This is a genomic window from Pseudomonas iridis, assembly GCF_017980685.1.
GTDB classification, from domain to species: domain Bacteria; phylum Pseudomonadota; class Gammaproteobacteria; order Pseudomonadales; family Pseudomonadaceae; genus Aquipseudomonas; species Aquipseudomonas iridis.
In genome coordinates this window covers 1-115,343 of record NZ_JACXXO010000005.1, presented here as the reverse complement: position 1 = coordinate 115,343, position 115,343 = coordinate 1, and the positions used below count along the sequence as shown (strand labels likewise).

The window sequence follows — 115,343 nt, the reverse complement described above, 5'->3', positions numbered from 1 at the left end:
TGGGTGGACTGGTCGGCGGCCAAGGCATGAATGATTCGCGCGCGCGCCGCCCAGAGGGTCGGCCGTCCGGTGGCGGTATTCAGAACCTGAAACTGAAGCTGGTCGTCCTGTTGATCGTCTGTGCGTTGCCGTTGGCAGGCTCGCTGTCGATGTGGCTGAGCGGCATTTCTCTGGTGCCGCTGGCGGCGTATGGCATCGTCAGCGTGTTGGCGTTTTTCATGTACTGGGCGGACAAGCGCAAGGCTCGCAACGATGCGTGGCGCACGCCGGAAAACATTCTCCATGCGGTGGAGCTGGCTGGCGGCTGGCCGGGTGCGTTGATTGCCCAACAGGTGTTCCGGCACAAGACGCGCAAGGTGTCGTTTCAGGTGCTGTTCTGGGTGATTGTCGTGTTGCATCAGGTGTTCTGGATCGACCAGTTGTTCCTTGGCTCGAACCTGTTTTCCCTGTTTTGACAAAGATCCCCGTGTAGGAGCTGCCGAAGGCTGCGATCTTTTAAACAGCAAGATCAAAAGATCGCAGCCTTCGGCAGCTCCTACAGGGGTGAAGTGTCAAGCAACAATGCAGCCATAGTGAGGTGTTATAGCAGCAATCCGATCCGGGTTTTCTTCGGCAACTTGCTCACCACCAACTGATGCGACCGTTGCAGCAACCCCTGCAATTCCTCGGTGCCCAGCGGGTAGGGCGGATGCATGATGATCCACTGTGCCCTTGCCAGATAAGGAGCCGGATGAATCCCGGGGCGGTCGCAATGGCCTAAAAACAGATCCTTGTCGACCTTGAACGCCAGCGAATCCCCACGCAGCCCCTGCAAGGCAAACATCTTGTTGCCGGCAATCGAAAATACGCGCACGCCACCCCACTTGTAGTCCTCGCGCGCGCCGGGCAATGCCAGACAAAACGCGGCGACGTCCGCTTCGCTCATTTTTCCCTTGCTCATAACAACCGCTCCCCACAGGCATTGAACGACTCGACCAGGTGATCAATCCACGCACGCACCGCCGGCATGACCCCGCGCCGATGCGGGTACACCGCTTGCAGCCAGCCGCCGGGCAGCGACCATTCTGGCAGCAACTGCACCAGCGCGCCGCTTTCCAGCTCGGCTTCGCAATACATCATGGGCAGTAACGTGAAGCCCTGGCCGGCCAGCACACAAGCCTTGCGCACGACAAAATCGTCGATGCCCAGCCGTGCTTCCATGCTCAGCTCGAAACTGGTGCCCTGTTGATCGAGCAAACGCACATGCACCAGCCGATCGGCCTCAAGCGCCCCTAGCACCGGCAGGTTCTTCAGGTCTTGCGGGTGGCTGATCGACTGGCCTTGCATGAATGTCGGGCTGGCCACGACCACCATTTGCGCCTGACGCAGACGGCGCGTGACCAGTAGCGGGTCTTCATCGCCCAGCTCGCGCACGCGCAGGGCAACATCAAACCCTTCGGCGACCAGATCGACCCGACGATTGAGGAGCACCACTTCAAGTTGCACCTGAGGGAATTTGCCGAGGAAGTCGCTGATCACCCACGGCAGCATTTCATGCGCCAGGCCGGTGGGGCAGGACACCCGCAAACGTCCCCGCGGTTCGCTGGACATGCTGGCGACGGCTTCGTCGGCCATTTCCGCTTCAAGCAGCATCGCCTGACAGTGACGCAAATAACGCTCGCCGACCGCAGTGAGGTTGAGTTGGCGCGTGGTGCGCTGCAGTAAACGCGCACCGAGGCGCTCTTCCAGTTCGGCGATACGCCGCGACAGTCGTGACTTGGGAATCCCCAGCAAACGGCCGGCCGCCGCAAAACCGCCAGCCTCGACGACTTTGGCGAAATAGTAGAGATCGTTGAGATCTTGCATGGTTGATATCCAGCTGTTCTATCAGTGGGACGAACTATCGCATTGCTGGCGGCTAATCAGCTATTGGTTTGTTGCGTAGGATTGTCTCCATTCCGTCGCCACCGGCGATTCATTCCAGGGGATTCCACATGAAACTGCTGCATATCGATTCGAGCATTCTGGGTGAAAACTCGGCTTCCCGTCTGTTGAGCGGCGAGGTCGTCAAAGCCTGGCAAGCCGCCGAGCCAAGCGCTGTGGTGACTTACCGCGACCTGGCCGCTGACGCCATCAGCCATTTCTCGTCGACCACGCTGGTTGCCGCCGGCACCACCGCTGAACTGCGCAACGCTGCACAGCAACATGAAGCCGACCTGAGTGCTTCGACGCTGGCCGAGTTCATCGCTGCTGACGCTGTAGTGATCGCTGCACCGATGTACAACTTCACCGTACCGACCCAGCTCAAGGCGTGGATCGACCGTGTTGCCGTTGCCGGTCAAACCTTCCGCTACACCGAAGCCGGCCCTGAAGGCCTGTGCGGCGGCAAGAAAGTAGTGATCGTTTCCACCTCTGGCGGCATTCACGCCGGTCAGGCCAGCGGTATCGCCCACGAAGAATATCTGAAGCTGGTATTGGGTTTCCTTGGCGTCACCGACATCGAAATCGTCCGTGCCGAAGGTTTGGCGTACGGTGACGAAGTGCGCAACAACGCCATGACCGCCGCGCAAGCGAAGATAAGCGAGCAACTGTTCGCCGCCGCGTAAGGCTTGCGTAAAAAACAGTTGATGTTCAAGTAGCACCCGAAAAACTCTGTATTCTGGTTCCGCAAGGGCCAAATACGGAGTTTTTTGTTTCTGACTGTTACATAATCTGGCCCGGGGTATGCAGTCAAGCGATGAGCGTCTGAGTGCAATGTCGTGACCTGCGCAACGAATCCACGGTTTTCTGGGCTCACACTGCAACGGATCTTTCGATTGAGTCACAACAGGGTGGGGCGTCCGGTGATACGTCTTTGTGCAACGTTACTGATTTGTCTGCTCGGCAGCCTGATTACGGTGCAGGCGGCGCCGGGGCGCCATCCTGTCTGGAGCGTTGGTTACCACGAGATGACGCTCCTCGATCCGCTCGACTTGCAACCGATGCGCGCCATCGCGTTCTATCCCTCCAGCGACCGCGAACACCTGAGCCGGCTCGAGGGGTATTCGGTCGAAGCTGGCGAAGACACCAAAGTCGCCATGGGCCGATTCCCGATGCTGATGCTGTCTCATGGCAACACCGGCACGCCGCTGGCCCTGCACGATCTTGCCACGGCACTGGCGCGCAAGGGGTTCGTCGTGGTGGCGGTGATTCACCCCGGCGACAACTCCAGGGATCACAGCCGACTCGGCACCCTGAGCAATCTTTACGGGCGGCCGATCCAGATTTCCGAAGCGATTACTGCGACCCTTGGCGACCCCATGCTGGCGCCGTTCGTCAATGCTGAACAGGTTGGCGTGATCGGCTATTCGGCCGGGGGCGAGACAGCGTTGATTCTCTCGGGGGCGCAACCGGATCTGGATCGCCTGCGCCGCTATTGCCAGGAACGCCCGGACGACCGCGACGCCTGCAACACCCAAGGCGAGCTCATTGTTGACCGTGATGATTTGCAGCCGGTGGCCGACCCGCGCGTGCACGCCTTGTTGCTGATGGCGCCGCTCAGCCTGAAATTCGGCCGACATACGCTGGCTGACGTGCATGTGCCCGTACTGCTGTACAGCGGCGATGGCGACAAACTGGTCGCTTTCGATAAAAACGCTGCCGCACTGGCGCGCAAACTGCCGAGTGCACCGGACTTCAAATTGCTGGCCGGGGCAGGGCATTTTGTATTCATGGCGCCGTGCAACGAAGAGCAGATCACTGCCATGCCAGCGTTGTGTACGGATGCCGACGGGGTTGATCGCAAGGACATCCATCGCACCCTGATTTCCGAAGCCGGCCGATTCTTCGCCCATGCCCTGGGCCGGCCTACACGGGCGGGGATGCAGACTGCAGATCAATAGCGTCAGGTGTTTATCCTGAAGTCACCAGAAAACCCTGTGGGAGCGAGCCTGCTCGCGAAAGCGGTCTATCAGTCAATGCGAAATGTCGAATGTAAATCCGTCTTCGCGAGCAGGCTCGCTCCCACAAGGACTGTGTGAGTTTTCAGGAAATTGCCCGGCGCTTGAGCATCAGGGTCAACCCCAGCCCCGTCACCGACAACAGCGCCGCACTGAAGAAAATCCACGAATACCCCAGATTCAACGCCACCGCCCCCATCAACGGCCCGGCAACGGCCAATGCCAGATCAAAGAACACCGCGTAGGCACTCAACCCGGCACCGCGACTGGAACCCGGTACCTGCTTGATCGCCTCGACACCCAGTGCCGGATACACAAGCGACAGGCCAAACCCCGCCAGTCCGGCGTCGATCAATGCAAACGCGGTGGACGGCGCGAGCCAGAGCATCACCAGCCCCACGGTTTCAACGGCAATGCAGACGATGGCCGAGGTGAAACCGCCGAATCGACTGATTGCCGAAATAAACATCAGTCGCGACACGATGAAGCACACCCCGAACACCGTCAGGCAATACGCCGCGCCGCTCCATCCGCGGTTGAGGTAATAGAGGGTGATAAATGTGGTGAGTGTGCCGTAGCCGATTGAGGCCAGCGTGAGGCTCGCGCCGAACGGTGCAATCCGCCCGAACACGGCCCAAAACGGCAGACGTTCACCGCGTATCACCGGTACCGAAGGTTTGTTACGAATCAGCAGCAACGCCCCCGCCGCCAATACCGACAGCGAAATACCGAGGCTGGCGAAACCGTATTCGGCCACCATCACCACGCCCAGCGGCGCGCCAATCGCAATGGCGCCATAGGACGCGATACCGTTCCAGCCGATGGACCTGGCGGTGTGCTCGACCCCGACCTGGCCCATGCACCAACTGATGGTGCCGACACCGATCAGCCCCTGCGCAATGCCCAGCAACAATCGCCCCAGAATCAGAATCAACAGGCTCGGCAGCGGATAGCTTTGCAGCAGCGTGGACAACAGCGTCAACGCGCCACTGAGCACAATCCCCAGCAAGCCATACACGATCGCCCGTTTGGTGCCGATGGTGTCAGACATGCGCCCGGCCATCGGTCGGCTCAGCAGGGTGGCCAGGTACTGCGAGCCGATCACCAGTCCGGCAATGATCGCGCTGAAACCCAGTTGTTCATGAACATAGCCCGGTAGCACCGCAATCGGCAGCCCGATGCAGAGGAAGGCAATGAAGGTATAGAAAACGATAGAGACGATCTGCACGGTGATCGCCATGGAGCGTTGCGGTGGCAGTTGCTGCGCAGACATGAGGACTCGTTCGCGGGCGGCGGTGGGAGAGTTCGCATCATGGCGTGGGTGTGGAATAAAAGGAAGCTGGCTAACTATTTTTCCGGAAATGCATTTCCCTGTGGGAGCGAGCCTGCTCGCGAAGGTGTCTGCACCAAAAAATGACTGACCCTGAAATGCAAAAAGCCCTGTCACATGGACAGGGCTCTTAACTTGCAGCTGGCAGCTGAAAACTCGAAGCTGCTTTTTAGAATACGACACCTTGGCTACGCAGATAATCATCGTACGTACCGCTGAAGTCGGTCACGCCGTCCGCGCTCAGCTCGATGATGCGAGTGGCCAGGGACGATACGAACTCACGGTCGTGGCTGACGAAGATCAGCGTGCCCGGGTAGTTTTCCAGCGCCAGGTTCAGCGCTTCGATCGATTCCATGTCCAGGTGGTTGGTCGGTTCGTCCATGATCAGCACGTTCGGCTTTTGCAGGATCAGCTTGCCGAACAGCATGCGGCCTTGCTCACCACCGGAAATCACCTTCACCGACTTGAGGATTTCGTCGTTGGAGAACAGCATCCGACCCAAAGTGCCACGGATCACTTGCTCGCCCTGAGTCCACTGACCCATCCAGTCGAACAGGGTCATGTCGTCTTCGAAGTCGTGCGCGTGATCCTGAGCGTAGTAACCCAGCTCGGCGGCGTCGGTCCACTTGACGCTGCCGGCATCCGGAGTCAGTTCGTTGACCAGGGTACGCAGCAGCGTGGTCTTGCCGATACCGTTCGGGCCGATGATCGCGACGCGCTCGCCGGCTTCAACCTGGAAGCTGAAATCCTTGAACAGCGGCTTGCCGTCAAAACCTTTGGCCATCTTCTCGACCATAACAGCCTGGCGGTGCAGCTTTTTGTTTTGATCGAAGCGGATGAACGGGCTCACACGGCTCGAAGGCTTGACCTCGGCCAGCTGGATCTTGTCGATCGCCTTGGCGCGGGAAGTGGCTTGCTTGGCTTTCGAGGCGTTGGCCGAGAAGCGGCTGACGAACGATTGCAGTTCGGAAATCTGTGCTTTCTTCTTGGCGTTGTCCGACAGCAGTTGCTCGCGGGACTGGGTCGCCACGGTCATGTACTCGTCGTAGTTGCCCGGGAACAGGCGCAGCTCGCCGTAATCCAGGTCAGCCATGTGCGTGCACACGCTGTTCAGGAAGTGACGGTCGTGAGAGATGATGATCATCAGGCTGTTACGCTGGGTCAGAATGTTTTCCAGCCAGCGAATGGTGTTGATGTCCAGGTGGTTCGTCGGTTCGTCGAGCAACAGCACTTCCGGATCGGAGAACAGTGCCTGAGCCAGCAGCACGCGCAGTTTCCAGCCTGGAGACACTTCGCTCATCGGGCCGAAGTGCTGCTCGATGCCGATACCCAGGCCCAGCAGCAGTTCACCGGCACGGGATTCGGCGGTATAGCCGTCCATTTCGGCGAATTCGGTTTCCAGCTCGGCCACGGCCATGCCGTCTTCTTCAGACATTTCCGGCAACGAGTAGATGCGATCGCGCTCGGCCTTGACCTTCCACAGCTCTTCGTGGCCCATGATCACGGTATCGATCACGGTGAATTCTTCGTAGGCGAACTGATCCTGGCGCAGCTTACCCAGGCGCACGTTCGGCTCGAGCATGACCTGGCCACCCGTCGGGTCAAGGTCACCGCCGAGGATTTTCATGAAGGTCGACTTGCCGCAACCGTTGGCGCCGATCAGGCCATAACGGTTACCAGCGGCAAATTTGACGGAAACGTTTTCGAAGAGCGGCTTGGCGCCGAACTGCATCGTGATGTTAGCTGTAGAGATCAAGAGTTTTTCCTGCGAAGCATTCTGAATAGCGAGGGTGCGGCCGTAGCGCTTGGCCCGAGTCAAGGTGCGCTGAGGCGGGGAGTTCCCGACATCAACCATGGGGGCGCGTAAAGTTTGGCGGCGATTGTACTGGTCTGGCTCTTTAAACGATAGGGCGAAGACGTCGCGGGTGCCGATTGGCACAATCGCGGGACAGTTTTTCACAGATGAAGGTTCACTATCGGTTACAAAGTGTGGCTAAAATGCCATCCATTCACCCACCGCCCTACAGCGGCGCAGGCTCAAGGACGTGCCATTTTGTACTCAGACCACTGCATTAGACGCTGGGCCTCAGGCCGACAGGCGCGCAGTTTGTTCACTTCTGACCTGTGACGAATTCCGTGAAACTCATCATTGCTGCTATTTATGTCATTTCCATTGCATACGTTCACTTGCGTGGCCGTGTGCGCCACAAATTGGGTCGGCAGCTGAGCGACCATTCGACGTTTCTGGCACCGATCAATTGCTTTCTCTACCTGTTCTCGAAAAAGCCGAACAAACCTTACCTTGATCCGACTGAGTTTCCCGACTTGAGCCCGTTGCAGGCGCATTGGGAAGAAATCCGCGAAGAGGGCCAGAACCTGCTGCGCGCGGGGGAGATCAAACGTTCGAACCAATACGACGACGTCGGTTTCAACTCCTTCTTCAAAAGCGGCTGGAAGCGTTTCTACCTCAAGTGGTACGGCGAGAGCCATCCGTCGGCCATGAAGCTGTGCCCGCGCACCACGGAACTGGTTCAGAGCATCGGCTCGATCAAGGCCGCAATGTTCGCCGAACTGCCGCCAGGTTCGAAACTGGTACGTCATCGCGACCCGTACGCTGGCTCCTATCGTTACCACTTGGGCCTGGACACGCCTAACGATGCGGGTTGCTACATCAATGTCGACGGTGAGAACTACCACTGGCGTGACGGTGAAGCGGTGATGTTCGATGAAACCTTCATCCATTACGCTGAAAACACCACCGACAAGAACCGCATCATCCTGTTCTGCGACATTGAGCGTCCAATGAAGTATCGCTGGGCTGCAGCGTTCAATGCCTGGTTCAGCCGTACGGTAATGTCTGCCGCCGGCGCGCCCAACGATGCGGGCGACCGTACCGGGGGGATCAACCGTTTGTTTACCAAAATCTACAAGATCAGGTTGCGTGGCAAAGAGCTGAAAAAGCGTAATCGTGCTCGGTACTACATGGAAAAGTGGGCGATCTTTGGTGGTTTGCTGGCGATCTTTATTCTGATCTGAACATTATTGCTGTGACTGTCCTGACGCCATCGCTGGCAAGCCAGCTCCCACAGTGGCCAGCGTGAGGCTGCGATCGCATTCACACCGCTAAACCTGTGGGAGCTGGCTTGCCAGCGATGAGGCCCTGAGATTCACCCGATGACTCAGGAGGCTTTTTTGGCCTTCTTCGCTGGCGCTGCCTTGCTCGCCGTTTTGGCCTTCGGCTTAGCCAGCGCCTTGCCATCCAGGCTACGTTTAAGCAGCTCGGTCAGGTCGATAACATCGGCGGTCTTGCGCTGTTCCTCGCCACCCACCGTCTCGACATCCTCGATCTCGCCCTTATGGGCCTTTTTCTCCACCAGCGCCATGATTTTGTCTTCGAACTCGTCTTTGTAATCCTCGGGGCTCCAGTCCCCGCTCATGTCCGCGACAAGACGTTTGGCCATGTCCAACTCGCCTTTGGCAAGCTGAGGCTTGGTCACTTCGCTGCCCAGTTCCAATTGATCGAGGCCGCGTACTTCCTGGGGCCAGCGCAATTTCACCAGCACCAGCGCTGACTCCAGCGGCATCACCGCCGCCAGATACTGGCGCGTGTGCAAGACGACGCGGGCGAGCGCAACCTTGTTGGTTTTGCTTAACGTTTCACGCAACAGCGCGTAAACCTTGCCACCGCGCTTGTCCGGCGCCAGGTAGTAGGGCGTATCGATGTTCTGCAACGGGATCTGCTCGGCGTCGACGAAGGAAAAGATGTCGATGGTCTGGGTCGAAACCGGGTGCGCCGAGCGGATTTCCTCTTCGCTGAGCACCACATAACGACCCTTTTCGTAGGCCACACCCTTGACGATGTTTTCCTTGGTAACTTCCTTGCCGGTCACCTTGTTGACGCGCTTGTAGCCCACCGGGTCCATGCTGCGACTGTCGAGCCAGTCAAAGTCCACGCCTTGGGATGAGGTCGCTGAAACCAGCGCGACAGGGATATGGACCAGTCCGAAGCTGATCGCGCCTTTCCAGATTGCCCGAGCCATGTTGAGTTCTCCGAGTGATGATCAGGTGACCTGAAGCCCGGCGCGAAAGTTTCCAGGAAATGCGCGTTTTCAATTGGGTTCGGTCAAGCCGTGTTACATGTTGTTTAAGGCCGACGGGTTAACAAATCCGAACCTGAAGCGTAGCGTGGACTCGAAGGCTCTACACCACGCACATCGAGAGGCTGACCCATGAACCGATTTCTGATTGGCATTGCCGTCCTGACACTCAGTGGCGGTCTGGTTCATGCGGACGTTGTGCTGGCGCAGAGTCCGACCGGCAACAGCAACAACCCCTATAACAGTCCGATTCGCCGGGCGAATCCCAACAGCATGCAGGGCACCCAGCCCAGTGCGCCGCCCATCCGTGGACAAAGCACCGTTCCCGTGCCGCGTCCGCCAACCCTCGATAACCGGGGCATTGGCAATGGCCAGCCGATTCGTTCAGCGCCGGCCAAGCCACCCACATTCATTCCCAACCCACCCTCGCGAAGCACCGACACTCAACGTTAAACGGCAGGTAAAACGGTCTGCCAGACTTTGAAACGACAAAAGGAATCGTGCATGTTGCGTAAAACCCTTCTGGCCAGCCTGTGCGCCGGCGCTCTGATCAGTGCTCCGGCATTCGGCGCTGCCCCCAAAGAGCTGCAAAGCGAGCAAGGCACTCTCGAAGTCACAACAATTGCCCAAGGGCTTGAGCATCCATGGTCGCTGGCCTTTCTGCCGGATCGCCAAGGCATGCTGGTGACCGAACGACCGGGCAATCTGCGCGTGGTGGGTGCAGACGGCAAGCTATCGGCTCCCCTGAGCGGTGTGCCGCAAGTGTGGGCCAAGGGGCAGGGCGGTTTGCTGGATGTCGTGTTGTCACCCGACTTTAAACAGGACCGACTGGTTTACCTGTCCTATGCCGAAGGTGGCGGCGCTGGGGACAAGGCAGGCACGGCGGTGGGGCGCGGTTACCTGTCGGATGACTTGAAAACACTGAAAGATTTCAAAGTGATTTTCCGTCAGGAACCAAAGCTCTCCACAGGCAACCACTTCGGTTCTCGGCTGGTGTTTGATCGCGATGGTTATCTGTTCATCACCCTGGGTGAAAACAACGACCGGCCGACCGCGCAGGACCTCGACAAGCTGCAAGGCAAGATTGTGCGGATCTACCCGGACGGCAAGGTTCCGGACGACAATCCGTTCGTGGGTCAGTCAGGCGTGCACCCGGAAATCTGGGCTTACGGCATTCGCAACCCGCAGGGTGCAGCACTTAACCCGTGGAACGGCACAGTCTGGGAAAACGAACACGGCCCGCGCGGCGGAGATGAGGTGAATATCATCGAACGCGGGAAAAACTACGGTTGGCCGCTGGCGACCCACGGTATCAACTATTCGCTACTGCCGATTCCTGAGGCCAAAGGCAAAAGTGTCGAAGGGGGCGTCGATCCGCGCCATGTGTGGGAGAGATCACCGGGCGTCACCGGGATGGCGTTTTACGATGCCGATCGCTTCAAACCATGGCAGAAAAACCTGTTTATCGGCGCGCTGGTGAGTCAGGAGTTGATTCGCCTGCAGTTCGATGGCGACAAGGTCGTGCATGAGGAGCGCTTGTTGGGTGAGCTCAAACAGCGCATTCGTGACGTGCGGCAGGGACCGGATGGGTACTTGTATGTGCTGACGGATGAGGAGAAGGGTTCGCTCTATAAGATCGGCCTGAAACCCGATCTCTAAGACTCATGCCCCTGTAGGAGCTGCCGAAGGCTGCGATCTTTTGATCTTGCGACTAAAAAACAAGATCAAAAGATCGCAGCCTTCGGCAGCTCCTACAGGTTCGGCATCGGCATCGGCATCAGCATCAGCATCAGCATCAGTATCAGCATCAGGGGCAGTGTCAGAATCAGTGTGAGGGGCAGACTACTCACTTCGAGAGTAAAGAATCACAGCAGCCCGTAACTTCCCCCGCCCAAACCGGCACATCTTCTCGAACTCGCCATGACTGACCGGCACATGCTGGCAGTCAATGGGCTGGCGGTGCTGGCTATGGTCGACGTCCGGATCGTGCAGGTAAACGAAATCCTCATCGCAATCGGTCACCACCACCCAGTGCGGTGATTTCGATCGAGTCAGCCGATAGCTGCTGATCAGCACCAGCGGTTGGCCTCCCGCTTCCAGTAAGCGCGGCAAATCAACCGGAGCGCCGATTACGCGCTGCACATCGGTCTGCGCCAACTGCGCGGTGAACTCTTCATGGACCAGGCGCATGACGTCTTCTTTATGCTCATTGCGTACGCCGTCGAGGAACAACGGTCCCGCCAGGCTCAACTCCAGACGCACGCGAAATCCCCGTCGCCATGCGGCGAGCGCCAATCCCTGCGGACTGCAACCACCATGCCCCGACGTCATGAAAACGGTCGTCGCCTCGCGCCAGATCTGCAGTTCCTCACGGCGCTCCAACAAGCGTTCTGACTGCAACGCCCCCATGGCCATCAACAGACACGCCGGGCCGCAGGTGAAATCGGTGGTTTGTCCGTACCAAGGCACTTTGATGCTGCGTGAGTCTCGATGCTGGAGAATGCGTTTCTCCAGGCGCAGCGCGTCAGCGTGGTCTTCGTAGTAATCGTGGATCAGTGCAAAACGCCGGTAGCCGTTGCGTTCATACAGGGCAATGGCGGCGGGGTTGTCGGTGCGCACTTCCAGGCGCAGGTACGCGCATTCGTGTTCCAGCGCGCAAGCCTCGATCCGTTGCAGCAGTTGTTTACCCAACCCGCTCCCGCGCGCCTCGGCGGCAATCGCGATGGAGTACAGGCGCGCCAGCGACGTACCACGGTGAAACAACGCCAGTGCGTAACCCCGTAAATGTCCTTCGACCTCGGCCACCAGCAGCTGTGCGTGGGCGCGGGTAATCATCCAGTGAAAACTGCGACGGCTGAGCCCGTCCGTGGTGAAACATTGCATTTCCAATGCCAGCAACGCCGGCAGATCTTCAACTACCGCCAAACGAAAAACAGCATTCATATGACCACCGTAAAAGTTGCGTAACGAAACGAGACTTTCGAAAAACTTCGTGCTTAATAGAAAAGGTCTTGTTCTCCAACGGATCAATCTCTATGTCAGCGGTACAGGGTCATTGGCGCGAAGTATCCGAGCAAAATTTGCCGGCGGCAACTTATTTAAATTCAGCGACTGGCACTTCCAGTCGAGTGTTGATCATTGTCGAGCGCAAGGAAGATTGGGCTTCGTACTTCCCCAGCGAGGACATCATCACGGCGCAGGAATACCTCGAGCAAACCCGTGACAGCGAGCCGGGCAAGCGTGTGCAAGTGATCAATCTGTGCCGCAGCTACAAGTACCTCGGCCATGGCTATTACTGCTCGCTGCTGGCCGAAGCCCGCGGACACAAAGTGATTCCGTCGGTTCGCACGATCAGCGAACTGACCAAAAAATCACTTTACGGCCTCGCGCTGGACGACCTCGATAAAACCCTGGAAAAAGCCCTCAGTCATCATCTATATAGCGATACCGAAGGTTTTACCCTGACGCTTTATTTCGGCAAGACTCATATCGAGCCATTACAGGATCTGGCTCGACAATTGTTTGAAGTGTTTCCCTGTCCAATTCTGTTAGTTGAGTTTCGTCGAACTAACGGTTGGCACATCGAGGGCATAAAGTCCGGCACGTTACATAAGTTGCGCGACGATCAGGAAGATCAATTCGCCAATGCCCTTGATGGCTTCAGCCGCAAAGTCTGGCGGGTGCCGCGTTCCCGGCAAGTGGCGCGGTATGACGTGGCGATCTTGCACGATCCGCAGGAAGCGTTGCCGCCATCAAACAGCAAGGCGCTTGCGAACTTTGTTCGGGTCGGCAAGACCATGGGCATCGACGTCGAGCTGATCGAGCGCAAGGATTACGCGCGACTCGCCGAGTACGACGGCTTGCTGATTCGCGAAACCACCAGCGTCGACAACCATACCTACCGTTTCGCCAAGAAGGCTGAAAGCGAGGGGCTGGTAGTGATGGACGATCCGGCCTCGATTCTGCGCTGCACCAACAAGGTCTACCTCACCGACCTGCTCAACAGCCATCAACTGGGCATGCCGGCGACGGAGATTCTGTACAAGGAACGCCCCGAAGATTTCGAACGGGTAGGGGAACGGCTGGGTTTTCCGTTGGTGTTGAAGATCCCCGATGGCTGTTTCTCGCGAGGTGTGATCAAGGTCGAAAGCCAGCAGGCGCTGCTCGAAGCCACGGCCGAGCTGTTCGAACATTCGGTGCTGTTGCTGGCACAGGAGTTTTTCTACACCGAGTACGACTGGCGCATTGGCGTGCTCAACCGCAAACCGATCTTCGCCTGTCAGTACTTCATGTCCAAGGGGCACTGGCAAATCTACAACCACAAGGCCAAGGGCCAGGACATCAACGGCGAATGCCGGACAATGGCGATCCACGAGGCACCCCGCGCCGTGGTGGAACTGGCGGTGAAAACAGCCAACCTGATCGGCGATGGCCTCTATGGCGTGGACCTGAAACAGGCTGGCGACAAGGTGGTGGTGATCGAAGTCAACGACAACCCGAACCTGGACGCCGGCATCGAAGACGCTTTTTTGCAGGACGACTTGTATTCGCTGGTGCTGGAAGAGTTCGTGCGGCGGCTGGAGCTCAAGCGTCGCGGCCAGGCCTGGTGAAGCGCCGATGATCAACAGTTTTGCATTGAGCCGCGGCGCCTTGCAGCGCGTCGAACGACTGGACGCCGAGGTGATGCTGTTCAGCGATCCCGACGCCGCCGAGCGCGACCTGCTGCACAGTCATTTCAAAGTCGATGAGCACGCACTCGCCTCGGCACTCGATCCGGACGAAGTGTCGCGAATCGAGTTTCACCCCGACCACTTGTTCCTGATCTGGAAGCGCCCGGAAAACTATTCCGGTGGCGGCAGCCTGGCGTTTGAGGTGTCTTCCTGCGGTTTGCTGTTTTCGCCCGGGCAGTTGCTGGTGATCGCCACCGACGACACGCCGCTGCACGGCCTCGGCACTCGCCAACCTTTAAACACGCCACTGGATGTTCTGCTCGACCTGCTGTTCAACAACATCCATCACTACCTAGGGCATTTGAAGGTGATCAAACTGGTCGCCCGCGAGTTGCAGCAAAAATTCAACGCGTCGATGCAGAACCAGCATCTGGTTCAGATGTTCAACCTCAGCGAAAGCCTGATCTATTACATCAACGCCCTGCACAGCAACGGCGCGGTGCTGACGCGGCTGCGCAACCACGCTGAAAAACTGCATTTCAACAGCGAAGCGATCGGCCTGATCGACGACCTGATCATCGAAAACAACCAGTGCTACAAACAGGCGGAGATTTACTCCACGGTGTTCTCCGGGCTGATCGACGCGCGTGGCAACCTGATGAACAACAGCATGAACAACCTGTTGCGCAAACTGACGTTGATCAACGTGGTGTTTTTGCCGTTGAACCTGATTGCGAGCATTGGCGGGATGTCGGAGTTCAGCATGATGACCGCGGGAACGCCGTGGTGGGTGTCGTATCCGCTGTTTCTGGCGGCGATGTTGCTGGCGGCCGGGGGGATGTTGTTTGGGCTGCGGCGCTTGGCCAGTTGATCGTTGGTAATCCCTTTAGGAGCTGCCGAAGGTTGCGATCTTTTGACGTTGGCTGTTAAAAGATCGCAGCCTTCGGCCGCGCCTACACGGTTTATGTATTTCTGACAGTCCCGCTTTTGGCCGAACCGCCACCGTGATGCCTTGTTATAGTTCGGGCCTCATTTTCAGCCCGGTAAAGGATCACTGCCATGTCTCAATACACCGCCTTCAGCGTCGAACTGGCCGACAATATCGCCCATGTGCAGATCAATCGTCCGGAAAAAATCAACTCGATGAACGCCGCGTTCTGGAGCGAGATCGTCGAGATTTTCCATTGGATCGACGACACCGACGAAGTGCGCGTGGTGGTGCTCAGCGGCAACGGTAAACACTTTTCCTCCGGCATCGACCTGATGATGCTCGCCGGCGTCGCCAATGAACTGGGCAAGGATGTCGGCCGCAACGCGCGCCTGCTGCGCAAAAAGATCCTGACCCTGCAAGCCTCGTTCAACGCCGTCGATAACTGCCGCAAACCGGTCATCGCGGCGATTCAGGGTTATTGCCTGGGTGGCGCGATCGATCTGATCGCCGCCTGTGACATGCGTTACGCAGCTGAAGATACGCAATTCTCGATCAAGGAAATCGATATCGGCATGGCCGCCGATGTTGGCACTTTGCAACGGTTGCCACGGATCATCGGTGACGGCATGCTGCGTGAGCTGGCTTACACCGGTCGCAACTTTGGCGCTGAAGAAGCGCGCAGCATCGGTCTGGTCAATCGCGTTTACAGTGACAAGGACGCGCTGCTCGAAGGTGTGCTGGACATCGCCCGCGACATCGCGTCCAAGTCGCCCATCGCAATTGCCGGCACCAAGGAAATGATCAGCTACATGCGTGACCATCGCATCGACGACGGCCTCGAATACGTTGCCACCTGGAACGCCGCCATGTTGCAATCCACCGACTTGCGCGTGGCCATGGCCGCCCATATGAGCAAACAGAAACCCGAATTTGTGGATTGAGAACCATGACATCTCGCTGGACCACTGCAGTACTGGACACCGATCAACCCGGCGGCTGGGCCGTGGCGCGTAGCCCCGAAGGCTTTCTGTTCGACGACAACGGCGCGCTGTTCCCGCGGGAATGGCTCAAGCGTCAGGACTTGTCGGTGCTGGCCGAGCATGGCATCGGCCACCTCGATGGCGAGCCGGTGTACCTGCTGGAGTTGCGCAGTGCCAGCGAGGTCATGGGTTGCAGCTGGAAGGGCCTGCGGGCGTTCATGCTCGACGGCGATCACACGATCTACAAAGTGCTGGGTTATGCCGCGCAGATCGGCACCTGGGCCCGTGAACACCGCTTCTGTGGCAATTGCGGGCAAGCCATGACGCAAGTGCCGCGCGAGCGGGCGATGTATTGCCGGCCCTGTGATCTGCGCAGTTATCCGCGGATTTCGCCGAGCATGATCGTGCTGATTACCCGTGGCGACGAAATTTTGCTGGCACGCTCACCGCGCTTCGTCACTGGCGTCTACAGCACGCTGGCGGGGTTCGCCGAGCCGGGCGAGTCGGCAGAAGACTGCCTGATTCGCGAGGTGCGCGAAGAAGTGCAGATCGAGGTGAAGAATATCCAGTATCTGGGTAGCCAGTGCTGGCCGTTCCCGCACTCGATGATGCTGGGTTTTCACGCGGAATACGCGGGCGGGGAAATTGTTTGTCAGGAAGACGAGATCGAAGACGCACAGTGGTTCAACGTGCACGACCTGCCGCCATTGCCGGCGTCAAAATCGATTGCACGTTATCTGATCGACGTTTATGTGGCGCGGCGTTTAGGCCACGCTGAACCAGTGCTGCCAGGCTAGGCGCACGGTCAATCCCAGCACCACGGTGATGAACACCGGCCGAATGAACTTGGCGCCACCGCTGATCGCGGTGCGCGCACCAAAGAAAGCGCCGACCATCACCGACAGGCCCATGCTCAGGCCGATGATCCAGTCCACTTGCCCGGAAAACACGAACACCGACAGCGCCGCAATGTTGCTGACGAAGTTCATGCTGCGCGCCACGCCGCTGGCCTTGACCAGGTCGATCGGGTACAGCAGCAAACTGCTCACCGTCCAGAATGCACCTGTACCGGGACCGGCCACGCCGTCGTAGAAACCGAGGCTGAAGCCCTGGGTCGATTGCCATTTCTTCTTGATCGGCGCGTTGCTGTCCAGCGGCGCTTTTGGCGTGCCGCCGAACAGCAGATACAGGCCACAGGCGAAGACGATCACCGGGAGCATTTTGTTCAGCCATTCTGCTGGCAGGTAATGGGCGACGACGGCGCCGGTCAACGCACCGACCAGGGTGCCGACAATCGCGTGCATCCACTGGCGAGGATGAAACAGCTTGCGCCGGTAGAACGTGAAACTGGCCGTCGCCGAACCGAAGGTTGAACTCAGCTTATTGGTGCCCAGTACCAGATGCGGCGGCAGGCCAGCGGTCAGCAGCGCGGGCGTGGTCAACAGACCGCCACCGCCGGCGATGGCATCGATAAAACCGGCAACGAAAGCGACAACGGCCAGAATGGCCAGGGTAGTGAGATCAACACTGAGTTCGAAAGGCATGGAGTCGACTGGCATGGCAGGGCGAGAGCGGGGCGCCATCATAGCCCGTAAACCGTCCACTCGCGACCCGGATCAGCACAAACACAGGCCCGCCAGAGCCTCTACTCGAGCATCACAAACTGCACGTTGCTGAGCAAGCAAGGCCCTTTGTTGCCGAATGGATCACTTGGAAAACCGAAGTGAACGTCTGCCCGGGTGAAACCCTCTGGAAGTTCGCCTTCCACGGTGACCTGTTTCTTTTGCGCGTCAACGTAGACCGTCCCGGTCCAGACTTCAGATTCCTCGCCAGCGCTGTGAGTTGCCCAGACCGTATGCGTCACGAATGAATGAATCAGCGGGTTGTCGGCCTTTTCGCGGTTGTCGATATGGAAGCGACAGTTCGCAGTGTCCTCCAAAGGTGTTGACTCGGGCGCCTGCACTTCAAAGCTGAACCTGAACATTCCGGGGGCGATTTCAAATGTATCGCTGGCCAAATATTGCCCGGTACTTCTGCCACCGGTCATTCGCGCAACGTAATTGAAGTCAAGGAGTTCGACCGACATCGGTGTATTGTAGGCATCGGGTTTCCAGTGTTTGAAATCACCGCTACTGAAATCACCATTCAGAATGCAATTTTTAGTCATGAGGGCGCCTCGATCATGGGATGCAAGTTACGTCGCGGGGAAACCGCAACGTCTCAGGCCCCATGGTTCGATAGTTACACGCCGGTGCCAACTGTCAGAAATACCAGTTCTTTAGCATCATTCGCGATTAAGGCGACGACGTTTCAATGAGAACAGGCAGAAAGTCATCAGACACAGCGATCAGCCAAGGCCCGCTCCATCCGCGCAATCCCTTCCTCCAGCAACGACCGCGGGCAGCCGAAGTTCAGCCGCACGAATTGCTGATTCTGATCGCCAAAGTCCAGCCCGGCGCTCAAACCTACCTTGGCCTGTTCAAGGAAGAACTGCTGAGGGTTTTCCAGATCCAGTGCCGAGCAATCGAGCCAGGCCAGATAAGTCCCCTGCGGCACATTGATGGTCACGCCCGGCAGACGGTTGTTCACCGCTTCAACCAGATAATCACGGTTGGCCTGCAAGTAGGTTTTCAACTCGGCAAGCCATGGTCCACCTTCGCTGTAAGCGACGCGGGTGGCTTCCATGCCCAACGGATTGACGCTGTCGACCATGCCGCAACGGGCGTGATTGACGCGTTCGCGCAGGGCGGCGTCCTGGATGATCATGAACGAGGTCTTGAGACCGGCGATGTTGTACGCCTTGCTCGCCGACATCAGGGTGATCGTGCGCTGGGCGATTTCCGGGCTCAGCGATGCGGTCGGAATGTGCACGCGGCCATCGAAGCACAGCTCGGCATGGATTTCGTCGGAGATGATCCATGCGTCCTGCGCCACGCAGGTGTTCGCCACCGCTTGCAGCTCATCGCGGCCGAACACTTTGCCGATCGGGTTGTGCGGGTTACTCAACAGCAGCGCGCCGCCACCGTTCAGCGAATCACGCAAAGTGTCCAGCGGCGTGGCGTAGGTGCCGTCAGCCTGCGGCACGAATTCCAGCTCAACCTTGTTCAAACCCCAATGAGCCGGCGCATGGCGCAGTGGCGGGTAGTTCGGCACTTGCACCACGACATTCTGCTGCGGCTGCACCAGCGCCTTGAGCGCCATGTTGAAACCGGATTCAACGCCCGGCAGGAAGATTAATTCTTGCGGTTGGACTTTCCAGGCGAACTTGTTCCAGAGGTCGGCAACGATGGCTTCACGCAGGTTGTCCTGTGCGACGCTGTAACCCACCAGCGGGTGCAGCAGGCGCTGTTGCAGCGCCTCGATGACCACCGGCGGCGCGGCGAAATCCATATCAGCGACCCACATCGGCAACACGTCGGCCGAATAGCGGCTCCACTTGGTGCTGCCCGTGTTGTGGCGGTCGAATACCTGATCAAAATCGAAAGTCATGCGCGGTCTCGTGAAGGCGGGTGAGTTCTGCCGGACATGATAAGCCCATGACCTTGTGGGAGCACACAAAACCTGTGGGAGCTGGCTTGCCAGCGATAGCGGTGGATCAGTCACCTTCATTGTTGGATGTGCCGACGTCATCGCTGGCAAGCCAGCTCCCACAGGGAATTGAAGTTGTCAGGGAGAGCCCCGACAAACGGCCGACGGTCGGTTTTCACACAGTCTGTGTGGTCATTGTCTACAGTGAAAAAGCGGGCACCCGTTGCCGCAACCGTGTTTGTCCAGATAAAGCCCGGCATCAGTACCGGGTTCCACCTGATCAGGAGTGCACGATGGATCTCAGCCGTCGTCAGTTCTTCAAGGTCGCCGGTATCGGCCTTGCAGGCTCAAGCCTGGGCGCGTTGGGCATGGCCCCGACGCCTGCCTTCGCCGAGCAGGTGCGTCACTTCAAGCTTGCCCACACCCATGAAACCCGCAACACCTGCCCGTATTGCTCGGTCGGCTGCGGCTTGATCATGTACAGCCAGGGCGATGCCGGGAAGAATGTCGCGCAAAATATCATCCACATCGAGGGCGACTCCGACCACCCGGTCAACCGTGGCACCCTCTGTCCAAAAGGCGCTGGCCTGCTGGACTTCATTCATAGCCCGGGCCGTTTGCTGTATCCGCAGACGCGCAAACCTGGCAGCAGCGAATGGACGCGGATCAGTTGGGATGAAGCGCTGGATCGCATTGTCGACCTGATGAAAATCGACCGCGATGCCAACTTCATCGAGAAGAATGAGCAGGGGCAAACGGTGAATCGCTGGCTGACCACCGGTCTCCTCGCGGCCTCGGCGGCGTCCAACGAAGCCGGCTACATCACCCAGAAAGTGATTCGCAGCCTCGGTCTACTGGGGTTCGATAACCAGGCGCGTGTCTGACACGGTCCGACGGTGGCAAGTCTTGCCCCGACGTACGGCCGTGGTGCCATGACCAATACCTGGACCGATATCGCTAACGCGAATCTGATCCTGGTGATGGGCGGCAACGCAGCAGAAGCGCATCCATGCGGCTTCAAATGGGTGACCGAGGCCAAGGCGCACAACGCCGCGCGGCTGATCGTGGTCGATCCGCGTTTTACCCGGACCGCTTCGGTGGCCGACTACTACGCGCCGATTCGCACCGGTACCGACATCGCCTTCATGGGCGGGTTGATCAATTACCTGCTGACCGAGGACAAGATCCAGCACGAATACGTGCGCAACTACACCGATGTGTCGTTCATCGTCAAAGCCGGTTATGGCTTCGAGGACGGCATCTTCAGTGGCTACGACGTGGCCAAGCGCAGCTATACCGACAAATCCGGTTGGGGTTACGAAATGGGCGAGGACGGCTTCGTCCGAGTCGACCCGACCCTGCAAGACCCGCGCTGCGTCTATCAGCTGATGAAGCAGCATTACAGCCGCTACACCATCGACCTCGCAAGCCAGATCTGCGGGATGCCGGTCGATGCCATGCAGAAAATCTGGGACGAAATCGCCACGTGCTCGATACCGGGCAAGACCATGACGATTCTCTACGCGCTCGGCTGGACTCAACATTCGATCGGCGCGCAAATCATCCGCAGTGCGGCGATGGTGCAACTGTTGCTGGGCAATGTCGGCATGCCGGGCGGCGGGGTGAATGCCTTGCGCGGGCACTCGAACATTCAGGGCCTGACCGACCTCGGATTGCTCTCCAATGCGTTGCCGGGCTATCTGTCATTGGGCACCGACACCGAGCAGGATTACGCCACCTACATCCACAAACGTACGCAAGTACCGTTGCGGCCGGGGCAACTCTCGTATTGGCAGAACTACAGCAAATTTCACGTCAGCCTGATGAAGTCGTGGTACGGCGCCCACGCCACGGCCGAGAACAATTGGCTCTACGACCATCTGCCGAAACTCGACATCCCCAACTACGACGTGTTGAAGATGTTCGACCTGATGAGCCAGGGCAAGGTCAACGGCTACTTCTGCCAGGGCTTTAATCCCATCGCCGCGTTGCCTGACAAGAACCGCGTGATGGGCGCGCTGGCCAAACTCAAATGGCTGGTGGTGATGGACCCGCTGGCCACCGAAACGTCGGAGTTCTGGCACAACGTCGGACCGTACAACGACGTCAAAAGCGCAGAGATCCAGACTGAAGTCATTCGCCTGCCGACCACCTGTTTCGCCGAAGAGGACGGCTCGCTGGTCAACAGCAGCCGCTGGCTGCAATGGCACTGGAAGGGCGCCGATGGCCCGGGCGAAGCGCAGACCGACATCCGCATCATCAGTGAACTGTTCCTGCGCCTGCGCAAGCGTTATCAGGCCGAGGGCGGCACGTTTCCCGACCCACTGCTGAAACTGACGTGGCCGTACAAGATCGCCGACGAGCCGTCTCCGGAAGAACTTGCCAAAGAGATCAACGGCAGCGCCGTTACAGACTTCACCGATGCCAGCGGCGCAACGGTCAAGGCTGGCACGCAACTGGCCGGGTTCGGCTTGCTCAAGGACGACGGCAGCACCGCGTCCGGCTGCTGGATTTTCGCTGGCAGCTGGACCGAGGCCGGTAATCAGATGGCCCGCCGCGACAATGCTGACCCGTATGGCATGCATCAGCATCAGGGATGGGCCTGGGCCTGGCCGGCCAATCGGCGGATTCTCTACAACCGCGCTTCCGCAGACGTTGCGGGCAAACCGTGGGACCCGAAAAAGCGTCTGGTCTGGTGGAACGGCAAAGTCTGGACCGGCACCGATGTGCCGGACTACAAGGCCGACGTGCCGCCGGAAGCCGGGATGAATCCGTTCATCATGAACCCGGAAGGCGTGGCGCGATTCTTCGCCGTCGACAAGATGAACGAAGGGCCATTCCCCGAGCATTACGAGCCGTTCGAAACCCCCATCGGCATCAACCCGCTGCACCCGCAAAACAAACAGGCCACCAGCAACCCGGCAGCGCGGATCTTCGATTCGGTCTGGGAAACCCTCGGCGAAGCCAAGGACTTCCCGTACGCCGGCACCAGCTATCGGTTGACCGAGCATTTCCACTTCTGGAGCAAGCACTGCAAGTTGAACGCGATTGCCCAGCCTGAGCAGTTCGTCGAAATTGGTGAGGTGCTGGCGAAAGAGAAGGGCATCGCTGCAGGTGATCGAGTGCGGGTCAGTTGCAAACGCGGATTCATTGAAGCGGTCGCGGTAGTGACTAAAAGGATCCGGCCGCTGCAGGTCAACGGCCAGGTCGTGCATCAGATCGGTATCCCGTTGCACTGGGGTTTTACCGGCCTGACGCGTCACGGTTACCTGACCAACACCCTGGTGCCGTTCCTCGGCGATGGCAACACACAGACCCCGGAATCCAAGTCATTCCTGGTCAACGTGGAGAAGCTCTGATGGAGAATCTTTAAATGGCCAGCCAAGACATCATTGCCCGCTCGGCCACCACCACGGTGCCGCCCTCGGTGAGGAATCAGGAGGCGGTGGCCAAGCTGATCGACACCACCAAATGCATCGGCTGCAAGGCTTGCCAGGTCGCCTGTTCGGAATGGAACGAACTGCGCGACGAGGTCGGCCACAACCACGGCACCTACGACAACCCGCAGGATCTGAGCGCAGAATCCTGGACGCTGATGCGCTTCACCGAGCACGAAACCGACGCCGGTAACCTCGAATGGCTGATCCGCAAGGACGGCTGCATGCACTGCGCCGAGCCGGGGTGCCTGACGGCGTGTCCGAGCCCCGGTGCGATCATCAAGCACGCCAACGGCATCGTCGACTTCGATCAGGATCACTGCATCGGTTGCGGTTATTGCATCACCGGGTGCCCGTTCAACATTCCGCGTATCTCGCAAAAAGATCACAAGGCGTACAAGTGCACCCTGTGCTCGGATCGAGTCGCGGTCGGCCTGGAGCCTGCCTGTGTGAAAACCTGCCCGACCGGCGCCATCGTCTTCGGCACCAAGGAAGACATGAAGGAACACGCCGCCGAACGCATCGTCGACCTGAAAAGCCGTGGCTTCGAGAACGCCGGTTTGTATGATCCGGCCGGCGTCGGCGGCACTCACGTCATGTACGTGCTGCACCACGCCGACACGCCGAGGATTTACGCCGGTCTGCCCGACGTGCCAACCATCAGTCCGCTGGTGGGCTTGTGGAAAGGCATCAGCAAACCGCTGGGCCTGCTGGCAATGGCTGCGGCAGTGCTGGCCGGGTTCTTCCACTACGTGCGCATCGGCCCGAACCGGGTTGAAGAGGATGAACATCCGACCACGCCCGACACCTCGGTGCATGTCGTTGATCCGGCGGTGCATACCTTCGACCCACGCGGGGAGGACCGGCCATGAGCAACAAGACGATCCTGCGTTACACCGCCAACCAGCGCACCAATCACTGGCTGGTGGCGATTCTGTTTTTCATGGCCGGGCTGTCGGGGCTGGCGCTGTTTCATCCATCGATGTTCTGGCTGACCCATCTGTTCGGCGGTGGACCGTGGACGCGGATTCTGCATCCGTACATGGGCATCGCCATGTTCGTGTTGTTCCTTGGCCTGGTGTTCAGCTTCTGGCGCAGCAATTTCTTCATCGCCAATGACCGGCGGTGGCTGCGGCGGATCAATCGGGTGATGGTCAACGACGAAGAAAGCGTGCCGCCGGTGGGCAAGTACAACGCAGGGCAAAAGCTGCTGTTCTGGACTTTACTGCTGTGCATGCTCGCGTTGCTGTTCACCGGGCTGGTGATCTGGCGCGCCTGGTTCAGTGCGTATTTCGGCATCACCGTGATCCGCTGGTCAATGCTGCTGCATGCACTGGCCGGTTTCATTCTGGTGCTGAGCATCATCATTCACATCTACGCCGGGCTGTGGATCAAGGGCTCGGTGGACGCAATGATGCACGGCTGGGTAAGCCGCGCATGGGCGAAGAAACACCATGAACTCTGGTATCGCGAGGTGACCCGCGACGAGCGTCATCCCGACGTGCCGGAGCGACCGATCACCAAAAAGGGCTGACCTTTGCCAAGCATTCTTGAACCCGGAGAAATCGAAGCGGCGGCCAGTTCGCCGCCGTTTCTGCACCTGCCACCGCACAACCTTTTTACCTTGCGCGCCGAACGCCTGGAGCGATTGGCCGAAGGCCACCCGTTGGCCGAGTATCTGCGCCTGATCGCCGGTTTGTGCCGGGCTCAGCAGCAAGTGCTGGATGATCCGCCGTCGACCGGGCCAGTCGATCAGCAACGGCTTGCCCTGTGCCAGCAACACGGTTTGCCGCCGTTCGGCGCCGATACATTGATCCGCGAAGATGACTGGCAAGCCTGGCTTGCGGCTCTGCTGCAACGCTACGCACCCCCGGCGCAACCGGCCGTGATCGATGCAATCACCCTGCTGCGTAACGCCGACTCCGGGCAATTGCGCAGTTGGGCGGTGGCGCTGGTCAGCGGTCAATATTCCATGGTGCCGGCGCAACTGGTGCCATTTCTTGGCGCGGCGTTGCAAGCGGCGTGGAGCCACTGGCTGCTCAGCGCGGCCAACCTGCAACTCAAACCCGGCGACAGCCTCAGCCAATGCCCGGCCTGCGGTTCACCGGCCATGATCGGCGTGGTTCGCCATCGCGGCAAACACAACGGCTTGCGCTATCTGGTGTGTTCGCTGTGCGCCTGTGAATGGCACGTGGTGAGGGTCAAATGCGTGTATTGCGAGTCGAGCAAAGGCCTGGACTACCTGAGTTTTGAGGACGACCGCCACGCCGCCAATCAGGCGCCACTGCGCGCCGAAGTCTGTCCGGGCTGCAACAGCTATTTGAAATTGCTCTATCTGGAGAACGATGCCGACGCCGAGGCGTTGTCGGCCGATCTGAGCAGTTTGCTTCTGGACATGCGTCTGGCGCAGGACGGCTATCAGCGTCTGGCGCCCAATCTGCTGCTGGCGCCCAATCTGCTGCTGGCGCCGGGAGACGAATGAGCGCAGCGTCTACACTCGCCGGACAGTCTTTTGTTTCGGGAGTGGCAGATGTCTGCAAGTGTTGCCCTGCGATTACCTTCCATTGATGGTTTGTTGCGTCACCCGGCGTGTCTGCCGTTGGCCGAGCGTTATGGGCGTGAGGCGTTGCTGGCGAGTTTGCGACAGCTGCTGGATGAACTGCGCTCCAGTGTGGTGAACGGGCAGTTGTCGGCGGTTGAAATCAGCCCTGATGTGCTGGCCGGGCGGGTGGGCGAGCGGCTTGTCCAGCAACAACGCAGCCAGGTTCGGCGGGTGTTCAACCTGACCGGCACGGTGTTGCACACCAATCTCGGCCGGGCGCTATTGCCTGAAGAAGCCATCGAAGCGATACAAATGGCGGCGCGTTATCCACTCAATCTGGAATTCGATCTGGCCAGCGGTAAACGCGGCGACCGTGATGATTTGATCGAAGGCCTGATCCGCGAACTGACCGGCGCCGAAGCCGTCACCGTGGTCAACAACAATGCCGCGGCGGTGCTGCTGACGCTCAATAGCCTCGGTGCACGTAAGGAAGGCATCATCTCGCGCGGCGAGTTGATCGAGATCGGCGGCGCTTTTCGCGTCCCCGACATCATGGCCCGCGCCGGCGTGCGTTTGCACGAAGTCGGCACCACCAATCGCACTCATGCCCGTGATTACGAAGCGGCGATCAGCCCGCGCAGCGGTTTGATCATGCGTGTGCATGCAAGCAACTACAGCATTGAGGGTTTTACGGCCCGGGTGCCGACCGCCGAGTTGGCCGAGTTGGCGCATCGTCACGGGCTGCCGTTGTTGGAGGATCTGGGCAGCGGCAGTCTGCTGGATCTGACGCGCTGGGGGTTGCCAGCAGAGCCGACGGTGCGGCAGGCGCTGCTCGATGGCGCCGATATCGTCACCTTCAGCGGTGACAAGTTGCTCGGCGGCCCGCAGGCCGGATTGATTGTCGGGAGCAAAGCGCTGATCGCGAAAATCAAGAAGAACCCACTCAAGCGTGCATTGCGGGTCGACAAACTGACCTTGGCGGCGCTGGAAGCCGTGCTGGGTTTGTATCGCGATCCGGATCGACTGGCCGAGCGATTGCCGAGTCTGCGCCTGTTGACCCGTGCGCAAGCCGACATTTTTGCGCAAGCGTCACGATTGCAACCGGCCATGGCTGACGTTTTGGGCGAGGTCTGGCGTGTGGGGGCCGTGCAGTCACTCGGCATGATCGGCAGTGGCAGCCAACCGGTGGCACGCTTGCCCAGTGCGGCGCTGTGTTTGCGCCCGCAAGTGTCCAGGCGATTGCGCGGCCGTCATCTGCTCAACCTTGAAGCAGCGCTGCGTGCTTTGCCGATCCCGGTCCTCGGGCGCATCGATGACGACGCGTTGTGGCTGGATCTGCGTCAACTCGACGACGAGCCCGCATGGCTGGCGCAGTTGCCGCTATTGCAGGTCGCGCAATGATTGTCGGCACGGCAGGGCACATCGACCACGGTAAGACCTCGTTGCTGCAAGCGCTGACCGGGCAAACCGGCGACCGCCGCCCGCAGGAACGCGAGCGCGGCATGACCATCGACCTCGGTTATCTGTATGCCGAGCTGGAGCCGGGTGCCGGACTGACCGGTTTTATCGATGTACCCGGCCATGAAAAGTTCACCCACAACATGCTTGCCGGCGCGCAGGGCATTGATCTGGTGTTGCTGGTAATCGCGGCGGATGACGGCGTGATGCCGCAAACCCGCGAACATCTGGCGATTGTCCAGTTGCTCGGCATTCCCCGCGCGGTGGTGGCGATCACCAAGTGCGACCGGGTCGAGGCGGGCAGGGTGGAGGAAGTGCAGCGCCAGACGCTGGACTTGCTGGAGGCCGGGCCGTTCGCCGAGGCGCCGATCCTGGCCGTGTCGAGCGTAAGCGGGCGGGGCATTGATGAATTGCGACAGATCTTGTTGCAGAGCCAACGTGAAGTGCTTGAACGCAGTCGGGACGGTGGTTTTCGTCTGGCCATCGATCGCGCCTTCAGCGTTGCCGGTGCGGGAATTGTGGTCACCGGCACGGCGCTGTCGGGCGTGGTCGCGGTGGGCGACAAACTGGTTTTGGGGCCTGCCGGTAAAGCCGTAAGGGTTCGTGGTTTGCACGCGCAGAATCAGCCCTCCGAACACGGCTTCGCCGGGCAGCGCGTGGCTTTGAATATCAGCGGCGATCGTCTGGCACTGGAGCAAATCCACCGCGGCCAATGGCTGCTGAGCGAGTGGCTGTACGCGCCGACGCAACGGGTCGATATCGAGTTTCAACTGTTGCCCGGCGAACGCCCCTTCGAGCACTTCCACCCAGTGCACCTGCACCTCGGCACTCAAGACGTCATCGCCCGCGTAGCCTTGCTCGAAGGCCCGCGCCTGAATCCCGGCGAACGCATGTTCGCGCAATTGCTGATCAACGCGCCGGTGCACGCGGTGAAGGGGGATCGGCTGATCCTGCGCGATCAAAGTGCGCAGCGCACCCTCGGCGGCGGCCAGGTGCTCGACCCGTTCGCCCCGGCCCGCCAACGTCGCAGCCCCGAGCGGCTGGCGCAACTTGAGGCCTTGGCGCGCAGTGAACGTTTTGAGCATGTGCTGCCGGTGTTGCTCAATCACAGCGCCGGCGGCCTCGATCCGCAGCGGCTGGAGCGCCAGTTCAATCGTCCGCGCGAAGACTGGTCATTGCCGCAGAACGTCAGGTTGATCAATACGCGCCAAGGGCCGGTGCTGTTCAACGTGCAGCGTTGGGGGCAGTTGAAATTCACCCTGCTGGAACAACTGACGAAGTTTCATGAACTGGAGCCCGATCAGATGGGCCCGGATCGGGATCGACTGCGGCGGTTCAGCGGGTTGGCGCTGGAGCGTTCTATCTTCGTCAGTCTGTTGGACGAATTGCTCGACGCCGGTTCGATCAACGCCAGCGGGCCGTGGCTGCACCTGCCGGATCATCAGGTGCGCTTGAATGCCGAAGACGAAACCTTGTGGCTTCAACTGCAACCGCTGTTCGAACAGTCCGGATTCGATCCGCCGTGGGTGCGCGACATCGCCGGAGTTGTTGAGCAAGACGACGCCGTTGTCCGCTTGCTGCTGCGCAAACTCGCCCGCCTTGGGCTGATGCATCAAGTGGTGCGCGACCTGTTTATCAGCGACGCGATGCTGCGGCAAATGGTGGTCGTGTTGCTGCAACTGGCCAAGGAAAATCCGCAGATCCAGGTGACAACCTTCCGCGATGCGCTAGGCTTGGGACGCAAACGCTCAATTCAATACCTCGAATACTTCGACCGCCTCGGCCTGACCCGGCGCAGCGGCGAATCACGACAAATCCGTTTCGACAACGCGCTGGCCACCGCTGACGCGCACTGAGTTCAAGGAAGGCAATCGCGCCCGGTGGCGCGGCCGGGCTTCAAACCCGGTTGGGGACGGCATCCGTTCCCGGGCAGGTTCGACTCCGGCTGCCTTCCGCCACTTTGCAAACAGAAGATCGCAGCCTTCGCAAGCGGCTACCCTGTACCATCCGCCAATCCTGACAATGGATTGCCGGAGTTCCGCTTGAAAAATCCAACCCAAAGCACCGTGCTGTTCTTCATCTTGTTGGTGTGTGTGAACGCCGCAGGATGGCTGTACTACGTGACCATGCACGGCACCGTGACACGTGGAATGCCAATGATCAGAACCACAGAACCGCTGCTGATTGGTGGGCGTTATGGTGATGAAAACAGCTATGTACTGCCGATGGGCACCACACTTTATGAAGATAAAAGCTATCCGGAAGGGTTCACGCGTTATCTGGTTTACTTCAACCACAAAGGCCCGATTGATCACGAAACGGTGACGATGGAGCCCAATTATGGCGGCCCGGTGGTTGTCCCGCAGTGGCTGGAAAGCATTGATGCCGTTACGTTGAACGACATTTTTAAACGTTTCCCTTTATCCAGACGCGATGTTGCCGCGGCGGTCAAGGCCAATGACATTAGCCGGGATGATCTGATTGAGATTATCGATGAGATGCCGGAGTGACGGATTCAAGGCGATGTTCAGCCATGCGCAGTCAGAACCCCAACGGATACTCCACCACCACGTAAATCCGATCAATATCATCCCCGGCCTGGGCTTCATTGGCCCGGTGCGAAACGTGCGACAGCTGTACTGACAAATCCTTCGCCGCGCCCGACTGGACGATGTATTTCAGATCAATGTCGCGCTCCCAGTGTTTGCCACCATCGCCTTGCTGCGGCTGGTATTCGCCGCTATCGGCATCAAAAGGGTTGTAGGCGCCACCCTTGGGCGCGTGGGTGCCATCGATGTGGCTGCCGGAGACGTAGCGGGTCATGAACTTGAGGCCAGGAACGCCAAAGGCGCCGAGGTCAAGGTCGTAGCGTGCTTGCCACGAACGTTCACCGGCACCGTTGAAGTCGGCGTATTTGATCGAGTTGGCGAGGTAGATCGAGTCGCCGCCGACGAAATCGAACGGTGTGTTGCCATTGATCCGCTGCCAGCCGAGCATCACTGCATGCGGGCCGAGGGTGTATTTGCCCGAGAGGCTGAACGCGGTGTTGTCGATTGCCCCGGCCAGTGCCCGCCCGGTGTCGCGGGTCTGATAGCGGTTGGCGTCGAGCAACAGGCCGGGGCGCATGAAATGCAGATTGCCGTAGAACTGCTGCCAGGTGTCGCTCAGGTCGGACGCATACAGCGCGCCGCCCAGTGGACTGTCAACAAACAAATCGGCACCGACGAAACTGATGGCGCCGGATTCTGTGTTGGCACCGTACCCGTAAAAATCATCTTTTCCGCTAGAACTGTCCTGATTCTTGAATGCCGTGAAATGCCCTGCCTGTAGATTGACGTTGTCCATTTCCCGGCTGCTGAGCAGAAAACCTGTGGCGTATTCCGGTTGCAGGCGTTTGTCAGAGGTGTCGAATACCGGGGTTTCGACGGTCATTTCGCCGAACGCCAGGGTAGTGCGCGAAGCCTTCAGTTTGAGGGCACCACCCGCGCTGGAGTAATCGTTTTCGCTGCGGCCATCGCTGTCGACCGGCAGCAGCCCGGTGCCAGAATGGCCCCTGCCGCCATCGAGTTTCAGTCCGAAAAAGGCGTGTGCATCGACGCCAAGTCCAATCGTACCGGGTGTGAAACCGGATGAGAAAGTGCCGATAAAGCCTTGAGCCCACTCTTGTTTATAGTTTTTTCCAGCAGGTGAGGGCGAGCGGTAATCGTTGTTCAGGTAGAAATTGCGGCTGAGTACTTCAGATTTGGAATTGTCGAAAAAGCCGGTGGCGTTGGCTACCGAGTTCAGACCGCAGAGTAACGCAAGCAGGGTGATGCGCGATGGGGCGCAGTCGATCATTTTCAGTGGCCAGCAGCAAAGTAGATGGCGCTGATGATCACGGCATTCGGCAGTCAGGGATTGGGCAGGTGTGCTGAATTTGCCAGCAACACCCAAAAACCTGTGGGAGCGAGCCTGCTCGCGATTGCGGTGGATCAGCCACCAATGATGTTGACTGACCGGGCGCCATCGCTGGCAAGCCAGCTCCCACAGGGATTTTGGGGGGGCCAGGAATTTGGTAACACCCAAAAACCTGTGGGAGCGAGCCTGCTCGCGATTGCGGTGGATCAGTCACCAATGATGTTGACTGACCGGGCGCCATCGCTGGCAAGCCAGCTCCCACAGGGATTTGGGGGGTGCCCAGGAATTTGGTAACACCCAAAAACCTGTGGGAGCGAGCCTGCTCGCGATTGCGGTGGATCAGTCACCAATGATGTTGACTGACCGGGCGTCATCGCTGGCAAGCCAGCTCCCACAGGGATTTTGGGGGTGCCCAGGAATTTGGTAACACCCAAAAAACTGTGGGAGCTGGCTTGCCAGCGATAGCAGTCTGTCAGACAGCATTTCTGTCAACTGACCCAGCGCAATCGCAAGCAGGCTCACTCCCACAGCTTGACCGCGTTATGACAACGGCGGGGTGCGTGGCGGGATCATGCGTTTACTGCCCGTCGATTCAAACGCCGCGGCCAGACGCAGCAGGCTCGAGTCGTCGTAGGCGCGGCCGGCGAAGGTCAGGCCGACCGGCATGCCGATGTCGGCCATGACGCCCATCGGCACGGTGACGGTGGGCACGCCCAGGTGGCGGATCGCGAGGTTGCCGTTGGCGACCCAGATGCCGTTGCTCCAGGCGATGTCGGCGGACTCCGGGTTCACATCCGCATCCGCCGGGGCGACATCGGCGACGGTCGGGAACAGCACGGCGTCGAGGCCCAGCTTATCCATCCAGTCCTCAAGGTCGATGCGCCGGGTTTGTTCCAGGCCACGCAAGCCATCGGGAACAGTGGAAATTTCATTCCACGGCGTGATGCCACGCTCGGCCATGCGCACGTATTCGTCCATGCCGGCGACAAGGTCACCCTCACGGTTGGGCAGAGTGCCCGGCTCGTGCGGGAAGATTTTCGCACCGTCGACGTCGACCAGACGATTGAGCTTCGGGTCGCCGTTGGCTTGCAGGAAGTCGTCAAAAGCCCAGGCGGTCAGGTCCCACAGTTCATGGTGGAGAAACTCTTTGGACACCAGCCCACGGGTGAACACGGTCGGTGCGCCCGGTCGGTCGCCTTCGCAGTTGGAGACCAGCGGGAAGTCGGTTTCGATCACTTCGGCACCGGAGGCTTCCAGTGCTTGACGTGCCTGTTTCCACAGATCGATCACCGACGCGCGCGTGTTGATGCGTTGGCCGGTCGGGCCGCCGATGCCCGGCGCTTCGCTGGTGCCAGCGTCAGGGTCGGCGTTGATGAACATGCGCGGCACGGCGAAGCGCTTGCCCGCCAGCGCGGTGCGGTCGGCAGCCAGTTCGGCGTAAGCGGCAGGGCGTACTGCGCTGACACTCGGGATCGGCACCCAGGGTTGCAGGCGCCATAGGTCGCCTCGGGTGTCAGGGTCTTCGGCGACGACGATGTCGAGGACTTCGAGCAAGTCAGCCATGGTGCGTGCGTAGGGCACCACGACATCCATGGTCGGGGTCAGCGGCCAGTTGCCGCGCACCGAGATCACACCGCGCGACGGGGTGTAGGCGCACAGGCCATTATTCGAAGCAGGTCCGCGCCCGCTCGACCAGGTTTCTTCGGCCAGGCCGAATGCAGCAAAACTTGCGGCCGTGGCGGTACCAGCGCCATTGGACGAACCGGAGGCGAACGGTGCGGTGAGGAAGCCGGCGTTGTACGGGCTCTCGGCGCGGCCATAAACCCCGCGCTGCATGCCGCCATTGGCCATCGGCGGCATGTTGGTCTTGCCCAGGCAAATCGCCCCGGCACCGCGCAGACGCTCAATGGTAAACGCGTCGCGGTAGGCCACCAGATCAACAAAGGCCGGGCTGCCGGACGCGGCGGTCAGGCCCTTGACCAGATAACTGTCCTTGGCGGTGTAAGGAATGCCGTCGAGCGGGCTCAGGGTTTCGCCTTTGGCGCGGCGGGCGTCGGCGGCCCGGGCTTCGTTCAGCGCTTCGGGGTTGCGCACGACAACCGCGTTGAGCGCTGTCGCCGTGTCGGCGCCGTCGTAGGCATCGATGCGGGCGAGATAGGCCTGCACCAACTCAAGCGACGTGGTCTGGCCGGACTCAAGCGCTGCGCGCAATTGGGCGATGGAAACTTCAGTGACTTCGATCATGCGTTCACCGCCGATTGCAGTTGAGCGTCATGGGTTTTTGAAGAGCTATTCATATCAGTTCTCGTGCACGGCTTTAGCGACAAGGTTAAGACTGGCGCCTATTTAACACCATGCCGGGCGCGGAGTAATCGGCGGGATGGTTTTTGTCCATCGATGACCCCTTGGCGGGCGCATCAATCAAACAGGAAGAATACAAGGAGGTGATCCAGGCTCAGCGCATTCCTAGCGAGGCGCTTGACAGGAAACCACTGTGGGACGCGGCGTGGCCGTGCCGATGCCCGTCGTGTTGATCGGCGCCAGAGGACAATCTGTCCTGACTCACGCAGTGCTGAAGAGGTTGCAGCAGCCCGGGCAGGATTCTGCACCGGGCCACGCAGGGTTCAGTTGATCCGTGGATGCTGTTGCACCAGGTTGTTGCGCTTGGCTTCCAGTTCGGCAATTTCGGCATCGATGTCTTCGATCTTCTGCTCGATATTGTCGTGATGTTCTTGCAGCAGCTCCTTCGCCTCTGCCAGGTCAGAGGCTGCGGGGGCGGCGCCACGCAACGGTTTGTTCGCCGTTTCCTTCATTGTCACGCCGGTGATCAGACCGACCACGGCAACCACCATCAGGTAGTACGCCGGCATGTACAGGTCGTTGGTGCTTTCCACCAGCCAGGCCACGACGGTCGGCGTCAGGCCGGCGATCAACACGGAAATGTTGAAGGACGCCGCCAGTGCACTGTAGCGAATGTGCGTCGGGAACATCGCTGGCAGGGTCGAAGCCATCACGCCGATAAAGAAATTCAGCAACACCGCCAACATCAGCAGGCCGGCGAAGATCAGGCCGATTTTGCCGCTGTTGATCAGGATGAACGCCGGAATGGCAAGAACGAACAGGCCAATGCTGCCGATGACGATAAAGGGCTTGCGGCCGATCTTGTCGCTGACAAAACCAATCAGCGGCTGCACGAACAACATGCCGACCATGATCGCGATGATGATCAACACGCCACGGTTTTCGCTGTAGTGCAGGTTATGCGACAGGTAACTCGGCATGTAAGTGAGCAGCATGTAATAGGTGACGTTGGTCACCGCGACCACGCCGACGCAGGTCATCAGGCTACGCCAGTGTTGGGTGGCGATTTCCTTGAACGATACTTTCGGGCCACGGGCCAGGCCTTCGCGGTCGCCTTGTTCGAGTTTCTCCACGTGCTGCTGGAACGCTGGCGTTTCTTCGAGCGCATGACGCAAATACAGACCGATCATGCCCAATGGCAGGGCGAGGAAGAACGGCAGACGCCAGCCCCATTCGAGAAACTTCTCTTCACCGATAATCGCAGAGATTATCACCACCACACCGGCCCCAAGGACGAAACCGGCAATCGAACCGAAGTCCAGCCAACTGCCGAGAAAGCCGCGTTTGCGGTCCGGCGCGTATTCGGCGACGAAGATCGAGGCACCGGTGTATTCGCCACCGACGGAAAAGCCTTGGGCCATTTTCGCCAGCAACAGCAGGATCGGCGCCCAGATACCTATGGAGTCATAGGAGGGGATCAGGCCGATGGCGAAGGTGCTGAGGGACATGATGACGATGGTCGCGGCGAGGACTTTCTGTCGTCCGTACTTGTCGCCCAACGCGCCGAAAAACAGGCCGCCCAGCGGCCGGATCAGGAACGGCACGGAGAATGTCGCCAATGCCGCGATCATCTGTACGCCAGGATCGGCGCCGGGGAAGAAGATCTTGCCGAGCGCATAGGCGACAAAGCCGTAGACGCCAAAGTCGAACCATTCCATGGCATTGCCGAGTGCAGCGGCCGTAATGGCTTTGCGCATCTTGACGTCATCGACGATTGTGATGTCTTTCAGACCAATCGGTTTGACGCTGCTTTTACGTGATTTCATCCGGGTTTTCTCTTTACTGATCCATCTTGTCGCGTCAATGCCATCTATTTGATGGCGCGTGCTTAATGGGTCTGATACATGAGGACACGAAATAATTCACCGCTCGCAGCTTTTTTTAATGTTCAAACACGAGATCAAAAGATCGCAGCCTCGTTTCACTCGACAGCTCCTACAGGGGCCGGTGTTTCGCATAGGAGCTGCCGAAGGCTGCGATCTTTTGACCTTGCTCCTGCGGTTTACTTACGAATCGCCACGTACGATGTACTCAGATCACTGGCCCAGCCATCCAGCACCACTTTGACGTCGTCAGCCGTCAGCACTTGCGTATTGTTATCCAGCGGCACGCCCGTGCCCTTGCGCACGACTTCCGCCACCACTTCGCCGGTCGAACCGTCCTCGAAAGAGATTTCCGTGGCGATTTCACTGTCCTGATCGCGGATGCCGGTGGCGGTGCTTACGCCAGCCGCGACCAGTGTGACCGGCAGCCATTCATAAAATTGCAAGCCTTGGGTGCTGGCACTGACCCGGGTGATGGCCGGCCTGACGATCAGCGTATTCGGGCCGGGCGTGGACACCAGTTGCAGCACTTTTCCCAGTTCATGCCTGAGGGCTGCGTCGTAATACTCGGTCACCCCGGACAGTGTGCTCAGTGGAATCCGGTCAGTCGGCGCTACGCTGGGATAGAACTGACTCGGCGCCAAATAGGCCTGGGTGTAACGACCTCTGGCCAATGCCGGACTGACCCAACCCAATACGTCCTGACCCGAAGGCGACTTGTGCTCCTTCAATACGCTGTAGTCGTGCAGAAACCCGGTATGTTCGACCTTTTGGCTGCTGCAAGCCGACAGGCTCAGGGACGCCGTGCACAAAATCGACATCAGGCAATGGCTTCTCATTAATGTGAATCCTTGTTGGTTTGCGGGGCGTTTTCCGAACACTCGATGTGCAACTGGCCGTGGGTCATGATCCAGTGGATGAGGTCGGCGGCCGGGATCGAATGGGCGTACTCCACCCACTGGGCGTTGGCCGGGCTGAACTGTTCGAAGTAACGGCGCAGGACAATCCGGCTCTGGTCACTGGACAATCCCAGGCAAAACTCCTGAAACAGGATCGGCGTATCGTGTTTCGGTGCTGTCGTGCGCTGGCTGAGGATCAACGGATATTGGGCGTTATGCCCCTCGGCGGTATACCTGCTGTGCAAGGCCTTCATGAACAACCCCCTGATTTGGAAAGGTGTGCAGGATGCAGGACGGTTTTTGCCGGACGATGTCCGGTTGATGTCATTGGCGAAGGAATGTTGCTCGATTGAAATAAATGACCCGGACGCCAGAATGGTTTTAGATGCGCTCTTTTCTGGATTGAGGATCCTGTGCCCGTGAGCAGACTGCTGATCGTCGACGACGACGTGGAAATTCTGTCGCTGCTGAAGAAGTTCTTCGTCCAGCACGCCTATGAAGTCGATGTGGCGGCGGACGGCGAGGCGATGTGGGCGGCGATCGCGCAGCAGCGACCGGACACGATCATTCTCGACCTGATGCTGCCCGGTGAGGGCGGCTTGAGTCTGTGCCAGAAAGTGCGCGCGCAGATGGCCATTCCGATCATCATGCTCACCGCCATGGGCGAACTGAGTGATCGCATTGTCGGCCTGGAGTTGGGGGCGGATGACTACGTCACCAAGCCGTTCGCACCGCGTGAATTGCTGGCTCGTCTGCGTGCAGTGCAGCGCCGCGCAGGCGAACCGGCCAGTCAGCCGAGCGAACCGTCCCGGCCGGTGATTGCCTTCGCCGGTTGGCATCTGGATATCACCTGCCGCGAACTGCGCTCACCGCAAAACGTGATGATTCCGCTGTCCGGCGGCGAGTTCGACTTGCTGGTGGTGTTTCTTGAGCATCCGCAACGCATTCTGACTCGCGAGCAATTGATCGACCTGACCCATGGCCAGGGCCACGACGCGTTTGATCGCAGCATCGATGTGCAGGTCAGCCGGCTGCGGCGCAAGATCGAGCCCGACTGCAAACGTCCGGACCTGATCCGCACCGTTCGCAACGGCGGTTATATGTTCACGGCCAAGGTCAGCCGCACGTGATCCGCCGGATGCTGCGGCGCGACACCCTCAGTCGGCGGATTGCCCTGACTATCGTTGCGGCGATGCTGACGTCGCTGGCCCTTAATGCCTTGTTCGTGCAAGTCGCCGGGATCTGGGCGCGTCCGCCGATTGAGCGCACCGGTTTGCTGGAACAGATTGCCGCTACCGTGCGGGTGATCGAGGCCGCGCCGGTACCGTTGCGCCCGCAGTTGGCGGACGCGGCAAGCAGCCCGCGGCTGAAAGTGGCGTGGAAAGCGCAGCGCGCCGACTTCGGGCTGCCGGCGGGCGGCAATCCGGTTGAGGCGGGCAGGGTGCCGGTGCTGCAACTGCTGTTGGGCGATGGCCGAACCATGGAAGCCTTCAACCCTGACGACTGGCCGAGCCACAGCCCGCAGGCGCACTATGCCGCTCTTGTGCAACTGGTCGATGGCAGTTGGTTGTCGTTCACCCCACCGGAGCGGGTTTGGGGGCTGGAGGCGAGTACGCGGATTGCGGTGGTCATTGCCCTTGGCCTGATCGCCACCTTGCTGGTGGCCTGGATCGCCACGCGCCAACTGGCCAAACCCTTGCAGCGTTTCGCCAGCGCCGCGCGGCGTTTCGGTGGTGACCTGCGCGCACCGCCGATCAAAATCGAAGGCCCTGAGGAAATCCGCCAGGCAATCATCGCCTTCAACACCATGCAGGCGCAGATTCAGCATTTCATCGGCGAACGCACGCACATGCTCGCGTCCATCTCCCACGACTTGCGCGCACCGCTGACCCGCATGCGCTTGCGCAGCGAGTTCATGGAAGATCTGGATAACCAAGGCAAACAGATTCGTGACATCGAAGAAATGCAGTCGATGATAAACGCCGCGTTGGCGTTTTTTCGCGAGGACACCCACGGGGAGCCCACCACGGCGTTTGACCTTGCCGAACTGCTGCAAACCATCATCGATGACTACCGTGACCAGAACATCGGCGTCGATTACAGCGGCCCTGCTCACTTTGTGTATGAGGGCCGGCCGCTTGGCATCAAACGAGTGATCGTCAACCTGCTGGAAAATGCCGAGAAGTACGCGCAACACCCGAGCATCGCCTTGAGCGGCGATGGCTACACGATCTGCATCGAGGTCAGCGACGAAGGGCCGGGGATTGCCGAAGAGTCGCTGGAGCGCGTGTTCGATCCGTTTTTACGCCTCGAAACCTCACGCAACCGCGAAACCGGCGGGGTCGGACTTGGGCTTTCCGCGGCGCGGGCCATCGTGCGTGAGCAGGGCGGGGAACTGACGTTGAGCAATCGCAGCAGCGGCGGGTTAGTGGCGCGGGTTGAATTGCCGGTTCAATGAGCACGCCTTTAGCCGCTGTCAGGGTGCACCGTTATCAGCGCCAGGACATTCCGTGGTTATACGAATTCGATGGATCGCATTCCTAAGCTGGGCAGACGCGCATCATTCGACCTGCTGGAAAGCTGCGTAAAAAGCGATCTGTGGTTTATGGCCGACGGCCGTCGCCACGGACACACACTTTTTCACAAAGACCTCCTGCCAACCATTCAATGGCAGAATCTCCTCAACTGACAGTTTTGGAGATCACCATGCTTCGTGCGTTTGAACGAAGACTCGACCCTTTTCCGCCTGACGAGGTACCACCGCCGCCCAACGGCCTGGCGCGTTTTCTGTGGGCCTGTACGCGAGGCGCGCGCGGTTACATTCTGCTGCTTGCGCTGCTGAGTGCCGCTGTGTCGATTTACGAAGCCTGGCTGTTTTCCTTTCTCGGGCAGGTCGTGGATCTGCTCTCGACCTGGCAGGCAGGCGGCGAAGCGGCCGCGCAGGAAAGTCGGGTGTTGTGGGGCATGGGCATCGTCATGGTGACCAGTGTCGGGCTGGTGGCGTTGCGCACCATGGTGCAGCACCAGATATTGGCGATTAACTTGCCGTTGCGCCTGCGTTGGGATTTCCATCGCCTGATGCTGCGGCAGAGCCTTTCGTTTTTTTCCGATGAGTTTTCCGGCCGGGTCACCACCAAGGTGATGCAAACCGCGCTGGCAGTGCGTGACGTGTTGTTTACCCTGATCGAGATCATCCCCGGGATCGGCGTGTATTTCATCGCGATCATCGCGCTGGCCGGTGGCTTCGCGCTGAAACTGATGCTGCCGTTCATTGGCTGGGCGGTGTTGTTCGCGCTTGCCATGTGGTACTTCGTGCCGCGCCTGGGCAAAGTCGGGCAGGAGCAGGCCAATGCGCGGTCAATGATGACCGGGCGTATCTCGGACGCCTACACCAACATCACGACGGTGAAGCTGTTCTCCCATTCCAATCGTGAAGCGCACTTCGCCCGTGCAGCGATGGAAGATTTCAAGCTGACCGGTTTTCGCCAGATGCGTCTCGTCAGCAGGTTCGAGATCGTCAACCAGGCCTTGGTGGTGGGGCTGATCATGTCCGCGGGTGGTTACGCCCTGTGGCTTTGGCACCAAGGTGATGTCGGTGCCGGTGCCGTGGCAGCAATCACTGCCATGGCGTTGCGTATCAACGGCATGTCGAACTGGATCATGTGGCAGATGACCTCGCTGTTCGAGAGCATTGGCACTGTGCAGGATGGCATGGCCACGCTGACGCAAGGCGCCAAGGTGCAGGACGCGCCGGATGCAGGTGTGCTGGTGACCAAGGGCGGCGCCGTTACTTTCGATAAGGTGCACTTCAATTACAACGGCGAACGCCAGGTGCTCGATGGCCTCAGCCTGAACATCCGCCCGGGTGAAAAGATCGGTCTGGTCGGCCGCTCCGGCGCCGGCAAATCCACGCTGATCAACTTGCTGCTGCGCTTCTATGACGTCGACAGCGGCGAGATTCGCATCGACGGGCAAAACATCGCGAAATTGACCCAGGACAGTCTGCGCAGCGCCATCGGCATGGTTACCCAGGACACCTCGCTGCTGCATCGTTCGATTCGCGACAACATCGCCTACGGCCGTCCCGACGCCACCGATGCGCAAATCCGCAGCGCCGCCGCCAGCGCCCAGGCCGATGAGTTCATCAGTCAGCTCAGCGACCGCCAAGGCCATAGCGGCTACGACACACTGGTCGGTGAGCGGGGCATCAAGCTGTCGGGCGGTCAACGGCAACGCGTCGCGATTGCCCGGGTAATGCTCAAGAACGCGCCGATCCTGCTGCTTGATGAAGCCACCAGCGCGCTGGATTCGGAAGTCGAAGTGGCCATTCAGGAAAGCCTCGATGACATGATGCAAGGCAAAACCGTGATTGCTATCGCCCATCGGCTTTCGACGATCGCGGCCATGGACCGGCTCATCGTGATGGATGACGGACGCATCATCGAACAGGGCACCCATAGCGAATTACTGGAGAGGAACGGCGTGTACGCGCGGCTTTGGCAACATCAAAGCGGCGGGTTTCTGGGTGAGGACAAGGGGTTGGTCGAGGCACTGGATCAGGCTTGAGATGCAAGGGCGCATGGCGCGGATTTATTGATTTCCGTCCATGCGCCCGCTATGGGCCGACATTAGCCCTTGGTGAACCAGAACTTTGGGCGGAGGTCGACGCGTACCTGCCAGTCACCAACGCAGGCTTTCGACTTGGCAGCGAGGTCATTCCTCAGCAGGCAAACCTGTATCTGAAGAGGGAAACTCCCAGAAAGCCTGACAGTCTATGCTCCAAGACTTGACTCCACTGTTCAGGGTGCTGATGCATGAACTCTCTCTGGATCGCCCTGGCCATTTTCGGGTGCCTGGTTGCTGCCTCGCTTTTCATGATGAACGGGTACCCCAAGCTGGCGTCCCACCACCGGGATGACGAGACCAATACCGTCATTCGCCTGGTCGCCAACATTTTTGTGGTCATGACGTCGCTGGTCTTTGGTCTGATGATCAATTCTGCCAAAAACACCTACGAGTCCATAGATGCAAACTTCCATGGCTATGCCACCAGCCTGATTATTTTTGACCGGACGCTACGAGGCTATGGCGATGCGACACAAGTCACGCGCAAACGTCTGGTCACCTATCTTGAGCGCGCTATCGAGACTCCGTATCGAGGTGATGAGGCCTTGCAGCATCGCGACAGCGAAGCGGCTAAATACCTGGATGACATAGGCAAGTCGTTGACCGGCATAAAGCCACCGGATCGCTTCCATGAAACGATGCTTCAGGATATCCGTCAGCAATATCATTCGATCATCGAGCAACGCTGGAGGATCGTCGAGCAGTCAGAGGGGGCGATTCCGGGACCTTTGATCGGGATGCTGGTTGCCTGGTTGACCCTCATCTTCGCCAGTTTCGGATACCGCGCTCCCCGGAACTCAATGGTGATTGGAATGTTCATTGTCTCGTCATTGCTCATCGCGGCCTCCGTTTACCTCGTGCTGGACATGGATGTGCCATTTCACGGCCCTATCCAGATATCGGATGAGCCCCTGCGCAGGGCGCTCGCCGAAATGCAGCTCTAAGCGGTTTGTTGGGCGTTCGCATTCTGAGTGGCAGCTTTCGGCTACTGGTTACTCTTCTGATCCGGATGCCGATGCTCCCGCCGTTGCAGGTGGTGCGGCAGGAAGCGGCCGATCAGCGTCCCCAGCGTTTTAACGGTAATGGAACAATGACCCTGTAACTTCTCAATAAATCGAAATACGCTATCGTTGCTCGACTATTTTAGAAGGAACGCGGGTACATGGCCGACTCTTGTACGACTGAACGAAACAGTGCCTGGTCGGTGTTTCTGATCTTTCTGCGGCTTGGATTGACTTCATTCGGTGGTCCCATTGCCCACTTGGGCTACTTCCACCATGAGTTTGTCAGCCGGCGGCAATGGCTGACCGAGCGCAGCTATGCCGATTTGGTCGCGTTGTGTCAGTTTCTGCCGGGACCGGCGAGCAGTCAGGTCGGCATCGCTTTGGGCCTGTCCCGCGCAGGATATCGCGGTGCGCTCGCTGCTTGGGCCGGGTTCACGTTGCCGTCGGCGATGCTGATGATTTTGTTTGCACTGGGCCTGTCCCGTTATGGCGCTGTTCTTTCGCCCGGCGCTCTGCATGGCTTAAAAATCGTGGCTGTTGCGGTGGTTGCTCAAGCCGTGTGGGGAATGGCTCGAAACCTGTGCACGGACGTACCGCGAATTACCCTCATGGTGATTGCCGCGTGCGTCGCGTTGCTTGCGCCGTCCGCCTGGGGACAGGTCAGCGTGATTGTCGTCGCTGGATGGGTGGGGCTGATGCTGTTCAAACCCGCGCAACGTGTCGAGCACGACGCGCTGTCTTTACCGATCAGCCGCAGAGCCGGGGTGATGTGGCTGGCCTTGTTTCTTCTGTTGTTGGTGGCGCTACCGTTGTTGGCCGAACGGGTAACCGATCAGAGCCTGGCAATGGTCGATGCTTTCTACCGTTCCGGCTCCCTGGTATTCGGCGGCGGCCACGTGGTTCTGCCTCTTCTGCAAGCAGAAGTCGTGCCCTCCGGTTGGGTCAACAACGAAACGTTCCTCGCCGGATACGGTGCTGCGCAGGCTGTGCCGGGCCCGTTGTTTACGTTCGCGGCGTTTCTCGGCGCCTCCATGAGCGTCCCACCTTCAGGTTGGGCGGGCGCCATGATCTGCTTGCTGGCGATCTTTGCCCCAGCGTTTTTGTTGGTCGTCGGCGCCTTGCCTTTCTGGGAGCACTTACGTCGCAGCGTGCGTGCACAAGCCGCTTTGGCCGGGGTGAACGCGGCGGTCGTTGGCCTGTTGCTGGCCGCGCTTTATCAACCTGTGTGGACCAGCGCGGTTCTCAAACCGCAAGACTTCGGCCTCGCGCTTGTTGCCCTGATGGCGCTGATGGTATGGAAGTTGCCGGCGTGGCTGGTTGTAATCGGCACGGGAGTGGCGGGGTGGGTGATGAGTGTCTTGGTATGAACCAGGTCACCTGCCAAGTAAACGGTGTATCCCTCAAAGCCGATCTCAACGCATAAAAAATTTGAACCGCTCTTGGGCACGCTCACCTAATGATTAGCTTGTGAATAATCACACAGGCAATGTGCCAATATCGGCACCCTCCGAGAGGTGATCAACGTGGCTAAAGACGAGAAGAAAAGCAAAGGTGACGCTTCGAAAGCCAGCAAGGACTTGAAAGACAAAAAGTCATCACCGGCAAAAAAATCAGCGGCGGCTTCGACGCTTTCCAAATCCTCCGACAAGAAGGACAAAAAGAAAGACGCCGAACCTAAAAAGTCTGCAAAGAAGGCTGATAGCAAGCCAGAAAAGGCCAAGAAATCAGAGAAGTCTGATAAGCCTGCAAAGAAGAAAAAGTGACACCTGCTATCTGCTAGGGCTTTACGCCCTAGCTTTCTTCAAGCTGATGGCTTCACTTCAGGCCATCTCTTCAACCCTGTGCACATCACCCATGGAATCACGCTGCATCGACTGCAGGTTTTTCTCGATGGTTTCGCACAACGCTTCCATCTGAATCTGGTGTTCACTGAGACGAAACGGGCTCTGTAGATCGGTGCCGATACGTTCGATGGCCAGCAGCATAAAGCCCACCACGGTCGAGGCGAGCGGGGTGTACCAGCCCAGGGATTCCACCAGCCCCACTGGTACGATCAGGCAGAACAGCGAAATAAACAGCCGTGGGAAATACACGTAAGGGTACGGCAACGGCGTATTGGCGATCCGCTCCATCCCGCCTTGGCTGTTGGACAGATCGACCATGGTCGATTCCAGCCGCGCAAGGCGAATACTGTCCAGTCGCCCGGCCTTGTATTCTTTCGCCAGCAGGGCGGCGGAACCGGTGAGGATGTCGTTGGCGAAGTTATTGGTGGTGCCGCTGCGGGCGAACTCGTCGGCAGGGATAAACGCGCGAACTTCTTCGGGGCAAGGCTCGCCCTGAAGATGCGCCGCGAGGCAATTCACATAGGCCACATGACGGCGCAGCAGGGTTGATTTGACCGGATTCACCTCGCTGCCGGTGTCGTCCAGCAGCGTCAGCACTTGCCGGGCGTAGCTGCGCGAGCTGTTGATCATCATGCCCCACAGCGTTCGCGCCTCCCACCAACGGTTATAGGCACTGCTGTTGCGAAAACTGATCAACACCACCAATGCCGAACCGAGCAATGTCAGGGGCATCAGCGGCAGGTTGATCTTGGCATTGAGAAACAACATGAAATCTACGGTGACGGCGATATCCCAGAGCAATAGCCAAAACAGGGCCCAGCCCACATAGCCCATGGTTTTGATGATCAGACGGTATTTTTTGATGATGGCAGCTTTCAAACGGAAACCTCGAGGCGAGCGGTTAGCATTTACGCCCTAGCTCGGACGGTGTTTTCGGGATAAAGGTTCGCCGATTGAAATACCTGTCGTCCATTCGTCCAGAACGCGGCACTCCTCAGACCGGATCGCTTCTGAACTACAAGCACGGACTTCCCGCGCCCCGGTTGGAGAGCCAGCATGGAAATTGATGAAAACGCGCCAGGCAACAAGTCTCAGCAGGAAGTGACACGCACCACAGACAACGAGACCGGACACGATCCGCGGCGCGAGGAACCTGAGGTCCCGTTGCCAGCAGACGACGAAGCGCCGCTCGAGGAAGACATGAGCGATGTGGATGCGAATAACTCGGTTTCGAGCGAGCATCCCTGATCAACATGATCGAGCCACAAAAAAACCGGCATTGCGCCGGTTTTTTTATGGTCTGCAATCGGCCAATCAGAGCGCAGCTTTCACCTGCAAGCCAAACACCAGGGCATTGTCGATGTCCTGCCCGGAGAACGCGCCCGGCTCGATGATGTACTGCATGTTCGGTCGCAAGGTCAGCCAAGGCGTGGCCTGATAACCGTAACCGAGTTCGATCAACTGTTCGGCGCTGTCCAGATTCGGGAACGTTGTGCCGTTGTTCAGTGCGGCGTCTTGTTGCACATCGCGACTGCGCGGGTTGGGCACAGCGCGGCCATACCCGAGAGCGACGGTGTCACGCGGGCGGCCTTCGAACGGTTTGTACAGGACCACGCCCGTGCCATACCACTTGCTGAACGGCGAAGCGGCACTGCTGGCTGCCGAATACTGGCCGAAGGCGTGCAGGCTGCGGCCTTCGGACGCTTGCGAGCGCCACACCGCCTGATCGACCAGCAGGTAATGACCACCGCGACCGGACTCTTGCTTGTCGCTGTCGATGCGTTTTACATCGGAGCTGTCGTAGTAGTAACCAACCTTGTATTCACCCGGCAAGTCACCTGCGTGCTTGTACACCAACTCGATCGGCACAACGGTCCCCGTGGTGTGTTTCGGGCCAAGATGCCAGGCACGGCTGGAGTTACCGTTGCTTTCGGGGTCGACATTGAATGCGGCCACACGCAGTTGCCACGCTGGCGACAGGTCGTATTTCACCCGCACGCCCAACCGGGCGTTGGGGTAGTTGGTCCAGCCGCTGCCGCCGGACATGTTCAGCGGGTGGCCGCAGAAACCGGCGTTCATGAAGTTGCAGAGAATGCCACTGTCCAGCCCGCCGAGGTCGTTGCCCATGGCCATGTAGCCGAGTTTGACGTTCAGCGCCGGGGTAAACAGTGAGCGTTCGTAGCTCAACTCGGTCAGGCGTGTGTAGAGGCCACCGTAGTTTTCCTGGATTGGCAGACGGTTGCCGACCAGATCTTCAGAGACGCTGTTGCCGCGACGGTCGTTGATGGTCAGTTGGACCTTGCCGGCGTTGTCCACGCCGTACAGTTTGCTCAGGTCGAACTGCACACCCAGCTTGATGTTCTGCGAGTAACGCGCCGAACGATGCAGTCCGCCGTCGGCGTTGTAGGCCGTCTCACCGCTGTAATCGCCGGTGAACTTGATGCCGTCTTCGTCCATCTGGTGGCGCAGGCCGCCCCAATCGCCAGTCAGGGTGTTGCGGGTCAAGAGGTTCGAACCGGTATCGGCGAAGGCGGGCAGGGCGGTGCTGCAGGTCAGTCCCAACAGCACGCCGTTGAGCCAGCCCATATGAGAAAAACGAAACATGGAAATCTTCCTGGTGAAATCTTCAGCGATAGGCATAAAGCGGCGCGGCACCCGAAGGTGCCGCGCACAAGTGCAATGAAGTGGCTCGCAGATGTTTACGGCAGCGCGTAAGCCATCACGTAGTCGCCACGATCGGTCGACTGACGAGCACCGCCGGCGGTGACAACGATGAACTGCTTGCCGGTCTTCGGCGAAACGTAAGTCATCGGACCGCCCTGGCTGCCCACAGGCAGACGCGCCTTCCAGATTTCTTCACCGTTGCCGCTGTTGAAGGCGCGCAGGTAGAAGTCCTGAGTACCGGCGATAAAGATCAGGCCACCTTGAGTCGACAGCGTGCCGCCGAGGGTTGGCAGACCGACCTTGATCGGCAGGTGCATGCGGATACCCAACGGACCCGTGTCTTCAACAGTGCCGACCGGCACTTGCCAGGCGACTTTCTGGGTTTTCATATCGATGGCGGTCAGCGTACCGAACGGCGGCGCCTGGCAAGGAATACCGGCAACCGACAGGAAGCGGTTTTTGTTCACCGCGTAAGGCGTGCCCTTGAGCGGCACGGCGCCCATGCCGGTGTTCAGCGATTCGCCACCGGAAGCGGCCTGAGCCTTGTTCTGCGACGGGATCATCTGAATCCACAGACCCAGGCGCATGTCGTTGACGAAGATGAAGCCATGCACCGGATCGGTGGAGATGCTGCCCCAGTTCATGCCGCCCAGCGAACCCGGGAAGCTCAGGGACTTGTCGGTGCCCGGCGCGGTGTACAAACCGTCATAACGCATCGACTTGAAATCGATACGGCACAACAGTTGGTCGTACGGCGTCGCGCCCCACATGTCCGATTCGGTCAGGTGCTGCGCACCGATCTGCGGCATGCCTACCGATTTTGGCTGGGTTGGCGAGTACGGCTCGTTAGGGATGTTGGCCGCTTTGACCGGTACTTCTTCGACGTTGGTCAGCGGTTTGCCGGTGGCGCGATCCAACACATAAATCTGACCAGCCTTGGTACCGATGACCAGCGCCGGAACGGTTTTGCCGTCCTTGGTGAAGTCGATCAGGCTCGGCTGCATCGGCAAGTCGAAGTCCCAGAGATCGTTGTGAACGGTCTGGAACACCCACTTTTCTTCACCACTGTTGGCGTCCAGCGCGAGGATCGATGCACCGTAGGTGTGATCCAGTTTGCTGCGCTCGACACCATAGATGTCGGTGGACGAACTGCCCATCGGCAGGAATACGGTGTTGGTCGCCGCGTCGTAAGACATCGGCGCCCAGCTGTTCGGCGTGCTGCGTACATAGGTGCTGCCGTCGGCTGGTGCGTTGCGATCCTGCGGATTGCCCGGATCGAATGCCCAGCGCATGGCGCCCGTCATCACATCGAAACCACGGATCACACCGCCCGGCATGTCGGTTTGCACGTTGTCGGCCACACGACCGCCAACGACGACGGTGGTCCCGGCCATCAGCGGTGCGGAGGACAACTGATAGTAGCTGTCCGGGACATTGCCCAGACCGGCCTTGAGATCAACCTGGCCGTTGTTGCCAAAACCCCGGCAGAACTCGCCGGTGTCGGCATCCACGGCAATCAGGCGGGCGTCGATGGTGTTGGTCAGCAAACGGCGCTGGCAGTGGGCAGGGAGGGCGGCGGCAGTGTCCTGAGCGACCGGCGAGTTTTCTGGCTTGGCGACTGCCGCCGTGGCGTCGAAGTAAGCCATGCCACGGCAACGCTGCCAGACTTTCGACTGGGCGTTGATCGAGTTTTTCCAGATTTCCTTGCCAGTGTCGGCATCCAGCGCGATCAGGTTGTTGTGCGGGGTGCAGATGAACACTTTGTTGCCGACCTGCAGCGGGGTGAGCTGGTCTTCGGCACCATTGCCATCGCTCTCGGCGACGTCACCGGTGTGGTAAGTCCATGCGACCTGCAATTTGTCGACGTTGGTACGGTTGATCTGATCGAGCGCGGCGAAGCGGCTGCCGCCTTCGGTATTGCCGTAGTGAGCCCAGTTTTTCTGTGCTTTTTCTGGCTCCACGGGGGTGAGTCCCGGACCAGTGCCGGTCGCTGCGACGGTAGGGTGGGCGACGAACATGTTGCCGGCGGCAACGGCCAGTGCCACCGCCAATACGGCGGCAACGCCATATGCTCCACGACCAGGCACGCCACCGCTGGCACGTGTCAGCAGGGGGTAGACCAACGTAACGGCCAGGCCGACCGCGCCGAACATGAACAGACGCGAGAATAACGGCCAGAACACCAGGCCCACGTCGCTGACCGCCCAGATAGCGGTTGCGAGCAGGAACGCTGCGAACAACCAGGCACCGGCCGGCTTGTAGCGCGCGATAAGAATACCGGCGATGGCCATCGCCAGGCCGCCGACCAGGAAGTACCACGAACCACCGAGGCCGACCAACTTCACGCCCCCGGCCGCCAGCGCCAGACCGAGCAGGGCGATGATCACACCCAGCCCGATCAGAATGAATTTTGATACGCCAGAGACGCGTTGACTTTGCTTCACGTTGAGAGCCCCGTTGAAATGAAGTGCGCATTATATAGTTAGGTAACTACCTAGTTAAAACACAATTTCACACTGAAAGCGTAGTTCGTCCTTGAATCAAACGCTCCATCGGAAGGCTCGGACCCCGTTAAGCGTTTGTTCCGTTTGGCCAAATGCTGTCGACAGGCGCAAAATCGGCGGTAAGCGCCGCCCGTCGCAGGCGCGCCATGAAAATTGCAATTATTCCTTTCGACCGCGTTTCAGATCATTGTGGAATGCCTGCACCGGTGCCGATCCTGACGCAGGTGTGGGGCGTTCCAACTTGGAAAATTCAGGAGGATCAATGTCACAACCTGTTGCGTCTGCAAGGCCGACTCAACCGTCAAACCGACGCTGGATGGGCATGATGTTTTGGCTGGTACTGGCAGGGGTGGCGGTGCTGTTGCTGGTCAGCGGCTACGGTGCTTTGGTGAATGCCAACCGCGATAACTTGCAACTCGCCGTACTGGGCGGACTTTCCGGATTTGGTGCAACCGCACTGGGCGCCGTAGCGGCCATTGCGCTGCGCGACATCGCCGCTCGCACCCAGGACATCATGCTCGGCTTTGCCGCCGGCATGATGCTCGCCGCCAGTTCGTTTTCATTGATTCTTCCCGGTATCGAAGCCGCTCGGGAGCTTAGCGGCAGCCCGCTGCTGGCTGCCGGCATCGTCGTGCTGGGATTGGGTCTGGGGGTGGCGTTGATGATCGGACTCGACCGATTCGTCCCTCACGAACATACCGAGAGTGGACGGCGCGGGCCTCAAGTCGAGCGCATCAATCGGGTCTGGTTGTTCGTCCTGGCGATTACCTTGCACAACTTGCCGGAAGGCATGGCCATCGGCGTCAGTTTCGCCAATGGCGACATGCAGGTCGGCCTGCCCCTGACAACAGCCATTGCCATTCAGGACATTCCCGAAGGCCTGGCTGTGGCACTGGCCTTGCGGGTGACCGGTATTTCAGCGCTGCGCGCGGCGATGATTGCCATCGCATCGGGCTTGATGGAGCCGGTCGGTGCGGTCGTTGGTCTGGGCATTTCCAGCAGCTTCGCCCTCGGTTATCCGATTGCGCTGGGGCTTGCCGCTGGCGCGATGATTTTCGTGGTGTCCCACGAAGTGATTCCCGAAACGCACCGCAATGGCCACGAAACACCGGCGACGCTGGGGCTGATGCTCGGGTTCGGCGTGATGATGTTTCTCGATACAGCGCTGGGCTAATCGCTCATCGTCTTGTCAACACGATGGTCAACAAAGGAGGGCATGTGTCCACATTCAACATCGAGGCCGTGGCCCGGTCAGAAATGGTCGAGGTCATCGACTTTGTCATGCAGGCTCGCGCTGAGCTTTTTCCGAAGCTGAGCGCCACAGGAATCCCGCCAGATCTGGCGAATTTTGAAGAGACTTACATAAGTGGCGCCGGACGTTTTCTGGTCGCCCGTCATGAGGGTCGCATCGTCGCCACGATCGGCTATCTACCCTATGACCAGCGCTTCGAACACCTCGACTATCAGCAACTCGAGGTCGTGGAAGTGGTGCGGCTGTTTGTCGTTCCCGAGTTCAGACGCTCAGGATTGGCCAGTGAGCTTTACCAAGAACTGAAGTCGTCAGCCGAACGTGCCGGGGTTCATGTGATCTATCTGCACACGCACCCCTTTTTGCCGGGCGCGATCAATTTCTGGCTCAAGCGTGGCTTTGAGGTGATCGCTGTGGATGCCGACCCGGTTTGGCAGACGACTCATATGGATTGCCGGATTCAAAACTGACCCATCAGGAAGAGCGCAATCGCAGGATCTGCGCGCCGTCGAACGGGTCAGTCAGGTAGTGCGCGTGGACACCAAACGTTTCCAGCAGGCGTTGCGCAGTCAACACTTCAAGGGGTTTGCCGAGGGCGACGAGTCGGCCCTTTTCCAGTACGGCCAAACGATCACAAGTCAGTGCCTGATTGAGGTCGTGCAGGGCAATCACCGTGGTCACCGGCAACGCTTGAACCCCATGCAAAATAGACAGTTGATGCTGGATATCCAGGTGGTTGGTGGGTTCGTCCAGTAGCAGAATTTGCGGGCGCTGGGCGAGGGCGCGAGCGATGTGCACACGCTGGCGCTCGCCACCGGAAAGGCTGCGCCAGGAGCGATTGCGCAGATGCGCCGCGTCAACATCGCGCAAGGCCTGATCGACGATGCCGTCGTCCTCGGCAGACCACGGACTCAGCGCCGACAGCCATGGCGTTCGACCCAGCGCCACTGCGTCAAACACGCTGATCGCGTCGAGGGTGTCCGCCTGCTGCTCAACCACTGCCAGCGTTTGCGCGACGGTCCGGCGCGATAGCGTCTTCAAGCGCTGGCCGTGGAGATGGATGTCGCCACGGCTGGGCGCGCGTACGCCGCAGAGCAATTTCAGCAAAGTGGATTTGCCGGAACCGTTGGGGCCGACAAGGCCAAGGGTTTCGCCGCGGCGGATGTCCAAATCGATCTCGTGCAGCAACCGTGCATCGCGGATATCAAAGCCAAGGCCGCGACACCGCAGCACCGATTCGCCGACAGCCGGGGACAGCGCATTCATCGGGCATTCCTCCGGCCGATCAGGATCAGCGCGAACACCGGCGCACCGACCAGCGCGGTAATCACGCCGACCGGGATCACCTGGCCTTTAATGAGCGTGCGTGACAGCACATCAGCAGCAATCAGAAACACCGCGCCACCCAGTGCACTCGCTGGCAGCAGACGCGTGTGTCGAGTGCCGAGCAAGAGCCTTACAGCGTGGGGAATGACCAGACCCACGAAACCGATCGAGCCGACAATCGACACCATCACTGCCGTCACCAATGCGGCACAACTGATCAACAGCAATTGCACGCGACGCACCGGAATCCCGAGCGAGGCCGCTGAATCGACGCCGAAGGTAAACGCGTCCAGCGCACGCCGATGCCACAGGCACATAACGAGCCCCAGGATAGCCACCGGCACCGCCAGCCACACCGATGGCCAGCGCACGCCACTGAGATTGCCGAGCATCCAGAACATGATGCCGCGTGCCTGTTCGGAACTGGCCGACTTGGTGATCAGAAATGCCGTGAGCGCATTGAACAGCTGCGAGCCGGCGATCCCCGCCAAAATGATCTGGCCGGTATTACCCGGTGATCCCGCGGCGCGGCCGAGCAAAACCACCACGGCGAATGCCACAACAGCGCCGCCGAACGCACCAACTGACATGGAAATCGCCCCCGCGCCGAACCCGAGCAACGCAACCATCACCGCGCCCGTCGAAGCACCAGCGGAAATGCCCAGCAGATACGGATCGGCCAACGGGTTGCGCAGCAGCGATTGCAGAATCACCCCGCAAGTCGCCAGGCCTGCGCCGCAAGCGGCAGCCACCAGCGCGCGAGTCAGGCGATAGTTCCAGACAATGCCTTCGTCGATCGGATCAAGCACATAACCGGCCGCCCACAGTTTGTTGGCCAGCACCTGAAACACCACGACGGGATCAATGGTTGTCTCACCAATGGCCACACCCGCAATCACCGCTAAAAGCAGGATCGTCAGTGCAAGCAAGGTGCGTATCAACGTCGCAGTCATTTGGACAGGTCGTATCCGTTGATGGCGCTCGCCAGTGCGGCGATACCGTCGAATGTGCGCATGCTGGCCTGCATGGCCATGGCGTCGAGAATAATGATGCGGTTGTTTTTCACCGCGTCCATGTTGCGGGTCACGGGATCGTTGCGCAAAAATTCCAGCTTCTTCAGGTAGTCATCCGCCGGGAAGCGCCGGCGATCCATGCGTGCGATGACCAGGAACGTCGGGTTGGCTTTGGCGATGGTTTCCCAGCCGACGGTTGGCCATTCCTCATCGGACTCCACGACGTTGCGCACGCCCAGGGTGTTGAGCATGAAGTCTGGAACGCCCTTGTGCCCGGCGACGTACGGGTCGATATCCAGACTGGCACTGGAAAACCAGACCAACGCGCTGATGTCTTTCGGGTTCTTGTCATTCGCCATGGCAATGGACTTGGCCAGGCTTGCCTTAAGGTCTGCGTTCAGCTGCTGCGCACGCGTCTGGACATCAAAAATCTCACCGAACTGGGTGATGCTTTTATAGATGCTGTCGATGCGAAACGGCGCCAGACGCGTGCCGTCGGAACCGACCAGATTGTCCTTGGCCTCGCAGTCAGACGGCATCAGATACGTCGGAATCTTCAGTTCGTGAAACTGTTCGCGGGTGCCGACCGCGCCTTGTGGCCCGACCATCCATTCCAGTTCGACAGCCACCAACTGCGGGCGCTTGGCGATCACCGATTCGAAACTCGGTTCGTTATCGGCCAAGCGCTCGATGCTGTCGTTTTGCGCCTTGTACTGCGCCAGCACATCGTTGAACCACAGCGATGTGCCGACCATTTTGTCAGCCAGCCCGAGCGCAAAAAGCATTTCCGTGCCGGCCTGGCCGATGGTCACCGCACGGGCAGGGGCCTGCGCGAAGGTCAGCGTGCTGCCGCAGTTTTCAATCGTCAGGGGGTACTGCGTCGGTGCAGCATGGGCGAGGGCGCCAACACCCAGGCCAACGACGAGGGCGACAAAACGAGGCAACAGCATGATGCAATCTCCATTTGAACCGTACACGGAGCCAGGGTGCGGTTCTGGAAACACATCTCGACGCTGCCGGATCAGCAGTGCCAGGGCGATCAACACGTGATGCGCGCAGAGGGATGTCCTTCCCGGACACCCCGCCGGTTAGTGATTGTTGCTTGGCCGGCAGGTCTCCTGACTGATGCGTCGTCGCCTGCGTCAGCCTTCCCGGAAGCAATCCCAGTGGCAGTTCGGACTAAGGCTCAGCATCTACAGTTGCGGGGGCAGTTCCGTTTGATGCGTTGGTCGCATCACGGATTCCCTATTATTTCCAATTGGAAACCGGCGGGCGGCATGGTATCCGATCATGACGGTCGAGGCGAACGGGCGGCGCAAATGAGTTAGGGCTCAGGAGCTGGTACCAACAATGACCGGGCCAGCGCTGCGGTTTCCACAGTTTTCGGCCATGGCACGTAACGAGTTGATGAGCTTTTGGTGCAAATGCAGAGGAAAGTTCTGTCAACAACTGGGTTGTCCAGCAACATGACGCCAGCAAGGCCATCAACGGGCGCGTCAAACCGGGAGGAAAATCAGTGCAGCAAATCGGAATTTTGGGTGTAGGCGAGCTGACCGAAAAAGTCGTCATGGGCCTGCGCCGTAGTGGCTACACAGGTCGAATCTGCTTGTCTCCACGTAACCAGAAGCGCGCCGAGGCGCTCCGCGATGATTGGGATTGCGAGGTGATGGACAGCAATCAGCGCGTTGCAGACGGCGCTCGGGTGTTGTTTCTGGGCGTCCGTCCGGAGGCTGTCGAGCAGGTTGCCAAAGAAGTCAGCGTGACATCCGATCAAACCGTGATTTCGCTGGTTGCCGGCATGAGTCTGCAGGAACTCGACCGCCATTTTCCGCAAGCGAGGCGGGTAAGGGCCATGCTCTCCTACGCTGCGCAAATCAACCAGTCGACGGTCGTGGTCACGCCGGCCGGCGAGCCGCATGAATCCCTGCTCCGTGATCTCGGCACGCTGGTTGTGCTGGACAACGAACAGGCATTCGAGTTGGCGACGGTCGCCGCGTGCATGAATGGCTGGTTCTATTTCTTCCTGGGCGAGTTGCAACAATGGTTCGTTGAGAAGGGTTTGAACAAGGAACAGGCGGCGCAGTTAGTGATGGGCAACATGCAGGACTGTCTTGCCAGTGCTCGCGAACAGCCCGGTTTGAGCATGGAAGAACTGGGGAACAGGATTGCGACGCCCGGGACCTTCACGGCTGCCGGGCTGGATGAGCTCAATGGTGCAAACATGCGTGAACCATGGCGGCAGGCCTGTAACAGGGTTCTGGACAATCTCTCGAAAAAAACCTGAGCAGCCGTTCATGCGTTCTGCCCTTTGCGCATGCCTGCGCGGCTCGGGAAGTCCCGCGAGCCGCGTCATCGGTGGCTCAATGTTCGTGAGAGGTACCGGTCGGATCCACGATCTGAATGACCTTCCCCGTGCGCCACGCATCCGCGCCTGGTGCAACGGCGGGCGCAGGGATATCCGCTCGTTCTTTCTTCTTCTGCGCACTATCCACTTCAAGCCGACGATCGCGATCAGCAACCATACGCGGGTCGGCCTGGCCGTCGGCGGTGAAACCCATCATCAACTGCGGCACGCCTAAAGGCAGGTTTTTTTCCAGATCGGTGTGCCACGTATGCCAGGTCTTGCCGTAGGTGTGGACCAGTTTTTCCATCAGGGCATGTTCAGCAATTTGTGGAATCCCGGGCGCCACGAGCTGGCCGGATTTCACTTCGTGAACATGGCTGTGCCACAGCGCTTTCTCCGCTGCCGGAAGGCCGGTAAACAACCGCTCACTGATGATGTACTCAACGCCCATGAGCTTGGCGTCCTTGCGGTTACCGTCATAGATAACGCACTGGATAACCTCTTCGTTGAGAATGGAGCAGTAATGGTGGGCCTCCATCTGAACATCGGGATGGCCGTTGTAAAAATGAAACCCGTCCAGATAGGCGTTCAACGCCTCCACCGGCGGGCGTGACTGGAGCAGGGCGGCGCCGGCGTCCAAAGTCTTCAGGGTGGGCGACTCGTCGGCGCCCGGCGCGATGACATTGGAAGCACTGTTGTTGCCCGCGCATCCGACCAGTGCCGCCATCAGCGCCAGGGAAAACGCATACGTCATGTTCTGAGCCATCGTTAATTCCTTTTAACGGAGTTTGCGAGTAGTGCGGCTGCGGCGGCGGGTAAGCGCAAGCAGAATCCCGCTGATCACCACGGCAGCCCCGGCAACGATTAACAATGGCGAACGCCCGCCAACTGAGCGCTTGGCGCGCAGCGCCTTGTCTTCAAGCGCTTGAGCGGCGGTTCGGGGCTCATCCAGCGTGTCGATCGGCGTTGTGTCTGCCTCTTCGTCATCGGTGTAGTTCATTTGGTTTATTTGCAGACGTGCACCGTCGGCCAACACCAGTGTCAGGTCCTCGACAGTACCCGCCAGCCGATCCGGAAACACCGGTTCGCCCGCAGGATCAAGTTCGTCGTAAAAAAAACGGTTGCCCTCCAGCCAACCGATTGACGTCATCAACTCGGGACCCAGGTAATACTTCCCGTCTAGAAAAAACCCCGGGAAGTGGTGAGTTCGCTCCAGGCTTTCAACGATGTAGCGCTCGCCGACCTTCATTCCGGTTGATGGCTCGATCATGATCACATCCTCAGATTTGTTGGTGTTGCGATAGAGGGTAGGCAATCAGCAATGTTCCATTGAAATGACTGAACGGATGTCAGCGGGACACCAGACTCTGCGCCAGGCCCGGTATCTTCCGGCTTTCTCGTATCATCGCGCGGACGGGGGAATCATCGTTCTTTGCGCTGAAGGTTTGGAACGGTCACTACAAAGGTCGTCCCGCTTTGCGAATCCGAAGTGACCTCGATGACGCCGCCGTGCGATGTAACGATCTCTGAAGCAATAAACAACCCCAACCCCAAGCCTTCACTTGGGTCATGGTCGATGATCGAGTGCTGAGAAAAACGGCCCATCGGGTTGAAGATGAACGGCATCACATCATCTGGAATGGGCTCACCGCTGTTATGCACGGTGAAAATCACATGCTCCTCATCGGTGTCCAGAGTAACGGTCACTGGCCGTTGGTTATCGCCATGCTGCACGGCATTGCCGATCAGGTTGGAAAGAACCTGCTCCATCCGGGCGCCATCGAATTCACCATGACAGGATCTTTTTGGCTCGAAGAGGATCGCGGCACTCGGGTAGAACGCCCGCAGCTCATCAACGATGCGCTCGCACACGGGCAACAAGTCCAGGCGCTCTGTTTTAACAGGTATGCCGGGGCCCATCTGGCAGCGTGTCAAATCCAGCAGGTCACCGACTATCTGACTGGCGCGTTTGACGCTGGTGTAAATTTGCGTGGAAATCTTCGTGGCCCTGGTGCCGATGTCCTCTGAACGCCTCAACATGTCGGCGCCGAGCAAGATCGCGCCCAGCGGCGTTCTCAGATCATGACCAAGGATGCCCAGGAACAGGTTCCGTGACGCTTCGACGGCTCGCGAATAGCTTGCAATTGACTCGGCGAGGGCTTGGTCGATTGCTTCATGAAACCTCGTCATGTCATCGATGTCGAGTGGTGTGCCGGCCTTGATCTGTTTAGACCACTGGTTGAGTACGCTGGCTCTGAGCGCGCGATATTCGGAGACCATCTGATCGATCGTGAAGCCTGCCATGAGCCGCGTGACCGCGTGGGTTTCAGCGGGTGTTTCCAGATCGCTGGCCGGGGCATTGCCATGCGCCTTCGCCAGTTGTTCTTTTGCGGTCTGTTTAGTCCGTAGATCAATCACTATGGCGTCGAGCATCTGTTCGGCATGATCACGCAGGGCTTCTGTGTCCAGCGGTGCACCGGGTGTTTCAATCGTTCGGGCAAAAGCGTCCCAGTCCTGCAGAATCAGCTCGAGGTTGGCGGTGATGAAATCGGACAGTCGCATGTGCATGATCCTGGTCAGGAGGGCGAGTTCCAGACAGGAAAGAAGGGGAAGCCGCAACGTGAAGTAGAACACGGATTCACTGTGTTGCTGCGCTGTCCTATGAAACGCTGCGCCCTGAACGCTGATTGCGTCATGCGTACAAGGGCGCTCGCCTTACCACGTCCTGCGACCGGCATTCACTTTGCCGCTAGCGCTTCTCTACGCCCGGCACATCCATGTTTATCTTGCGCCAGGCGCCTTCGGAGAAACTGTAAACCGAGAAGGCGATCAATCCCAACGCCATCACCATCAGAATCAAACCGCCAAAAGGCATACTTTGCAGAGCATTCAGGGCTTCCTTCATGCCCGGTGGGTTCGTGGCTTTATAAAGGGAGCCGCTGATTGCCATTAGCAGTGCAATCTCGATAAACACCACGCCTCGTGCAATCAGTCCGAATCGCGACACCGGGCGGATGTAGCGCATGACGTCTTCGTCAGCTTCGAAGTACTTCTCGAATGACGCTTTCCAGCCTTTGATGATGTGCGCAATGCCGACACCTAACGGCACGAGTGCAACAAGGTAGATCAGCAGGTTTGAATGCTCGAACGACAAAAGATGCGCTAACAAATCCTTGGTCTTGCCATCCCCGGCGTTACCCGAGCTTCCAGCACCACTGACGAGCAGGCCCAATGCAAAAACCGCCAGCGCGCCATTGACCAGACCTCCCGCGAACAGACCTGCACGAATGACGAGCCCCTTGAATTCGGTACCGTGATGATCAACGTCGCGAATAGCTTGCAACACGCGCCACGCCGCGAAGGCGAGTAGACCTGCCACCACCAGACCAATCAAGACATACCCGAATGGCTGGCTCAGCAGTGCCTCGAGACTTTTATGACTGTCTTTTGGTTTCGTAGCGTCTTGAGCCGCCAGGAGCGCGAATATCCCGATGATCAGATACAGAACGCCCCGAGCGGCGTAACCGCAACGCGCGAGCAGAACAAGGGTGTTTTGGGCAAGCATTGAATATTTCCAGGCAGAGAAGGTGTATACGAGCAGACCCGTCGCTGCAGCAGGGGTTCGATAAAGCACGTTGAAGGGTTGATCGGGCAAACCTGACCGTGTTGTGTTAATGCTACTGCCGAAGTGTGCACATACTGCGTGTTGACTGAAGACCCTATGACTTGCTCGGAAGAGTATTCAATGTCTATCGCTAGCCGTTTGTACATGATCAAAGGTCACAAGCGATGATGCGGGCGATAAACCTCATGTGGGCAAGCGTCTTGCCTGGCGAAAGGGCTGCACTGTTGCTGGGTTTCGCCTTCCATTTCTGCGTTCTGGCGAGCTACTACCTCGTGCGCCCATTGCGTGACGCGCTGGGGCTGGAGGGTGGTGCAGACAAAGTGCAGTGGCTGTTCACCGCGACTTTTTTGGTGATGCTGCTGATGGTTCCGCTGTTCGGTGCACTGGTATCGCGGCTGCCCGCCACGCGTTTTGTGCCGTTGATCTATCGCTTCATCGCCTTGTCGATGCTGGTGTTTGGCGTGTTGATTGCCAACAGGATTGCGCCGATCCAGGTGGGGCAGGTGTTTTTCGTCTGGATCAGCATCTACAACCTGTTCATCGTTTCGATTTTCTGGAGCGTACTGGTCGACCGGTTTTCCAGCGAACAGGGTTTGCGTCTGTTCGGCTTTATTGCGGCGGGAGGAACCCTGGGCACGTTTATCGGCCCTCTGCTGGCAGCGACCATGGCAACCAAGCTTGGCCCGATAGCGTTGACCTTTGCCGCAGCTGTGCTGCTGGAATTGGCGGTGCGATGCTATCGGGGACTGTTGTCCCGGACTGACACGCAGTCTGCCGGCCCGACAACGGCTGAACGAAAGATGGGCGGCAGCATGCTTGCGGGCATCACCCTGATCACACGCTCGCCGTATCTGCTGGGGCTGGTGTTATTCATGCTGCTGCACACGACCGCCGCCACGTTCCTGTATTTCGAACAGGGTCGGATAGTCGCCGGCAGTTACTCGGACGTGGCCAGCAGGACGCAGTTTTTTGCTGTCGTCGACCTGATCGTGTCGGCGCTGACCCTGATCTTTCAATTATTGCTGACCGGACCGTTGATCCGCCTCGTTGGCGTTGGCGGGGCGCTGGTTGCATTGCCCGTGGCGACCATTGTGGCTTTCACTGCCATGGCATTGGCTCCGGTGCCGGCAACGGTGGCTCTGGCGCAGGGTTTGCGTCGCGCTATCGAATTTGCCGTTGTGCGTCCGGCACGGGAAGTGCTCTGGACCGTGGTCAGCCGTGAGGAAAAGTACAAAGCCAAAAATGTCATCGAGACCCTGGTTTATAGAGGCGGGGATGCCGCCAGTGGCTGGCTGTCCGTTGGGTTGACGGCAGTGGGCGCCGGGTTTGGAATGGTGGCCGTTTTTATTGTGCCCGTGGCAGGGCTGTGGAGCGTCCTTTGCTTCTGGTTAGCCAGACGGCAGCGGCAAAAGGCAACGCTGAACGCCTCGTCATTGTGAAGGAGTCGCTGCTCGATCATTTGGGGGAGGGTTCGTCGCAACCCAAGTGGCATTGATAAATACAAATGCGAATACGTATCAAATGCTGGAAATGTCATATATTATTTCCCGCAAATTATTGGCACGTATGCCGTCCCATTTGGCTATTTTCTCAAGGCTTCCTCGATGCGTCGTACTCTGCTTTCCATCTGCGTGCTTCAGGCGTTTTCCGCTTCCTCCTGGGCGGAGCAGGCGACATCCGATACAACCATTCTGGAGTTGGAGGCGACCGACATCGTCGGTACTGCGCAGTACGAAGCCGCCCAAGGGCCGGTGAAGGGCTACCGAGCAACGCGTTCTGCCAGCGCAACACGAACCGACACGTCGATTCACGAGACCCCGCAGTCAATGAGCGTGGTGACCAAAGATGCTGTCGAAGACATCGGCGCGACTAGGCTTCAGGACGCGCTTGATTACGCCGGAGGGGTGGGGCGGGCCAATAACTTCGGAGGCCAGGGACTGACTACTTTCACGGTGCGTGGATTTACCACGGGCGAGTTCTATCGCAACGGTTTTCCGATCAACCGTGGTTATCCGAACATGCCCGATGCGAACACCATCGAGCGTCTTGAAGTACTGCGAGGCCCCGCCACTACGCTCTATGGTCGAGGTGATCCAGGTGGCACGTTCAACGTGGTCTCCAAACAACCGTTGATGGAGCGCACCGTGACCCTGGGCAGCCAACTCGATGATCAGGGAATGAAGCGTGGCACGCTGGATGCCTCCGGCCCGATCGACGAAGAAGGCCGCCTGGCCTATCGCTTGAATGTGGTGGGTGAGGGCGGTGATACCTTCCGCGATCATGTTGAAACCGAACGCTATGGCGTGACGCCGGTTATTTCCTGGCAGGCCAACGACGATACCAAGGTGATCTTCGAGGGTGATTTCATGCGCAATAATCACCCGCTGGATCGTGGCGTCACGCGTTATCCGAATCAGATCGGCACCGCGTCTCGCGATACCTTCTTTGGCGAAAAAGACGTTGGCAAATTGCACAACGACAACAACATGGCGCAGCTGCGTTTCGAACATCTACTGAGCGATAACTGGACATTGGGCGGTGGTTTCCAATGGCTCGATGGCACACTGCAGGGCAATGCCATTGAAGCGAATGGCGTCGCTGCCGACGGGCGCACGCTGGGGCGTAACTTCAACTATCGCAAACTGGAGTGGACGGACAAGGACACCCAACTGAACCTCACCGGACATTTCTCAACCGGGGGCTTCGATCACACGCTCTTGACCGGAATCGAGTACGAGGATTACGACTACAAGTCCATCATCCAGCGTTCCAGTGGCGCGGCAGGTGCCTACCCGATTGATATCTTCAATCCGGTATATGGTCAGGCTCGTCCCGCCCTGACCCGTACGCCGACCCACGACAAGGAAAATCTCAAGACCTATGCCGCCTTCATCCAGGATCAAGTGGCATTGACCGAGCGCCTGAAAGTTCTGGCGGGCGCCCGTTTCGAGCGTTTCGAGCATGACTATGAAACCTATGTACCGGGCGGCAAAAGCTGGGAGGCAAGCGACAATGCGGTGACCCCGCGTCTTGGCTTGCTTTATGACCTTACCGATACCGTCGCGGTGTATGCCAATACCGCGCGCTCATTCAAACCCAATACGGGAGCAAGTCGGCAGGGCGGCGGTTTTGAACCGGAAAAGGGTAAGTCTTATGAGATGGGGATCAAATGGGAAGCGCTGGATCGCCAGTTAAGCGTTGACGTAGCGATCTACCAGATTGAAAAACGAAACGTCTTCACGACCGATCCCGTGGACTCCACTTTCAGCGTGGCCGCTGGAGAGGTGCGCAGCCGTGGCTTTGATCTCAACGTGGCAGGCAACGTAACCCCTGAGTGGCGGGTGATTGGCGGTTATGCCTATGTGGACGCTGAAGTCACCAAGGACAATGTAATCCAGTCGGGCACACGACTGATGAACATTCCGGAGAACAGCTTCAGCCTGCTCAACGTTTACGAATTCCAGGATGGCAATCTGAAGGGATTGGGTTTGGGTATGGGCAGTAAATACGTTGCCGAACGTGCAGGCCAGACCGCTAACACGGCGTTTTCGATGGGCAGTTACACCGTTGTCGATTTGCTCAGCTTCTACAAGATCAACGACAAGGTCAGGCTTAATCTTGATGTGAAGAATGTCTTCGACCGCGACTATGAAGAAGGCGCCTTTGGTAATGTCTATGCGTACCCTGGTGAGCCGAGAACTGTTCAAGTGGGTGTTTCTTACACCTTGTAGATGATTCGGACGCACCGGTGACCTGGCGCTAATCCGCCAGGGTCTCCACGGGCGCTCATATACTCAATGACTGGACGCTTTTCATTATCGCCCTGTTGGGTGCGTTACCCTCTGGGCATTAAGGCGTCGCTGAATTGCGCGATCGGCAGGACGAAGCCCTGCCGGGCTGCCGATCGCGCAAGCAAAGGGCGCCTGGCTACCACTCAGAGTTTGCCTTCAGATCCGGTATAACTTGCACCTTGGACTTTGCCACTGGCATCGGACAGGCACGACCAAGGAGCGTCCGCGTCAGGTACCTTGATCGTCACGCCAACTCCCGCTTCGGCGGTCATGACGTCGGTCACCGAAAGTTTGCTGACAGCCACACCGGTCTTCTTCGCCACCTCGGCCAGGCAGGCTTTCTCCGCCTTGCTGGTGGCAGATGTGCCATTGGCGCTACCGACAGCACTCGCAGCGCCCGATGTCGCTGGCTTGCACACCCCATTGGCCCCGCCTTTACCGGTATAGGATACGTCCCATGACTCATCTGGATTACGCGTGAGAGAAATCGTCACGCCAGAGCCTTTGGCTTCATAGGCGTTGTTATTGAATTTCTTCAGTTTGGCCTCCTTGCCATTGATGTAAACCGGCCCGCCCTGATCCGCATGCACGGCGATATTAGTCGGGCAGTCGTAGTTGAGTAGTGGAATATCAGCACTGGCCACGGTGGCAAACAGTAAAGTGGTGGCTCCCAGCAAAAACGTGTTCATATTCATGCGAAATTCTCCTTCTGTTTGAGAGTGGTTGTACGTACTGCACGAGCGCCATGGATGCGACAGCACGCGCAGGGCCGAGGCCGGGCGAAACGACTTGTCGCCACCTCGACGACAGTGCTTCGGCAGTATAGGTCGTGGTGGCCAGTTTGAACGGCCAAACGCTCACGGTCGGATCTGATTGTCGGGTAGTCAGACAGTTGCTCTCACCCACCCGTTCATACGAGTTCCAGCACACGATTCAAGCCTCCGCTGAGGCACCGCTTTGTCGGAGTGGGGTTCGAATACAACTGGCCCTTTGCGAGGCGACACTTACCATCAGGGCTGCGGGCAAATTTGCCGATCAGCGCTATTTCCAGCGTCGTCACAGCGTGGTGATCTGTCCACTTCGATCCAGCTCAAAAACTTTGTTGTCCTGCAATTTCTCTTTCAGCCAGCGCTCAGCCTTGCCCAAGGGCCGCTGGCGTGCCCACAACAGGTCCACGCCTATTTGCCAGTCGGTGTGCGGGTAGGCCGAAAGTTGAAGTTCTACCAATTCACCTCTGGCCAGTTCGCGCTGGATGAGTTGACGGGGCAGGGTGGCCCAGCCGAGACCGGCGCGCACCATTTCCAGTAAGGCCAGATAGCTTTCCGCCTGCCACAGCTGGGTCGAGCGCAGGTATTCGCTGCTCGGCAGCTTGCTCGCATGGGCGCTGAACGCCAGACGTCGATGGACGTGCAGATCCTCGAAGCTGACGTTGTCGAGTTGCGCCAGCGGGTGATCGGGATGGCAGACGTGCAGCATGATCAGTTTGCCCAGTTGCTGAAACGCCAGCTCCTTGGGGTAGTCGGGCTGTGAAAACGCCACGCCGAGTATGGCTTCGCCGCTGCTGACGAGCTCGCTGACATCGCCGTACACCGGATGACGGATGATCAGATCGACGAAGGGGAACGCTTCTTCGAAGGCTTTGAGTACGGACATGATCGGTCCGTACGGCGTTTCAATCGCGAGCGTCAGGCTGGGCTCGACGTCGTCCGACAGGCAGTCGGCGTGGGCTTCAAATGTCATGCAGCGTTCGAGCACGGCTTCGGCCTGCAGCAGCAATTTGTGGCCGCTGGCGGTAAGGGCAGGGCTGCGGTTGCTGCGATCGAACAGGTCGACCCCGAGGTCGGTTTCGAGGTTGGCAATCGCCGCGCTGACGGTCGATTGGGTCTTGCCCAGTTTGCGTCCGGCCGCGGAAAACGATCCGCTTTTGACCACTTGGACGAACATCAACAGTTGATCGAGTGAGAAGCGCAAGTGGTGGACTCCGGGGTCGAAGGTGAGGGGGGGGTTAGCGGCTGGCGAATATCTAATTGTGCCATCGAAAAAAGCGATGGTTGCCAATTTGTTTCATCGTAATAAACGTTCAAATATGGCCCCAAGTCAAACGATCTCCGGGGCGATGTACCTTAAACGCCCCTGAGCATTGCCCGCGAGTTCAACAGATGCCGCACCTTCAGGAGCGTTTGAAATGACCACACAACGCATTCATCCGGTAGACGAGGTTTTGCCACTGCGACAGTTGTTCACGTTTGGTTTGCAGCATGTTTTGGTGATGTACGCGGGAGCGGTGGCGGTGCCGCTGATTCTTGGCAGTGCGATGGGCCTGACTTCGGCGCAGGTGGTGTTGTTGATCAACGCCAACCTGTTGACCTCTGGTGTGGCGACGTTGATTCAAACCCTCGGTTTCTGGAAGTTCGGCGCGCGTCTGCCGCTGATTCAGGGCTGCTCGTTTATTGCACTGGCGCCGATGATCATGATCGGCAAGGAGTTCGGCCTCAGTCAGATTTTCGGTGCGGTGATCGCGGCGGGCTTTATCACCATTGCGCTGGCGCCGGTGTTCAGCCGTTTGCTGCGGTTTTTCCCTCCGGTGGTGATTGGCAGTCTGATCACCATTATCGGCATCTCGCTGATGCCTGCTGCTGCGATCTGGTTGGGCGGTGGTAATCCCGACTCGGCGGATTTTGGCAATCCCGCCAACTTGTTGCTGGGCTTGGCCACGGTCAGTGTGACGCTGGTCATCTATGCCAAATTCAGGGGCTTTATCGGCAACCTCAGCGTGCTGATCGGCTTGTTCGTCGGCAGTCTGATCGCAGCGGCTTGCGGCATGACCAACTTCAGCCGGGTCAGCGAAGCGGCATGGTTTGAGCTGAGTGCGCCGATGGCATTCGGCGCACCGGAATTCTCGCCGGTACCGATTCTGATCATGACCCTGGCGATGCTGGTGATCATGGCCGAGACCACCGGCAACTGTCTGGCAATCGGCAAGCTCACCGGCAAACCGACCACGCAACAGACCCTCGGTAACGCGTTTCGCGCCGACGGTTTGTCGACCATGCTCGGCGGCTTGTTCAACAGCTTTCCTTACAACGCCTTCACCCAGAACACCGGTTTGATTGCACTTTCGAACGTGAAAAGTCGCTTCGTCGTCGCTGCTGCCGGGGCAATCATGGTGCTGATGGGCTTGTTTCCGAAACTCGGCGCGTTGATAGCGGCGGTGCCGACGCCGGTGCTCGGTGGCTGCGCGATCGTGATGTTCGGCATGACCACGGTGGCGGGGATTCAAGAACTGTCGCGGGTGCAATTCGAGGGGACGCGCAACGGCATCATCGTCGCCGTGTCGGTAAGTGTCGGCGTGCTGCCGATGTCCTTTCCAGCGTTGTTCGAACACGTCGGCCCGACGCTGAAACTGGTGCTCGACAGCGGGATTTTCCTCGGTGCGATCACCGCCATCGTCCTCAATCTATTGCTCAACAACGATAAAAAATCGACCGAAACCATCGGCGCAACGTCGGCTGAACTGGCCGACTGACTGTGTATTTTCCACTGCCCAGGAGTTACCCATGAATCAATTTACCCAGCTCATCCCGGCCGGCGTCAGCGATCTTGACCTGACATTGCTGCGTCAGACCATTGCCTTGTCCGAGGCATCGAAACAGCGCGGTCGGCATCCGTTCGCGGCATTGGTAGCCGACCGCAACGGCAAGGTGATTGTCGAGGCAGGCAACAACTCGATGCCGCCGGAAGGTGATCCCACCCAACATGCCGAACTGGTTGCAGCGGCGGCAGCGGCCAAGCTGCTGTCGCCACAAGAGCTGGAACTGTGCACGCTGTACACCAGCGCCGAACCTTGCTGCATGTGCGCAGGCGCTGTGTATTGGACGGGGATCGGGCGGGTGGTTTATGCCTTGTCGGAGCATGCGCTGCTGGGGTTGACGGGGGACCATCCAGAGAATCCGACGTTCTCGCTGCCGTGCCGCGAGGTGTTCGCGAAGGGGCAGCGCAAGGTGAGTGTGTTGGGGCCGATGCTGGAGGGCGAGGCGGCTGAACCGCATAAAGGGTTCTGGTCGTAAACCGCTGTCGGGCACTTGTGACGGTGCGCTTCACAATGTCCAGCGAGGCGGGGACAGTAAACAGGCTTAACTGCCGCGCATCTTCGGATGCGCGGCAGTCTATCGTTTCGCCAGTCACAAAACTGTCGCAAGACGAACCTGGCTTTTACAACGCAAACGTAGTCCCACGAGTATTCACAAAAAGCGAATAGATCGAGTGACTGCTGGCCATGAACAGTCGATTCCCTTCGCGTCCCCCGAAGCACAGATTCGGGCAGCGCTCTGGCAGCGAAATGTGCCCGATGGCCTTGCCCTGTGGATTGAAAACGCGCACGCCGTCGAGTTTTTCCAGGTCGGCCTTGGGATCACCATTGCCGCCCCAGCCGCACCACAGGTTGCCCGCTTCGTCGCATTTGATGCCGTCGATCGCGGCATATTCCAGCCCTTCAATGTGCTTGCGGCGGTCGCCGAGTGTGCCGTCGTCCTTCACGGCAATTGCCCAGATCAGGCGATTGGGCTTGGCGCGACCTTCGACGACGTACAGGGTCTTTTCATCGGGAGAAAAGCACAGGCCGTTGGGGCCGTTGAGATCGTCGATGACCCGCGTGACTTTTTTACTCTCGCCGTCGATGCGGTACACGGCGTGGGGCTGGCTCGGAGTGATTTTGTGGCCTTCGTAGTTGTTGCTGGTCTGGAAGGGCGGGTCGGTAAACCAGATCGATCCGTCACTTTTGCAGACGACGTCGTTGGGCGAGTTGAAGGGCTTGCCGTCGAAGCTGTCGGCCAGCACGGTGATCGTGCCATTGGATTCGGTGCGCGTGATGCGGCGGCCTTCGCTGGTCGTAGTGGAGCCTTCGCAGACGATCAGACGCCCTTGGCGATCCCGGCACATGCCGTTGGAAAAGTTCGAGTGTTCGCGGTACACGGTGAAGGTGTCGGTGATTTCATCCCAGCGCATGATGCGATTATTGGGGATGTCGCTGACCAATAAATAGCGGCCATCACCGACCCACACCGGTCCTTCGGCCCAGCGCATACCGGTGGCCAGTTTTTCAACACTGGCGTTGAAAACACGTAGATCGAGGAAGCTGTCGTCGAGGATGTGAACCAGCGGATCCGGGTAGCGCTGACTCAAGGGTTCGGCGGCCTCGGAGAGTCGGGTTAGCGCGGTACTGCCGACGGTGGCGAGTGTGGGGGAAACAGCGAGGGACTTTTTCAGGAAGCTGCGGCGGGTGTTGCCCTTCGCTGGGTCAAGGCTTTCAGGCTTGGCGGACAGGGATGAGTCCATGTAGCAATCTCCGTGGTTTTATTTTTTTTGTGGGAGACATAGTAATACCTCGTGATAGGACATCGTACAACCTGTTCGTTGCGCACGGGACATAGGGCGTACGCAGCGATGGAAGCGATCAAGCATCACCTCCACCACAAGTATTGGCATGCGATAACTTCGTGCCCTGCGGGCACGAACAGGTCTTAGCCAACCATCACCTCATCCAGAGCCTGCTCAAGCAGGCTGACCGTGCGCTCGATATTCTGCAGCTTCTCCAGTCCGAACAGCCCGAGGCGGAAGGTCTGGAAGTCGGCCGGTTCGTCGCATTGCAACGGCACGCCGGCAGCGATCTGCAGGCCGTGTTCGGCAAATTTCTTGCCGTTCTTGATATTGGCATCTTCGGTGTAGCTCACCACGACGCCGGGTGCCTGAAAGCCCGCAGCGGCCACACTTTTGATGCCTTTGCCTGTCAACAACGCCCGCACCCGATCGCCCAGCGCCTGTTGTTCATCGCGAACCTTGTCGAAACCGTACGCTTGCGTCTCTTTCATCACGTCGTTGAAGCGCGCGAGGGAATCGCTGGGCATGGTCGCGTGATAGGCATGTCCGCCCTGTTCGTAGGCTTGCATGATCTGCAGCCACTTTTTCAGGTCGCAGGCAAAGCTGCTGCTTTGCGTCTGTTCGATGCGCTCCAGAGCCTTAGCGCTGAGCATTACCAGGGCGCAGCAAGGGGAGGCGCTCCAGCCTTTCTGCGGTGCGCTGATCAGCAGGTCGACGGCGCATTTGTGCATATCCACCCAAATCGTGCCGGAAGCGATGCAGTCCAGCACGAACAGGCCGCCCACCGCATGCACGGCGTCGCCGACTGCCCGTAAGTACTCGTCGGGCAGGAGGATCCCGGATGAAGTTTCAACGTGGGGCGCGAAGACTATCTGCGGCTTCTGCGCCGCAATGGCTGCCAGCACTTCATCCAGAGGTGGCGGGGCATAGGCCGCTTGGTGACCGGTTTCGACTGGCCGGGCTTTGAGTACCGTGGTGGCGGCCGGAATGTTGCCCATCTCAAGGATCTGGCTCCAGCGATAGCTGAACCAGCCGTTGCGGATCACCAGGCACTGCTGGCCAGTGGCGAACTGCCGCGCCACCGCCTCCATGCCGAATGTGCCGCTGCCCGGAACCACCGCAACAGCCTCGGCGTTGTAGACCTGTTTAAGGGTTGCGGAAATGTTCTTCATCACCCCTTGAAAGGACTGCGACATGTGGTTTAGCGAGCGGTCGGTGTAGACCACTGAGTACTCGACCAGCCCCTCGGGATCGACACTGGGGTAGAGCTTGGACATAAGGTGACTCCTTGGGCACAGAGGTAAACATCAATGCCAAGGAGTGTAGGCAAAAGGCGCTAATGGGCTCATCGAATTACGCAAATGAGCTTAGCGTGCTTCACATTACGGCGAAGGCTCTCCGCTCAGCGCGTCAACCATCGGCGGGTGATCCTGCACCGCCTGACGCAGATCTTCGGTCACCCGCAACTCCGCACCTGTCGGCGAGAAGGTCGCCGCCGCCGCGAAAGGCGCGAGATTGGCCGGAACCGGGCGTTTGCCACGTCGCCACAGGAAGAAGGTGACCATGCACAGATTGACCAGCGCAAATACCCAGAACAGGCCATTGGCACCGAACGAATTCATCACCGGCGAGATCATCATCGGACTGATCGCCGAGCCCAGCGAGTTGATCAGCAGCAAGCCCTGAATCATCGGTACCAACGCTTCGGCAGGGGCGCGATCGGCGGCGTGGCTGACGGCAACCGGGTACAGCGCGAAGACGCCGCCGCCGAGCAGAAACAACATCACTGCGAGCAGGGTCGAGGACAACGGCATCAGGACGATCACCAGCGATAACACGGTGCACGCCACGGTCAGAATCGTCAGCACCTGCAAACGATCCTGGCGGTCGGACCAACGCCCGACCGGGTATTGCAGAAGCATCGCACCGAGGATCGTCCAGGCCATCATGCTGCCGACTTCACCGACATTCAGACCGCCGCGTTGCAGATAAAGCGGCAGCAAGGTGTAAATCGCCGCGATGGTGATACCCGAGCCAAAACAACCGACCAACCCGGTCGGCGTCACGCCCAACAATTGCCGAGGCTTGAGTGGCTCCACTTGATCGAGCAGAGGCGAGACTCGCGGCAGGATCACGATCGGCAGCACCGACAACGAGGCGAGCATGCCAGCGACCATGAACGGTGCGCTGTCGCTCAATCCGGTAATTCTCCCCAGCGTTGCCTGGCCCAGCACGCCGGCGCCGTACAAGACGATCATGTACAACGCGAGCAAGCGCCCGCGAATCTTCGCGTCACCTGCCAGCAACAGCCAGCTTTCGATTACCAGAAACACCCCGACCGTGGCCCAGCCATTGATCAGGCGCAGGGCAAACCAGCCCCACGTGTCATAGAACAACCCTTGCAGCAGGATGGTCACCGCGATCAGCGAGGCAAAGCTGCCGTAGGCGCGGATATGACCGATGCGCAAAATCAAACGGTCATTGAACACGGCGCCCAGGGTCAAACCAATGAAGTACGCCGACGAGACGATACCGATCATCGTGGTCGACGCACCGGCAGCGTCCAGTCGAAGAGTGGTCAGCGATGACATGAAACCGTTGCCCAGCGCAACAATAAACAGCCCAAGCAAGGGCGCCAGCGCCATGGCCAGCAAACGCGCAGACATAAAAACCTCTAGAAAACGAACAGCAGAACGCGCGCCTCTGCGCATGCGATTGCCAAGCCGAAGTGTGTGGGGTGCAAGTGCTCGCCGAACGGGAGGGGCGATTGAGTCCGAGGTGGGGCCAGCCCGTCAGGTATGCCTCGGGCGCCAAATCTGGCGACTGCAAGAGCGCGCGGATTCTAAGGCTTGTGCAGAATTTTCCAATGCCTGTTTGCTGCGGCAGTTGGACGCAGGCCAATCAAGACTGAGACACGACGACAGGTCATCGTTTTGCATTGCACAAATGTAACAAAGCCTCACACCTGGCTTTGCCCTCAGCCTTGACGACTGTCTTGCGATACGTCAGCAAAACGATGCCCGTGACCACACTCATCGCGGCTCAACGGCGTCCTGTGCGTGTACTCACATCCACCCACACGGCCAGCACCAGAATGCTGCCCTTGACGATCATCTGCCAATAGCTGTCGACGTCGAGCATGGACATGCCGTTGTCCAGACTGGTGATGACCAGCGCGCCGAGGAGGGCGCCGTACACCGTGCCGGAGCCGCCGCGCATCGAGGTGCCGCCGATGAAGCAGGCGGCGATGGCGTCGAGTTCACCCATGCTGCCGGCCGAAGGTGAACCGGCGGCCAGGCGCGCGGTGTTGACCACGCCGGCGAGGGCGCACATCACGCCCATGATCCCGAAAATCCACAGTTTCACGGCCTGCACATTGATACCGGACAGGCGCGTCGCTTCCATATTGCTGCCCACGGCATAGACGCGGCGGCCGAACACGGTCTGACTGGTCACATAGCTGAATACACCCAGCAAAACCAGCAGCAACAAGACCGGCACGGGAATGCCGTCATAGCTGTTTAGCGTCTGCACGAAGCCGGCGAGTACGGCACCGATTACCAAAACGCGGATGACGTCACGAACCAATGAGTACGCCGCCAAGCCATGAAGGGCGCGATTGCGCCGTTGTTTCCAGGTCAGGAACACGGTCAGCGCAAACAGCAGAACGCCCAGGCCGGTGCCGATCGCGTGGGGCAAGTAACCCTGACCGATGTAGACGAGTTCCGGCGACACCGGCGCAATGGTCGTGCCGCCGGTAATCCCCAGCAGAATCCCGCGGAACGCCAGCATGCCGCCCAGGCCGACGATGAACGAGGGAATGCGCAAGTAAGCTGCCATGTAGCCGTTGGCGAGGCCGATCATCAGGCCACACAGGGCGACCAGGCTCAGGTTGGCCAGCAGCGGAATGTGGTAGACCACATCGAGAATCGCCGCGAGGCCACCGAGCAGGCCCAGCAATGAACCGACCGACAAATCGATCTCGCCGCTGATGATCACCAGCACCATGCCGCAGGCGAGAATGCCGGTAATCGACATTTGCCGCAGCAGATTGGAGAGGTTGCGCGGGGTCAGGAATCCACCCTCGGTCTGCCAGCTGAAAAACAGCCAGATCAACACCACGGCAAACACCAGCGCGAGCATTTTGTAGCGGGTGAACAGTTGTTTGACCTGATTCATTTACGCGGATTTCCGATCGTTATTGTTATGGCTGCCAGGCTGGCTGAGGGCGGCGGCGAGCACCTGCTCCTGGGTGAGTTCATGGTTGATGAAGTCGCCACGCAACTGACCTTCGCCGATCACCAGCACGCGATCAGAAACGCCGAGCACTTCGGCCAGCTCCGACGACACCATGATGATCGACACGCCTGCGGCCGCCAGCGCGCCCATCAACTTGTAGATTTCGTATTTGGCACCGACGTCCACGCCTCGGGTCGGCTCATCGAGAATCAGCACCCGGGGTTGGGTGAGTAGCATCTTCGCCAGAACGGCTTTTTGTTGATTGCCACCCGACAGGCTGGTGATCGGCAGATTCGGGCTGGCGGTCTTGAGGTGCAGGCGGGCGATTTCATGATCAATGCTGCCCAACTCGGCTTCGGCATCGATACGGGTGAGTTTCGAGTAGTTGTCCAGCACGGCGAGGGTGATGTTCTGGCCGACGCCCAGGTCCGGAATGATCCCCTGGCGCTTGCGGTCCTCCGGCACCAGGCAGAGGCCGGCACGAATCGATTTGAGCGGTGTACGCGTGTCGATGGGTTGACCGTCGAGCCAGACTTCGCCCTCATGACGACCCGGGTAAGCGCCGAATAGCGCGGTCACCAGTTCGGTACGGCCGGCGCCGACCAGCCCGGCGATGCCGAGGATCTCGCCACGCTTGAGGACGAACGAGATATCGTCGACCCGTTTGCGCTTGGGGTTGTCGACGTCGTAGCAGGTGATGTGGCGGGCTTCGAAAATCACCTCGCCAATATCGTGCGGTTCGCAGGGGTAGAGGTTGCTCATTTCCCGGCCGACCATCTGGGTGATGATCTGTGGAATGTCCATGTCGGCCATGGCGGTGGTGGCGATATGTTTGCCGTCGCGGATCACTGAAATGGTGTCGCACACGGCAGCCACTTCATCGAGCTTGTGCGAGATATAGACGCAGGCAACCCCCTTGGCTTTGAGGTCGCGGATGATGTCCAGCAGCACCTCGATTTCCGAGCGGCTCAAGGCTGATGAAGGTTCGTCGAGGATCAGCAGGCGGGCCTTTTTGTTCAGGGCTTTGGCGATTTCCACCAGTTGCTGATAGCCACCGCCGTACTGCGATACCGGCAGCGCTACGTTCATGTCGGGCACTTTCAACTCGCGCATCAAAGCTTCAGCGCGGTGAATCATCGCCGGGTAGTTCATCCGCCCGCCAGGCAGCGTCAGTTCATGGCCCATGAAAATGTTTTCGGCCACCGACAGGTCGGGCACCAGCGTCAGTTCCTGGTGAATGATGACAATCCCGGCTGCTTCCGTCTCGCTGATCGATTGCGCCGTGAGCGGTTGCCCGTCCCAGAGGATTTCACCGTCCCAGGTGCCGTGGGGATAGACCGCCGAAAGGATCTTCATCAGCGTGGACTTGCCGGCGCCATTCTCGCCGCACAGGCCTACGCATTCCCCCGGTTTGACCTTGATGTCGATACCGTTGAGCGCTTTGACACCGCCGAAGGTTTTGACGATGCCGTTCATTTGCAGCAAATAGTCGGACATAACGAGGGCTCGTATTCCAAAAGGCTCAGACACTTAACTCTGTGGGAGCGCGCCTGCTCGCGAAGGCGCCTTTTCAGACAGAGCTTTATTGACTGACACTCCGCCTTCGCGAGCAGGCTCGCTCCCACAAGGTTTAACCAGAGATTTGCGATCCGGTCACTTCCCGGCAATTTGCGCCTTGGTGTAGAAGCCGTCCTGTTCCAGCAAATCGATGTTGTCCTTGGTCAACGACGTTGGCGTGAGCAGGATGGTGTCGACTTTTTTGCTGCCGTTGTCGTACTGCGAGCTGTAGGTGGGTTTCTCGTTGCGCGCCAGTTGCACCGAGAGCTTGGCCGCTTCGGTGGCGATGAGTTTCAGCGGCTTGTACACGGTCATGGTTTGGGTGCCGGCGATCACTCGCTTGACCGCTGCAAGGTCGGCGTCCTGCCCGGAAATCGGCACTTTGCCCGCCATTTGCTGCGCGGCCAGGGCCTGGATGGCGCCGCCCGCCGTGGCGTCGTTGGAGGCGACGATGCCGTCGATTTTGTTGTCGTTGCGGGTCAGGGCGTTTTCAACAATGCTCAGCGCTTCGGTCGGGTTCCATTCCTTCACCCACTGTTGGCCGACAATCTTGATATCACCCTTGTCGATGGCCGGTTGCAGGACTTTCATCTGGCCTTCACGCAGGATTTTTGCGTTGTTGTCGGTGGGCGCCCCACCGAGCAAAAAGTAATTGCCCTTGGGCGCCGCTTTCAGCACGCCGCTGGCCTGCATCTCGCCGACCTTTTCGTTATCGAAGGAAATGTAGGCGTCGACATCGGCATTGAGGATCAGACGATCATAGGACACGACTTTGATCCCGGCTTTCTTCGCTTCGGCCACCGCGTTGGTCAGCACCGTGGCGTTGAACGGCACGATGACAATGACATCGACGCCGCGGGAAATGAGGTTTTCGATTTGCGAAATCTGCTTTTGCTCGTTGGCATCAGCCGACTGTACGAAGACCTTGGCATCCATTTTTTCTGCCGCCGCGACGAAATAGTCACGGTCACGCGACCAGCGCTCCAATCGCAGGTCATCAATGGAGAAGCCGATTTTGGGGTGGGTAGCGTCAGCCATCACCGGCAGTGACAGCAGCGCCAGGGCGGTGGCCAACAGCGTGCGTTTTACGTTCTTCATGTGGGGCGTCCTTTTATTTTTGTTGGAAAGACACGGCCTGACGATGAGTTATCGGGCTGGTAAAACTGTAGAGAATCCGCAAGCGCCGCAGGCACAGATTTGTCGTTGAAATGTCACCGCGCGGCGCGCCCGCAGACTCTATGAGTGATCAGCGATAGATAAACCGGTTGACGATGTTCTCGAGCATTTCCTGGCGACCGCTCACGGCTTGCGGGTTCAACTCGTTGGTGAACGCGTGCTCGGCCAAGGACTCAAGATTGAAGTCACCCGCCATCAGCGCCTGCCCGAACGGCTGCTTCCAGCCGGCGTAGCGTTGATCCTTGAGCCGTTGTAATTCGTCGTTCTGCACCATGGCCGCTGCGCGTTCCAGGGACAGGGCAAGCACATCCATGGCACCGACATGACCATGGAACAGATCGACCTGATCGAGGCTTTGCCGGCGAACCTTGGAGTCGAAGTTGAACCCGCCATTTGTGAACCCGCCGGCCTTGAGGATTTCGTAGGTGGCCAAGGTCATTTCTTCGACGCTGTTGGGGAATTGATCGGTGTCCCAGCCGTTCTGCGGATCACCCCGGTTGGCATCGATGCTGCCGAAAATCCCCAGCGAGACGGCCGTCGCAATCTCGTGATGAAAACTATGGCCGGCCAGGGTGGCGTGGTTGGCCTCGATGTTGACCTTGATTTCGTGCTCCAGCCCGAACTGCTGGAGGAAGCCGAACACGGTGGCGCTGTCGTAATCGTATTGGTGCTTGGTTGGTTCCTGCGGCTTGGGTTCGATCAGCAGGTCACCCGTGAAACCGATCTTGTGCTTGTGCTCGACCACCATGCGCATGAAGCGCCCCAGTTGTTCGCGTTCACGTTTCAGGTCAGTGTTGAGCAGGGTTTCGTAGCCTTCGCGACCGCCCCACAACACGTAGTTGGCGCCTTTGAGGCGATGGGTCGCGTTCATGGCGCTGAACACCTGGGCAGCAGCGCAGGCGAACACTTCGGGGTCGGGGTTGCTTGCGGCACCCGCGGCAAAGCGTGGGTTACTGAAGCAGTTGGCGGTGCCCCACAGCAGTTTGATCCCGCTTTCTTCCTGATGCCGCTCCAGGTGATCAATCATTTGCGCGAAGTGGTTGCGGTACTCCTTCAACGATTGACCTTCCGGGGCGACATCCGTGTCATGGAAGCAGTAATAATCGATGCCCAATTTGGTGAAGAATTCGAAGGCGGCTGCCGCCTTGCCAATGGCCAGTTCCATCGGATCGCCGGCGTGTTGCCATGGGCGCTTGAACGTCCCCGCGCCGAACACATCGGAACCCGGCCAGACAAACGTGTGCCAGTAACAGGCGGCCATGCGCAGGTGTTCGCGCATGGGTTTGCCGAGGATGACTTTGTCGGCGTCGTAATGACGAAAGGAGAGGGGGGACTCGCTGTCCGGACCTTCGTAGCGAATCGGCTCGACATCGGGGAAATACTGCATTGACCTTGTCCTTGTTGTTCTTGGCGGTGTCTCGATACTAACAACGGCCCAGTGGCCGCTGATTATGAAAAACACCAACACGGGGTGCGATTTTGCGTATTGAGGTTCGTCGCCCAGGCGCCTAGTCTGTCTGCATCGCCTCCGGAGCAAGGGGCTCAGAACAAGCATAAAAACAATGAAAACCGTACCGCCTGTTCACCGTATCGCCCTGTTGTTCAACGGCAGCAAGATCTACGACCGTGGCATCATCAGCGGCATCGGCAACTACCTGAGCAGCACCCGCGCTTCATGGGATCTGTTCCTGGAGGAGGATTTTCTCTGTCGCTTGAAAGGGATCGAGCGCTGGCAGGGTGACGGCATCATTGCCGACTTCGACGATCCGCTGATTGGCGAAGCGCTGGCCGACATCCAGTTGCCGGTGGTAGCGGTGGGGGGCTCGTATGAGGATAAGCGTGCCTATCCGAAAGCGATTCCGTATGTCGCCACCGATAACAACGCGTTGATGACGCTGGCCTACAACCATTTGATTGAGGCGGGACTGCAGCGTTTCGCCTGCTTCAGTCTGCCTGAAGCGCAGGCCAATCGTTGGGCTCAGGAGCGGGAAAAAGCCTTTCGCAGACTGATGCAGCGCGACGGCCTGCACGCCGAAATCTATCGCGGTATGGGCACGAGTGCGCCGCTCTGGGACAGCGCCGTCGAACAGCTGATTGCCTGGCTGCATGGCCTGCCCAAGCCCATCGGCATCATCGCCGTCAGCGACGCTCGTGCCCGCCAGTTGCTGCAGGCCTGCCTGACCGCCGGCATTGCCGTGCCAGAGCAGGTGGCTTTGATCGGCATCGACAACGACCCGCTCACCCGCAGCCTGACTCGAGTACCGTTGAGCTCGGTCATCCAGGGCACCGAAACCATGGGCCGTACCGCCGCGCAATTACTCCACCAGATGCTGCACGGCCTGCCGTCCACCGGCACGCAGATTCTGATCCCTCCCGATGCGGTCAATGTGCAGGTGTCGAGCTTGCACCAACCCTTGGGCAATCCGTACGTCATGCAAGCGCTGCTGTTCATCCGCCAATACGCTTGCCAGGGCATCAAAACGGCGCAGGTGGCGGCTTATGTCGGTGTATCGCGCTCGTCACTCGAAGCGCATTTCCGCGCTGAACGAGGCTGCAGCGTGCATGACGAGATCCTGCGTTTCAAACTGGCGGCGGCCACCAGCGGGCTAAAAAATACCGACTCGGTGATTGCCGACGTCGCACGCAGTTGTGGCTTCAAGTCGGCGCAGTATCTGCACACGGTGTTCCGACGGGAGTTTGGCTGTACGCCTCGTGAGTATCAGCAAGGGGCAGGGGTGAGCTAATGGAATACCCGCAAATGAGGTTACAGTGGTCATCAATGTCTCAGTTGTTGTGTGAACAATGAATCGTCCGCTGTTCGTTTCTCTGGATGGGCCCAAGGGCACCGGCAAAACCACACTGTTGGAAGCCATTACGCAGGTACTGCGCGCGGGCAACCAGAAAGTCATCCGGCTTTGCGAGAGAAAAAGCGATCCTTTCAGGGGTGAAACCATGGCCCTGGTCAACAATCTCGCCCGAAATCCCTCCACGGATCTGGAGTGGGCTGTATGCCAGGGTTTTGCTGAAAGTCGTAGCTGGATTTCCCGTCACGTACTGACGAAACAGCCGCCAGACAGCATCATCCTGATTGATCGCTGGTATCCATCTGACGCCGCGTTTCGGCAAACAGTCCCGTTTTCCGACATTCTCCAGTTGAACATGGATCGAGAAGTACAAGTGCCAGACCTGCATGTCGGCGTCGTTACCGACCCGGAAATTTCATGGGCAAGGGCCGCGACACGTTCGCGAGGACTGGGCGGCACTGTGATTCAGAAATATGCAGAGCACGTTGCGTGTACCGAGTCGTTCGAAAAAGCGGTAGCCGACCACGGCTGGGTTCTCTGTCGGAATGAAGGAACAATCGAAGAGGCGACGATGCAGGTGGTAACTCAGATCTATCAGGTGATGTTGGCACGGAACAGGGGGGCGCTATAAGCGCGTGAAGCGCAATCGGCCAGCCTTCCACCTTTAGCTGAGGTCCGCACCCTTTGCAGACCGCTGCTACACGCCAGGTAAGCTGACATTTCGAACGGAGATGTTCTCGAGACGGGTCACGAGCCGTAATGTTTTTCTAGCCGGGATGAAAATCCGTTTCAAATTGCCGGAGAAAACCTATGCGCTGCTCCCGACGTTAACTGACGTAGTCATTGAAGGATTGCACATGATCGCTCGCTGGCGCTGGATAATAAGCCAACTGACAAAGAGGCTGTGGTTCAGAGCTTCCTTGTTTTCAGTTCTCGGAGTAGCGACCGCACTGCTCGCTGTGGTGCTCAAAGACTTCATCCCTGAATCATTGTCGGCGCGCATCGGCGCGGATGCCGTGGACAATATTCTGGGGATCATTGCCTCTAGCATGCTGGCCGTCACAACTTTCTCGTTAAGCACGATGGTCACCGCTTACGGGGCCGCGAGCAGCGGAGTGACACCGCGCGCTACCACCTTGGTGATGGAGGACACCACGACCCAAAATGCACTTGCCACATTCATAGGCTCATTCCTTTTCAGCCTGGTGGGGATCATCGCGTTGAGCACGGGCGCCTATGGCACGCAAGGTCGAGTATTGCTGTTCGCTGTGACGATAATTGTGGTCATCTTGATTGTTTACACTCTCCTGCGCTGGATTGATCACCTGTCAAAACTTGGAAGGGTGGGAGAAACCATCGATCGCGTCGAAAAGGCTGCAATAAAGGCAATCACTCAACGCGTTCAGTGGCCCTACTTAGGCGGCTCAGCTTACCCAGCCGATCTGTCGCTAACTCCAAGCGCAATCACAGTTAAAAGTGAGCTGACAGGCTATGTGCAACATATCGATGTGAGCGCACTTGGAGCTATTGCTCAGCATGATGAAATACAGATTTATCTGGATGTGCTCCCGGGGACATTTGTATACGAGGGAATGCCACTCCTACACATCGTGAGCTTGGGAAACTCGATGGCCGGGGATACCGATATTGCAAGAGAGAAGGTTCTAGCGACGCTGACCATAGGCGTGCGGCGAACCTTTGAAAATGATCCCCGCTTCGGACTCTGCGTTCTTTCGGAAATCGCTTCTCGCGCCTTGTCGCCTGCGGTGAACGATCCAGGAACAGCCATCGATGTCATTGGCCGGGGAGTGAGGACTTTGACTTGCTGGAGCAAGCCTCACGTCTCTGGCTCGCAAACAGACCAGGGCTGTAAACAGGTCTTTCTCCGAGGATTGACGGTTGATGATCTGTTCGATGATTTTTTTGCCCCGATCAGCAGGGACGGTGCAGCTTTGCTAGAAGTAAACCTTCGGCTGTTAAAAGCCCTCATGAGCCTCGCTGAAATAAACCCAGCGATCTTTAAAGATGCATGCGACAGGCACGTGGATCTTCTCATCACTCGCGCAGAGATCACGCTTACGCTTCAGCACGAGAAGGATCAACTGACCTCAATAGCTGGAAGAATCACACGGCAGGCCAATTGAGTTGGACTCTTTGGCTTGGTGCAGCTTCCGCGTTTTCAAGAAAGCCTCGGGCCAATTGTTACAGGGCCCATTCTTGAACTGACCGTGAGAGTACTAATACCTCCAAAAAACCGGTGTGAAGAGTACCAGCACGGTGAGTATCTCTAGCCGTCCCAGCAGCATGCCAATGGTAAGCAACCATTTTGCTGCGTCAGGCAGTGTTGAGAAGTTGCCAGCAGGCCCGATGATTGTGCCTAAACCTGGCCCCACGTTGCACACCGCAGTGGCAGCTCCGCTCAACGCTGTCGTCCAGTCTAGTCCGATCAGGGCGAGTCCCAAGGCGATCACTGCAATAGTGATGGTGAAGAAGAATGAGAAGGTCAAAAGCGAACGCAAGATCTCTTCATCAATCGGATGACCGTTGTACTTCTTCTGAATCACTGCACGAGGATGGATCAACTGCTTCAGGCTACTCACTAATAGAGCTCCAGCAACCTGGAAGCGGAAAATTTTAAGGCCGCCTGCTGTTGAACCCGAACAGCCACCAACAAAGGTCAGATAGAAGAACAACAGAACGGCAAAACTACCCCACAAGGTGTAATCGCCTACAGCAACTCCGGTGGTGGTGACGACCGAGGTCACATTGACCGCCACGATACGAAACGCATCCCACCATCCGTAGTCGCTGTGCAAACACAGCCAGGTACCCACCGCAAGCCAGGTCACGACCAAAAAACCTACGAATCCGCGCACCTGGTGGTCCTTGAACAGCGCACGACGATTACCGCGCAGCGTCGCGACGTACAAGGTAAAGGGCAGGCTTCCCATAATCATGATGACGACCGCTATCCAGTGAATCGCGGGCTGTGTCCAGTGGCCAAGTGATGCATCTGAGGTTGAGAAACCGCCAGTGGAGATCAAGGACATCGCGTGGTTGACCGCGTCAAACGGTGTCATCCCCGCGATCCATAGTGCGAGAGCTCCGGCGCCCGTTAGCCCCAGATAGAGAAAGAGGATGTACTTAGCGGCCACATGGGAGCGGGGCGTCACTTTCTCCGACCAGTCTGAGGACTCTGTCTGAAAAAGACGCATGCCACCCACCCGCAGCAGGGGAAGGATCGCCACAGCCATGCCGATGAAGCCGATACCACCCAGCCAGTGCAGCATCGAGCGCCAGATCAACAAACCGGGTGAGGCGGTATCCAAACCACTTAGAACGGTTGAGCCAGTTGTAGTGATGCCGGACATCGTCTCAAAGAACGCATCGGTGTAACTGATGTGACTGATGAACACCATAGGCAACGCTGCGAAGGTACACACCACCACCCAACTGCAGGTCGTCAATAGATACATATCCCTCGGACGAAGCTGAGCATTGTCCGGGCGCCCTCGCACGATCAACAGGAGGCCACAGATGAAGGTGATCAAGCTTGACCAGAGAAAGGCGGAGAGGTCGTCGTTGCGCTCGAAAGTCACCAGCGTGATCATGGGTATAGCCATGCTCACAGCCAACGTGATTAGAAAGATGCCTAAGATGAAACCGACAAGCCTGAGTGCAGCAGAGGACATGAAGTTAGCCTGCCAAAATTAACGCCGCGAAGTATCCGATAGCTAACATTCAATACGTGTAATTTTTGCGTAAAAAAATCGCGATCTCCGTGCAAAGGGACGCCAGCGTGCGACCGCAATCAAAGGAATATAGCGGCTTTTAGCTTCGTTAGAGGCTGACGATTAATCATGGATTGGCTTAAGTCCCCCACCGCATATCCGTATCCGCGTTCTTTAGTTTCAGAGGGGAACGGTGCCGTGCTTTCCTGGGGCTGATTCAGGCAGCGTTCGCCACATGATTGGAAAGCTTGTTAGGATAGGACCCTACACATCTCGTTTTACCATAGGAACAGCGGGGCTAACGGCCATTGCACGTTACAGCGTGCCACAACCAAGGAGGCTCTTATGGGCCGATCACCTAGCGATGATCTACCGGAAAAACCTCATCAAAGCAGTGAGGATGGCATTCCTGCTCCTAGCGGAGCTGCCAATCTGATCGACACCGACTATGTCATCGGGCAAGACAATATCAAGGGTGAGTTTTCGTTCTCCCTCGATATTCACGGCAAAGTGTTCATCATTTCAGCCGCAACAATCCTGTTATTCGTGATTATGACGCTCGCACTTCAAAATGAGGTTGAGCCGCTGTTTAGTTCTATCCGAAATTGGTTAACTGGCAATCTCGCCTGGCTGTTCATGAGCATCGCAAACATATTTGTGGTGCTCTGCATCGTGCTGATTTTTTCCCCGCTGGGAAAGGTTCGTTTGGGCGGTAGAGATGCTAAACCAGACCATAGCTATGTGGGCTGGTTCTCGATGCTCTTCGCCGCGGGAATGGGCATCGGCTTGATGTTCTACGGCGTGGCCGAACCTATGTCGCATTACCAGGCGTCCATGGGCGGTGTGACCGTCGATGCAAGTGGTGTGCGCACCGACTGGGCACCGTTAGGGGGAGCAGCGGGTGATGCAAAGGCCTCCGCCGACTTGGCAATGGCTGCCACTATCTTCCACTGGGGACTCCATCCCTGGGCGATATACGCAATTGTTGCCTTATCTTTGGCGCTGTTCTCTTACAACAAAGGCTTGCCGCTCTCCATACGGTCGATCTTCTATCCATTGCTAGGCGAGCGCGTCTGGGGATGGCCGGGGCACATGATCGATATCCTGGCGGTATTTGCCACCTTGTTTGGACTGGCGACCTCCTTGGGGATAGGAGCAGAGCAGGCAGCAGCAGGGATTGAATATCTCTTCGGTATTGAGTCGACGAATCTAAGCAAGGTGGTGCTGATCGTTGGTATCACCTTAATTGCGCTCTGGTCGGTACTTGCAGGCTTGGACAAGGGCGTCAAGTTGCTGTCTCAAATCAATATGGGCCTCGCATTGCTGTTGCTAGTGTTCATCATTGTTGTTGGGCCGACCTTGGCGATTTTCACTGGATTCTTTAAAAATCTGGTGACGTATGCTGAGTACCTTCCGGCACTTTCCAACCCTTTCGGACGCACTGACACTGAATTCACTCAAGGCTGGACTGCATTTTATTGGGCATGGTGGATTAGCTGGTCTCCCTTTGTGGGGATGTTCATTGCCCGCGTCAGCCGTGGCCGAACAGTCAGAGAGTTCCTGATCTCGGTCTTGCTGGTTCCAACCGTGGTATCGGTATTGTGGATGACGACTTTTGGCGGGACTGCCATTGACCAGGCTACCGTACAAAACCTGGTTGGCGTCAAGGATGCTGTGTTGGAACTGAAGCTGTTCGCGATGCTGGGAGAATTACCTCTCAAGGAAATTACTTCGTTCCTGGGCATTGTTCTTGTCATTGTGTTTTTTATCACCTCCTCGGACTCTGGTTCCCTGGTCATTGATACGATCACAGCAGGGGGCAAGGTCGATGCGCCTGTTCCGCAGCGTGTATTTTGGGCTGTCATCGAGGGAGTGATTGCCATTGCGCTACTGTTGGGCGGCGGTCTTGTGGCGCTGCAGGCTATGGCTGTATCGACGGGCCTGCCTTTCGCACTCGTTCTGGCGCTGGGTTGCGTTTCCCTGGTGAAAGGGCTGATGTCCGAGCCCCGCTGAAGCTCGGGGCTGAGCGACGTTAATCCTTCATTAACCCGCCAAGCACAACTGCTGGCGGGTTAAACCTCGGATAAATGAGGTCAGAATGTTTCAAGAAGTTGTTAACTTTTTCATCACGTACGAGTTTTTGGGGATTTCGTTAGCCAACTGGGCTTTCGCTGTTGTGTTGGCAACCATAAGCTTTGTATTCGCGAGAACCTTGATCGGTGTCTTTCTGAGGAAACTTCGAAAGATATCAGCATCACCCAATGCACCTATTAGCCGTATTGCAGTCGTAGTGCTTTCAGGAACGAGCAATACGCTTTTACTGCTTGCATCGATACTCATTGGTGTAGGTATGCTCGACCTTCCAGAGCGTTGGCTTGTACGAGTCAGCAGCCTCTGGTTCGTTGTCGCTGCTTTGCAGGTCGGCCTCTGGGCAAATCGCGCCTCTGCGTTGGCTTTAGCCCAATACTTCAAACGGCACAGCGCCTCTGAAACATTTCAGGGGAGCGCGTTGGCGACGTTAAGCTTGTGGGGAGCAAAGGTCTTCTTATGGGTCGTGGTTGTGCTGGCGATGCTTTCAAACGTCGGCGTAAACATTACAGCTTTCGTCGCCAGTTTAGGGGTAGGCGGCATCGCTATAGCCTTGGCAATGCAGAATATTCTAGGGGACGTATTCGCTTCGCTATCCATTGCGGTAGATAAACCGTTTGAGGTAGGCGATTTCATCGTTGTGGGCTCATTGTCTGGCACCGTCGAGCATGTAGGATTGAAGACAACGCGGATTCGTAGCCTTGGCGGTGAACAAATCGTTATGGCTAACGCGGACATGATCGGAAGTACCATACAGAATTACAAACGGCTTCTAGAGCGCAGGATCGTTTTTGAGATAGCCCTGAATTATGGTTGTTCCGCGCAGCAGGTAAGGGAAGTACCGCAACGAATCGAGCATATTATCAGGCAGCAAAAGAAAGCCCGATTTGACCGATGCCATTTTCGTAGTTTTGGGGAGAGCGCTCTAGAATTTGAGGTGGTCTACATTGTTTTAGACCCAAGTTACAACGTCTACATGGATATTCAGCAGGACATAAACTTAGAAATAATGGACGCCTTTAACGAGATAGGTGTCAGCTTTGCACTGCCGTCGCGCACCGTTTACGTTGCATCGATTCCCGGTGGCGAGATGCCTGTGGGGCGTAGCAAAGAAGTGGCTATGAGGACTTCCGAGCACTCGACATAAAAGCCTCTCAGACGTATGGAATCATGCATACCACCTGACAGAATTTCGAGGCTTTGAGAAGCCTAGCGCCAAGGCATTTCTGGCGACCCCGCTTGGTACGGGGTCGTCAGTCCCATAGCGCGCCAATAGGTGACGCTGATGAATAATGGGTAGCTATCTGCGCTTGTAGCAGTTCAGCGGTAGCGAGGGCATCGGTTAACGCATGATGCCCTTGATAGGCTGGAAGGTTATAGCGCGAGCGGCTGTCGGCCAATCGTATGGATGTCTTCGGACGGCGCAAGAGCCTGGCAATCCAACCCTGCTTTTGCCGATGCATCCTGGCTTCCAATTGCATCGTGTCTACGACCGGAAACCTCAGGCCTTCTCCGAGGTGCCTACGCAGTGCTGCATCAAGAAACTCACGCTCGATATTGCGGTAATGGACGACAATCACCTTGCCGGCCATGGCCTGCAGAAGCGGTTCCAGCACCTCAGGGAGTGAGGGAGCATTCAAAATCTCAGCGTGGGTAATATGGTGGAAGGTGACTGACTTTTCATTCAGTTCGGATGATGGATTTAGCACCCAGTACGCTGCCTTGCTGCAATAGATGCGCTTCAAGGTGAACGGTACCAAACCGATGCTGACAATACTGTGAGCCTGGGCATTGAGCCCGGTTGTCTCCACGTCCATTGCAAGAAATTCCACGCTTTCAATCAGGGTTTGTGGTGAAACGACGCCCCTCTGATAAAACGTTCTCAAGCAAGAATTAGCCGACTTCTGCGCCAATTCCCGGAACACATCTGGCCAGTCCGCCGGGTAATCCGATTGCACCTTGGCCTCATTCATTTTGAGGTGCGGCCCTTTGCCGGGTAGCGAAAGCGCAAAAAGTTCTGGCCGTTACTCAAAACTTGGAAGGCCTCTTTGAGATTGTGTCGCTCGCTATTAGAGAAGCGTTCAGGCTCGATATAGTTATTGGGCGTTTCTCCTTGCTCCAGGGCCTCTACCTGATGCCGGATCCGCACCATGGAGAGGAATTCCAGCGCGTAACGCAGGTGCTTCAGTGCTTCGGGCGGCATGATATTAGCGCTAGTGATTTCATCGATACGATCAAACGAGTTCTGCGCGGTACTGCCGCAAGCTAGCGAATGGATGCGAATGAGGTCGGTGAGCGGGGCGGTACCGCGACCTTTGAGGTTGATGATTCTCTTCTGTTGCCCATCTGTTTCGACGACAAAGGTACGAAAGAATCCCAAGGGGGGTGTCCGGTTGAGCGCAATCCTGGCCATGGCATTGAGAAATCCGGGATGTCGACTGGATTTTTGAGCACACAGGACTTTGAGTTCTTGCACCAGCGAGAGCTCGCCAAATACGCCATCCAGATCGAAAAAAATGCAGCTATTGAGTAAGGTTGTCGGGTTTGGCTTCTCGATCCACTGATCAAAATAGCTGCGCCAAACTTTCAAAGGCTGGCGCCATTGATCGTTGGTCGCCATGATCCCGCCCTTACAGTAGCTGTACCCACACGCGGCGAGGCCATCGCACACAAACGATGCAAGGCTGCGGAAATATGCATCATGCGAGGAGGGGTCGAATCGATCGTCCAGTACCAAAGCGTTATCTTGATCGCTTATCAGCAGTTGCTCATCGCGCGCCATCGAGCCGAGTACCATGAAGCAATAAGGTACTGGTGGAGGGCCCAGCTTTTTTTCCGCAAGTTCCAGCAGGCGTTGCGTGAAAGCTCTGCCGATTCCAGAGATAGCGCTGCCGATCATGTGCGCGGTCGCGCCATCTCGCACCATGCGGATGTACGTTCCTCGTAGGTCTCGTAAGAGCGACTTCAGACCGTCGACCGACGTCTGGTTAGATATTCTGTTGACCAGGTACAAGCTACTGTGGGACTCGTACCGAATAATATCTGACAGGTTGATTACGCCAATCGGGCGGCCCTGGTTGAGAACCGGCAGGTGATGGATATTGCGGCGTAGCATCACAAGCATGGCTTCAAACCCTGAATCATCAGCATTTATGGCCACTGGATCTGTAGTCATAATGTCGCTGATGAGTGTTTCACCGGCATTCTTTCCGGCAGCGACGACCCGCGTGCGAAGATCCCTGTCGGTCACAATGCCCTGAGTGTCTCCTGCCTGCAGCCCCGCTGGCGACATGACCACGACACAAGCAACGCGTTGTTCGGTCATTAGCCTTGCAGCCTCGCGAACGGTGGTATCCGATGTAACCCACACTAGCGAGCGTGACAGCAAGGCTCGGCATTTGAGCTGGATCAGTTCGCTCGACCGCCCTTGCGCCTCGACAGCAGACTTGAGCCTGGAGTGCCCTTCAGCTTCAACGAAATCCGCAAAGGCGTCATGCTGTGCGCATAGATCGGCAAAGACGTCTGCGGGGATATAGTAAATCAGACTGTCTTCAAGTGCTCTCGCAGGAAAACGTACTTTGTTGCTGCGTAAAAGCCCTGCCTGGCCAAAGATATCGCCTTCGACAAGCCGGTTGTAGAGTTCACCGTTGCGTCGATAAATCTCTACGGCTCCGCTGCGAACATAGTGCAAATCCTGGATAACTTCGCCAGCTTCCAGGATGTCGCTGCCGGCTTTGAAATAGCGCACATCCACTCGCCGTGCCGTAGCGTCTACTGACTCTCTAGGCAGTTTGTCAAATGGAGCAAAACGGTAGAGATGGTCGCTAATCTCCTGCATCTCGGCTTGCATGGAACCTCGGTATGTTAGGCAAGGGTCAGATCGCCAATAGGTGTATGTCGAAAGTTTATGATGGCCGAAAGGGTATCAGATACGTCCTTAAGGATCATAAGATTAAGGCGATCGTGCCCATGGATATGGCAGCTGATATTAGGCTTTCATGCCTTGCACACGCCGGAGCAATCGCTGGTGGAGTCCACTCTAGAACACATATTGAGCTGAAAGGTATATATGGCCAGATGGTGGGCGAAGCCGCGAAGGTAAGAATGCAGGCACTTGACCAGCCACCCTTGCGGGTGCCCGACGCGACCCCCGCCCATAACACTTGAACCGAGGAGGGTATTCTCGTAGAAGCCAATGTGAACGACTTGTGGACTGCTTAACAACAGCCTGAGATTAGCCCTGATTTTCGGACTGTCGACAAGGAATTTGATACAAAAATTATCATGACCTATTGGCTAATCACGTTTCTCAGTAACCCGTTTTTGGATAAAAAACGCGGTGCGCGCCAACCAGGGATCATGCGCTGTTTACCTTGAATTTTTTGCCCTTGATTAATCGCCGCATCCAAATCCAGCTCAGGCCTAATACTGCGGCGGCACCGGAAGCGCACAAGACGCTCAACTTTGATGCGGCTAGCAGGGCCGGATCGTCAAATGCCAGAGACGCGATGAAAATCGACATGGTGAAGCCAATCCCCGCAAGCAGGCCTACCAAAACGATTCCAGCCCAGCCTACGTCAGAAGGAAGCTCACACCACTTCAGTTTCAAAAGAACGTAGGACGAGAGAATAACGCCTAATGGTTTTCCGACAACCAATGCCAGTATCACCGCTATAAATACATTTTGTGATAGCGAGCTTTCAAGGTCGGCTCCTGCGAAACTAACGCCGGCATTTGCTAATGCGAAAAGCGGCATGATAGCGAAGGCGACCCATGGATGGAGTGTTGCTTGAATACGCTGCACAGGCGAAAGGATCTCCCTTTGGGCCTGCTGTATTTCTTTCAGAGGCTTAGTGACCGAGTGATCTGACGTATCATTTGAAGAGAATCGGTCTAACAATTCGTGAAAGTTTCGCTGAATAATATCTAGCGGTCGTTCTGTCATTGGCATGGAGCGCACCGGACTCAAGAGCCCAAGAATCACGCCCGCCAGTGTTGGATGAACGCCTGTTTTCAGCAAGCCGTACCAAATGATGGCGCCCGGCAATACATAGGGGATCATCATGCCAACGCCCATCCGCTGGAACATGAAAATCATCAACAATCCGCCCGCAGCAATTGCCACTCCATCAAGATTCAAATTAGAAGTATAAAATACTGCGATGATAAGAATGGCGACAATGTCATCAATGATTGCTAACGCTAAGAGCAATACCCTTACACCTCCGGGTATGGACTTCCCCAGTAAGGCAAGTACACCTACAGCGAAAGCGATATCTGTTGCAGTTGGCACAGCCCAGCCATCACTGGCTTCTGTGCCATGATTGATGGCAATGTAGATCAACGCTGGAACCAGTACGCCGCCTAATGCCGCACCCAGTGGAAGCAAAGCCATTCTAATATTCGCTAAGGCTCCATCATGGATTTCATGACGTATCTCAGCACCGACGACTAGAAAAAAAATTGTCATCAACCCATCATTCACGAGGAAATGAAGTGATTGGGATAAGCTGACGTCACCAAAACTAATAGTGAGCCTGGTATGCCAAAAGTGTTCGTAGCTCGCAGAGAAAGAACTGTTTGCCCAGGCTAAAGCCGCTATAGCTGCAATTAAGAGAGCAATCCCGCTGACCGCTTCAATGTGCGAAAAACGCTGAAGAGCAGCAAGTGCTTTTTCTGTGAGTACTTGAGGGCGGGGGATAGACGGAGAAGGGGAGTTATTTTCGGGCACTGAAATTCTCCGATGGCGGCCCGACCAACGTTACGATTAACCTGCCCTGCGCGTAATACAGCAGGACACCCGCTGTGATGGTATGAATCTATGCGCCTCGGCGCAAATCTTTTGCGTTAGTGTTCAGCCGTTAAGCGCTTCGATTACTCACATCCATTTTCGAGCCCAAGGCGCTTATGTCTCGTTCGCACGAGCGGTTCACCACCCTCCGATACACGTTTTGTAAGGCAGCTCACTCTCAGTGAGGCGAGGAAAGGGTGGGGCGTCACCCTAGGGGTAGAGCCAAGACTCCCTGCCATTGAGCTTGTTCACCAACCATTTCTTGTTTCGTCACCATTTACTGTCGCATTTGTAATGTTGCATCCAAGGGACTCAATAGTTCGCTTGAGGGTGTACCATCAGACTCTGCTCATCAGATATCAGTCAGCCATGTCCACGCTTAGCGAAGAGAGCCGCCGGATCGTAGCTTCTCTGGCGCAGGGTGTCGGTCTTAATGCTGACACTGCAAGCATCGCCGAGGCGATTGTTGCGAAATTGCAGGCTATGGACGCAGCCCTTGCGCCGATTATTGGCCAGCAAGGGGTTGTCGCCCTGTACCGGCGCAGTTTACATCTGTGTGTTTCTGCTCATCCGCATCTCGCCGGCACTTATGACAGTCTGCCGGCCGCGATGGATCTTATTGCCCTTAAATCCGTACTCGTCGAGCAGCAGGACACCGAAGCACTGTTTTGTGGTGAAGTGTTGCTGACTACTTTCTACGAGCTTCTGACCACGCTGATCGGGCCCTCGCTCACCGCTAGTTTGCTTCGTGGCGTGTGGGAACCTTCTTTGAGCGACACCCCCTCGCAGGAAAATTCGCCATGAGCACCAAAGTGACTATCAACCGTCTGGCCACCGGCGTGCCTGGACTGGACGAGGTGCTGGGTGGAGGATTGCCGGAATTTTCGTTCAATCTGATTGCCGGCCCTCCTGGTTGCGGCAAGACCACGCTGGCCCACCAGATGATGTTTGCCCTGGCAACGCCCGAACGCCCGGCGCTGTTCTTTACCGTCCTGGGAGAACCGCCACTGAAGATGCTGCGTTATCAGCAGCAATTCGATTTTTTCGACAGCGAAGCGATCAACCAGTCGATCCGTTACATCAACCTGGCCGACGATACCCTGGCCGGGGATCTGGACGAGGTGCTGCGGCGCATCGTCAGCGAAGTCGAAGCGCATTCGCCGGCGCTGGTGTTTGTCGATTCGTTCCGCTCCGTAGTGCTGGCCAGCCAGACCCAGGACAATCCCAACAACAACCTTCCGCAGTTCGTTCAGCAACTGGGCATGCTGATGACGACGTGGCAAGCGACGACGTTCCTCATCGGTGAGTATTTTACTGAAACCGACACCAACCCGATTTTCACCGTGGCCGATGGCCTGATCTGGCTTCGACAAAGCGTTCAGCGCAACTCCATGGTACGCAAACTGGAAATCATGAAGATGCGCGGCCAACCGACGTTGCCGGGCCTGCACACCTTCCGCATTGCAACTTCCGGGATCAAGGTTTTTGCACCCGTAATAGCTGGCCCGTTTGATACACCGCTGGAATCACCGATCAAGCGCTTGAGCATGGGGGTAGCGCAGCTCGACGAGATGCTCGGGGGCGGTTTGCCTCGGGGCTATTCGTTGCTGGTGGCCGGGCCATCGGGGTCAGGTAAAAGCATCCTCGCGGCGACCTTCCTCGCCGAAGGCGCGCGCAATGGCGAAACCGGCGTGATCGCAGTATTCGAACAACGGCCCAATCACTCGCAGAATGCGACCCTGTCGGGTTTGATTGCGAGCGGGCAGGTCGGTCTGGTGGATAGTCGCGCTCCCGACCTTTCGATTGACGAAATTGTCCAGCTGTTACTCGGCGAAATCACCCGGCTGAACGCCACTCGCGTGGTCATCGACTCGCTGTCGGGCTTCGAACTGGCACTGGCGCCGACCTTTCGCGAGGATTTTCGCGAGTCGCTGTCGCGCATGGTCACGGCGCTGACCAATTCCGGGGTCAGTGTGTTGATGACCTCGGAGCTGGAAGATCGCTACACCGATCTGCGTTTCAGCCCTTACGGCACGGCGTTTCTGACGGATGCAATCATCGTCCAGCGCTATATTGAGGTGCAGAGCCGGTTACTGCGCATCATGGCCGTGGTCAAGGTTCGCGCCAGTGCGCACTCTGACGAGTTACGTCAGTACTTCATTGATGATAGCGGCCTACACATCGGTGACATGTTGCCGGAGCAAGAAGGTTTGCTCGGTGGGCGACCGACAAGGCAGGTTTTGAGCAAGGTCGATAAATGAGCGAACAATGATGAGTGAGGCCAGCGGCAAGAATGAACAGGCTTTAGCCACTGCGGCACGCGAGCTGTTCCTGCTGGGCCGGAAAACGGTCGCGGCTCGTGCAGCACTCGCGGCGCTGCAAAAGCAACTTAGCGAAGCCAACAGCCAGCTTGTTGATACCGTGCAAGTCGAGCAACTCATTGAGGCCAATCAGCAGTTAGTGCTGGCCATTTTATCGGCGCAGTCGGATGTTGAAGATCAGAAAAATGCTCAGGCAGAACAGCGTCTGTACTTGGAAATGCGTGAAGCCAACGAGCGATTGGTTATCGCAGCGCTTAGTGCCCAAGACCTGCAAATTGCAGCTGAACAGGCACTGGAGCAGCAGCGCAATGTCCTCTCTATAGTGGCCCACGAGCTGCGAAATCCACTGACGCCCATCAGCATGATTGCTGGCCGGCTGGTGCGAATGCCTCGCGAAGAATTGCCACGCATGCAGCTATTGATTGAAGGCCAGGTACAGCGGATGTCCCGACTGGTGGAAGATTTGCTCGACATTGCTCGTTCTTCCACCGGTAAATTTCGCCTGAACTGCCAGGTTACTAACATGGCTGACGTCATTAGTGACGCAATAGCAATCTATACTCCGATCATGGTCGCCCACGGCTTGAGTTTCAGCTCAGAACGCCTGGAATCTCGTTTAGCGGTGAACGGCGATCCTGTAAGGCTGGCGCAGATTCTTGATAATTTGCTGGGTAACGCAGCCAAGTACACGCCCAAAGGTGGCACTGTCACACTTGCCGTTTCCGTTGAAGCCAATCTGCTGGAAATTCGCATTCGGGATTCCGGCATCGGTATCTCAGCCAAAGCGCTGCCTTTCATCTTTGAGCCGTTTGTACAGGATGATCATGCAGTGGGTTTCAATGGCGCAGGCTTAGGCATTGGTCTGACGGTGGTGCGAGAGTTGGTTGAAGCCCACAGTGGAACAGTGACCGGCACAAGTGCGGGGGAAGGCAAGGGGAGCGAATTCGTAGTGAAAATACCGCTGTTAAATCCCTAGCTTTTCTTTTGCGTCAGCCGGTAAAAAACTGATTGGCACACACGCTCCCCATTACCACTGGGCGCTTTCAGCGAGCGCTTACAGACGGGATTCCACTTCCACCAAGATTCCTCGCAGTCCACCCGGTAAATCGGGATATGATCGCGCTCAACGACTCAGACCCACATGACCTATGGCCATCGATCTTCAAGCGCTCTACCCCAAACTGATCCACCTGATGTTGGATACTGTTTTTGTGGTTGATGAAAGCGACCACATTGTTTTTGTGAGTGATGCCTGTAAGGCCCTGTTGGGCTACCTCCCTGATGAGCTGATTGGCACCAGTATCACCAGCTATATGCATCCTGAAGATTTGGATGCGACGCGCGCTTCGATTTCCCGGGTCATGAATGGTCAACCTCATTTCGATTTCCGGAACCGTTACATCCGCAAGGATGGGGCAGTCGTGTACATCCTTTGGGCTGCATTCTGGTCGGAGGAGGTCGGTGCCAGGATCGGGGTCGCAAGAAACGTTACAGCTTTAGCTAAAGCCGAGGAGGAGTTACGCTTCCTCGCTCATCATGATCCGCTGACGAAATTAACCAATCGGTCGCTCTTTAGTGATCGACTGATATCTGCACTGCAGACTGCGCAGCGCCACGGTAATGAGCTAGCTTTGCTTTTTTTGGATATAAACGACTTCAAGAGTATCAATGATGTCCATGGTCACGCAGCGGGAGATAGTGTTCTGTGCATTGTTGCCCAGCGTCTGAAAAGCTGTGTGCGTGAGACAGACACCGTGGCTCGCATTGGCGGCGATGAATTCACGGTGCTGCTAACAGACGTCCAGTCGAGGGACACGATTTCCCAAAAGCTAGAGCAGATTCACAACGTCATGGCTGAGCCACTGGGCCCTGAGTTCGGCACACTCAAGATGCCATTGTGCAGTATTGGCGTTGCTTATTATCCCGAGCACGGAAATGATGCCGATACACTGCTCACCCATTCGGATAGTGAAATGTACCGAATGAAGAGGTATCGCACCTTAGAGAGTTAAGCGTGGGCTCTGAATGTAGCTGTCCGGTATGTCCAAATCCTTCAATACCAATGCAGAGCGTGGCGCCGCGTAAATTCCATCTCTTTAGCCACATCGACGATCCATTCCCAGTGCCTACCGATGATTCAAGCTGCGCCAAGCAATCAACCCGAGTCAGGCGTCCAGCATGTTGCAAGTAAACGCATACCACCAATTACTGCATTGGCCCAGAGCGAAAATGGCGTTAGCATTCCCCCATTCGGCTTAAACAGCCTGTTTTTCAGATCAGGGTCGTATTGTGGAAAAGCTAAAACGCCTCGAAAGTGGAATCGAAGGGCTCGACGCTCTGCTCAAGGGCGGGCTGGTAGCGGGCTCTTCATACATAATCCAAGGGCGCCCAGGGTCTGGAAAAACGATCTTGGCCAACCAACTTGGGTTCCATCACGCGCAAAAGGGTGGGCGGGTTCTAGTCGCAACGCTGCTGGCCGAGTCACACGATCGCCTTTTTCAATTTCTTTCGACTCTGAGCTTCTTCGACTCTTCCAAAGTCGGGGCTGAAATCCAGTTTGTCAGCGCATTCGATACTTTGGAAAACGAAGGTTTGGATGAAGTAGTGAAGCTGCTTCGGCGTGAGATAAGCCGTCAGAAAGCCACCGTGATGGTGGTGGATGGCTTGCTAAATGCGCGTTCAAAAGCTGATTCCCATATCGACACCAAAAAATTCATCTCTGAGTTGCAAGGGCACGCCGCGTTCGCTGGTTGCACGGTGCTGTTTCTGACCAGTTCTCGCCTTGACGATGGCAGTCCTGAGCACACGATGGTTGATGGCGTGATCGAGATGGGCGAAGAGTTGTATGGCACTCGTTCGGTACGTCGAATTCAGCTGCGTAAAACTCGCGGCAGCGGAGCAATGACCGGCCTTCACGAGTGCGAAATTACCGACAATGGCCTGGTTGTTTATCCACGGCTCGAAAGTCTCTACAGTCATCCGTCCTCTCCCGACAGCGCCGACATGACACGTATCGCCAGTGGCATTGAATCACTGGACGACATCTTGGGCGGAGGCCTGCACAGTTCCAGTGTGTCACTGGTCATAGGCCCCTCCGGGATTGGTAAAACGACGCTGGGCCTGAAATTCCTGGCCGAGTCGACTGTGGAAGCGCCGGGCCTGCATTTCGGCTTCTACGAAAGTCCACAACGGTTGCGACTCAAGGGCCAATCACTGGGCATCGATTTAAAAAGCATGGAAGACAGCGGCGCACTGACCATCGCATGGCAACCCACCACAGAGGGCCTCCTGGATGGTTTGGGCGCACGACTACTGAATCTCGTTGAAGAAAAGGGCATCAAGCGCCTGTTTATCGATAGCCTGAGCGGTATGACGCGAGTCTCGACAAATCCGGCGCGGATTACTGACTTCTTCAGTGCACTGATGAACGAGCTGCGATCCAGAGGGGTTACCGTGTTTGCCTCTTGGGAAATGCGCGATCTTTTTGGCTCCGAGGTCAGCGCACCGAACTCTGACCTGTCCAGTATCGTCGACAATCTCATGCTCATGCGGTTCTCTGAGAATCAATCTGAACTTAGCAGGACGCTTTCCATTCTTAAAATACGAGACAGCTCCTACGATCCTTCGAGATTTGTGGTCGTGATCCGTGATCAAGATGTTTTCCTGGAAAAGGCTTCAAGACGTGAACCATCAGTTCCCGCTGAGTCATCGCCCGGCTCAATTTCTTAAGCTTTTGAGTGGGTTGAATTAACATGTCCACCATCCTGGTCGTCGACGACGAGTATTTGATCGCTGATATTCTCAGCTTTGCGCTAGAGGATGAGGGGTTCATGGTGGTGACGGCCAGCAATGGCCGAAAAGGGCTCGAGATACTGGATAGAGAGCGACCTGCCTTGATCATTACCGACTTCATGATGCCGGTCATGGACGGCCTGGAGTTCGCGACAGCCGTTCGAGCTCTCCCTTCAACTAGTCAATTACCGATCATCTTGATGAGCGGTGCTCAGGCACATATCGGTATGCAGAGATCGGATTTGTTTGATGCCGTATTGGCAAAACCATTCGACATCGACTTGATCATCGCCGAAGTTAAAAAGCTCTTGGCTGCTGATTAGTCAGCTGTCCCGCAAGGCATATTTGATCGGTAGACGCTCGCCTTGAGCAGATGGGGTTTGACTCCCTGGCAATGCTCAGTAAAGCGGATGTTTGTGACATTTTGGCCCAGGCATCGGCTGCAGTGGGATCTACTTGTTGGAAGAACAGCCCCCAGGCTCGAGCCGCCATTCACGCTGCCATTGAGCTCGCAAAGAACTCCACGCCACGATTATCGGTGACAAGTGACTTTTGGCCGTAGGTGAACGGACTTGTCTTTGCCGTTTTCTAGGGCTCTTTAAATCGATGAAGCGTTTCGTTGTAATTCCGTCAACTGGGCTTTCAAATTCTCGACTTCAGCCTCCAGTTGGCGGACACGCTCGCTAGCCTCGACCTGAACAGTAACGTCCTTCTGGATGCCGATGTAATAGGTGAGTTGATCTGCGTCGTTGAACACCGGGGTAATCGACAGCTCATTCCAGAAAGCACTGCCGTCTTGGCGATAGTTTCGAATGATTTGCCGGCAAGGCTGAAAATTCTTTATTGCCTCGCGGATAGCCACAATACCTGGTTGGTCTCGGTCATCGCCCTGCAGGAACCGGCAATCCTGATACAAGGTGTCATCAGTGCTGTAGCCCGTCAGGCGCTGGAAGGCTTGGTTGGCGTAGATAAGAACGTTCTCATCGCCTTCCTGCTCTGCCACAACGATGCCATCGTTGGATGCCTCGATCATCAGTTTCAGCAATTCTGCATTGATCATTTTCAGAGTCCCTGTGACTTTCACGGAAGTCTATACCAACCTTTGCGATCTGACTTTTAGAGATGATTTGCGCCGGCAACGCTCCGAGCAGTAGCGTACTTCCTGCCAGCAGCGTGCCCACTTTTTTCTCCATGTGAAGGAAAGGCCGCAGGTCATGCAGGTTTTAACCGGGAGCTCACTCTTTTTCAAAATGCCCCCCCATGTATCAAGTCACGCGAGTAGTTTCTGGCCGCGTTCCCAGAGCGATCTTTACGCTCGCTAGCCTCGACCTGGACAGTAACATCCTCCCCTGCACATCGGACAACGAGTATTCGCCTGCCATTTTTTCTCCTTCCCTTGGATCATCGGCATATCCGTTGTGGAACGACCTAGGGTATCAAGCGCATCTCGCGTAGTTTGTCGAACACGTCGAAAAATGCTTGATCACTCGCCTGGTACGCAGTGAAGCCCATTGCGCGGCTTTTTGACATATCCGTGACGACTTCGATTGGTCGACCGAGGTCAGCATCGGTGTGCCATGGGGACACCAGGCGACCAATATCCGACTCTTTCAAACCGTGTTCCGCGACGATTCGCGTCCATACGGCTTGGTCGTCAGCCATCTGCTTCTCAAGAGGTGACACTGAAGCGGGATAATCGGCAGCGGGCAAGTCGAAGTAGTCGGCAATTCGGCTCCACATCCACTTCCAGCGAAACACATCGCCATTAGTGACGTTGAATGCCTGGTTCGCCGCAGCCGGCGTGGTGGCCGCCCACAGCTGTTGTTTCGCCAACTGCCGTGCGTCCGTCATATCGGTAAGGCTGTCCCATTGCACTCTTGAACCTGGAAACACAAAAGGGCGATTGGTTTGTTTGCAAATCGAGGCATAGACGGCGAGGGTGGTTGCCATATTCATCGCATTGCCTACAGCCACTCCAGTAACGGTATGCGGGCGATGAACGCTCCAGGAGAAGCCGTCCTTTTCAGCAGCGGCGAAAAGTTCATCCTCCTGGGCGTAATAGAAATTCTCGACATCCAAACGACCTTGCTCTTCGCGAAACGGCGTTTGCGGAAGGCTGCCTTTACCATAGGCTTCGAATGGGCCGAGATAGTGTTTTAGCCCAGTAACCAGCGCTACGTGTTCAACGCTATTGGCTGGGTGAATGGCGGTGAGTACGTTGCGTACCATGGCGGCATTAACGCGAATGTTCTCGGCTTCTGTGGCTTGCCGTGACCATGTGGTAATGAACACATGAGTGGGTTTCAAATCAGCCAGCGCATGTTCCAGCGAAGCAGGATCCTGAAGGTCTGCCGCGACAGGTATCACGCCTTGCACTTGTGACGGCTGCCTCGAGAGCGCGGCGACCTGCCACTTGTTGTCGATGAGTAACTGAGTGATGGCGCTGCCGACGATGCCACTGGCGCCCACGACCAAAGCTGTATGGGTCATACGTTTCTCCTGGATTTAGGTTTGGGAGTCCGTCTGAGCAGCAGAGGTTCAACCTAAACCGGACTCGCATTGGCGTTCGTTGTGCGTGACTTGATCACTACAGCCGACGATCAGGCGGCGCTCACCAGTAGATCTGGTTTTCAGAGCTCCGTGGGGCAGGGAGTCGATCAAGCAGGGCAGGGCTTTGAATTTCCTGAAGTTCTAGCATCCAGATTTAGAAAACTTCCATCCGGTCTTTAGGAGTCCAGCACCTCTTCGAAAACTACAAGGCATTGGAGCCGGATAAGTGGGTGAAGATGGGCCGTTGGGGAAGTGCAGATGAAGCGCGGAAAACTCATCGCATAGGTATTAATCCACTTACCTTGATGGCAGTCCTAGCAGCCTTTGAACTCAGGAACTGCAACAACGCTGCAGCCTCCTTTTGCTGAATGCCACCAGTTGTGGTGGCTGCAGAATACAACGTCATTTTCTGCACCTGATCTGGAATAAGCCCGACCACATCAATGCCTTCCGTGTGCATCAATTCACTCAGTTGTTGGAAGCCTATCTCGGCTTCGCCACGAGCGACTGCTTCTGCGACGGGTTCGACGGAAATCGTCCGTGTCTTGATCCTCAAGCTTTCTGAAATGTGCATTTGAGGGAAGAGAATGCGGGAAAGGTATGTTCCGCTGGATGTATCCGATAGAGCCAGGGACTTGGCGCTGAGTAGCGTTTTTTTGAAGGCTTTCATGTTGCCTATATCGGGCTTTTTTGCACCTTTTTGGATGGCCATGGCAATGAACGACTTGCCAAGATCAACTCGACTCGTTTTTCGCAGCTGCCCCTGATCGATCAGATTTCGAAGCTCCCAATCCTCCATGATTACGACATCTGCTTTTTCACCGCGCAAGAGCCGATTAGTGATTGCAATCGGGGCATTCCCGGTAGGTGGAGACTCTTTGATGATCAGGCTGAATCCCGTCTCTTTTTCATAAACGGGCGCTAAGGATTGAATCGCCGCAATGAAGCCTCCAGATACAAATAGGGTAAGCGTTTTAGTAGAGGTCGCATCCTGTGCCTCGACACCATCTGCCGAGAACAACAAGCAGGCCAATGCGAGCCTCAGTAAGGTCTTCGTCATGACGGAGTATCCTGAATCCAGCGTAGAAATGAGGTTTAGCAGTGGAGGCGCGAAAAAATAGTCACATTTCAAGCAATGTCGAAATTAAGGAAGGTTAAGAAAAATTTAGTTTACCGTCCGATGTACCCTACCTAGGCTGCATCCATCTTGAGATCTATGGCGTTTGGAGTCTGCTTGAGTCTTGGGTTTGCAATCGTTGTGTGGAGTAAAAAATGAATCGCGCGCTAGTAATAGAGGACGATGAGGTAACAGCCAAGGCTATTGTTAACACGCTTACCTCCCATGGATTCGATGTTCAGTGGGCGGCTAGCGGTCGTGATGGATTATCAGCGGCCATTTCTGGCGACCATGATGTGATAACGCTTGACCGGATGCTGCCTGATTTTGATGGCTTAACGATAATAAGTACGTTGAGAAGTCTCGGTATTCATAAGCCAGTCCTGATGATCAGCGCATTGTCTGATGTCGATGAACGGGTGAAAGGGCTTCGTTCAGGGGGCGATGATTACCTGACCAAACCGTTCTCTACGGTTGAAATGCTCGCCAGGGTGGAGGTGCTGCTGAGGCGCCCGACCGCAGGTGAAAGTGAGCGTCATTTGAGCTTTGGCAACCTCCATATCGATCTCATTGAACACTCACTCAGTCGTTCGAATGTGCACATTCCGCTTCTCCCAACCGAATTCAAACTGCTCACTTATTTCATGCGCAACGCGGGTCAGTTGGTCACTAGAACCATGCTTTTTCAGGCGGTTTGGGGATATCACTTCGATCCTGGCACGAACATTATTGATGTTCATATCGGTCGGCTGCGAAAAAAAATCGAGGGAAGCGGTTCCCCTGTCATTCAAACAATTCGCGGATCTGGTTATGTTCTTGCTTCCCAGGAGTGAGCGCTGGCGTTCTTCCAATAGTCGTCTTCTCGGGCTTTACGCCTTGTTTTTTATCGCTTGGGGAGCCGTTTTTACGGGGGTGCTTTATTGGAAAATCTCAACCTATCTCGGGGCTGTTGCCGAGCGAACATTGATGCAGCGCGCCCACTATTATCAAAAAATCGATGATGCCAGTCTGGAGGGTGAACTGGCTGCCAGTGAGGTGTATTCGACTTCAGGGATCGACGCCTACGGTTTGTTCAAAGCTGACGGCACCCATATCGCCGGTGACCTTCTGCGGTTACGAGCAAGTCTTCCAGATGATGGCCAGGTACATTATCTGGAGCGAGGCTTGAGCATCGCATTGCCACGCGAGCAAACCCGAAGCAGCCATGCGTTAATGCAACGGCGACGTGATGGTCGAATTTTGATCCTGTCACGTGATGGAGGATCTATCTCCGCAGTCGGCGGCATCATCGAGCAGGCATTAGTTTGGGGGTTTTCTCTTACCCTCATCCCTGGGTTGATCGGTTGGTGGCTCTTGAGGCGAAGGCCTTTACGCAGAGTGCAGCGACTTCAAAGCTGCACCGAAAGTATCGTATCGGGCAATCTCGGCGAACGCCTGCCGCTGTCTCCACGCCGCGATGAGCTCGACATGTTGGCCAATGCTGTCAATGTCATGCTTGAGCATATAGAGCAGCTTATGCATGAGGTGAAGGGGGCGTGTGACGGTATCGCGCACGATTTGCGTACTCCCTTGACTCGCCTGCGCGCCCATCTTGACCAGCTACAGCAGTTACCCCTGGATAGCTCTCATGCAGAGACATTGAACATGGCGCTGGAAGAAAGCGAATCCATCATGTTGCGCTTCCAAGGACTGCTGCGAATATCTGAACTTGAAGATACAAGGAGGCGATCAGGTTTTGAATCGTTCCAACCAGCATCGCTGCTGACGCAAGCGCACGAGTTTTTTTTGCCCTTGGCACAAGAGCAAGGACTGACGCTAATCCTCGACCTCTCTGAGGACCTTCCGACGTTATCTGGTGATGTTTCTCTTCTGTTCGAGGCGCTGGTCAATCTTTTAGATAACGCTATCAAGTTCACACCCAAGGGCGGTGTGGTTCACTTGAGCGGCTCTCTGACGCATAACTCGTTCAATATAGAAGTTTCGGACAGTGGCCCTGGAATACCCGAGGCAGAGCGTGACAGCGTGATCCGCAGGCTTTATCGCGCAGACGCTACCCGCCAACAACCTGGGCATGGGCTGGGGCTTTCTCTGGTATCGGCAATTGTTCGATTGCACGGGTTTGTACTGCATATCCAGGAATCGCCGCGTGGTGGTGGAGCCTCAGTCTCGATTATCTGTCCATTGCCAGAGATAGTCGTCGCCAACGGCTAATTAAATTTATATTAATCCGGGTTAATTTGAGCCCTCTCAGTTCCTCATCTAGCTTGGCTCGTCTTTCTGCGAATCCGAGGCTGGCGCTTGTGAAACACCCTAAATTGCGGCTCACACTCATTCTTGCGTGTTTTTTTCTGACACCAGTTTGGGCGGCTCCAATATCCCCCCCAAGTCCTGCCTCACCGACTGCCAGAGCGATGATCCCAGCACCACCGCAACTGAGCGCGAAATCCTGGGTACTTATGGATGCCGCGACAGGCTCGATTATTGGCAGTCAAAACGCTGATATGCATTTGCCGCCGGCTAGCTTGACTAAGTTGATGACGGTGTATGTGGCTACCAATGAGATACAGGCGGGACGGCTCAAGATCGACGATCCGGTTACCGTCAGTGAAAATGCATGGAAAACCGGTGGCTCCAGGATGTTTCTTGATCCTGGCTCCGTTGTCCCTGTGCATGACCTGCTGCGTGGCGTGGTGATCGACTCTGGTAATGACGCCAGCGTGGCTCTGTCGGAGCACATAGCGGGTAGCGAAGATGCATTTGCCGGTTTGATGAATGTCACTGCAAATAAACTGGGGCTGACTGACACTCACTTCATGAACCCTACAGGCTTGCCGGCACCTGGGCACTATTCCTCTGCTCATGATATGGCCCGGCTTGCGCGGGCAATTATCAATGATGAGTCCGCTTACTACCCGCTATACGCGCACAAATATTTCACCTGGAACAACATTCGCCAACCCAATCGCAATCTTCTCCTCTGGCGCGACCCAAGTGTTGACGGGCTCAAAACTGGCCACACCGAAGAGGCCGGCTACTGCATGGTGACCTCTGCTCTTCGTGATGGGCGGCGTCTTATCAGTGCGGTATTTGGCTCGACCACGTTGAACAATCGTGCAGAAGATACTCAAAAAATCCTGAACTACGGCTTCCGCTTTTTTGAGACGAAGACCTATCAGAAAGGCGGCCAGGTGTTAGCTCAACCACGACTGTGGAAAGGCGAGAAAAACGTAATTTCTGTTGGGTTGCTCGATGATGTGACATTGACGCTGCCCAAGAATAGTAATCGCAAGGTGGAAAGCCGCCTTCACATCAATAACGCACTGGAAGCTCCTATTGCCGTCGGTGACATAGTCGGAAGCTACGAGTTGTATGACGGCGAGAACAAACTTGTGACACGCTCTCTCATCGCATTAGAAGCGGGAGAAGCAGGTGGTTGGTGGACGCGAATCTGGGATGCATTCCATCTTTTTTTTGCAGGATTGTTTGATGTGCAGGACGACACAGGAGAGGTAAAGGCCTGAATCTGGATGGATGATATCCAGCCGTGATTCACCTGACTGACAACCTCAGATGATTCCCACTGATCTGACGTGGCAGGGGCGAAACCAGCAGCCCATTCGCCCCAATGACGCTTTAGCGCCGGCTCGTTTGTCAGTCATCATAAAGGTGGAATGCTCAATGGGTTGTCGCTTTCATGCAATTCATATCTGATACCGACCTAAGAGAGCGTGTTAGCTGCACCATGGAACGCCCTGAATTACACTCGGATTTGCTGATGGATCAGCCCCATCCGAAATACAAAAAGCCCGGCTTCGCGCCGGGCTTTTTGTTTCTGTCATTCTGCGTAAGGCTTTAGCCCGGGCTGAAATCACAAACCAGATTCTTGCAGCTCTAGGGGCTGAGAGCTTTTGTACTGAAGGAATGAGCTATCATGTGCCATTTCCCTTGAGCCCAGACACTCGCTTTCCCGGATATCGCCTGATCAAGTCGTGCGCCGACGTTCAAATAGAGAGAACAAGTACATACCGGCCAACATGGCCAATACGAATATGATGATCCGCCCGTGCCCTGTAAGCACAATAGCGATCGCTGGCCCAGGGCAGATCCCCGCAATTCCCCAACCTATACCGAACACAAGGCCGCCGCCAATCAAGCGGGCATCCAGCTCCCTTTTCATCGGTAACTGCATGGGGGCACCTAACAAGGACTGCTTGTTCTTACGCGCCCAATTCAGGGGGATAACCGCCACTGCGATAGCCCCTCCCATCACCAGTGCGAGTGACGGATCCCAAGCCCCGGCCACATCAAGAAAAGCCAATACTTTTTCGGGGTTCGCCATGCCTGCCAAGAGAAGACCAAGGCCGAAGATCAGGCCAGATAAAAATGCGGCCAACTTGATCAAGTTCATGCTCCCACCACGTGACGAATGACGTACACCGTTGCAACGCCGGCGAACATAAAGCACATCGTCGCCGTGATGGATCGGGCTGACAGTCGAGAGATCCCGCAAACTCCATGACCGCTAGTACAGCCAGAGCCGTAACGAGTTCCAACGCCTACGAGCAGCCCCGCAATAATCAGGGTGGGCCACTCAGCCCTGATATCGATTTGCGGCAAAACGTTAAATGCTCCCCATAACAATGGCGCAAGCAACAGACCAAGAAGAAATAGCGCCTTTTCGCTCCAACCCTCACTGCCAAATTGCATCACGCTTCCAATCAAACCACTGATGCCTGCGATGCGACCATTTGCGAGAACGAATATGCTGGCCGCCAGGCCAATCAAGGCTCCTCCGCCCAGGGATGTCCAAGGCGTAAAGTTGACCCAATCAATGCTCATTTTGCGTCTCCTGCACAGAAGTGCTGATAAAGAACGTTGATTTTGATGTAAATCAGCGTTGACTGAGCGAGGTGCGCCGACTCACTGCTCCATCAAAAACCGCTCAATTTCCTCAACGGTACTGCGCGCCGTTCGGGTCACGCCGATCAGTGTCGCCGAAGCGGCGCCTGTCCAGTCGCCATAACCCACCAACCACAAACGCGGTTCCTGAATCGAATGCGTACCTTTTACGGCCACGCGCCCGTCGGCGGTACACACACCCAGGGATTCCAAATAGCCGAGGGCAGGGCGGAAGCCGGTGCACCAGATCACCGCGTCAACCGGCGTTTGTGAGCCATCAGCCCACGTCACGCCGGTCTCGGTGAAGCGCAGGAACGGCCGAACCGCGTGCAGCACGCCGCGCTCCCGAGCCTCGACGACTGGCGGCACCATCACGATATCGCCCAAGCCGCCAACCGGCTTTTCAATGACGATGCCGGCCAGCTGCGCTTTCCAGCGTTCGGTGGCGCGTTCGAAGAGCACGCGTCCATCAACGTCATCGGCAAGAAACTCTGGCGGCTGCGCAGTGACCCAGGTGGCATCGGCCACTTGCGAGACTTCAGCGAGGATCTGTGCGCCGGAGTTGCCACCGCCTACCACCAGGACTTTTTTTCCGGCAAACGGCTTGGCGTTAACGTAGTGGGCCGAATGTAATTGCTGGCCGGTAAAGGTTTCGCTGCCGGGGTAGTGCGGCAGGTAGGGATGGCGCCAGGTGCCGGTCGCGCTGACCACGGTGCGGGCCAGCCAACTGAGGCCCCGGGCTTTTACGTGGAGGTGATTGCCCCGACGTTCAATAGCGTTGACCCAGTAGGGCCGTTCGACAGGAAACTGGTAGCGTTGCTCATACTGGCGCAGGTAATCGAGTACGTTGTCGCGACTTGGGTAGCCGTCAGTGACCGAAGGCATCATCCAACCGGCGATGGAGCTCCAGGTCGACGGTGAAAACAATCGCAGGGAATCCCAGCCATGCCGCCAAGCGCCACCCGGCCCCGCTTCGGCATCAATGATCACAAAGGAACGCCCGGTACGGCGCAGGAAGTAAGCCACGGCGAGTGCGGACTGGCCACCGCCAATAATCGCAACATCCACTTCGGCAGGCATGGGGATTCCTTGGGTTGGCGAAGGTCAGGTCAAGTTAATCCATTCGAAGCGGACGTTTGTTGATGTTGCTCAAGTCGCACGTTGTCTGTTGGCGCGATGAAGGTCACTGCCAGCGGCAACACTGCGCCGAGCACGAAACTGGCGGTCGACGCGAGGGCAGCTTGTCGTCGATGGACATATCTAACATGGCACATGATTTCTCTTGGTGGAGATTTCTCCCAATTCAAATGATACAGCTCACATTTCTAATGAACACCCAAGTTATGGCGTTTGCCGCGGTGATGCCTGAACCGTACGATTTAATACGTTAAACGTATCGATTTTGCAGTACCCAAAAAACAGACTCGGATAACATTTTATTATCAGACCCAATATGCCCGCAGTTGAGCTTTGGCATTTGAGGTGCCGGAAAATGAGATATTTGCTGCCGCGGATGCGGTGTTGGCCCGCAGCGAACGGCCGACAGTTGAGCGCGTGCGTCTGGAGTTGGGCCGCGGCAGCCCGGCACGGGTCGGCGGTCTGCTCGATCAATGGTGGGCGCGTCTGGACGAACGCTTGGCGGTGATACCCGCCTGCCGGCATTGATTGTCGGCTGGAGAAACCAAGAGAGCCTAATCATCGCCCTGACGAGAGCTGTTCACGAACCTATTACCGCTTAAGTTTGTTTAATGCCAGGATGGGATTGCGGTTCGAAACCTCGGATCAGACCTGCCGCAGCGGTATAACAAACGCGAGACACTGACGAATTTCGATTTAAATCACATCAGTTACTTTTTGAACTCAATGGGTCGGTGGTAGATACGATGAGGCTGCTGTCGTCTCACCAAACGACCGGTCAGCGGTGGGCACAAGCGGCATTGAGGCACAGCGTCGTCTACAAAGCGTGGAACACCTTCAACAACGACTCAGGCCCGTCTCATCCTATCAGCCACACCTCTGATGCAAATTCGATACAGTAGACGTATACGCTTGCTAATTTCAGCGTGGATGCAAGTGGACGTAGTTGCCAAAATGCAGCGAGAGGGTGTTGCTGTGAAGCCAGTGTTTGTGGTTTGAGCAGAGAGCGGAACGCGCGCATTATCCCGTAATCCCAGGTTTTGTATTGCCGTTAAATCCTCCGCAGATTTAATCTAGGTCATTCCATGGGTTTCGATATTGTGCCGCGTGTCTGCATTCGGGGGCAGGGCCGCCCCTACGGCTTACCCCCCCCTCGACAACCGAGCAGGTGAAAAGACGTCGGACTGGAGTCCTGCTTTGCACAGTTCGTCCGGCGGTGCACCCTCCAAAAACAAACCAGCCGCCCATGCTGATAATGCAGGGGAGGTCAGGATGCCGCTGCCGCCTTGCCCGGCGAGCCAGAAAAAATTTTCGTCCTGCGGACTGAAACCCACGACCTGCCGTTTGTCTGGAGCGAAGCTACGCAGTCCTGCCCATTTATGGGTGATTTGAGTGATGGGCAGTGTCGTCGATTCCGAGAGATAGTGTGCCGCATAGGCGATGTCCAGTTCCTCGGGCTGTGCGTCGCAAGCCTCGCTCGGGGTCGCGTCGGCAGGTGAGACCATGATCCGCCCGGATTCTGGTTTGAAGTAAAACGCCTCGCTGACTCCGTTGACGGCCGGCAGGGTGGAAAGGTCCATGCCTTAAGGGCCGTGGCGCCGCGGGGGAGGACCTCAGCCACTCGGCCGAGGTACATCACAAATGTGCGATCGCAAAAATACTGCACCCGCGCCAGATCATGGGAGATGAAGACGTAGGTGAGGTCGAGCCGATCCCGCAAGTCTTGCAGTAGGGCAGCAGTGCTCTTCGGTTATTCCAGACTGGTTGATACTCGATAGTTGTCGATTCAGTCGTCGGATGTTCTGCAGCATTCGATAGGACGGAAGCTCATCGCTCGTTTAAGTAATTGGTCAGTTATGCGAATAGAGTTTCAATGCTTTGGCAAAACCTTGAGCTTTGAAAATGGCACTGCCTTCGCCTAGATCACCGTCGCTGGCGACGAGGTACACCTCATTTGTATCTGGTTTGAGCGCCAGGCTGGTAGAACGCAAAAAGTGGCCGTTTTCGCGTCCCGGGATCAGAATCTGGCCAATGGGAAGACCGCTTGGGTTGAGTACTAGGACACGCCCTTGACTATACATGGCCACGTATAAGTTGCCGTCCTGATCGACGCGCATCGAATCGGGGGAGGGGCCGTTGAATCGATAAACCACCGCCTCGCCAAAAGGCGCTATTGTCTGAGCGTCTTTCAGTTCAATTCGATGAAGCAGGCCGGAGGCAAACTCCGTGACCCACAAGGTTTTTCCGTCGGGGGAGAGGGCGATGCCATTAGCTATTGCCAGCTTGGGCAGGATCGGAACGATAGACTGACGGTCCTCGGGCACATAGAAAACGCCGCCCGTTGGCTCGGTAGACGTGCCCTTGAAGTCGGTGAAGTAAAAACCTCCGGTGCTGTCGAACACCAGATCGTCGACCAGATAGTTTTTGTTACCCGCAATGAGCACCTTCTTTCCCGAGCCGTCCGGTTTGTAGACCGTAAGATTACCTGTGCTCTTGAAGTTTCCAAGGCCTGCTACGAATAGGCGTCCATCCTTATGAATTGCCAATCCTGCCGAACCCAAAGCGTTTTTCTGCACTACAACACTGAGCTTTCCTTGCGGGTCGACTTTGAGTACCTGCCCACCAAATACCTCCACAAATAGCAAATTGCCCTCGCGATCGAAGGCCGGGCCTTCCAGCTGTATCCCTTTGTCCGAGACCTTGATCCAACGCTGTGCAGTTACAGTCGGAAGGTCTTTTTCAGAGGCCGGAATGGCATGTAGCTGTTTGTCGCCTGCGGGATAAGCGAGGGCCGGAATTGACTCTGCAGCGTCAGCGATGAACGCAGTCGCGCTCAGCAATAACAGCAGGGAAGCGAGGACATTTTTATGCATGATGGTTACCTGGATATTGTTGTTATGTTTGCTAGGAGTCATGCGTTTATCAGGGCAACGAGGGCCGGGACAGTGAGTACGGCGGTGTAATAGCCCATGAACTGCACGCCAATGTTGAAGCCCAAAAAGCGTGAGAGAAATCCGCCCAGCAGACCGATGGTGATGATTACCAGCAAACCTAGGAGGCCGCCTTCCCAGATGCCAATCACCAGGATTAGGCCAACAAAAGTCGAGATCACGGCTTCGTGGCTGATTTTGCGCGACACATAGGATGCTGCTCTGTGCGCGTAATTCATGGTGAATGGGTAAGCAATCAGAATGGCAATGACCACTGCCAACATGCCATACCCAAGAAACTCCCAAGTGCTGAGCAGTGAGTGCAAGTTGTGCACCTGGCCCGTCGCTGTGTCGACGCTGAAGCGCGGGGGGGCATTGAAGAGTGGCGCTGCCGGGCCCGCTGCAACGGGGCTAAGTGGCAGACCAAAAGCGATGAGCGGGATCAACGCTTCGGCGAGGTATGTTGATTCGGTGACCCCGTTGCGAGCGGTTATGACTGTGGTCAAGCGATGGTAAACGTGCTTGACCCTTGAACCGACGACTTCGCCCATGATGACGGTCATGGCAACCGGGCTGAACACGAAGGTGGCGCTGGAGACTACGGCAGTGACGGCAGTCCACATGCTTTGTTTGCTGTCCAATACCGTAAGCGGATTAGGAAAAAATCCGCCCCAGCTTTTTACGTCGGGAGATAAGGAAAAAGTGCGCACCTCCTGACGTCGCATTGTTTCTCGCTCGGCAGGTGCGAGCATGGAGAACAGCGCGGCGATTAGCGGGCCGATGGCAATGCCAAGGAAGTAACTGACACTGAGCTTGACCCCATATTGCCCGGTGATGCTTTGTAGGCCAACAATGACCATGACGAAGGGGATCAGCGTCAGCACAGCAGCCAGGCGTCCTTTGGAGAACCATGCAATGGCAATCGCCGCAAGCAGAAAAACCCAAGGCGCAGCATGTTTGATCATGTCACCGAACGGCGCGAGCATTACGGCGAACAGTACGGCCATCGGAACTGCAATCAGCGCCGCAATCACCGCTCCCGAAATCATCTTGCGCAATGCAATGTGTGGAACACCTAGATTGCGCAAGAAGTTGGCCTCGCGCATGAGCGGCGTCGCCATGGTGTCACCAGGAATGCCCAGTAGTGCCGTCGGTACGGCATGGGTCATATGTTTAGCTACGGCTCCCGCTAGGAAGAATGTCAGCACACCTGCGGCAGGAACGCCCAGCAGAACGACCAGCAAAGTCAGCGGGGCGAGCGTAGTGGTTTCATCGCTGCCTGAGATGAGTCCGATCCCGGCGAAAATTACTGCCCCCAGAATACCCATACCCAACGCTATTAAGATCTGATCCAGGATTGGTTCGATCATGACCGGCCTCCATTGACGCTTACAGCTCTGACAGTAATGGCGGGTTGCACGTCGAGGCTTTTGTCGGGAGAGAGAAGGGCTTTCTCGTAATCAGCGAACAGATCATAAAGATCCATTTCACGCAGTTCCGCAATCGTGGCGGGCGGTAAGTCAGTCAGGCTGCCAAGGGGGCCATATTCGTTCTGCAATTCGATCAGGATTTTTGAACGCCATGCCGGATCTGCCAGATGCTCTACGACGTTACGCTTGGGTTTGAAAAGTGCCGCACTGATGGCTCCACCTGCCAGGCAGCCAACAATACCTACCAGCATCGCGTAAGCGCGCGCCATCTGCAGAGAGTCTATCCAGCCGACAAGCAGGTGTTGCGCTATGAAGAAAGCGCCGAGGCTGACAATTGCGCCGATGCCAATGGAGTAGATCAGGTGGCGACCGTCTACCGTGTCTCCCCATACTTCAAACAGTTCGGGTTTCATAAGGGTTCTCCCACCGCCCCTGAGGGCTTTTATTGTTATGAACGTGAAGAGATGCGGCTTAGTTCGTTTCTACGAGACCACGTTTCGCAAGAAGGGCACGGGATACTCTGGATGCAGTTTCCCGTCCAAGTTCGGTATTGATGAACTCACCGATTTCTATCAATGCATCAAGATCGACGCCATGGTTCATGCCTAGGCCGCTCAGTAGGTAAATCACATCTTCAGTGGCAACATTGCCAGTGGCCCCTGGCGAATACGGGCAGCCACCCAGGCCGGCAATCGAGCTGTCGAAGATCCGTACATCGGCTTCCAGCGCAGCATGGATATTGGCGATAGCCATGCCATAGGTGTCATGAAAATGTCCGGCTAGAGCGCTGACGGGAACAACCTGTCGACAGGCATTGATCAGCGTTTTCGTTGCCGCAGGTGTACCCGCACCAATGGTGTCGCCCAGACTTACCTCATAACACCCCATTCCGAAGAGCGAAGCGCTGACTGCGGCGACCGCCTCGGGTTTGACGTGGCCTGTGAAGGGACAACCCATGGCGCACGAGACGTAGCCTCTGACCCTGACTCCGGCATCGCGCGCGCGCGCCATCACTTCCTGATAGCGGAGTAGGCTTTGCGCAATAGAACAGTTGGTATTCCTTTGCGAGAACGCCTCGGAGGCAGCAGTGAACACTGCGACCTCTCGGCAACCTGCCTCTATTGCTGCTTCCAGACCTTTCACGTTGGGCACCAACGCTGTCCAGGTTACGCCGGGGCGTGTTGTGAGCGCTTTTAGCACCTGATCAGATCCGGACATCTGCGGTACCCAGCGTGGCGAAACAAAAGCTCCGGCCTCCAAGGTTCGCAGGCCCGCATCTGCCAGCATTTCTAACAATTGCACTGTGGTCTGGGGCGGTAGCGTCTGCTTCTCGTTCTGCAAGCCGTCTCTTGCACCTACCTCAACCAACCGGACATGATCATTGGTCATGATCATTACTGCGCACGCTTTTGCTTAAGTAGTTCAGCCGCTTTGTCTGAGCGTACATCACGAGCCTCAACCATCTGCTTGACCAGCCAGTTGACCTCTTCACCTTTGGCGCCAGCGGAAAGAGCAATGTTGCGCGCATGCAAAGCCATGTGGCCGCGTTGTATTCCTTCAGTAGACAATGCGCGTAGCGCGCCGAGGTTTTGTGCTAGACCGACTGCCACCGCGATTTCGGCGAGTTCCTGCGCTGTCCTCACACCCAAGATGCGTAGCGATAATTGTGCCAGTGGGTGGGTCTTGGTAGCGCCGCCAACCAGTCCGACAGGCATGGGCATTTCCAGTGTGCCCACCAGATGGCCCTTGCCATCTTTTTCCCACGTGGTCAGCGAACCGTAATGTCCGTTGCGACAGGCGTAGGCGTGTGCACCTGCTTCCACCGCGCGCCAGTCGTTACCTGTGGCGACAATAAGAGGGTCGATTCCATTCATGATGCCCTTGTTGTGAGTGGCTGCACGATAGGGGTCGACGACGGCAAAGTTGTAAGCATCGAGGATCCCTTCAATGACGTCTTCGCCTTTGAAAGCTGCGGTCGTGAGCAGCTCAGGAGCAATGCGGATCTGGGCTCGGGCAAGACGCAGGTCGGCCAGGTTGGACAGGATGCGCAGTCGTACCTTGCCGCCAGTAATCTCTTCCATCAACGGGGCCACCGCTTCAGCCATGGTGTTCACGGTGTTGGCACCCATGGCATCCCGCACGTCCACGATAAGGTGGGCTACCAGCATCGGCCCACGTGGGCTCTGGGCGAAGGTATGTACTTCAATGTCGCGACAACCCCCACCTAACTTGTTAAGTAGTTGATCCTTGCGGTTAGCGAGTTCGATGATTTCGTCTTTGCGGCGCATAAGACTCAGACGTGCATTGAAGGGATCTTCGATTTCGACGATCTGAACTTGGGCCCGCATCAGCGGCAGAGAGCTGGAGGTCTGGAAACCACCAGCCTCGCGTGCCAGTTTCGCCATGAACGATGCTGCCGCGACTACCGAAGGCTCCTCAACGACCAACGGCACAATTACGTCGCGACCATTTATTTGGAAGTTGCTCGCGACGGCGTATGGCAATTCAAATTTGCCGATGACGTTCTCGATCATGCCATCAGCTATTTCCAGAGGTAGGGCGCCGGCATCGCGTAGCAGAGCAACATCATCCTCTGGAAGCTCAAGTAGCTCTTGCAAGTGACCCAGACGCTCGGCGGGCGACATGCTGCGGAACATCGGGAGGCGGGAGTCGATACTCATGGGAGGAGTCCTGGTGCAGTTATTGTTTTTGAGTTGCAGTTACCCTATTCGCATGTGTCTTAGTAAAAAAGGTACAGTTTGGACGGACAGTACCTAAGCTGTACCCTCTATGATTAATTCATTCAGGACTCCATACGATGGCGCGGCTGACACTTGCCCAGCAACTGACGGCATCATTGGTCGAGCAGATCGGCAACGGCACGTACCGAGTGGGAGACCGTCTGCCATCCCTGCGCGAGTGCATGCGCTTGTTTGGTCATTCGAAAAATACAGTGATCAACGCTTACGAATCGCTCGCCTCCCAAGGACTCGTTGAAGCGCGTCATGGGCAGGGCTTCTACGTTAAACAGGGAGCCCCGAGTAGCAGCGAACCGGAAGAGCCGCTGCCGTTCACTCGGGCGATGGACACCATCTGGCTCATGCGTCAGCAGTTTGTCCGTGAGCCTGGTCACTCGCCACTCGGTGAAGGTTTTCCGCCAGTGGAATGGTTGATGGATTTGCGGTTGGACAAGTTCACACGGCAAATCATGCGAATCGGTGTAACGACGCTTTTCCGATACGGCAATCGGCTGGGGAATGCGGCGCTTCGTCAACACCTGGTGCAAAAACTGGCTAGCTATTCGATTACTGCCAGTGCTCGACAAATCGTAACCACCCATGGGGCCAATCACGCACTGGATTTGATAATCCGCCGTTTCATTGCCCCAGGCGATTACGTTTGTGTCGAGGATCCAGGCTATTACCCATTGTTCGGCAAGCTGCAACTGCAAGGCGCACGGATGCTATCCGTGCCCAGATTGCCGGATGGGCCGGACATGGAAGTGCTGGAGCAGTATCTTCTCTTGTACAAGCCAAAATTATTTTTTATTCAGTCTGTCGGGCACAACCCGACGGGCTCCGATATTTCACCCAGCAAAGCTCATCGGTTGGTTCAGTTAGCGGAAGAGCACAACTTCATCTTGGTGGACGACGACGCTTTAGCAGATTTCAAACCGGCATCAGCAATCAAGGTGTCTGCGCTGGATCAGTTGAAACGCTCTCTGTACGTGGGCAGCTTTTCCAAATCTGTTTCTGCGGCATTGAGGGTCGGGTTCATCGCAGGCAGCAAAGACGTTATAGATGAACTGGGTGATCTGAAAATGCTGCTGCACACCAGCACGTCGGAGCTTTGTGAGCGAACCGTTGATGTCATTCTGACGGAGGGGCATTTCCTGCGTCATTCGATCCGTCTTCAAGAACGGCTGAAAGCTGCTACAACGGCAGGTTTGCAGATGCTGGATGAGATAGGGGCCGAGGTATTTGTTCGTCCAGAGCAAAGTCTTTATCTGTGGGTCAGGTTTCCTCACATTGACGATGCCAGAGAGCTGACGCGACAACTGCTTCCAAAGGGTTTCATGATCGCCCCTGGACACATTTTCTCACCGGAACAGTCGCGCATAAATCCATGGACGAGATTGAATGTGGCGTATCTGAATGATCCGTTACTCAAGGCCGTATTGAGCGGCTGAAATGCTGTCGTTTTCCTTCATGGATGCCATTCTTTATCAGCTGGCGCTACAACGCATCATCGTCGCAAAGTAAATAATGGGTACTCGCAAGTCTAGCCAAGTGCCGACTGTAAAAATCCAGAGTCCGGCGAAGTCGTTGAAGCGAAGGGTGAACACAATATTCTGAAAGAGTGGAAAGCCAAATACGATTCCGACACCGTTGAGTCCTGGCTGAGCAAGCGATTTTGGTTTGAGTACAAAAGGGCCTGAGAAGGCCCTTAATTAGTTGGCGAGGAAGAGGGCGCGAACTAGAAAACAGTGCGTTTATTTTGGCGGCCCAGGCAATGACAACGCCGGTGGCTCAGCGCGTTGGGACTATCGATTAAAGCGCTCGACCAACGAATATTGAGTTGCAGCTGTCTTGGTCAACTCCTTGCTTAGTTCTGCTGAGTGATGAGATTTCAGATCTACTGCCGCATAGACGGACAGGCATCTAAGATTTACATTTTCACGTGCCTATCTGAAAAATTATCGCTGCACGGCGATGCATTTGATCTCCACCAGGAGCCCCGGTCGAGCCAGTTCACCCACACCTATGCATGTCCATGCGCAAGTACTCCTAGGAAAGACTTCATCCTTCACTTGTCTAAAAATTGGCATGTGGCGTTGCATATCGACGTGATAAGTCGTCATTTCGACCACATCCTCAAATTCGCAGCCACCGGCTGCCAAGACGAGCCGTAGATTCTCCCACGCCGCCAAAAATTGCTGCTCAGGATCTTCGATAACTGATAATTCCGGCGTCCGGCCTACCTGGCCAGCGCAGTAGAGCGTTTTTCCTACCTTTACAGCTGGCGCGTAACCAGCATGCTCGCAGAGCAATTTCATGCCGTCTGGAACGATGATCTGACGATTAGTCATGGTCGTGGAATCCAAAATATAAACGGTTATGTAACCAAACCCAGATGCCAGAGCGCCATCCACTCGGGGAGGAAATGCGCCAAGCATTATTGGCCCCTCTGGGCATCCCCGCCCCATGTAGACCCTGTAAAGTCGGATGAACTGGCTTCTGAGGTTAAACTCAGACCAATGACTAAGCCTCTTTCGCTAAAACTGAGAGTGACACTGCACGTTTCCAAAAAGTTTGAGGGTGCCGTGTAGGGGGTTGTATATGACCCCAAAAAGTGGTGTTAAAGGTATTTGCCGTCAGAGTATGGCTGCGCTGCGGCGCTATGCTCCGTGGCTATTTTCTTGTGTCGCTGCACTACCTCACTAATGACAAACTGCATCAATTTCTCGACAAAAACAGGATCCAGACGGGCATGCTCTGCAAGTTCCGTCAGGCGATCGTATTGATGCTGTTCCCTCTTCTTATCCACTGCAGGCAAATGGTGTTCAGCTTTCAATACGCCCACCTGATCAGTGCAGCGAAAACGTTCTGCAAGCATATGGATGAGCGCGGCGTCGATATTGTCAATGGTCTGTCGAAAGGATGAAAGTTGATCGGTGATATCGGGCGTATCCATAAAATGTTCTCTTTGGGGCAAGTGGTTAAGGAAACAACACGGGATACAGGGAGCTAACGAGAAGTAATGCCATCGCGATGTTGAATGCCCTGAGCCTTCCACCTGACAGCCAATGCCGCAGCGCGGTCCCCAGCCCTGTCCAAATTGCATTCGAGGCCAACCCGATGACCGCGAACGCAATTGCGACCAGGATCACCGAGGCCAGCAATCTATCGGCAGCAAAAAGTGTAATGGCCGAAAAACCGGTGGCCCAGATCTTGGGATTGACCGCCTGAAAGGTTGCCGACTGGAAAAAGGTAAGTGGTTCGGGGCCTCTTGCTTTTGCCTCAGGTGGCACGGCGATGGCGATCTTCCAGGCCAACCATAAAAGATAAAGTGCAGATACGGCCCGCATAACCGTTTGCAGCACGGGAAGGGCGTCAAAGACAGCCATCAGTCCCAGCCCCATCAGGCAAATAATTGCAAAGACTCCGGCCGAAATCCCACAAAGATGAGGCAATGAGCGGACAAGGCCGAAGTTAGCACCCGAAGCCATCACCATGATGTTGTTCGGGCCGGGAGTGATGCTCGCGGCAGCCGCGAAAATTGCAAGCGCTGGCAAAATGTTATCCACCATTGAGTATCCTTCAGTAAGTCAGCTCTATGCCAACGCTAAGCGCTGCTGGTCAGACAACAATATGACCAAACAAACCTACTAGATGGTAGGCTTAGTTTCAATACCTAAGGAAGGTCTGAAGTACCCACCGATTTTTGAGGCCCTCGCTGCTTGAGGTTCAAAAAATCCAAGTCGGCCGAAAAACAGACCCTTCTTGTCTTTAATTCACGGCTCTTTCCTCTGATCGTGCTGTTTC

General features: G+C 57.1%; 99 protein-coding genes, 1 tRNA gene, 8 pseudogenes and 1 riboswitch (1 of these 109 running past the window's edge). Of the genes and pseudogenes, 53 read left to right on the top strand and 55 right to left on the bottom strand.

All coding sequences use genetic code 11. From position 1 onward, the window contains the following. Positions 1-30: the 3' end of an undecaprenyl-diphosphate phosphatase gene (locus IEQ42_RS11220; RefSeq protein WP_042559059.1), read on the top strand. 801 nt of this gene lie to the left of the window's left edge; only the last 30 of its 831 coding nucleotides appear in the window; its start codon lies beyond the left edge, outside the window; its stop codon occupies positions 28-30. Continuing rightward, positions 27-455: a DUF1294 domain-containing protein gene (locus IEQ42_RS11215; RefSeq protein WP_210703562.1), complete on the top strand. Its 429-nt coding sequence runs from the start codon at positions 27-29 to the stop codon at positions 453-455. Before IEQ42_RS11220 ends, IEQ42_RS11215 begins: the two co-directional genes overlap by 4 nt. A gap of 125 nt (positions 456-580) precedes the next feature. Here the strand turns inward: IEQ42_RS11215 and IEQ42_RS11210 are convergent, their stop codons facing one another. Continuing rightward, on the bottom strand, positions 581-940 hold the full coding sequence (locus IEQ42_RS11210; protein ID WP_042559061.1) for an MmcQ/YjbR family DNA-binding protein: 360 nt from the start codon (positions 938-940) through the stop codon (positions 581-583). Further along, positions 937-1,845: a LysR substrate-binding domain-containing protein gene (locus IEQ42_RS11205; RefSeq protein ID WP_047301013.1), complete on the bottom strand. Its 909-nt coding sequence runs from the start codon at positions 1,843-1,845 to the stop codon at positions 937-939. The genes IEQ42_RS11210 and IEQ42_RS11205 overlap by 4 nt, the downstream gene beginning before the upstream one ends. 128 nt (positions 1,846-1,973) lie before the next feature. Here IEQ42_RS11205 and IEQ42_RS11200 point away from each other — a divergent pair, with 128 nt between their 5' ends. Further along, positions 1,974-2,585 carry an FMN-dependent NADH-azoreductase gene (locus IEQ42_RS11200; protein ID WP_210703561.1) on the top strand — a complete coding sequence of 204 codons (612 nt, stop codon included), beginning with the start codon at positions 1,974-1,976 and terminating at the stop codon, positions 2,583-2,585. Positions 2,586-2,822: 237 nt separating this feature from the next. Further along, positions 2,823-3,860: an alpha/beta hydrolase family protein gene (locus IEQ42_RS11195; RefSeq protein WP_210703695.1), complete on the top strand. Its 1,038-nt coding sequence runs from the start codon at positions 2,823-2,825 to the stop codon at positions 3,858-3,860. A 142-nt stretch (positions 3,861-4,002) separates the two neighbouring features. Here IEQ42_RS11195 and IEQ42_RS11190 read toward each other — a convergent pair whose 3' ends face one another. Both IEQ42_RS11190 and IEQ42_RS11185 read right to left on the bottom strand, forming a co-directional pair. Then, positions 4,003-5,190 (bottom strand): MFS transporter, encoded by a 1,188-nt coding sequence (locus tag IEQ42_RS11190; protein ID WP_210703560.1) that lies wholly within the window; start codon positions 5,188-5,190, stop codon positions 4,003-4,005. A 226-nt stretch (positions 5,191-5,416) separates the two neighbouring features. After that, positions 5,417-7,003: an ABC-F family ATPase gene (locus IEQ42_RS11185; RefSeq protein ID WP_210703559.1), complete on the bottom strand. Its 1,587-nt coding sequence runs from the start codon at positions 7,001-7,003 to the stop codon at positions 5,417-5,419. A gap of 380 nt (positions 7,004-7,383) precedes the next feature. On the opposite strand from IEQ42_RS11185, the gene lpxO reads away from it, so the two are divergent. Next, the gene (lpxO, locus tag IEQ42_RS11180; RefSeq protein ID WP_150591777.1) at positions 7,384-8,283 is read left to right on the top strand and encodes a lipid A hydroxylase LpxO; all 900 of its coding nucleotides are present in this window, start codon (positions 7,384-7,386) and stop codon (positions 8,281-8,283) included. A gap of 143 nt (positions 8,284-8,426) precedes the next feature. Here the strand turns inward: lpxO and ku are convergent, their stop codons facing one another. Next, positions 8,427-9,287, bottom strand: a complete 861-nt coding sequence (gene ku, locus IEQ42_RS11175; RefSeq protein ID WP_210703558.1) for a non-homologous end joining protein Ku — start codon at positions 9,285-9,287, stop codon at positions 8,427-8,429. A gap of 189 nt (positions 9,288-9,476) precedes the next feature. Between ku and IEQ42_RS11170 the strand changes: the two genes are divergently transcribed. Together IEQ42_RS11170 and IEQ42_RS11165 are read left to right on the top strand one after the other, a co-directional pair. Continuing rightward, complete coding sequence (locus tag IEQ42_RS11170) at positions 9,477-9,797, top strand: hypothetical protein (RefSeq protein ID WP_210703557.1); 321 nt, start codon at positions 9,477-9,479, stop codon at positions 9,795-9,797. A gap of 51 nt (positions 9,798-9,848) precedes the next feature. After that, the gene (locus IEQ42_RS11165; protein WP_210703556.1) at positions 9,849-11,003 is read left to right on the top strand and encodes a PQQ-dependent sugar dehydrogenase; all 1,155 of its coding nucleotides are present in this window, start codon (positions 9,849-9,851) and stop codon (positions 11,001-11,003) included. Positions 11,004-11,186: 183 nt separating this feature from the next. On the opposite strand, the gene IEQ42_RS11160 is transcribed toward IEQ42_RS11165, so the two are convergent. Further along, positions 11,187-12,287 (bottom strand): GNAT family N-acetyltransferase/peptidase C39 family protein, encoded by a 1,101-nt coding sequence (locus IEQ42_RS11160; protein ID WP_210703555.1) that lies wholly within the window; start codon positions 12,285-12,287, stop codon positions 11,187-11,189. A 92-nt stretch (positions 12,288-12,379) separates the two neighbouring features. Between IEQ42_RS11160 and IEQ42_RS11155 the strand changes: the two genes are divergently transcribed. The 4 genes from IEQ42_RS11155 (at position 12,380) to nudC (ending at position 16,722) form a co-directional block, all read left to right on the top strand. Beyond that, complete coding sequence (locus tag IEQ42_RS11155; RefSeq protein ID WP_228731977.1) at positions 12,380-13,954, top strand: RimK family protein; 1,575 nt, start codon at positions 12,380-12,382, stop codon at positions 13,952-13,954. A gap of 7 nt (positions 13,955-13,961) precedes the next feature. After that, a complete protein-coding gene (locus tag IEQ42_RS11150) occupies positions 13,962-14,885 on the top strand; it encodes a magnesium transporter CorA family protein (protein ID WP_042559072.1) in 924 nt (307 codons plus the stop codon). Positions 14,886-15,073: 188 nt separating this feature from the next. Then, positions 15,074-15,886 carry a crotonase/enoyl-CoA hydratase family protein gene (locus IEQ42_RS11145; RefSeq protein WP_210703554.1) on the top strand — a complete coding sequence of 271 codons (813 nt, stop codon included), beginning with the start codon at positions 15,074-15,076 and terminating at the stop codon, positions 15,884-15,886. 5 nt (positions 15,887-15,891) lie between these two features. Then, entirely contained in the window at positions 15,892-16,722 is an 831-nt protein-coding gene (gene nudC / locus IEQ42_RS11140) for an NAD(+) diphosphatase (RefSeq protein WP_210703553.1), read from the top strand. On the opposite strand, the gene IEQ42_RS11135 is transcribed toward nudC, so the two are convergent. From IEQ42_RS11135 to IEQ42_RS11125, 3 genes are all read right to left on the bottom strand, one after another. Further along, positions 16,690-17,469: a TSUP family transporter gene (locus IEQ42_RS11135; protein WP_042559075.1), complete on the bottom strand. Its 780-nt coding sequence runs from the start codon at positions 17,467-17,469 to the stop codon at positions 16,690-16,692. The genes nudC and IEQ42_RS11135 overlap by 33 nt on opposite strands. A 101-nt stretch (positions 17,470-17,570) precedes the next feature. After that, on the bottom strand, positions 17,571-18,092 hold the full coding sequence (locus IEQ42_RS11130; protein ID WP_210703552.1) for a hypothetical protein: 522 nt from the start codon (positions 18,090-18,092) through the stop codon (positions 17,571-17,573). Between the two features lie 167 nt (positions 18,093-18,259). Further along, positions 18,260-19,414 carry a MalY/PatB family protein gene (locus IEQ42_RS11125; protein ID WP_210703551.1) on the bottom strand — a complete coding sequence of 385 codons (1,155 nt, stop codon included), beginning with the start codon at positions 19,412-19,414 and terminating at the stop codon, positions 18,260-18,262. Between the two features lie 332 nt (positions 19,415-19,746). Between IEQ42_RS11125 and fdnG the strand changes: the two genes are divergently transcribed. The 8 genes from fdnG (at position 19,747) to IEQ42_RS11085 (ending at position 29,400) form a co-directional block, all read left to right on the top strand. Then, on the top strand, positions 19,747-22,812 hold the full coding sequence (gene fdnG, locus IEQ42_RS11120; RefSeq protein WP_210703550.1) for a formate dehydrogenase-N subunit alpha: 3,066 nt from the start codon (positions 19,747-19,749) through the stop codon (positions 22,810-22,812). Positions 22,813-22,826: 14 nt separating this feature from the next. Further along, positions 22,827-23,762, top strand: a complete 936-nt coding sequence (fdxH, locus tag IEQ42_RS11115; RefSeq protein WP_210703549.1) for a formate dehydrogenase subunit beta — start codon at positions 22,827-22,829, stop codon at positions 23,760-23,762. Continuing rightward, the gene (locus IEQ42_RS11110; RefSeq protein ID WP_210703548.1) at positions 23,759-24,424 is read left to right on the top strand and encodes a formate dehydrogenase subunit gamma; all 666 of its coding nucleotides are present in this window, start codon (positions 23,759-23,761) and stop codon (positions 24,422-24,424) included. Before fdxH ends, IEQ42_RS11110 begins: the two co-directional genes overlap by 4 nt. A gap of 3 nt (positions 24,425-24,427) precedes the next feature. Next, positions 24,428-25,372: a formate dehydrogenase accessory protein FdhE gene (fdhE, locus tag IEQ42_RS11105; RefSeq protein WP_210703547.1), complete on the top strand. Its 945-nt coding sequence runs from the start codon at positions 24,428-24,430 to the stop codon at positions 25,370-25,372. Positions 25,373-25,420: 48 nt separating this feature from the next. Beyond that, positions 25,421-26,833, top strand: coding sequence for an L-seryl-tRNA(Sec) selenium transferase (selA, locus tag IEQ42_RS11100; RefSeq protein ID WP_210703546.1), 1,413 nt, complete (start codon positions 25,421-25,423; stop codon positions 26,831-26,833). Continuing rightward, a complete protein-coding gene (gene selB, locus IEQ42_RS11095; protein WP_210703693.1) occupies positions 26,830-28,746 on the top strand; it encodes a selenocysteine-specific translation elongation factor in 1,917 nt (638 codons plus the stop codon). Before selA ends, selB begins: the two co-directional genes overlap by 4 nt. A 6-nt stretch (positions 28,747-28,752) precedes the next feature. Next, positions 28,753-28,848, top strand: a tRNA-Sec gene (locus tag IEQ42_RS11090). Between the two features lie 84 nt (positions 28,849-28,932). Next, a complete protein-coding gene (locus IEQ42_RS11085) occupies positions 28,933-29,400 on the top strand; it encodes a hypothetical protein (protein ID WP_228731976.1) in 468 nt (155 codons plus the stop codon). A gap of 31 nt (positions 29,401-29,431) precedes the next feature. Here the strand turns inward: IEQ42_RS11085 and IEQ42_RS11080 are convergent, their stop codons facing one another. From IEQ42_RS11080 to IEQ42_RS11060, 5 genes are all read right to left on the bottom strand, one after another. Further along, positions 29,432-30,727 carry an OprD family porin gene (locus IEQ42_RS11080; protein WP_210703545.1) on the bottom strand — a complete coding sequence of 432 codons (1,296 nt, stop codon included), beginning with the start codon at positions 30,725-30,727 and terminating at the stop codon, positions 29,432-29,434. 600 nt (positions 30,728-31,327) lie between these two features. Continuing rightward, complete coding sequence (locus IEQ42_RS11075; protein WP_210703544.1) at positions 31,328-33,031, bottom strand: amidase; 1,704 nt, start codon at positions 33,029-33,031, stop codon at positions 31,328-31,330. 380 nt (positions 33,032-33,411) lie between these two features. Next, positions 33,412-34,914 carry a glycine betaine/L-proline transporter ProP gene (gene proP, locus IEQ42_RS11070; protein WP_210703543.1) on the bottom strand — a complete coding sequence of 501 codons (1,503 nt, stop codon included), beginning with the start codon at positions 34,912-34,914 and terminating at the stop codon, positions 33,412-33,414. A gap of 236 nt (positions 34,915-35,150) precedes the next feature. Beyond that, on the bottom strand, positions 35,151-35,810 hold the full coding sequence (locus IEQ42_RS11065) for a DUF3313 domain-containing protein (protein ID WP_210703542.1): 660 nt from the start codon (positions 35,808-35,810) through the stop codon (positions 35,151-35,153). Continuing rightward, positions 35,810-36,124, bottom strand: a complete 315-nt coding sequence (locus IEQ42_RS11060) for a hypothetical protein (protein ID WP_210703541.1) — start codon at positions 36,122-36,124, stop codon at positions 35,810-35,812. Before IEQ42_RS11060 ends, IEQ42_RS11065 begins: the two co-directional genes overlap by 1 nt. Positions 36,125-36,289: 165 nt before the next feature. Here IEQ42_RS11060 and IEQ42_RS11055 point away from each other — a divergent pair, with 165 nt between their 5' ends. From IEQ42_RS11055 to IEQ42_RS11030, 6 genes are all read left to right on the top strand, one after another. Beyond that, positions 36,290-37,000 carry a response regulator gene (locus IEQ42_RS11055; protein WP_210703540.1) on the top strand — a complete coding sequence of 237 codons (711 nt, stop codon included), beginning with the start codon at positions 36,290-36,292 and terminating at the stop codon, positions 36,998-37,000. Beyond that, positions 36,997-38,328: an ATP-binding protein gene (locus IEQ42_RS11050; RefSeq protein ID WP_210703539.1), complete on the top strand. Its 1,332-nt coding sequence runs from the start codon at positions 36,997-36,999 to the stop codon at positions 38,326-38,328. Before IEQ42_RS11055 ends, IEQ42_RS11050 begins: the two co-directional genes overlap by 4 nt. 248 nt (positions 38,329-38,576) lie before the next feature. Then, positions 38,577-40,436 (top strand): ABC transporter ATP-binding protein, encoded by a 1,860-nt coding sequence (locus tag IEQ42_RS11045; RefSeq protein WP_210703538.1) that lies wholly within the window; start codon positions 38,577-38,579, stop codon positions 40,434-40,436. A gap of 248 nt (positions 40,437-40,684) precedes the next feature. Further along, positions 40,685-41,440, top strand: a complete 756-nt coding sequence (locus IEQ42_RS11040; protein ID WP_210703537.1) for a bestrophin-like domain — start codon at positions 40,685-40,687, stop codon at positions 41,438-41,440. A gap of 218 nt (positions 41,441-41,658) precedes the next feature. After that, complete coding sequence (chrA, locus tag IEQ42_RS11035; protein ID WP_210703536.1) at positions 41,659-42,867, top strand: chromate efflux transporter; 1,209 nt, start codon at positions 41,659-41,661, stop codon at positions 42,865-42,867. A gap of 147 nt (positions 42,868-43,014) precedes the next feature. Continuing rightward, the gene (locus tag IEQ42_RS11030; protein WP_042559094.1) at positions 43,015-43,263 is read left to right on the top strand and encodes a hypothetical protein; all 249 of its coding nucleotides are present in this window, start codon (positions 43,015-43,017) and stop codon (positions 43,261-43,263) included. Positions 43,264-43,320: 57 nt separating this feature from the next. Here the strand turns inward: IEQ42_RS11030 and IEQ42_RS11025 are convergent, their stop codons facing one another. Continuing rightward, a complete protein-coding gene (locus IEQ42_RS11025) occupies positions 43,321-44,223 on the bottom strand; it encodes a bestrophin family protein (RefSeq protein ID WP_210703535.1) in 903 nt (300 codons plus the stop codon). Positions 44,224-44,400: 177 nt separating this feature from the next. Here IEQ42_RS11025 and IEQ42_RS11020 point away from each other — a divergent pair, with 177 nt between their 5' ends. After that, complete coding sequence (locus tag IEQ42_RS11020; RefSeq protein WP_210703534.1) at positions 44,401-44,592, top strand: hypothetical protein; 192 nt, start codon at positions 44,401-44,403, stop codon at positions 44,590-44,592. A gap of 66 nt (positions 44,593-44,658) precedes the next feature. Here the strand turns inward: IEQ42_RS11020 and IEQ42_RS11015 are convergent, their stop codons facing one another. Together IEQ42_RS11015 and IEQ42_RS11010 are read right to left on the bottom strand one after the other, a co-directional pair. Then, complete coding sequence (locus IEQ42_RS11015) at positions 44,659-45,948, bottom strand: carbohydrate porin (RefSeq protein WP_210703533.1); 1,290 nt, start codon at positions 45,946-45,948, stop codon at positions 44,659-44,661. A gap of 95 nt (positions 45,949-46,043) precedes the next feature. Continuing rightward, positions 46,044-48,452 (bottom strand): glucose/quinate/shikimate family membrane-bound PQQ-dependent dehydrogenase, encoded by a 2,409-nt coding sequence (locus tag IEQ42_RS11010; protein ID WP_210703532.1) that lies wholly within the window; start codon positions 48,450-48,452, stop codon positions 46,044-46,046. A gap of 206 nt (positions 48,453-48,658) precedes the next feature. Here IEQ42_RS11010 and IEQ42_RS11005 point away from each other — a divergent pair, with 206 nt between their 5' ends. The 3 genes from IEQ42_RS11005 to IEQ42_RS10995 all read left to right on the top strand — a co-directional run bounded on the left by IEQ42_RS11005 (position 48,659) and on the right by IEQ42_RS10995 (position 50,231). After that, a complete protein-coding gene (locus IEQ42_RS11005) occupies positions 48,659-48,838 on the top strand; it encodes a hypothetical protein (protein WP_210703701.1) in 180 nt (59 codons plus the stop codon). Beyond that, positions 48,775-49,686, top strand: a complete 912-nt coding sequence (locus tag IEQ42_RS11000) for a ZIP family metal transporter (protein WP_210703531.1) — start codon at positions 48,775-48,777, stop codon at positions 49,684-49,686. The genes IEQ42_RS11005 and IEQ42_RS11000 overlap by 64 nt, the downstream gene beginning before the upstream one ends. Before the next feature lie 83 nt (positions 49,687-49,769). Further along, positions 49,770-50,231: a GNAT family N-acetyltransferase gene (locus IEQ42_RS10995; RefSeq protein ID WP_228731982.1), complete on the top strand. Its 462-nt coding sequence runs from the start codon at positions 49,770-49,772 to the stop codon at positions 50,229-50,231. Between the two features lie 4 nt (positions 50,232-50,235). On the opposite strand, the gene IEQ42_RS10990 is transcribed toward IEQ42_RS10995, so the two are convergent. Genes IEQ42_RS10990 through IEQ42_RS10980 form a run of 3 tightly spaced genes read right to left on the bottom strand, consistent with a single transcriptional unit; the run spans position 50,236 to position 53,050 of the window. Further along, positions 50,236-51,027 (bottom strand): ABC transporter ATP-binding protein, encoded by a 792-nt coding sequence (locus IEQ42_RS10990; protein ID WP_210703529.1) that lies wholly within the window; start codon positions 51,025-51,027, stop codon positions 50,236-50,238. Next, positions 51,024-52,040 (bottom strand): FecCD family ABC transporter permease, encoded by a 1,017-nt coding sequence (locus tag IEQ42_RS10985; protein ID WP_210703528.1) that lies wholly within the window; start codon positions 52,038-52,040, stop codon positions 51,024-51,026. Before IEQ42_RS10985 ends, IEQ42_RS10990 begins: the two co-directional genes overlap by 4 nt. Next, positions 52,037-53,050, bottom strand: a complete 1,014-nt coding sequence (locus IEQ42_RS10980) for an ABC transporter substrate-binding protein (RefSeq protein WP_210703527.1) — start codon at positions 53,048-53,050, stop codon at positions 52,037-52,039. Before IEQ42_RS10980 ends, IEQ42_RS10985 begins: the two co-directional genes overlap by 4 nt. Before the next feature lie 141 nt (positions 53,051-53,191). Continuing rightward, a riboswitch (cobalamin riboswitch) is annotated at positions 53,192-53,384 on the bottom strand. 232 nt (positions 53,385-53,616) lie between these two features. Between IEQ42_RS10980 and IEQ42_RS10975 the strand changes: the two genes are divergently transcribed. Then, the gene (locus IEQ42_RS10975) at positions 53,617-54,384 is read left to right on the top strand and encodes a pyrroline-5-carboxylate reductase family protein (RefSeq protein WP_210703526.1); all 768 of its coding nucleotides are present in this window, start codon (positions 53,617-53,619) and stop codon (positions 54,382-54,384) included. Positions 54,385-54,460: 76 nt separating this feature from the next. Here IEQ42_RS10975 and IEQ42_RS10970 read toward each other — a convergent pair whose 3' ends face one another. The 4 genes and pseudogenes from IEQ42_RS10970 to IEQ42_RS10955 all read right to left on the bottom strand — a co-directional run bounded on the left by IEQ42_RS10970 (position 54,461) and on the right by IEQ42_RS10955 (position 58,009). Next, positions 54,461-55,210 (bottom strand): OBAP family protein, encoded by a 750-nt coding sequence (locus IEQ42_RS10970; protein WP_210703525.1) that lies wholly within the window; start codon positions 55,208-55,210, stop codon positions 54,461-54,463. A 242-nt stretch (positions 55,211-55,452) separates the two neighbouring features. Then, a pseudogene (locus IEQ42_RS27535) lies at positions 55,453-55,714 on the bottom strand (short chain dehydrogenase); the annotation flags it as partial. A 152-nt stretch (positions 55,715-55,866) separates the two neighbouring features. Further along, on the bottom strand, positions 55,867-57,006 hold the full coding sequence (locus IEQ42_RS10960) for a sensor histidine kinase (protein WP_210703523.1): 1,140 nt from the start codon (positions 57,004-57,006) through the stop codon (positions 55,867-55,869). A 187-nt stretch (positions 57,007-57,193) separates the two neighbouring features. After that, the gene (locus tag IEQ42_RS10955) at positions 57,194-58,009 is read right to left on the bottom strand and encodes a DUF1206 domain-containing protein (RefSeq protein WP_210703522.1); all 816 of its coding nucleotides are present in this window, start codon (positions 58,007-58,009) and stop codon (positions 57,194-57,196) included. Positions 58,010-58,233: 224 nt separating this feature from the next. Here IEQ42_RS10955 and IEQ42_RS10950 point away from each other — a divergent pair, with 224 nt between their 5' ends. Both IEQ42_RS10950 and IEQ42_RS10945 read left to right on the top strand, forming a co-directional pair. After that, positions 58,234-59,508, top strand: coding sequence for an NTP/NDP exchange transporter (locus IEQ42_RS10950; RefSeq protein ID WP_210703521.1), 1,275 nt, complete (start codon positions 58,234-58,236; stop codon positions 59,506-59,508). Between the two features lie 165 nt (positions 59,509-59,673). Further along, positions 59,674-61,800, top strand: coding sequence for a TonB-dependent siderophore receptor (locus IEQ42_RS10945; protein WP_210703520.1), 2,127 nt, complete (start codon positions 59,674-59,676; stop codon positions 61,798-61,800). Positions 61,801-62,264: 464 nt separating this feature from the next. Here the strand turns inward: IEQ42_RS10945 and IEQ42_RS10940 are convergent. Further along, a pseudogene (locus IEQ42_RS10940) lies at positions 62,265-62,549 on the bottom strand (hypothetical protein); the annotation flags it as partial. A 367-nt stretch (positions 62,550-62,916) separates the two neighbouring features. Beyond that, positions 62,917-63,831 carry a LysR family transcriptional regulator gene (locus IEQ42_RS10935; protein WP_210703519.1) on the bottom strand — a complete coding sequence of 305 codons (915 nt, stop codon included), beginning with the start codon at positions 63,829-63,831 and terminating at the stop codon, positions 62,917-62,919. A gap of 214 nt (positions 63,832-64,045) precedes the next feature. Here IEQ42_RS10935 and IEQ42_RS10930 point away from each other — a divergent pair, with 214 nt between their 5' ends. After that, positions 64,046-65,386 (top strand): nucleobase:cation symporter-2 family protein, encoded by a 1,341-nt coding sequence (locus IEQ42_RS10930; protein ID WP_210703518.1) that lies wholly within the window; start codon positions 64,046-64,048, stop codon positions 65,384-65,386. A 31-nt stretch (positions 65,387-65,417) separates the two neighbouring features. Further along, on the top strand, positions 65,418-65,927 hold the full coding sequence (locus IEQ42_RS10925; protein ID WP_150596364.1) for a nucleoside deaminase: 510 nt from the start codon (positions 65,418-65,420) through the stop codon (positions 65,925-65,927). A 145-nt stretch (positions 65,928-66,072) separates the two neighbouring features. Here IEQ42_RS10925 and IEQ42_RS10920 read toward each other — a convergent pair whose 3' ends face one another. From IEQ42_RS10920 to xylA, 7 genes are all read right to left on the bottom strand, one after another. Then, positions 66,073-67,194 carry an SMP-30/gluconolactonase/LRE family protein gene (locus IEQ42_RS10920; protein WP_210703517.1) on the bottom strand — a complete coding sequence of 374 codons (1,122 nt, stop codon included), beginning with the start codon at positions 67,192-67,194 and terminating at the stop codon, positions 66,073-66,075. A 185-nt stretch (positions 67,195-67,379) separates the two neighbouring features. Continuing rightward, a complete protein-coding gene (locus tag IEQ42_RS10915; protein ID WP_210703516.1) occupies positions 67,380-68,513 on the bottom strand; it encodes a pyridoxal-phosphate-dependent aminotransferase family protein in 1,134 nt (377 codons plus the stop codon). A gap of 105 nt (positions 68,514-68,618) precedes the next feature. After that, a complete protein-coding gene (locus IEQ42_RS10910) occupies positions 68,619-69,902 on the bottom strand; it encodes an MFS transporter (RefSeq protein WP_210703515.1) in 1,284 nt (427 codons plus the stop codon). Positions 69,903-70,278: 376 nt separating this feature from the next. Next, entirely contained in the window at positions 70,279-71,415 is a 1,137-nt protein-coding gene (locus IEQ42_RS10905) for a sugar ABC transporter permease (protein ID WP_210703514.1), read from the bottom strand. Beyond that, positions 71,416-72,972 (bottom strand): D-xylose ABC transporter ATP-binding protein, encoded by a 1,557-nt coding sequence (gene xylG / locus IEQ42_RS10900; protein WP_210703513.1) that lies wholly within the window; start codon positions 72,970-72,972, stop codon positions 71,416-71,418. Between the two features lie 156 nt (positions 72,973-73,128). Next, the gene (gene xylF, locus IEQ42_RS10895; protein ID WP_200614227.1) at positions 73,129-74,130 is read right to left on the bottom strand and encodes a D-xylose ABC transporter substrate-binding protein; all 1,002 of its coding nucleotides are present in this window, start codon (positions 74,128-74,130) and stop codon (positions 73,129-73,131) included. Between the two features lie 148 nt (positions 74,131-74,278). Then, positions 74,279-75,595 carry a xylose isomerase gene (gene xylA / locus IEQ42_RS10890; protein WP_210703512.1) on the bottom strand — a complete coding sequence of 439 codons (1,317 nt, stop codon included), beginning with the start codon at positions 75,593-75,595 and terminating at the stop codon, positions 74,279-74,281. A gap of 175 nt (positions 75,596-75,770) precedes the next feature. On the opposite strand from xylA, the gene IEQ42_RS10885 reads away from it, so the two are divergent. The 3 genes from IEQ42_RS10885 (at position 75,771) to IEQ42_RS10875 (ending at position 79,156) form a co-directional block, all read left to right on the top strand. Next, the gene (locus IEQ42_RS10885; protein ID WP_210703511.1) at positions 75,771-76,952 is read left to right on the top strand and encodes a XylR family transcriptional regulator; all 1,182 of its coding nucleotides are present in this window, start codon (positions 75,771-75,773) and stop codon (positions 76,950-76,952) included. Positions 76,953-77,010: 58 nt separating this feature from the next. Beyond that, positions 77,011-77,643 (top strand): dTMP kinase, encoded by a 633-nt coding sequence (locus IEQ42_RS10880; RefSeq protein WP_210703510.1) that lies wholly within the window; start codon positions 77,011-77,013, stop codon positions 77,641-77,643. A gap of 226 nt (positions 77,644-77,869) precedes the next feature. Beyond that, a complete protein-coding gene (locus IEQ42_RS10875; RefSeq protein WP_210703691.1) occupies positions 77,870-79,156 on the top strand; it encodes a DUF2254 domain-containing protein in 1,287 nt (428 codons plus the stop codon). A gap of 93 nt (positions 79,157-79,249) precedes the next feature. Here the strand turns inward: IEQ42_RS10875 and IEQ42_RS10870 are convergent, their stop codons facing one another. Beyond that, positions 79,250-80,704: a TrkH family potassium uptake protein gene (locus tag IEQ42_RS10870; protein ID WP_210703509.1), complete on the bottom strand. Its 1,455-nt coding sequence runs from the start codon at positions 80,702-80,704 to the stop codon at positions 79,250-79,252. A gap of 384 nt (positions 80,705-81,088) precedes the next feature. On the opposite strand from IEQ42_RS10870, the gene IEQ42_RS10865 reads away from it, so the two are divergent. Beyond that, the gene (locus tag IEQ42_RS10865; protein ID WP_210703508.1) at positions 81,089-82,756 is read left to right on the top strand and encodes a BCCT family transporter; all 1,668 of its coding nucleotides are present in this window, start codon (positions 81,089-81,091) and stop codon (positions 82,754-82,756) included. 85 nt (positions 82,757-82,841) lie between these two features. After that, the gene (locus IEQ42_RS10860) at positions 82,842-83,978 is read left to right on the top strand and encodes a mechanosensitive ion channel family protein (RefSeq protein WP_210703507.1); all 1,137 of its coding nucleotides are present in this window, start codon (positions 82,842-82,844) and stop codon (positions 83,976-83,978) included. Positions 83,979-84,084: 106 nt separating this feature from the next. On the opposite strand, the gene IEQ42_RS10855 is transcribed toward IEQ42_RS10860, so the two are convergent. The 3 genes from IEQ42_RS10855 to nhaA form a co-directional block, all read right to left on the bottom strand. Further along, a complete protein-coding gene (locus IEQ42_RS10855; RefSeq protein WP_210703506.1) occupies positions 84,085-84,804 on the bottom strand; it encodes a 3'-5' exonuclease in 720 nt (239 codons plus the stop codon). After that, a complete protein-coding gene (locus IEQ42_RS10850) occupies positions 84,801-86,681 on the bottom strand; it encodes a DUF294 nucleotidyltransferase-like domain-containing protein (protein WP_150687309.1) in 1,881 nt (626 codons plus the stop codon). Before IEQ42_RS10850 ends, IEQ42_RS10855 begins: the two co-directional genes overlap by 4 nt. A gap of 507 nt (positions 86,682-87,188) precedes the next feature. Continuing rightward, positions 87,189-88,562, bottom strand: a complete 1,374-nt coding sequence (gene nhaA / locus IEQ42_RS10845; protein WP_210703505.1) for a Na+/H+ antiporter NhaA — start codon at positions 88,560-88,562, stop codon at positions 87,189-87,191. A gap of 429 nt (positions 88,563-88,991) precedes the next feature. Between nhaA and IEQ42_RS10840 the strand changes: the two genes are divergently transcribed. The 4 genes from IEQ42_RS10840 to IEQ42_RS10825 all read left to right on the top strand — a co-directional run bounded on the left by IEQ42_RS10840 (position 88,992) and on the right by IEQ42_RS10825 (position 92,955). After that, positions 88,992-89,426, top strand: a complete 435-nt coding sequence (locus tag IEQ42_RS10840) for a hypothetical protein (RefSeq protein WP_224790559.1) — start codon at positions 88,992-88,994, stop codon at positions 89,424-89,426. Next, on the top strand, positions 89,423-90,883 hold the full coding sequence (locus IEQ42_RS10835) for an ATPase domain-containing protein (protein WP_210703504.1): 1,461 nt from the start codon (positions 89,423-89,425) through the stop codon (positions 90,881-90,883). Before IEQ42_RS10840 ends, IEQ42_RS10835 begins: the two co-directional genes overlap by 4 nt. A 10-nt stretch (positions 90,884-90,893) precedes the next feature. Then, positions 90,894-91,919 carry a sensor histidine kinase gene (locus tag IEQ42_RS10830; RefSeq protein WP_210703503.1) on the top strand — a complete coding sequence of 342 codons (1,026 nt, stop codon included), beginning with the start codon at positions 90,894-90,896 and terminating at the stop codon, positions 91,917-91,919. A 172-nt stretch (positions 91,920-92,091) separates the two neighbouring features. Continuing rightward, positions 92,092-92,955 carry a sensor domain-containing diguanylate cyclase gene (locus IEQ42_RS10825; protein WP_210703502.1) on the top strand — a complete coding sequence of 288 codons (864 nt, stop codon included), beginning with the start codon at positions 92,092-92,094 and terminating at the stop codon, positions 92,953-92,955. Positions 92,956-92,965: 10 nt separating this feature from the next. Here IEQ42_RS10825 and IEQ42_RS10820 read toward each other — a convergent pair. Next, positions 92,966-93,062: pseudogene (locus tag IEQ42_RS10820) on the bottom strand (DUF190 domain-containing protein); the annotation flags it as partial. A 167-nt stretch (positions 93,063-93,229) separates the two neighbouring features. On the opposite strand from IEQ42_RS10820, the gene IEQ42_RS10815 reads away from it, so the two are divergent. The 3 genes and pseudogenes from IEQ42_RS10815 to IEQ42_RS27300 all read left to right on the top strand — a co-directional run. Further along, positions 93,230-94,672, top strand: coding sequence for an ATPase domain-containing protein (locus IEQ42_RS10815; protein ID WP_164488125.1), 1,443 nt, complete (start codon positions 93,230-93,232; stop codon positions 94,670-94,672). Between the two features lie 23 nt (positions 94,673-94,695). Beyond that, entirely contained in the window at positions 94,696-95,058 is a 363-nt protein-coding gene (locus tag IEQ42_RS10810; RefSeq protein ID WP_210703501.1) for a response regulator, read from the top strand. 26 nt (positions 95,059-95,084) lie between these two features. Further along, a pseudogene (locus tag IEQ42_RS27300) lies at positions 95,085-95,297 on the top strand (helix-hairpin-helix domain-containing protein); the annotation flags it as partial. 36 nt (positions 95,298-95,333) lie between these two features. On the opposite strand, the gene IEQ42_RS10805 reads toward IEQ42_RS27300, so the two are convergent. From IEQ42_RS10805 to IEQ42_RS10795, 3 genes are all read right to left on the bottom strand, one after another. Next, complete coding sequence (locus IEQ42_RS10805) at positions 95,334-95,795, bottom strand: PAS domain-containing protein (protein WP_210703500.1); 462 nt, start codon at positions 95,793-95,795, stop codon at positions 95,334-95,336. A gap of 30 nt (positions 95,796-95,825) precedes the next feature. Further along, on the bottom strand, positions 95,826-95,984 hold the full coding sequence (locus IEQ42_RS10800; RefSeq protein WP_210703499.1) for a DUF2256 domain-containing protein: 159 nt from the start codon (positions 95,982-95,984) through the stop codon (positions 95,826-95,828). 179 nt (positions 95,985-96,163) lie between these two features. Further along, complete coding sequence (locus IEQ42_RS10795) at positions 96,164-97,225, bottom strand: SDR family oxidoreductase (protein ID WP_210703498.1); 1,062 nt, start codon at positions 97,223-97,225, stop codon at positions 96,164-96,166. Positions 97,226-97,467: 242 nt separating this feature from the next. On the opposite strand from IEQ42_RS10795, the pseudogene IEQ42_RS10790 reads away from it, so the two are divergent. Beyond that, positions 97,468-97,566: pseudogene (locus IEQ42_RS10790) on the top strand (inorganic diphosphatase); the annotation flags it as partial. On the opposite strand, the gene IEQ42_RS10785 reads toward IEQ42_RS10790, so the two are convergent. Further along, a complete protein-coding gene (locus IEQ42_RS10785; RefSeq protein ID WP_210703497.1) occupies positions 97,560-98,345 on the bottom strand; it encodes a substrate-binding domain-containing protein in 786 nt (261 codons plus the stop codon). The pseudogene IEQ42_RS10790 and the gene IEQ42_RS10785 overlap by 7 nt on opposite strands. Before the next feature lie 212 nt (positions 98,346-98,557). Here IEQ42_RS10785 and IEQ42_RS10780 point away from each other — a divergent pair, with 212 nt between their 5' ends. The 3 genes from IEQ42_RS10780 (at position 98,558) to IEQ42_RS10770 (ending at position 101,923) form a co-directional block, all read left to right on the top strand. Then, positions 98,558-99,235, top strand: a complete 678-nt coding sequence (locus IEQ42_RS10780; protein ID WP_186621083.1) for a response regulator transcription factor — start codon at positions 98,558-98,560, stop codon at positions 99,233-99,235. Continuing rightward, positions 99,213-100,613, top strand: coding sequence for a sensor histidine kinase (locus tag IEQ42_RS10775; protein ID WP_210703496.1), 1,401 nt, complete (start codon positions 99,213-99,215; stop codon positions 100,611-100,613). The genes IEQ42_RS10780 and IEQ42_RS10775 overlap by 23 nt, the downstream gene beginning before the upstream one ends. A 200-nt stretch (positions 100,614-100,813) precedes the next feature. Further along, the gene (locus tag IEQ42_RS10770; RefSeq protein WP_210703495.1) at positions 100,814-101,923 is read left to right on the top strand and encodes a D-alanyl-D-alanine carboxypeptidase family protein; all 1,110 of its coding nucleotides are present in this window, start codon (positions 100,814-100,816) and stop codon (positions 101,921-101,923) included. A gap of 461 nt (positions 101,924-102,384) precedes the next feature. On the opposite strand, the gene IEQ42_RS10765 is transcribed toward IEQ42_RS10770, so the two are convergent. From IEQ42_RS10765 to IEQ42_RS10755, 3 genes are all read right to left on the bottom strand, one after another. Continuing rightward, positions 102,385-102,804 (bottom strand): DUF6691 family protein, encoded by a 420-nt coding sequence (locus tag IEQ42_RS10765; protein ID WP_210703690.1) that lies wholly within the window; start codon positions 102,802-102,804, stop codon positions 102,385-102,387. Positions 102,805-102,806: 2 nt separating this feature from the next. Further along, a complete protein-coding gene (locus IEQ42_RS10760) occupies positions 102,807-103,241 on the bottom strand; it encodes a YeeE/YedE family protein (protein ID WP_210703494.1) in 435 nt (144 codons plus the stop codon). 81 nt (positions 103,242-103,322) lie between these two features. After that, positions 103,323-104,381, bottom strand: coding sequence for an ArsO family NAD(P)H-dependent flavin-containing monooxygenase (locus IEQ42_RS10755; RefSeq protein ID WP_210703493.1), 1,059 nt, complete (start codon positions 104,379-104,381; stop codon positions 103,323-103,325). A 390-nt stretch (positions 104,382-104,771) separates the two neighbouring features. On the opposite strand from IEQ42_RS10755, the pseudogene IEQ42_RS10750 reads away from it, so the two are divergent. Next, a pseudogene (locus IEQ42_RS10750) lies at positions 104,772-104,965 on the top strand (DNA-binding protein); the annotation flags it as partial. 615 nt (positions 104,966-105,580) lie between these two features. Here the strand turns inward: IEQ42_RS10750 and IEQ42_RS10745 are convergent. The 6 genes from IEQ42_RS10745 to IEQ42_RS10720 all read right to left on the bottom strand — a co-directional run bounded on the left by IEQ42_RS10745 (position 105,581) and on the right by IEQ42_RS10720 (position 111,479). Further along, positions 105,581-106,018, bottom strand: coding sequence for an FAD-dependent oxidoreductase (locus tag IEQ42_RS10745; RefSeq protein WP_210703492.1), 438 nt, complete (start codon positions 106,016-106,018; stop codon positions 105,581-105,583). Positions 106,019-106,288: 270 nt separating this feature from the next. Next, positions 106,289-107,353: an SMP-30/gluconolactonase/LRE family protein gene (locus IEQ42_RS10740; RefSeq protein WP_228731974.1), complete on the bottom strand. Its 1,065-nt coding sequence runs from the start codon at positions 107,351-107,353 to the stop codon at positions 106,289-106,291. After that, positions 107,350-108,738 (bottom strand): tripartite tricarboxylate transporter permease, encoded by a 1,389-nt coding sequence (locus IEQ42_RS10735; protein ID WP_210703491.1) that lies wholly within the window; start codon positions 108,736-108,738, stop codon positions 107,350-107,352. Before IEQ42_RS10735 ends, IEQ42_RS10740 begins: the two co-directional genes overlap by 4 nt. Beyond that, positions 108,735-109,211, bottom strand: coding sequence for a hypothetical protein (locus tag IEQ42_RS10730; protein WP_210703490.1), 477 nt, complete (start codon positions 109,209-109,211; stop codon positions 108,735-108,737). Before IEQ42_RS10730 ends, IEQ42_RS10735 begins: the two co-directional genes overlap by 4 nt. Positions 109,212-109,269: 58 nt before the next feature. After that, complete coding sequence (locus IEQ42_RS10725; protein WP_210703688.1) at positions 109,270-110,187, bottom strand: hydroxymethylglutaryl-CoA lyase; 918 nt, start codon at positions 110,185-110,187, stop codon at positions 109,270-109,272. 5 nt (positions 110,188-110,192) lie between these two features. Beyond that, positions 110,193-111,479: a hydroxymethylglutaryl-CoA reductase, degradative gene (locus tag IEQ42_RS10720; RefSeq protein ID WP_210703489.1), complete on the bottom strand. Its 1,287-nt coding sequence runs from the start codon at positions 111,477-111,479 to the stop codon at positions 110,193-110,195. A 137-nt stretch (positions 111,480-111,616) separates the two neighbouring features. Between IEQ42_RS10720 and IEQ42_RS10715 the strand changes: the two genes are divergently transcribed. Together IEQ42_RS10715 and IEQ42_RS27735 are read left to right on the top strand one after the other, a co-directional pair. Beyond that, entirely contained in the window at positions 111,617-112,987 is a 1,371-nt protein-coding gene (locus IEQ42_RS10715) for an aminotransferase-like domain-containing protein (RefSeq protein WP_210703488.1), read from the top strand. Between the two features lie 156 nt (positions 112,988-113,143). Further along, positions 113,144-113,236: pseudogene (locus IEQ42_RS27735) on the top strand (hypothetical protein); the annotation flags it as partial. Positions 113,237-113,341: 105 nt separating this feature from the next. On the opposite strand, the pseudogene IEQ42_RS27730 reads toward IEQ42_RS27735, so the two are convergent. From IEQ42_RS27730 to IEQ42_RS10700, 4 genes and pseudogenes are all read right to left on the bottom strand, one after another. Next, positions 113,342-113,428 (bottom strand): annotated as a pseudogene (locus tag IEQ42_RS27730) (methyl-accepting chemotaxis protein); the annotation flags it as partial. 66 nt (positions 113,429-113,494) lie between these two features. Then, positions 113,495-113,887: a RidA family protein gene (locus tag IEQ42_RS10710; RefSeq protein WP_210703487.1), complete on the bottom strand. Its 393-nt coding sequence runs from the start codon at positions 113,885-113,887 to the stop codon at positions 113,495-113,497. A gap of 269 nt (positions 113,888-114,156) precedes the next feature. Continuing rightward, positions 114,157-114,492 (bottom strand): chorismate mutase, encoded by a 336-nt coding sequence (locus IEQ42_RS10705; RefSeq protein WP_210703486.1) that lies wholly within the window; start codon positions 114,490-114,492, stop codon positions 114,157-114,159. Positions 114,493-114,517: 25 nt separating this feature from the next. After that, positions 114,518-115,108 (bottom strand): LysE family translocator, encoded by a 591-nt coding sequence (locus tag IEQ42_RS10700; RefSeq protein WP_210703485.1) that lies wholly within the window; start codon positions 115,106-115,108, stop codon positions 114,518-114,520. Positions 115,109-115,343: the final 235 nt, after the last annotated feature.

What these genes read in the sequence shown, in the direction of transcription:
- IEQ42_RS10905 (WP_210703514.1), bottom strand. Translation starts at nt 71,415, where the DNA reads ATGAATCAGGTCAAACAACTGTTCACCCGCTACAAAATGCTCGCGCTG.
- IEQ42_RS10740 (WP_228731974.1), bottom strand. Translation starts at nt 107,353, where the DNA reads ATGACTCCTAGCAAACATAACAACAATATCCAGGTAACCATCATGCAT.
- IEQ42_RS10725 (WP_210703688.1), bottom strand. Translation starts at nt 110,187, where the DNA reads ATGACCAATGATCATGTCCGGTTGGTTGAGGTAGGTGCAAGAGACGGC.
- IEQ42_RS11190 (WP_210703560.1), bottom strand. Translation starts at nt 5,190, where the DNA reads ATGTCTGCGCAGCAACTGCCACCGCAACGCTCCATGGCGATCACCGTG.
- IEQ42_RS10780 (WP_186621083.1), top strand. Translation starts at nt 98,558, where the DNA reads ATGAATCGCGCGCTAGTAATAGAGGACGATGAGGTAACAGCCAAGGCT.
- IEQ42_RS10855 (WP_210703506.1), bottom strand. Translation starts at nt 84,804, where the DNA reads ATGAATGAGGCCAAGGTGCAATCGGATTACCCGGCGGACTGGCCAGAT.
- IEQ42_RS11170 (WP_210703557.1), top strand. Translation starts at nt 9,477, where the DNA reads ATGAACCGATTTCTGATTGGCATTGCCGTCCTGACACTCAGTGGCGGT.
- IEQ42_RS10840 (WP_224790559.1), top strand. Translation starts at nt 88,992, where the DNA reads ATGTCCACGCTTAGCGAAGAGAGCCGCCGGATCGTAGCTTCTCTGGCG.
- IEQ42_RS11215 (WP_210703562.1), top strand. Translation starts at nt 27, where the DNA reads ATGAATGATTCGCGCGCGCGCCGCCCAGAGGGTCGGCCGTCCGGTGGC.
- fdxH (WP_210703549.1), top strand. Translation starts at nt 22,827, where the DNA reads ATGGCCAGCCAAGACATCATTGCCCGCTCGGCCACCACCACGGTGCCG.
- IEQ42_RS10920 (WP_210703517.1), bottom strand. Translation starts at nt 67,194, where the DNA reads ATGGACTCATCCCTGTCCGCCAAGCCTGAAAGCCTTGACCCAGCGAAG.
- IEQ42_RS10830 (WP_210703503.1), top strand. Translation starts at nt 90,894, where the DNA reads ATGAGTGAGGCCAGCGGCAAGAATGAACAGGCTTTAGCCACTGCGGCA.
- selA (WP_210703546.1), top strand. Translation starts at nt 25,421, where the DNA reads ATGTCTGCAAGTGTTGCCCTGCGATTACCTTCCATTGATGGTTTGTTG.
- IEQ42_RS10805 (WP_210703500.1), bottom strand. Translation starts at nt 95,795, where the DNA reads ATGATCAATGCAGAATTGCTGAAACTGATGATCGAGGCATCCAACGAT.
- IEQ42_RS10810 (WP_210703501.1), top strand. Translation starts at nt 94,696, where the DNA reads ATGTCCACCATCCTGGTCGTCGACGACGAGTATTTGATCGCTGATATT.
- IEQ42_RS11000 (WP_210703531.1), top strand. Translation starts at nt 48,775, where the DNA reads ATGTCACAACCTGTTGCGTCTGCAAGGCCGACTCAACCGTCAAACCGA.
- IEQ42_RS11075 (WP_210703544.1), bottom strand. Translation starts at nt 33,031, where the DNA reads ATGATCGAAGTCACTGAAGTTTCCATCGCCCAATTGCGCGCAGCGCTT.
- IEQ42_RS11130 (WP_210703552.1), bottom strand. Translation starts at nt 18,092, where the DNA reads ATGACTAAAAATTGCATTCTGAATGGTGATTTCAGTAGCGGTGATTTC.
- IEQ42_RS10925 (WP_150596364.1), top strand. Translation starts at nt 65,418, where the DNA reads ATGAATCAATTTACCCAGCTCATCCCGGCCGGCGTCAGCGATCTTGAC.
- IEQ42_RS11110 (WP_210703548.1), top strand. Translation starts at nt 23,759, where the DNA reads ATGAGCAACAAGACGATCCTGCGTTACACCGCCAACCAGCGCACCAAT.
- IEQ42_RS10735 (WP_210703491.1), bottom strand. Translation starts at nt 108,738, where the DNA reads ATGATCGAACCAATCCTGGATCAGATCTTAATAGCGTTGGGTATGGGT.
- IEQ42_RS11060 (WP_210703541.1), bottom strand. Translation starts at nt 36,124, where the DNA reads ATGAAGGCCTTGCACAGCAGGTATACCGCCGAGGGGCATAACGCCCAA.
- ku (WP_210703558.1), bottom strand. Translation starts at nt 9,287, where the DNA reads ATGGCTCGGGCAATCTGGAAAGGCGCGATCAGCTTCGGACTGGTCCAT.
- IEQ42_RS10755 (WP_210703493.1), bottom strand. Translation starts at nt 104,381, where the DNA reads ATGCCTGCCGAAGTGGATGTTGCGATTATTGGCGGTGGCCAGTCCGCA.
- IEQ42_RS10700 (WP_210703485.1), bottom strand. Translation starts at nt 115,108, where the DNA reads ATGGTGGATAACATTTTGCCAGCGCTTGCAATTTTCGCGGCTGCCGCG.
- IEQ42_RS11160 (WP_210703555.1), bottom strand. Translation starts at nt 12,287, where the DNA reads ATGAATGCTGTTTTTCGTTTGGCGGTAGTTGAAGATCTGCCGGCGTTG.
- nudC (WP_210703553.1), top strand. Translation starts at nt 15,892, where the DNA reads ATGACATCTCGCTGGACCACTGCAGTACTGGACACCGATCAACCCGGC.
- IEQ42_RS10825 (WP_210703502.1), top strand. Translation starts at nt 92,092, where the DNA reads ATGGCCATCGATCTTCAAGCGCTCTACCCCAAACTGATCCACCTGATG.
- IEQ42_RS11020 (WP_210703534.1), top strand. Translation starts at nt 44,401, where the DNA reads ATGGAAATTGATGAAAACGCGCCAGGCAACAAGTCTCAGCAGGAAGTG.
- xylF (WP_200614227.1), bottom strand. Translation starts at nt 74,130, where the DNA reads ATGAAGAACGTAAAACGCACGCTGTTGGCCACCGCCCTGGCGCTGCTG.
- IEQ42_RS11135 (WP_042559075.1), bottom strand. Translation starts at nt 17,469, where the DNA reads ATGCCTTTCGAACTCAGTGTTGATCTCACTACCCTGGCCATTCTGGCC.
- proP (WP_210703543.1), bottom strand. Translation starts at nt 34,914, where the DNA reads ATGAAATCACGTAAAAGCAGCGTCAAACCGATTGGTCTGAAAGACATC.
- IEQ42_RS10760 (WP_210703494.1), bottom strand. Translation starts at nt 103,241, where the DNA reads ATGAGCATTGATTGGGTCAACTTTACGCCTTGGACATCCCTGGGCGGA.
- IEQ42_RS10880 (WP_210703510.1), top strand. Translation starts at nt 77,011, where the DNA reads ATGAATCGTCCGCTGTTCGTTTCTCTGGATGGGCCCAAGGGCACCGGC.
- IEQ42_RS10870 (WP_210703509.1), bottom strand. Translation starts at nt 80,704, where the DNA reads ATGTCCTCTGCTGCACTCAGGCTTGTCGGTTTCATCTTAGGCATCTTT.
- IEQ42_RS10910 (WP_210703515.1), bottom strand. Translation starts at nt 69,902, where the DNA reads ATGTCTGCGCGTTTGCTGGCCATGGCGCTGGCGCCCTTGCTTGGGCTG.
- IEQ42_RS10775 (WP_210703496.1), top strand. Translation starts at nt 99,213, where the DNA reads ATGTTCTTGCTTCCCAGGAGTGAGCGCTGGCGTTCTTCCAATAGTCGT.
- IEQ42_RS10875 (WP_210703691.1), top strand. Translation starts at nt 77,870, where the DNA reads ATGATCGCTCGCTGGCGCTGGATAATAAGCCAACTGACAAAGAGGCTG.
- IEQ42_RS11155 (WP_228731977.1), top strand. Translation starts at nt 12,380, where the DNA reads ATGTCAGCGGTACAGGGTCATTGGCGCGAAGTATCCGAGCAAAATTTG.
- IEQ42_RS10985 (WP_210703528.1), bottom strand. Translation starts at nt 52,040, where the DNA reads ATGACTGCGACGTTGATACGCACCTTGCTTGCACTGACGATCCTGCTT.
- xylG (WP_210703513.1), bottom strand. Translation starts at nt 72,972, where the DNA reads ATGTCCGACTATTTGCTGCAAATGAACGGCATCGTCAAAACCTTCGGC.
- IEQ42_RS10990 (WP_210703529.1), bottom strand. Translation starts at nt 51,027, where the DNA reads ATGAATGCGCTGTCCCCGGCTGTCGGCGAATCGGTGCTGCGGTGTCGC.
- IEQ42_RS10950 (WP_210703521.1), top strand. Translation starts at nt 58,234, where the DNA reads ATGATGCGGGCGATAAACCTCATGTGGGCAAGCGTCTTGCCTGGCGAA.
- IEQ42_RS10730 (WP_210703490.1), bottom strand. Translation starts at nt 109,211, where the DNA reads ATGAAACCCGAACTGTTTGAAGTATGGGGAGACACGGTAGACGGTCGC.
- IEQ42_RS10995 (WP_228731982.1), top strand. Translation starts at nt 49,770, where the DNA reads ATGGTCGAGGTCATCGACTTTGTCATGCAGGCTCGCGCTGAGCTTTTT.
- IEQ42_RS11080 (WP_210703545.1), bottom strand. Translation starts at nt 30,727, where the DNA reads ATGATCGACTGCGCCCCATCGCGCATCACCCTGCTTGCGTTACTCTGC.
- IEQ42_RS11040 (WP_210703537.1), top strand. Translation starts at nt 40,685, where the DNA reads ATGAACTCTCTCTGGATCGCCCTGGCCATTTTCGGGTGCCTGGTTGCT.
- IEQ42_RS10960 (WP_210703523.1), bottom strand. Translation starts at nt 57,006, where the DNA reads ATGCGACTGTCCGATTTCATCACCGCCAACCTCGAGCTGATTCTGCAG.
- IEQ42_RS10715 (WP_210703488.1), top strand. Translation starts at nt 111,617, where the DNA reads ATGGCGCGGCTGACACTTGCCCAGCAACTGACGGCATCATTGGTCGAG.
- IEQ42_RS11210 (WP_042559061.1), bottom strand. Translation starts at nt 940, where the DNA reads ATGAGCAAGGGAAAAATGAGCGAAGCGGACGTCGCCGCGTTTTGTCTG.
- IEQ42_RS11150 (WP_042559072.1), top strand. Translation starts at nt 13,962, where the DNA reads ATGATCAACAGTTTTGCATTGAGCCGCGGCGCCTTGCAGCGCGTCGAA.
- xylA (WP_210703512.1), bottom strand. Translation starts at nt 75,595, where the DNA reads ATGCAGTATTTCCCCGATGTCGAGCCGATTCGCTACGAAGGTCCGGAC.
- IEQ42_RS10785 (WP_210703497.1), bottom strand. Translation starts at nt 98,345, where the DNA reads ATGACGAAGACCTTACTGAGGCTCGCATTGGCCTGCTTGTTGTTCTCG.
- selB (WP_210703693.1), top strand. Translation starts at nt 26,830, where the DNA reads ATGATTGTCGGCACGGCAGGGCACATCGACCACGGTAAGACCTCGTTG.
- IEQ42_RS10885 (WP_210703511.1), top strand. Translation starts at nt 75,771, where the DNA reads ATGAAAACCGTACCGCCTGTTCACCGTATCGCCCTGTTGTTCAACGGC.
- IEQ42_RS11165 (WP_210703556.1), top strand. Translation starts at nt 9,849, where the DNA reads ATGTTGCGTAAAACCCTTCTGGCCAGCCTGTGCGCCGGCGCTCTGATC.
- IEQ42_RS11005 (WP_210703701.1), top strand. Translation starts at nt 48,659, where the DNA reads ATGAAAATTGCAATTATTCCTTTCGACCGCGTTTCAGATCATTGTGGA.
- IEQ42_RS10745 (WP_210703492.1), bottom strand. Translation starts at nt 106,018, where the DNA reads ATGGACCTTTCCACCCTGCCGGCCGTCAACGGAGTCAGCGAGGCGTTT.
- IEQ42_RS10710 (WP_210703487.1), bottom strand. Translation starts at nt 113,887, where the DNA reads ATGACTAATCGTCAGATCATCGTTCCAGACGGCATGAAATTGCTCTGC.
- IEQ42_RS10915 (WP_210703516.1), bottom strand. Translation starts at nt 68,513, where the DNA reads ATGTCCAAGCTCTACCCCAGTGTCGATCCCGAGGGGCTGGTCGAGTAC.
- IEQ42_RS10770 (WP_210703495.1), top strand. Translation starts at nt 100,814, where the DNA reads ATGATCCCAGCACCACCGCAACTGAGCGCGAAATCCTGGGTACTTATG.
- IEQ42_RS10795 (WP_210703498.1), bottom strand. Translation starts at nt 97,225, where the DNA reads ATGACCCATACAGCTTTGGTCGTGGGCGCCAGTGGCATCGTCGGCAGC.
- chrA (WP_210703536.1), top strand. Translation starts at nt 41,659, where the DNA reads ATGGCCGACTCTTGTACGACTGAACGAAACAGTGCCTGGTCGGTGTTT.
- IEQ42_RS10705 (WP_210703486.1), bottom strand. Translation starts at nt 114,492, where the DNA reads ATGGATACGCCCGATATCACCGATCAACTTTCATCCTTTCGACAGACC.
- IEQ42_RS11200 (WP_210703561.1), top strand. Translation starts at nt 1,974, where the DNA reads ATGAAACTGCTGCATATCGATTCGAGCATTCTGGGTGAAAACTCGGCT.
- IEQ42_RS10945 (WP_210703520.1), top strand. Translation starts at nt 59,674, where the DNA reads ATGCGTCGTACTCTGCTTTCCATCTGCGTGCTTCAGGCGTTTTCCGCT.
- IEQ42_RS11015 (WP_210703533.1), bottom strand. Translation starts at nt 45,948, where the DNA reads ATGTTTCGTTTTTCTCATATGGGCTGGCTCAACGGCGTGCTGTTGGGA.
- IEQ42_RS10865 (WP_210703508.1), top strand. Translation starts at nt 81,089, where the DNA reads ATGGGCCGATCACCTAGCGATGATCTACCGGAAAAACCTCATCAAAGC.
- IEQ42_RS11045 (WP_210703538.1), top strand. Translation starts at nt 38,577, where the DNA reads ATGCTTCGTGCGTTTGAACGAAGACTCGACCCTTTTCCGCCTGACGAG.
- IEQ42_RS11145 (WP_210703554.1), top strand. Translation starts at nt 15,074, where the DNA reads ATGTCTCAATACACCGCCTTCAGCGTCGAACTGGCCGACAATATCGCC.
- IEQ42_RS10930 (WP_210703518.1), top strand. Translation starts at nt 64,046, where the DNA reads ATGACCACACAACGCATTCATCCGGTAGACGAGGTTTTGCCACTGCGA.
- IEQ42_RS10860 (WP_210703507.1), top strand. Translation starts at nt 82,842, where the DNA reads ATGTTTCAAGAAGTTGTTAACTTTTTCATCACGTACGAGTTTTTGGGG.
- IEQ42_RS10720 (WP_210703489.1), bottom strand. Translation starts at nt 111,479, where the DNA reads ATGAGTATCGACTCCCGCCTCCCGATGTTCCGCAGCATGTCGCCCGCC.
- IEQ42_RS10835 (WP_210703504.1), top strand. Translation starts at nt 89,423, where the DNA reads ATGAGCACCAAAGTGACTATCAACCGTCTGGCCACCGGCGTGCCTGGA.
- IEQ42_RS11205 (WP_047301013.1), bottom strand. Translation starts at nt 1,845, where the DNA reads ATGCAAGATCTCAACGATCTCTACTATTTCGCCAAAGTCGTCGAGGCT.
- IEQ42_RS10970 (WP_210703525.1), bottom strand. Translation starts at nt 55,210, where the DNA reads ATGGCTCAGAACATGACGTATGCGTTTTCCCTGGCGCTGATGGCGGCA.
- IEQ42_RS10850 (WP_150687309.1), bottom strand. Translation starts at nt 86,681, where the DNA reads ATGCAAGCCGAGATGCAGGAGATTAGCGACCATCTCTACCGTTTTGCT.
- IEQ42_RS11125 (WP_210703551.1), bottom strand. Translation starts at nt 19,414, where the DNA reads ATGACTTTCGATTTTGATCAGGTATTCGACCGCCACAACACGGGCAGC.
- IEQ42_RS11065 (WP_210703542.1), bottom strand. Translation starts at nt 35,810, where the DNA reads ATGAGAAGCCATTGCCTGATGTCGATTTTGTGCACGGCGTCCCTGAGC.
- IEQ42_RS10955 (WP_210703522.1), bottom strand. Translation starts at nt 58,009, where the DNA reads ATGCTTGCCCAAAACACCCTTGTTCTGCTCGCGCGTTGCGGTTACGCC.
- IEQ42_RS10980 (WP_210703527.1), bottom strand. Translation starts at nt 53,050, where the DNA reads ATGCTGTTGCCTCGTTTTGTCGCCCTCGTCGTTGGCCTGGGTGTTGGC.